Below are 97,519 nucleotides of genomic sequence, written 5' to 3'. Positions count from 1 at the left end.
CGGGTGCTGTGCCGGCGACCGGGCAGGACGTGCTGTGCGCGCAGCGCGGCACGCTCCTCTGCCCGGTGGTGCACCGTTCCCGTCCTCTTCCTGGCCGTGTCGCTCCGGTCGACCGGAGCGACATCCTGGACCATCCCGACCCGGTCCTCGTCACCGGGGACGCCTGTGCGCGTCGTCACGTCGACGGACGCACGGCCTCCCCGGCCGGCTGCTCCCCCAACCCGGCCAGTCCGAGTATGCGCGCCGGTGGCGTGCCCCGCTCCGTCCGCAGGCGGAGCTGCAGGCCCGCGTCACCCGCACGGGCGAGGGCCTGCAGCAGCATCCCGACGCCCGCGCTGGCCAGGTAGGTGGTCCGCCGGAGGTCGAGGGTGGCCCGCGAGCCCGCCGGCAGCTGCGCCAGGCGGTCGAGCAGCTCCTCGCCCACGGGACCGGTGGCGGCGAGGTCCAGCTCCCCCACCACTTCCAGCCGCAGGCCCCCCGGTCCGTCGGACACCAGCAGCCGCGCCGGTGCGTCGCCGTCCTCCGTTCCCTGCGCCGGCCGCCGCGTGGTGTGGGGGGCGGCGGTCGGCGGCGGCAGCCGGAAGCGCACCGTCGTGCCGGAGCCCTCCCCGTGGCCGATCTCGACGTCGGTCGCCAGCGCGCTGATCAGGTCGAGCCCGCGCCCGCGGAAGCCCCTGTCCTCCGGCGGTGGGCGCCACACCCCGCTGTCGCGGACCTCCACGCGCACCCCGCCGTCGGCGTCCCGCGCCACCCGGTAGGAGCACTCGCCCTGCCCGGCGCCGGCGTAGGCGTGCTCCACCGCGTTGGCCAGGGCCTCGCCGAGCGCCAGCTGGAGGTCGTCGGCGGCGTCCTCCGGCAGCCCGGCCGCCGCCGTCCAGGCGGTCACCGCGCGGCGGACGGCCGAGAGCCGGCTCGGGTCGGCCGGCAGCCGCTGGGCCAGCGGGCCGGGCAGCAGGCGGGCGGCGATCACCGCGACGTCGTCGGGCTGGTCGGTGTCGGCGAGGACGTCGGCGAGCAGCCGGGCGGTCAGCCGGGCCGGATCGGCGGCGGCGTGCCGCGCGGCCGTGGTGCGGACCCGGTCCAACCCCTCGTCGAGCACCTCGCCGCGGCGCTCGACGAGCCCGTCGGTGTAGAGCAGCAGGGTGGCTCCGGTCGGGACCTCGGCGGCAGCCTCGGTGTACGGAGCCCGGCCCGGTGCCCCGAGGACGGCGCCGGCGCCGGCGCCGTCGAGCAGCCGCGCCCCGTCGGGGGTGACCAGCAGCGCGGGCGGGTGCCCCGCCCGCGCCCAGCACACCGTCCCGGCCGCGGCGTCGACCACGAGGCAGGCCGCCGTCGAGGCCAGCGCCCCGGGCAGCCGGGCGGCGAACCGGTCCAGCAGCTCCAGGGACTCCGCGGGACCGCAGCCCTGCAGCAGGGCCGTCGACAGCGCGCTGCGCAGCTGTCCCATGACGGCGGCGGCGGCCGGACCCTGCCCGACGACGTCGCCGACGGCGATGGCCACGCGGTCGCCCTCGAGCTCCACCACGTCGTACCAGTCGCCGCCGGCCTGGGTGCCCTCGGCACCGGGGAGGTAGTGCGCGGCGAGTGCGAGCCGCTCCAGCCGGGGCAGTTGGGCCGGCAGCAGGCTCAGCTGCAGGGTCTCGGCGATCCTGCGCTCGGACCGGTACAGGCGGGCACGGTCGAGGGCCTGGGCGCACTGCTCGGCGACGGCCAGCAGCATGGCCCGGTCGCTGGCGGAGAAGCGCTGCACCGTCGGCCAGGCGATGACGAGGACCCCCACCACCCGGCCGGCCACGACGAGGGGGAGGCCGACGTTGGCCGCCAGCCCGTACGCCCGGACGGCCTCGGCCAGCTCGGTGGGCAGCTGCCGGTCCGCGGGCGGCATCGTGGTGACGTCCTCGATCCACAGCGGCCGGCGCCGGGTGACCGCCGCCGTGGCGACCAGCGGCGCCGACAGGGGCAGGGTGCGCCACAGCCGCTGCCCCTCCTCGGAGCCCCCGCTGATCGTGAGCGCGCTCAGCGAGCGGTGCGACGGGTCGAGCTCGTACACGGCGACCCGGCTGTCGGGGCCGGTCAGCGCGCGGATGTGGCCTGCGGCCGCGGCGGCCACCTCGACCGGGGTGGTGGCGGCCGACAGCTCCGCGGTGGCCCGGTGCAGCAGGGCCAGCCGGTGAGCGGCGGCGCGTTCATCGGCGAGCAGCACCGCGTTGTCGACGGCCAGGGCGGCCCGGGCGGCGATCTCCTCGGCCAGCCCCCGATCGTCCTCGGTGTAGGCCGGCGCGTCGGCCCGGCGGTCGAGCACGAGGACGGCGAGGACCCGCCCGCGCACCGTCAGCGGGATCGCGAGCACCGAGGCGACCGCCAGCGGCGGCGCCAGGGCCGGGTGGCTCGTGCCGAGGTCGGTGGCGCCCGCCAGCGTCGCGTGCACGACCGACCGGGCGGTACGCACCACCTCGGGCCCCACCCCGACGTCGGGGTCCAGGTCGGCGAGCGCGGCCTCGGTCCGGCCGTCCAGACCGGCGATGCCCGCCCAGCGCAGCCCGCCGTCCTCACCGACCAGCCGCACCGTGCACAGGTCCGCCAGCCGCCGGTCGACGACGAGCCGCGCCAGCGCACCCAGCTGCCCGTCGAGGGTGGTCTCGCGGTCCAGCGCGGCGCCGACGTCGGCCAGCAGCGTCTGCCGCTCGGTCTCGCGGATGCGGGCGTTGACGTCGGTGCAGCTGCCGACGTGCCCGGCGAAGGTCTCGCCGGCACCGATCGGGACGGCGTGCTCCAGCAGCCAGTGGTGGGCCCCGTCGCTGCGGCGGAGGCGGAACTCGACCTCCCAGCCCTCGCGCCGGGCGACGGCCGCCTCGACGGTCGCCGCGTAACGGTCGCGGTCCTCCGGGTGCAGCCCGTCGACCCACCCGCTGCCGAGCTCGTCGCGGACCGCGCGGCCGGTGTACTGCGTCCAGCCACGGTTGACGAACACCCGGCGGCCCTCCGGGTCGGCCACCCAGATCAGCGCCGGGGCTAGGTCGGCCATGGCCGTGAACCGCTCCTCGGCGGCCCGGCGGACCCGGCCCAGCTGGAGGTGCGCGTCGACGCGGGCCACGAGCTCCTGCGCGGAGAACGGCTTGACCAGGTAGTCGTCGGCCCCGGCGGCCAGCCCCTCGACGGCGGCCTCCTCGCCCGCGCGGGCGGAGAGCAGCACCACGGGGACGCGAGCGGTGCGGCTGTCGGCGCGCAGCGCGGCCAGCAGCTGCATGCCGTCCAGCTCCGGCATCATCACGTCGCTGACGACCAGGTCCGGCGGCTCGGCCAGGGCCGCCTCGAGCGCCTGGCGGCCGTCTGCGACCGTCCGCACGTCATAGCGCGGCGCCAGCAGCCGCTGCACGTACCCGCGCATGTCGGCGTTGTCGTCGGCCACGAGGACCCGGCCGGCCGTCCCCCGCGACGGCAGCGAGGCGGCCGCGGCCGCACCGGCGCCGTCGCCGTCCTCGACGGGCAGCCAGCGCAGCGCCTCGGCGAGGAACGGCGCCACCGCCGGGGAGACCGCCGGGGGGACCGCCGCACCGTCCGACGAGGCCTCGGCCAGCTGCTCGGGCGGCAGGTGGCCGGTCCCCCACGGCAGCGCGACTGTGAACGTCGTCCCGTCGCCAGGGGCGCTCGTGACCTCGACCGTGCCGCCGTGCAGGCCGACCAGCTCGCGCACCATCGCCAGCCCGATGCCGCTGCCCTCCCCGGAGCGGCCGCGCGCGCCCCGCACCCGGGAGAACCGCTCGAAGAGCCGGGGCAGCTCGTCGGCGGGGATGCCCGCGCCGGTGTCGCTCACGGTGAGCTGCACGCCGTCGTCCGTGGGCCGCAGCCGCACCGTGATGCCGCCGGTGAAGGTGAACTTCAGCGCGTTGGAGAGCAGGTTGAGGACGACCTTCTCCCACATGTCCCGGTCGACGTGCACCGGTTCCCCGAGCGGCGGGCAGTCGACGGTGAACTCCAGGCCGGCGCGGGTGACCGCCGAGCGGAAGACGCTGGCCAGCTCGACGGTCGCGGCGGCCAGGTCGACCGGCTCAAAGCGGGCCTCGATGCGCCCGGCCTGGATGCGGGAGAAGTCCAGCAGCGTGTTGACCAGCTTCTGCAGCCGCAACGTGTTGCGCTCGATCGCCTCCAGCTCCAGGCCGACCCGCGGGTCGGCGGCCACCGGGGAGGAGCGCAGCTCGGCGACCGGCCCGGCGATGAGCGTCAGCGGGGTGCGGAACTCGTGGCTGACGTTGCTGAAGAACTCGGTCTTGGCGCGGTCGAGCTCGGCCAGCGCCTCCGCGCGGCTGCGCTCGGCCTCGTAGCTGCTCGCGGCCTGCAGACCCGAGGCGATCTGGTTGGCGACCAGCTCCAGGAACCCCCGGTAGCGGTCGTCGTAACGGCGGTGCGGGTTGAGGCCGGCGACGAGGAAGCCCGCGACCGCCCCCGAGGCGGGGGCGATCGGCACCAGCACCGCCTGTGTCGGACGCCGCCGCCAGGGGCCGGTGGGCAGGTCGGGGAAGCGCTCGCCGAGGTCCTCGAGGACCACGTGCTCCCCGGCGGAGACCCGCTCCAGCGGCCAGACGCCGTCGCCGGGCAGGAGGACGGCGGGGGCGGCGGCCGACCCGGGTTCGATCCCGGCCGCGCAGCCCAGCCGTGCGACGCCGCTCGGGTCCAGCAGGTAGGTGAGGCTGAACGGCAGGTCGGCGAGGTCGCGCCCCAGCTGCTCGCACACGGCGGCGAGGACGTCGGCCTGCGTGCGCGTGGCAGCGACCGCCGCGGCCAGGTCCCGCAGGGTGGCCATCCGGCGCTCGCCGACCACCCGCTCGGTGTTCTCCGTGACCACGCAGAGCATCCCCTGCGTGCGGCCGTCGGCATCGTCCAGCGGGCTGTAGGAGAAGGTGTGGTAGCTCTCCTCGGGATAGCCGCTGCGCTCGAGGAAGAGCAGCAGGTCCTCGTCCCAGGTGGCGACGCCGGTGGCGAGCACCGACTCGATGCGCGGCCCGATGTCGTCCCAGATCTCCGCCCACACCTCCGACGCCGGCCGCCCCAGCGCCCAGGGGTGCTTGGCCTGCAGGGTGTCGTGCTCGTAGGCGTCGTTGTAGAAGAAGGTCAGCTCCGGGCCGTACGCGGCCCACATGGAGAACCGGGACGTCAGCAGGATCCGGACGACGTTGCGCAGCTCGGCCGGCCAGTCCTCGGGCGGGCCGAGGGGCGTCGCGGCCCAGTCCCGCTCGGCCATCGCCCGGCCGACCTCGCCGCCGTTCGCGAACAGCGACCGCTCAGGGCCCTCGTCGCTCACCGCGGCATCACGCAGGGATGGTAGGTCGCGCGGGGCCGGATCGCTCACACCGCTCCGGAACCGCCTCGACGGCCGGCCAGCCCGTCGAGGACCGCGCGGTCGACGCCGGTCGCGGCGGCCACCTCGGCGTCGTCGAGGGCGCCGCAGTCCAGGCCGCGCAGCAGCACGGTGGCCAGCGCCCGCGCGGTGGCCGGCTCGTCGAGGACGCCGCCGTCGACCCGCTCCCGGTAGGCCGCCAGCCGTGCCGCGGCCGCGGGGAGGGCCGCCCGGTAGAACGCGTACGTGGCGACGTAGCGGGTCAGCAGCTGGGCGGGGTGCAGGTCCCAGCCCTGGGCGAAGCCGCGCTCCAGCGCCCGCCGCACCAGCCCGGCGTGCAGCCGCCACGCCGCGTGCACCTGCTCGCGCGGGCCCACCGGCAGGACGTTGGTGGAGCCGTCCACGGCGCGGGCCCCGGTGCCCGCCACGGCGACCTGCAGCACCTGCTTGGCGTGGTCGGCGGCGGGGTGGTCCGAGGCCTGGTGCGCCGCGGGGATGCCCAGGGCGGCGCTGTAGTCGTAGGTGCCGTAGTGCAGACCGGTCAGCCGGGGGCCGGCGGCGTGCACCATCCGCGCGGCGGTCGCCGTCCCGTCGGCGCCGAGCACCGCCTGCGGCGTCTCCACCTGCAGCTCCAGGTCGAGGGCGATCCCGTGCGCGTCCTCCAGCGCGTCGAGGACCGGGAGGAAGGCCCGGACCTGCTCGACGTCGGTCACCTTGGGCAGCGTGACGGTGCAGCCGACCGCCGTCCCCCGGAGGCCGCCGAGGAACAGGTCGAGGCTGCGGACGCCGCGGCGCCGGGTGGGTCCCTCCAGCGACTTCGCGCGGATTCCGACCGACGGCGGAGCGGCTCCCGCGGCCAGGTCGGCGGCCACGGCCGCGGCCGCGCGGCACACGTCGCCGTCCTCGGCCTCGGGCGCGCCGCGGTAGCCGTCCTCGGCGTCCACCCGCAGGTCCTCGACCGGCTCGTGCGCCAGCTTGGCCCGCACCCGCGGCAGCACCTGCTCGACCAGGCCGCCGTCCAGGCCGAGGTCGGGCAGCCCGTGCTCGTCGAGCGCGGCCAGCGCGGCCGCGCCCCAGGCGGCCGCCAGCCCGGGGACGACGGCGTCCGCGGGCACGTAGCAGGTGTGCACCGGTTGCCGGCCGGCCCGCTCGCCCGGGTAGGCGGCCGCCCGCGCCGCGTCGACCGGCGCCAGCCGCCGGTCGAGCTCGGCGTGGACGGCCTCCGGCAACGTCACGGTGCACCTCCGATGGCCTCGGCCCCGGTGCAGGGTCCCTCGCCGAGCTCGCGAGGTGAGGGGGGCACCGGGGCCCTCTCTCAGTCGATCAGGTCGTAGGCGGGCAGGGTGAGGAAGTCCGGGAACTCGTCGGCCAGGGCCACCTGCTCGAACAGCCGCCGGGCGTCGTCGAGCCGGTCCAGCTCCCCGATGTTCTCCACCTCCTCGGCCACCACCCGGCGCACCAGCTCCGCGGTGACGACCTCACCGGTGTCCAGCTCGATGGCGTTGTGCACCCACTGCCACACCTGGGACCGACTGATCTCGGCGGTGGCGGCGTCCTCCATCAGCCCGTGGATGCCGACCGCGCCGTTGCCGCCCAGCCAGGCGGCCAGGTAGCGGATCGCGATCTCGACGTTGGCCCGCAGTCCGGCCATCGTGCGCTCCCCCGGCACCCCGGAGACGTCGAGCAGCTGTGCGGCGGTGACGGCGACCTCCGGGCGCTGCCGGTCGAGCTGGTTGGGCCGGTCGCCGAGGACGGCGTCGAACGCCTCGCGACAGATCGGCACGAGGTCGGGGTGGGCCACCCAGGACCCGTCGAACCCGTCGCCGGCCTCGCGGGTCTTGTCCTCGCGCACCTTGGCCAGCGCGCGCTCGTTGGCCTCCTGGTCGCGCCGGCTGGGGATGGCCGCCGCCATGCCGCCGATGGCCATCGCCCCGCGCCGGTGGCAGACGGCGACCAGCTGCTCGGTGTAGGCCCGCATCATGGGCGCGGTCATGGTCACCGCGGAGCGGTCGGGCAGCACGAAGTCCGCCCCCGCCTCGCGGAAGACCTTGATGACGCTGAACAGGTAGTCCCAGCGGCCGGCGTTGAGGCCCGCGGCGTGGTCGCCCAGCGCGTGGAGCATCTCCTCCATCTCGAACGCCGCCGGGATGGTCTCGATGAGCATCGTGCCCCGGATGGAGCCGGCCGGGAGGTCGAGCGCCTGCTCGGCGTGGTCGAACACCAGCTTCCACAGGCCGGCCTCGAGGTGGCCCTCCATCTTCGGCAGGTAGAAGTACGGGCCGCTGCCGCGCTCCAGCTGCTCGCGGGCGTTGTGGAACAGGTACAGCCCGGCGTCGACGAGCGCCCCGACGGTCGGCGCGCCGTCGACGAGCAGGTGCCGCTCGGGCAGGTGCCAGCCACGGGGGCGCGGCACGATCGTGGGGAGGGCGCCGTCCTCCCGGAGCCGGTACTCCCTGCCCTCGGGGCTGGTGAACGACAGGGACCGGCGGACGGCGTCGCGCAGCACCAGCTGGCCGCCGACGACGTTGCGCCAGTGCGGGGTGTTGGCGTCCTCGAGGTCGGCCAGCCACACGTTCGCCCCGCAGTTGAGCGCGTTGATCGCCATCTTGGGCTCGGTCGGGCCGGTGATCTCCACCCGCCGGTCGACCAGGCCGGCTGGTGGCGGGGGCACCTGCCACTCGCCGTCCCGGATCCCGGCGGTGTCCGGACGGAAGTCCAGCCACCGCGCGGCGGCGACCTCCGCCCGCCGGGTCGCTCGGGCGGCGAGCAGCGCGTCGCGCTGCTCGCCGAACCGGGTCTGCAGGTCGGCGACGAACTCCAGTGCCTCGGGGGTGAGGACCTCCTCGCCCCGCTCGACGTCCGGGCCGGTCACGCGCACGTCCACCATGGCGGGCACCCTGCCACGTCGCGGCCCGTCCGCGGGAGTCTCCGGGGCCTTCGCGACGGCGAGGCTGGCATCCTCGGCGCATGGGAGCCCTCGACGACTTCAACGCCGAGCCCGCCGACCGCGCCGTGCAGCGCCTGCGGGCCTGCAACGACGCGCCGCACTTCGCGGCGGAGATCGCCGCCGGCCGGCCCTATCCGGACGTCGAGACGCTGGTGTCCCGCGCCGAGGAGGTGGCCCGCGGGCTGCCGTGGGCGGAGGTGGCCCTCGCCCTGGCCGCGCACCCGCGGATCGGCGACCGGCCGGAGGGCTCCTCCCCCGGGGCCGAGGCCTCCCGCCGGGAGCAGGGCGCGATGGCCGGGGCGGACGACGCCACGCGGACCGCCCTGGCCGAGGGCAACCGGGAGTACGAGGAGCGCTTCGGTCACGTGTTCCTGGTCCGCGCCGCCGGCCGCAGCCCCGGGGAGATGCTGGCCGAGCTGCGCCGCCGGCTGGGCAACGACGAGGAGGCCGAGCGGGCCGAGGTGACCGAGCAGCTGGCGCAGATCACGGCGCTGCGGGTGCGGGAACTCGTCTCGGACGCGAGGGCGACGGGGCAGTGAGCATCGCAGCGAGCGCCGGCGAGCGAGGAGCGGAGCGACCGCGGAGGCCACACGTGGCATGGGGCGAGGAGCGGAACGACCCCGGAGCGGAGCCGAGGGGATGAGCGTGTCGACGCACGTGCTCGACGCGGCGCTGGGCCGACCGGCGATGGGCATCGCCGTCCGGCTGTTCGCCGGCGGGGAGCTGCTCGCCGAGGGGGTCACCGACGACGACGGCCGCTGCCGGCTGGTGGAGGGGGCGACCGGCCTCGGCACGCACCGGCTGGAGTTCGCCACCGGGCCGTGGTTCGCCGAGCAGGGGCGAGACACCTTCTACCCGGAGGTGGTGCTCACCTTCGCCGTCGCCGAGCCCGGGGAGCACCACCACGTGCCGCTGCTGCTGGCACCGTTCGCGTACTCGACCTACCGCGGGAGCTGAACCGGCCGGGAGGTGCCATGGCGGAGGTCGAGCTGATCGGGGTCCCGTTCGACGGGTACGGGCGACCGGGCAACCAGGCGCTCGCCGCGGCGGCGCTGCGCCGGGCCGGGCCGGCCGGCGCCTTCCCCGGCGCACGCGACAGGCTGCTCCACCTGCCGGCCCCCGATCCCCGCCGTGGCGCGGACACCGGCCTGCTCAACGAGCCGGCGCTGCGGCGTGCTCGACCCGGCCGCGCCTGCGGTGCTCGGGCCGCGGGACGCCGAGTGGCGGCGGCGGTTCGACGTCGGGTCGCTCCGGGACCTCGGCGTGGGGTTCCGGGACGCCGACGAGGTGGCCGCCGATCCAGCGGGCAGCGGACGGGCCGCCGCGGCGCACGTGGCGGCCGCGGCGGGTTCCTCGTGGCTGCACGTCGACCTCGACGTCCTCGACCCGGTCGAGTTCCCGGCCCAGGGCCTGCCCGACGTGCCCGACGACCCCGGTGGCCTGACCTGGCCCCAGCTCACCGACCTGCTGCTGGCCGCGCTCGGTGTCCCCGGCTGTGCCGGCTGGAGCCTGGCCATCTACGACCCGGAGCAGGACCCGGACGGCTCGGGTGCCCGGCGCATCGTGGAGCTGGCCGGGCGGGTCGCCGCGGCGCTGGGGTGACCGCGCGTCATCCGCACGCAACGTTCCACGTGCAACAGTGCCGCCCATGGCGATCCGGCTCGGCCCCAACCAGTACGGCAAGGCGGAGGTGCGGGTGGTCGCGGTCGACCGCAGCAGCCCGCGGCACACCCTGGTCGACCTGAACGTGAGCACCAGCCTGCGCGGGGACTTCACCGCCGCGCACACCGCCGGCGACAACGCCCACGTGCTCGCCACCGACACCCAGAAGAACACCGTCTTCGCCTTCGCCCGCGACGGCGTCGGCGCGATCGAGTCGTTCGGGCTGCGGCTGGCCCGGCACTTCGCCGGCGCCCACCCGTGGATCACCGGGGCGCGCGTGGCGATCGACTCCGCGGGCTGGGACCGGATCGGCGTCGGCGGCCGGCCGCACGACCACTCGTTCCGGCGGGACGGCGGCGAGGTCCGGACGGCGGTGGTGACCGTGGACGGGGACGACGTGCACGTGCTCGCCGGCCTGCGCGACCTCGTCGTCCTCAAGACCACCGGCTCGGAGTTCTGGGGCTTCCCGCGCGACCGGTACACGACGCTGGCCGAGACCCGGGAGCGGATCCTCGCCACGGCGGTGACCGCGCGCTGGCGCTACACGAGCGCCGACCTGGACTTCGACGAGGTCTTCGCCGGGGTCCGGACGACGCTGCTGGAGACCTTCGCCGCGACCCACTCCCTGGCGCTGCAGCAGACGCTGTACGCGATGGGCGAGGCGGTCCTCGAGCGGTACCCGGACGTGGCCGAGGTGCGGATGTCGATGCCGAACCGGCACCACTTCCTGCAGGACCTCTCGGTCTTCGGGCTGGACAACCCCGGCGTCGTCTACCACGCCGACGACCGTCCCTACGGGCTCATCGAGGGCACCGTCCTGCGCGACGACCTCCCGCCGGCCGAGGCGGCCTGGCGGGGGACGCCGGGCTTCTGCTGACGCCGTGGCCGGGCGGTTCGACTGGTTCGCCGACTGGGTGGCCGGCCACGTCCCGCTCACGCTGACGGCGGTGCGCGGGCCCGGGGTCGAGGACCTCCTGGCCGCCCTGGACGCCGGCGGGCTCGACCGGCGTGGGTGCACGCTGCGCGAGGCCCTGGACGCAGGCGTGCCCGCCGTCCGGGTCGGGACCGCGCAGGACTGGCTGTACGCCGTGGAGGCCTCGACGGTGCGGGGCGGCGACCCCGCCGTGCTGGAGCGGCTGACGGCCGGCGGCGGGGAGGCCCTGGCCCTCTGCGTCACCGCGGCGGTCAGCTCCTGCCTGCACGCGCGGGACGGCGCCTACGTGACCGGCTTCGACGTCACCGTCCCGGAGTTCCGGTGGGGCCGGGAGCCGCACGCCCTGGACGACGTGCTGACCGCGGTCGGGCTGCTGCGCGAGGGCGGGCCGCTCGGCGAGGGCGGGCCGCGGCCGGCGGCGGCCTGCGCGGACCTCGCCGAGCGCCGCTTCGGCCTGAGGATCACCCGGGAGGGACTCGAGGGCCGGCTGCCCTGCGCGACGCTCTACGGCTGAGCCGTCGCCGCCGCCTCGACCCCGATGCCGCCCAACAGCACGTCGGCGTGGATGCGCAGGTCGGCGCCGCGCTCGTCGTCGGTGCGGGTGAGTCCGGCTCCCTGCTCCATGCCGATCCCGCCCACGCCGCGGAAGGACCACCACACCCGCCAGTCGGAGGGGACGCGCACGCCGAGCCCGCCCATCAGCGCCCGCACGGTGAGGTCGATACCCCCGGGGACGCGGGGCACCCCGGTGAGGTCGAGCTCGCCGCCGCCCATCACCAGGTCGATCCGCACCCGCGAGAGCTCGGGGTTGGCCGGCCGCAGCTCCAGCCCCCCGACGGCGACCACCCGGCGGATGCCCGCGGTGCTCTCGTCGCCCTCGTCCTTGCGGCGGGCGACCAGCCGCCCGGTGACGGCCACCACCGCCTGGAGCGCCCACCAGGCGAGCAACCAGGGCAGGACCCGGCGGACGGCAGGGGGCAGGCGGCGCGACGTCGTCATGACCCCACCCTGCCCGGCTCCCCGGGGCGCTGCCCAGAGGCGCTGCTGCGACGATCGCGCGGTGAGCGAGCGCGAGACGCTGACCTACGAGCTGTTCGGGACCGCCGCCCGCGAGCTGGCCGAGCAGTAGAAGGACCCCCCTGCCCCCCACCACTCGCACGCTCGTGGCGGGACCCTGCAGGGAGGCCTCCTCGGCGGCGCGCTGGGCTACGCCCTCGACGTCAAGAACCTGTCCGTGACGAACGTCGAGTTCCACACCGGGGTCGACGAGCGCCTGGAGCTGCCGGTGGTGCTGCCGCCGACGCTGGACGTCGTCGACATGACCGGCGCCCACGTCCTGGTCGCCGACGACGTGGCCGACACGGGCAAGACGCTCGAGCTGGTCCGCGACTTCTGCGCCGGCCACGTCACCGAGGTCCGGACGGCGGTGGTCTACGAGAAGCCGCAGTCGGTGGTGCGCTGCGACTACGTGTGGCGCCGCACCGACAGGTGGATCGACTTCCCCTGGTCCACGCTCCCGCCGGTCCGGACGCGCAGCAGCCGCCCGGCCCGCTGAACGGCCCCCTGCAGGGGCCCGCCGCGAGCCTGCGAGTGGTGGGGGGCAGGGGCGGCCCCGTCCCGAGGCCCGCCGCGAGCGTGCGAGCGGTGAGGAGGACGCGGCCCGCTGCAGGGGCCCGCCGCGAGCCTGCGAGTGGTGGGGGGCAGGGGCAGCCCCGCCCCGAGGCCCGCCGCGAGCGTGCGAGCGGTGAGGAGGACGCGGCCCCCTGCAGGGGCCCGCCGCGAGCCTGCGAGTGGTGGGGGGCAGGGGGTCCTTCTAGTAGCGGAAGCGGCCCACCGAGGCGCTGAGCGCGGCGGCCATCCGTGCCACCTCGTCCATCGCCGTCCGCGCGTCGGTCATCGCGCTCGTGGTGGCCCCGGCGGCGCCGGCGACCGAGGCGATGTTCTCGGCGATCTGGCCGGCCGAGGTCGCCGCCTCGGCGACGTTGCGGTTCATCTCCGTGGTGGTCGCCGTCTGCTCCTCGACGGCGGCGGCGATGGTGCCCTGCGAGTCGTTGATCAGGCCGATGATCCGGGAGATCTCCCCGATCGCGCGGACGGCGCCGGAGGTGTCGCCCTGGATGGCCTCGACCCGGGCGGTGATGTCCTGGGTCGCCTTGGCCGTCTCCTGGGCCAGCTCCTTGACCTCGTTGGCCACCACCGCGAAGCCCTTGCCGGCCTCCCCGGCGCGGGCGGCCTCGATGGTCGCGTTCAGGGCCAGCAGGTTGGTCTGCTCGGCGATCGCGGTGATCACCTGCACGACCCCGGCGATCTCCGCCGAGGACTCCCCCAGCTTGCTCACGGTCGCGTTCGTCGCATCGGCGACCTGCACCGCCTGCCCGGCGACCCGCGCCACCTCGCTGGCGTTGCGGGCGATCTCCCGGATGGAGGCCCCCATCTGCTCCGAGCCCGCGGCGACGGTCTGCACGTTGACCGACACCTGGCCGGCCGCCTCGGCCACGACCCCGCTCTGCGCCGAGGACTCATCGGCCAGCCGGGTCATGTCCTGCGCGGTCGCGGACAGCTCCTCGGTCGCCGAGGCCAGCGTCGTCGAGGTGTCCCCGATGGTGGCCAGGACGGCCCGCACGTTCGCCATCGAGGCCTCCAGGGCGGCCGCCATCCGCCCCACCTCGTCGCGGCTGGTCACCCCGGCCGAGCCGCGCAGGTCGCCGTCCGCCATGCGCGTGACGACGGCCTCGACACGGCGCAGCGGCCCGACGACCGACCGGGTCACGCCCCAGCCGAGGGCACCGAGCACGAGCACCCCGGCGACGGCGACCACGACGGAGAGGGTGATGGCCGTCCTCCGCTGGTCGGCGCTCTGCGCGGCGGCCTCCGCCGCCTCGCGGCCGACGGCCTCGCCCACGGCGGGCAGGTCGTCCTCCAGGACGGCGAACGCCTCGGCGAACTGCGGGTACGCGGCCCGGGCCGCGACCGGGTCGGCGCCGGCCAGCGAGACGATCCGGTCGGCGGCGGCGAGGTAGGCCTCGACCTCGGGCGTCACCTCCTCGACGGCCGCGGCGACGGCCGGCTCCAGCCCCGCGCCCGCGACCGCCGCCAGCACCGCGCGGAAGGTGCCGGCGTGGTCGGCCAGGTCGGCGACGGCCGCGCGGTGCTCGGGCCCGCCGGCGGCCAGCAGCGCGGACAGGACGTCGCCGCGGACGGCGTCGTGCATCATGTCCGCCTCCAGCGCCGCGCCGGTGGCCGACGTGGTGGCGAGCAGCTCGTCGGTGCGCTCGCCGGTGGCGGACAACGCCTGCACCGCGATGACCGCGAAGACGGCGAGGACGACGGCGCCGGCGGCGACGAGGGCCGCGAGCTTGACGCCGAGGGGACGGTCGGACCAGAGGCTGCGCGCCATCGGGCACTCCTGTGCACCAGGGATCGGCGCGGAGGTGCGCGCCGTTGCCCCTGCTTCGGCCGGACGGTGGAGTGACTACAGCGCAACTGCTCCAGGGTTCATGGACGTGGCCGAACCGTGATCTGCCTCACATCTGCAGCCGGTAGAAGCGGAAGAAGTCGTTCTCGACCGGCAGGACCTCCACGCCGGCGAACCCGGCCTCCCGCGCGTACCGCTCCAGGGTGGCCGGGCGCATCACCGTCCCGGTGCCCGCCGAGGGCCGGGTGGACCGCCCGTCGGGCAGGCAGCACACGAGGCTGTAGCCGTACATCAGCCGCTCGACGTCGTCGCCGGGGGCGGTGAACTGCTCGGCCACCCGCTCGTCGACGACCAGCACGGTGCCGTCGGGCCGGGCCAGCCGCCGCATCGCGCCGAGGACGGCGACCGGGTCGGGCATGTCGTGGACGCACTCGAACGCCGTCACCAGGTCGTACGCGCCCGGCTCGCCGGCCGCCGACCCGGCGTCGACGGAGCTGAACCGCACCCGGTCGGCCACGCCGGCCTCCTCGGCGTTGCGCCGCGCCTGCTCCACGGAGGGCTCGTCGATGTCGAAGCCCTCGACCCGGGCCCGCGGGTACGCCCGTGCGATCCCGATGGCCGACCAACCCATGCCGCAGCCGACGTCGGCGACCCGGCCGCCGGCCCGCAGCGCGGTGTCGATCTCCGGGAGCGAGCGGAGGTCCTCGGTGGCCATCGGGCCCAGGAAGTACGGGCGGTTCGCGTCGCCCTGCGCCTCGCGGGCGTCGCGGCCCATCTCCGCCCAGCTCAGCCCGGCGCCGGTGCGGTAGGCCTCGCGCAGCCGGGGCACGTTGCGCACGAACGCCATCGCCACGCGGGCGAACGGCGGCATGTAGGAGAGGTCCAGCTCGTCGACCAGCACGCCGCGGTACTCCGCCGGCAGGGCGTACCGCCGCGCGTCGGGCTCGGCCCGGACGTCGTCGACGGTGAGGATCCCCGCCACCGCCTGCTGCTCGAGCCACTCGCGGGCGTAGCGGGCGTCGGAGCCGGTCCGGTCGGCGAGCTCCGGCGCGGTGGCAGGGGCCTCGGCCAGGGCGCGGTACCAGCCCAACGCCACGCCGAGGTCCACGGCGGCGAGCTCGAGGGTGGCGGTCACCCCGGCGAGGATGCGTCCGGCGAGGTCGTCGGCGGTGCCCGCGGGAGGGGTCTCGGTCGTCGTCATGCCCCCGCACCGTGGCCCGCGGGGCGGCGATCCGGCCAGGGCCCTCCGACCCCGTCGGTCACCGCGAGCGGCGGGTGGAGACGGTGACGGTGAACCGGCGGTCGGAGGCCACCACCTGGGTCGGTCCCACCAGGCGGCGCAGCGCCGCCCGGTGCGGCAGCCGGTTGTTGTAGACGGTCCACAGCTCGCCCCGGGGTCGCAGCACCCGGCCGGCCGCGGCGAACAGCCGGTCGGCGGCGCCGGTCACCACGGCGGCGCCGAGGTGGAACGGCGGGTTGCAGACCACCAGGTCGACGCTCCCGTCGAGCACGGTGGACGCCGCGTCGTCCCGGGTCACCCGCAGCCGGTCGGCCACCCCGTTGGCCTCGGCCGTCGCCGTGGCCGAGGCGACCGCGGCCGCGGACTGGTCGCTGGCGTCGACGACGAGCCCCGGCCGGGCCAGCGCCAGCGCGGTGGCGAGGACGCCGGTGCCGCAGCCGAGGTCCAGCGCGGTGCGCGCGTCGGGGGCGGCGTCGGCCAGGGCGGCGAGCAGGGCGCGGGTACCGACGTCGACCCGCGTCCCGGCGAAGGCCGCGCCGTGCGCGCAGACGGTGAGGCCCAGGTCGGCGTGCACCTGCCGGCGGGGGAAGGACGGCGCGACGTCCGGCCGCGGCCCGCGGGCGACGAGCACCCGCGACTTCTGCCGGGCCAGCGTCGCGCGCACCTCGGTGAAGCCGACCCCCAGGACGTCGTTCATCGCGAGGGTCATGTGCTTGACCCGCCCGCCGACGAGGACGGTGACCTCCGAGTCGGCCGACGCCGCCACCAGCTCGGTGAGCTCACGCAGCGCGTCGAGCGACTTCGGCGCCTTGGCCAGCACCACGCGGGCGCCGTCCACCAGCTCGGGAGCGAGCGGCAGGGAGCGGTACGTGCCGGTCAGCCCGGTGCGCTCGGCGTTGCGGGCCAGGGCCAGCTCCCCCACCAGCAGGTCCTGGTGCACGCGGACGTCGCGGGCGCCGGCGCCCACCGCCCCGAGGGTCAGCGCGCCGTGCGAGTCGTCGACCACGACCACCCGGCCGGGCCCGGCCGCCGCGATCGCCGCGCCGGCCTCGGCGAGCAGCAGCCGGTCGGTGGCGTCGACGGCGACCAGGTCCGGCGCCTCGACGTCCGGCTCGCGCCGCAGCTGCGCGAACAGCTCCTCGCGACCGGCCCCGCTGCAGGGGCCTGCCGCGAGCCTGCGAGCGGTGGGGGGCAGGGGGTCCTCTCTCAGACGCCGGAGAGGCCGACCGGGCAGGAGACGCCCGTCGAGTGGATCGGGGAGTACCCGTTGGGCACCTCGTGGAGGTACTGCTGGTGGTGGTCCTCGGCGTGGTGGAAGTGGCCCAGCGGCGCGATCTCGGTGGTGATCTCGCCGTAGCCGGCCTCGGTGAGCCGGGCCTGGAACGCCTCCCGGCTGGCCAGCGCGGCCGCCTCCTGCTCGGGGCCGTTGACGTAGATCGCCGACCGGTACTGCGTCCCGACGTCGTTGCCCTGGCGCATGCCCTGGGTCGGGTCGTGGTCCTCCCAGAAGACCGTGAGCAGCTGCTCGTAGGAGATCACCGCCGGGTCGAAGACGACCAGGGAGAACAGCATGCTACGAGCGTAGGCGCGCAGGGCAAGCGCCCGACCCGGACGGCGGGGACGGCGCCCCGGCGGCAGGATCGACCCGGAGGAGCACCGAGCCGGGAGGAGCACCGATGGCCGGGACGACGCGCGAGTGGCACCTGGCCGCCCGCCCGCACGGCGAGCCCACGCCGGAGGACTTCCGGCTGGTCGAGGTGCCGGTGCCCGACCCGGCCGAGGGGCAGGTCGTCGTCCGCGTGGTGGCCATGTCGGTCGACCCGTACATGCGCGGCCGGATGCGCTCGGCCCCGTCCTACGCGCCGTCCTGGGAGGTGGGCGAGGTGATGCGGGGCGGTGCGGTCGGCCGGGTGGTCGCCTCCCGCGCGCCGGACCTGCCCGAGGGCGCCCTGGTGCTCACCGACGCGGCGTGGCGGGAGGTCGCCGTCCTGGACGCCGCGGCGGTCACCCGGCTGCCGTCGCTGACCGACGTCCCGCCCTCGTGGTTCCTCGGGGTGCTCGGCATGCCCGGCCTCACCGCGTACACCGGGCTGTTCCGGATCGCCGGGTTCACCGCCGGGGAGGACGTCTACGTCTCCGCCGCCGCGGGCGCCGTGGGCAGCCTGGTCGGGCAGTTCGCCCGGCTGCGCGGCGCCGGACGGGTCGTGGGCAGCGCCGGGAGCCCGGCCAAGGTCGCCTGGCTCACCGGTGAGCTCGGCTTCACCGCCGCCTTCGACCACCACGACGGCCCGGTGGCGCTCTCGCTGGCCGAGGCGGCACCCGACGGCATCGACGTCTTCTTCGACAACGTCGGCGGCGCGCACCTGGAGGCCGCGATCGGGGTGCTGCGGGTGCACGGGCGGGCGGCGCTGTGCGGGTCGATCTCCGGCTACAACGCCGTCGAGCCGCCGCCCGGGCCGCGGAACCTCTCGCTGATGGTGGGCAAGCGGCTGACCCTGCGCGGGTTCCTCGTCGGCGACCACGGCGACCTGCGGGAGGAGTTCACCGGGACGGTCTCGGGCTGGCTCCGGTCGGGCGAGCTCGTCGTCCGGGAGACCGTCCACGAAGGGATCGAGAGCGCCGTCCCGGCGTTCCTGGACCTGCTGCGCGGGGCCAACACCGGGAAGATGGTCGTCCGGCTGGCACCCGACCCCGACTGAGCTCGCGGGGTTCGGGGCAGTCTGGTGCCCATGTGGCTCTTCCTGACCCGCCGCTTCCGCATGTGGCTGGTGCTCTCCGTCGTCGTCCCGCTGACCTCCGGCCTGCTGCGCCGGGCCGGCCGCGCCCTGGAGCGGCGCACCGGGTCCACCGCGCTCACCCGGGGGCTCTACCGCGCCGGCGACCTCGGTGACCGGGCCCGCGCCACGCTCCGTGGCGAGCGCCGCCGACGGCGCCGGTGACGGCCGGCCCCGCCCTCGACTCCGTCCTGCCGCCCGGGCCGCTGCGGGCGCTCGCGGTGTTCTGCCACGGCGGCACGGTGGCCAGCGTCGAGCCGCCGCGGGAGCGGGCGCTGTCCCTGCTGCGGATGCGGGCGATCGAGCAGTTCGTCCGCGCGTCGACCGCGGGGCAGGGGGTCGGCACGTACCTGGTCCGCTACCGGGTGGCCGGCTGGAACGCGGAGGCGGCCGACGCCTACGCCGACGTCCGCTGGACCCTCGACGAGCTGCGGGCCCGCCACGGCGACGACGTCCCGGTGGTGCTGGTGGGCCACTCGATGGGCGGCCGGGCGGTGCTGCGCGCCGGCGGGGACGCATCGGTGCGGGCGGTGTGCGCGCTGGCCCCGTGGACCCCGCCCGGCGAGCCGGTGGAGCACCTGCGGGACCGGACCGTGGCGGTGCTGCACGGGCGGGGCGACCGCTGGGTGCCGGCGGCGCTGTCGGCGGAGTTCGCCGTCCGGGCCCGGGACGCCGGCGCCCGGATCGCCCGGTTCACCATCGCCGGCGGGCACAGCATGGTGCGGCGCGCGCCGGTCTGGCACACGTTCGTGCGCGACGTCGTCCTGGCCGGGTCGGAGCTGGCGCCGTGGCGGACGGACCTGCGCGCGGCGCTGGAGCAGTCGGAGCTGGCCGTTCCGCTGTGAGCGGTCGTGTCCGCTCGCGGCCGGCGCCGGCCTCCCGCCCGCGACTGCCGGGTCGGCCTCGCGCCGCCTGAGCGGAGTGCGAGGGACGAGGATCCCTCGCTCCTCGCACTCCGCGCTGCACACTCAGGAGAACAGCGCGCTGTAGCCGTTGAGCGCCGGCTGGCCGCCGAGGTGGGCGTAGAGCACCGTGGACGACGGGTCGATCTCGCGCCGGCCGACCAGGTCGATCGTCGCGGCCATCGACTTCCCCTCGTACACCGGGTCGGTGACCATGCCCTCCGTGCGGGCGGCGAGCTCCATCGCGCGGATCGTCGTCTCGTCGGGGATGCCGTAGACCCCGGCGTGGAAACGCTCGTCGAGCTCGACGTCGTCGCGGGTGAGCTCCCGGCGCAGGTCGATCCGGGAGCCGGTGCGCTGGGCGATGCGCAGCACCTGTTCCCGGGTCTCGGCCGGCTTGGCCGACGCGTCGATGCCGAGCACCCGCCGCGGCCGGCCGCCGTCCTCCTCCAGCTTGGCGAAGCCCGCCACCATCCCGGCCTGCGTGGAGCCGGTCACCGAGCACACGACGACGGTGTCGAAGAAGACGCCGAGCTCGGCCTCCTGCGCGGCCACCTCCTCCGCCCAGCCGGCGAAGCCCAGGCCGCCCAGCGGGTGGTCGCTCGCCCCGGCCGGGATCGCGTAGGGCCTGCCACCGCGGGCCTCGATCTCGGCGAGCGCGGCCTCCCAGCTCTCCTTGAACCCGATGCCGAAGCCGGCCTTGACCAGCCGGACGTCGGCCCCGGCCAGCCGGCTGATCAGGATGTTGCCGACCTTGTCGTAGACGGCGTCGGGCCAGTCGACCCAGCTCTCCTGCACGAGCACGCACTGCAGCCCGACCCGCGCGGCGACCGCGGCCACCTGGCGGGTGTGGTTGCTCTGCACGCCGCCGATCGAGACCAGCGTGTCGCAGCCCTGCGCCAGCGCGTCGGCCACGAGGTACTCGAGCTTGCGGGTCTTGTTGCCGCCGAAGGCGATGCCGGAGTTCACGTCCTCCCGCTTGGCCCACACCGCGGCGCCGCCGAGGTGCTCGGTGAGCCGGTCGAGCCGGTGCACCGGCGACGGGCCGAACAGCAGCGGGTGGCGGGGGTAGTCAGACAGGGCCATCGGGGGTCTCCTCCAGTTCGGACAGCAGCGCCGTCCAGATCTCGGTGGTCGTGGCGACGGCGGCGTCGACGTCGGAGGCCGCACAGGCGGCGATCAGGCGGTCGTGCAGGACGACGGACTCCCGGCCGTGCGCCGCGGCGAAGCGGGCCCGCTCCAGCCGTCGGACGGCGGGGGTGTAGCGGTCGATGGTCGCGGCGACGGCGGCGTTGCCGCAGCGGGCGACCGGGACGGCGTGCAGCTCGTCGTCGGCGGCCAGCGCCGCATCGACGTCCCCGGCCGCGACCGCGGCGGCGAACCGCTCGTTGGCCGCCCGCATGGCGGCGACGTCGTCCGGGGTCGTGACCGGCACCGCCTCGCGGACGGCGAGCTCGTGCATCGCCCGGACGACGGCGGCGGCGTCGCGGACGTCGCGCACCCGCAGCGGCGTCACCCGCGTGTGGCTCTGCGGCTTGGCCTCGACCAGGCCCTCGTCGGCCAGCCGGGCCAGCGCCGCGCGCACCGGGGCGACCGACAGCCCGAGGCGGGCGGCCAGCTCGGCGTCCTTGACCACCGCCCCGGGCGCGAGGTCGCCGGAGACGATCGCCTCCCGGATGCGCACGAGGGCGACGTCGCGCAGCAGCACGCGGCCGACCGGAGCGAGGGACACAACTGACATCTCAGATGTCAGATCCCGATGCGTCAAGGGGCCGGACCGGTGCGGTCCTCGGCAGGAACGGACCTCGTGGCCGGCGACGGGCACCGCGACGATCAACACGGTGATCGACGACTGGAGCACGGCGCCCGCCGAGGCCGCCGCCCAACAGCTGCGGCTGCTCGTCAGCCGTGCGCCGGTGGCGGGTCGTCGGAGAGGCGCGCCCAGAGCAGCTCGTCGTGCTCGACCCCGTCGCCGTAGCGGTACGAGCGGCGCAGCCGCCCCTCGAGGCTGAAGCCGGCCTTCTCCGCGACCCGTGCCGAGGCGGCGTTCTCCACGGCGTGGCACAGCTCCACCCGGTCGATGCCGAGGGCGGGGAAGGACCAGCGACAGACGGCGTCGACCGCGACGGGGGCCACGCCACGCCCCCGGGCCGCGGGCACGGTCCAGTAGCCGACCTCCGCGTCACCCCGCCCGCGGTCGATGGAGTGCAGGGACACCGACGCGAGCAGCGCGCCCGCGGGATCGACGACGGCCCACGCGGCGCGGTCCTCGAGGGCCGGGTCCATCCGCACCCGCACCATCAGGGCGGCGTCCTCCCGCGACACGGTGCCCGCCCCGCTCCACAGCCGGCAGGCCGGGTCCTGCAGGGCGGCGAACACCGCAGGGACGTCGTCCGCCCGCCAGGGCCGCAGGCGCAGCGCACCGGCGACCAGCTCGTCAGGGATCACGGGAGGGCATCGTGCCCCACCCTCCTGCGGCGGCGATCACGACGCTGTGGCGGCGACATGCCGACCGCCGACGGCGTGTCGCCACCCCAGCACCATGATCGTCGCGGTGGGGGGCAGGGGGTCGTCTTCAGGCGGGGACGGAGACGCCCACGCCACCGCGGGTGTGCGCACCGTACCGGGCGATCTCCCGGTCCAGGTCCAGCGGCGAGGTCATGGCGGCCCCCTCCAGGAGCTCGGGGGTGATGAACTCGGCCGGCAGCAGCCAGGAGACCTCGAACTCCAGACCGTCCGGGTCGTGGGCGTACAGGGCCTTGGTGGTCACGTGGTCGGACATCCCGACCAGCGCCCCGGCCTGCAGCAGCGCGTCGCGGATCCGGGCGAGCTCGGCGAGCGTGTCGACCTCCCAGGCCAGGTGGTACAGGCCGACGGTGCGCCGGCCGGCCTCGGAGGCGCCGGCGCCCGCGCCGATCTGGAACAGGCCCAGGTCGTGGTCGTTGCTCGACCCCTCGGCCTGCAGGAACACCGCGGCGCCGGGGATCTCCATCTTCACCCGGAAGCCGAGCACGTCGCGGTAGAAGGCATGGCTGCGGGCGACGTCACGGACGTAGAGGACGGCGTGGTTGAGGCGCTGGATGGGCATGGTCGGGCTCCTGTCTCCGGTCGACGGGGCCCAGTCTGCGCGAGGTTGCTTGAGACTTCAAGTATCTGCCCCGCCTCGTCGGGTAGGGCTCGCCCTGGACCACTCGCGCGTACCCGTCCTCGAGGCCCTGCAGGAGTTCCGCCGCCGGGGGGACGTCGTCCACGGCCCGCCCGGCCACAAGCAGGGCCGCGGCGCCGACCCGCGGGTGGTCGAGGTGGTCGGCGAGGGCGTGTTCGCCTCCGACGTCCTGTCGCTCAACGGGCTCGACGACCGGCGCGAGTCGCAGGCGATCACCACCGAGGCCGAGGACCTCATGGCCGACGCCGTCGACGCCGAGCGGCACCTGGCCCACCCGCCGGAGCCCGAGGACGTCCGCCGGGCGCTGGCCCGGCACCCCGACGCCAAGGGGATGCTGCTGATCACCCCGACCGACTGGGGCACCTGCGCCGACATCGCCGGTGTCGCGGAGGCCTGCCACGAGCGCGACCTGCCGCTCATCGTCGACGAGGCCTGGGGCACCCACCTGCCGTTCCACGCGGACCTGCCGGCCTGGGGGATGGACGCCGGGGCGGACGTCGTCGTGACCAGCGCGCACAAGATGGGCGGGGCGATCGAGCAGAGCTCGGTGTTCCACCTCAAGGGCGAGCGGGTCAGTGCGGACGTGCTCGAGCAGCGGGAGGACCTGCTCGGCACGACCAGCTCCTCGGCGCTGGTCTACCTCACCCTCGACGGCTGGCGGCGGCAGATGGTCGAGCAGGGCCGCGACCTGCTGGGGACGGCGATCGCCCGGGCGCTGCGGGTGCGGGAGGCCGTCGCCGGGATGCCGGGCCTGGAGGTCATGGGCCGCGAGGTCATCGGCACCGGCGGCGCCTTCGACCTCGACCCGCTGGCGATCACCATCGACGTCCGGGGCTGGGCATCACCGGCTTCCAGGCCGGCGACTGGCTGCGCGCCGACTGCCACGTCGACCTGGGCTCGGCCGACACCGCCCGGGTCAACGCCCGGCTCACCCACGCCGATGACGACGAGACCGAGAAGGTCCTGGTCGACGCCCTGCGCGCGCTCGTGGACGCCGCCCCGTCGATGGAGCGCCCGCCGCGGGTGGACCTACCCTCGCCGCCGGCCCTGGAGCTCGAGCAGGCCATGACCCCGCGGGAGGCCTTCTTCGCCCGCGCGGAGCAGGTCCCGGCGGCCGAGGCGGTCGGCCGGGTCGCCGCGGAGATGGTCAGCCCCTATCCGCCGGGGGTGCCGGTGCTGGCGCCCGGTCAGCGGATCGGCCAGGAGGTCGTCGACTACCTGACCAGCGGCGTCCGGGCCGGGATGCTCGTCCCGGACGCGGCGGACCCGTCGATGGAGACCCTCCGCGTCGTCGCCTGATGACAGCCACGGGAGCATCGCAGCGAGCGAGGCGAGCCGACAGCACAGCGAGCGAGGAGCGGACCGTGGCACGGGATCAGGCCATGGGCATCGCCTGATGACAGCCACGGGAGCATCGCAGCGAGCGCCAGCGAGCGAGGAGCGGACCGTGGCGCGGGATCAGGCCATGGGCATCGCCTGATGACAGCCACGGGAGCTCATGAACCCCGCGGCAGGCGCACGGTGACCGAGGCGGTCGACGTCGTCGTCCCGGTGTCGCTGCGCTTCCTCCTGCCGGGACGGGACCGGCACCGGGGTGTCCGGCGGATGCGGTTCGACCCGGACGCCACGCTCGGCCACGTCGTCCAGGCCGCCGGGGTGCCGCTGACCGAGGTCGGTGGCCTCCGGGTCGACGGGACCCCCACCGCCGCATCCGAGCGGACGCGGCCGGGGAGCACCGTGGAGGTGACGGAGGCGGCCCGGCCGCAGCCGCTGGCGTCGGGTGGCTTCCTGCTGGACGTCGGGCTGGGCGCGCTGGCCCGCCGGCTGCGGTTGCTCGGCCTGGACGCCGCGTGGTCCAACGACGCCGACGACCCCGACCTCGTGGCCCGCGCGGCGGCGGAGGAGCGCGTCCTGCTCACCCAGGACCGCGGCCTGCTGATGCGGCGGGCGCTGCCCTCCGGAGCCCTGGTGCGCGGCGCCCGCCCCGACGACCAGCTCGCCGACGTCCTCGACCGGTTCGCTCCCCCGCTGGCGCCACTCACCCGGTGCACCGCCTGCGGCGCCGCGTTGCAGCCGGTCGCCAAGGCGGAGATCGCCGACCGGCTGCCGCCGGGTACGCGGCGGACCTACCACGAGTTCTCCCGCTGCCCGGCGTGCGGCCGGGTCTACTGGCGCGGCGCGCACGCCCGCCGGATCGGGGCGGTCGTCGCGGCGGCGCAGCGGCGGGGCACCGGCACCGGCACCGGCACCGCGTAGGACAGCCTCACCTCGGCCCCCGGGGGCCACACGTTGGCCCCGGCGTGTCACCCGCGACGGGCACAGGAAGGAGCGCCCACCCACCCGCTCCACCGCTGCGAGGCCGCCGTGTACCTCTCGAAGACCGAGGCCGCCGTCCTGCCCACCACCCTCGTCGGCGCCCCCCGACCGGGCCGCGACACGAGCGGACGGCGGCGCATCTGGCCGCTGCTGGGCCCGGCCTTCGTCGCCGCGGTGGCCTACGTCGACCCGGGCAACTTCGCGACCAACTTCTCCGGCGGCGCCACGTTCGGCTACACGCTGCTGTGGGTGATCGTGGCGGCCAACCTCATGGCGATGCTCATCCAGTCGCTCACCGCCAAGCTCGGGCTGGCGACCGGGCGGGACCTCGCCACGCTCTGCCGCGAGCAGCTGCCCCGCCCGGTGACGCGGGGCCTGTGGCTGCAGGCCGAGGCGGTCGCCATCGCCACCGACCTGGCCGAGATCGTCGGCGGCGCGGTCGCGCTCAACCTGCTCTTCGGGGTGCCGCTGCCGATCGGCGGGGTCATCACCGCGGTCGTGGCGTTCGTGCTGCTGGCCGCGCAGTCCCGCGGGCACCGGCCTTTCGAGCGGGTGATCGCCGGGCTGCTGCTGGTGATCGGCCTGGGCTTCGGCTACACGCTGGTGGGCTCCGGCGTCGACGTGGGCGGGGTCGCGGGCGGCCTGGTGCCCTCGTTCTCCGGGTCGGAGAGCCTGCTGCTGGCCACCGGGATCCTGGGCGCGACGGTGATGCCGCACGTCATCTACGTGCACTCCGCGCTCACCCCGGGCCGCTACGGCGACGTGGTCACCGCCGGGCGCACCGCGTCCGGCCGCCGCCGGCTGCTTAAGGCCCAGCGGATCGACGTCCTGGTGGCGATGGGGCTGGCCGGGCTGGTCAACGCCGCGATGCTGGTGATCGCCGCCCAGCTGTTCACCGCCGACGACGGCATCGCCTCGCTGGAGAGCGTGCACGCCGGGCTGGGCGACCAGCTGGGCACCGGGGCCGCGCTCGCCTTCGCCCTCGCCCTGCTCGCCTCGGGTTTCGCCTCCTCGTCGGTCGGCACCCACGCCGGCCAGGTGGTCATGGCCGGCTTCCTGCGCCGGCACATCCCGGTGCTCGCCCGCCGGCTGATCACCCTGGCGCCGGCCCTGGCGGTGCTGGTCCTGGGCGGTGACCCGACGACGGCGCTGGTCTGGTCGCAGGTGGTGCTCTCCTTCGGCATCCCGTTCGCCCTGGTGCCGCTGCTGTGGCTGACCGCCCGCCGCTCCGTCATGGGGAACTGGGTCAACCGGCCGGTCACCACGATCGCCGGTGCGGTCGTCGCCGCGCTGATCATCGGCCTGAACGCCCACCTGCTGCTGGGCTTCGTCCTCGGGTGAAGGACCCCCTCGCCCCACCGCTCGCAGGCTCGCGGTGGGGTGAGGGCGTCGGGCGCCATGATCACGGGGGCACCGGCGGACTGGGGACACCGGCGGACGGCGGCAGCGGCGCAGCGGGCTAGGCTGGCAGCACAACCGAACACACAGCAGGGGAGCGCTTCGGCGCTGAGAGTGCGGGATCCCGCAGACCCTCGAACCTGATCCGGGTCATGCCGGCGCAGGGAGTCTGGAGGAAGTCATGGCCGAGCAGGCCGTCCGTCCGTCGTCGGCTGCGCCCAGCGGGGCGCGTGCGCGCTGGCGCACCGTCGACATCGTCGTCACCGCCGTCCTGGGCGTCGCCTTCGGCGTCGTCTTCTGGGCCTGGGGCCTGCTGTGGGCGGGCACCGGCACGGCCTTCGCCGCCTTCCCGCCCGCGCAGGCGTTCATGTACGGCGTCTGGCTCATCCCCGCCGTGCTCGCCCCGCTGGTGGTGCGCAAGCCCGGCGCCGGCCTGTTCGCCGAGCTGGTCGCCGCGATCGTCTCCGCCCTGCTCGGCTCGGCGTGGGGGACGACGACGATCGTCTACGGCCTGCTCCAGGGCCTGGCCGGCGAGGCGGGGTTCGCCGTCGCCCGGTACCGCCGGTTCGGCTGGCCGCAGGCGCTGCTGTCCGCGGCGCTGGCCGGCGCGATGGCCGCCGTCCTCGACCTCGTCTACTACTACCCGGACTGGACCGCGGGCTGGAAGACGACCTACGTGGCGCTGGTCGTGGCCAGCACCGCCGTCATCGCCGGGCTCGGCAGCACGGCGCTGACCCGGGCGCTGGCCGCCAGCGGTGCGCTCTCGGCGTTCGCCTCCGGCCGCACCCGGGTCTGACGCTGACCGACGGTTCCCCGGCCGCCGTCCGGCTGGCCGGGTGGGGCTTCCGGCACGCCACCCGGCGGGCCTGGGCGGTCCGGGACGTCGACCTGGTGGTCGCCCCCGGTGAGCGGGTGCTGCTCACCGGCGCCTCCGGGGCGGGCAAGTCCACGCTGCTGCGGGCGCTGGGCGGACTGCTGGAGCCCGAGAGCGGGGACGCCGTCGGCGAGCTGACCGTCGACGGGCAGCGGCCCGACCGGCGGCGGCAGCGCGTCGGCATGGTCTTCCAGGACCCCGACTCGCAGCTGGTCATGACCCGCGCCGGGGACGACGTCGCCTTCGGGCTGGAGAACGTCGGCACCCCGCCGGCCGCGATCGGGCCGGCCGTGGACGCCGCCCTGGCCGCGGTCGGGTTCGACCTCGGCCGGGACCGGGCGACCGGCGCGCTCTCGGGCGGGCAGAAGCAGCGGCTGGTGCTGGCCGGCGCGCTCGCCCCCCGCCCCGGCCTGCTGCTCCTCGACGAGCCGACCGCCCAGCTGGACCCGGACGGCGCCGAGCTGGTGCGCGGCGCGGTCTCCCGGGCCGTCGCCGACCGCAGCGCCACGCTGGTGGTCGTCGACCACGACGCCGCGTCCTGGCTGCCGCTGGTCGACCGCGTCGTCGAGCTGCGGGTGGACGGCGGCGTGGTGGAGCACGGTCCCGGGTGGGCACCGGCTCCGTTGCGGTTCCCCGACCGGCGGACGCATCCCGCCGGGGCGGTGCTGCTGGCGGCGGAGGCGGCCGGCTACACCCACCGCGGCGCGGCCACCCCGGCGCTGCCGCCGGTCGACGCCGTCCTGCGGGCGGGCCGGACCCTGACCGTCACCGGACCAAACGGCACCGGCAAGTCCACGTTGGCGCTGCTGTTGGCCGGCCTGCGGAGGCCGACCACCGGCCGGGTCACCGCCGGGCCGGCGCTCACGGCGGGGCTGCGGCGCCCGGACCGGCCGCCGTCCCGCTGGCGGGCCGGCGAGCTGGTCGCGCGGGTCGGCACCGTCTTCCAGCACCCCGAGCACCAGTTCCTCACCGGCCGGGTGCGCGACGAGCTCTCGCTCGGCCCGCTGCGCGCCGGCGCCGGCGAGGGCGCGGCCCACCGGCGCGCCGACGAGCTGCTCGAGCGGCTCGGCCTCGCGCCGCTGGCCGACGCCAACCCCTTCACCCTCTCCGGCGGGCAGCAGCGGCGGCTGTCGGTCGCCACCGCGCTGGCCACCCGCCCGCCGGTCCTGGTGCTCGACGAGCCGACCTTCGGCCAGGACAGGGACACCTGGTCGGAGCTCGTGGCGCTGCTGGCCGAGCAGCAGGACGACGACCGCGCCCTGTGCCTGGTGACCCATGACGCCGACGTGGTCGCCGCACTGGCCGACGACGTCCTGAGCCTCGGGGCCCCGGTGGCGGTCCCGTGACCGCGCCGCTCGCCCTCGGCCCGGTGCGCCCGGTCCCGCTGTCGGCGGTGAACCCGGTCGCCCAGCTGGGCGCCATCGCCGTCCTCACCGTCGTGCTCCTGGTCAGCGGCGACCCGGTCACCCCGGCGGTGGTGCTCGCCGCCGAGCTGGCGCTGCTGCCGGCCGCCGGCCTCACCACCCCGCGGGAGGTCCTGCGCCGGACCTGGCCGCTGCTGCTCAGCGCGGCCGGGGTCGCCTGGGTCAACGTCGCCTTCGGCGCGGCCGACGGCGCGGCCGCCTGGCTCAGCGGCGGGACCTGGGGCCTGCGGGTGATCGCGCTGGCGCTGCCAGGCATCCTGCTCGTGGCCTCCACCGACCCGGTCCGGCTGGCCGACGCGCTCACCCTGCACTGGCGCGTGCCGACGCGGTTCGCCTACGGCGCCCTGGCCGCGCTGCGCCTGGTCCCGCTGCTGGCCGCGGAGTGGGAGACCATCCGGCTGGCCCGGCGGGCCCGGGGTGTCGACGCGGGGGCGAACCCGGCGGCCCGGGCCCGGCTGCTCGCCGGCACGGCGTTCGCCCTGCTGGTGGCGGCGATCCGGCGCGGGACCCGGCTGGCGACGGCGATGGACGCCCGCGGGTTCGACTCCGGCGTCCCCCGCTCCAACGCCCGGGGCTCGGTGCTGCGCGCCCGCGACGGCTGGTTCGTCGCCGGCGCGGTCGCCGTCTGCGCCGCCGCCGTGGCGCTGAGCGTGACCACCGGGGCCTGGGACCCGCTGCTCGGCTGAGGCCCCGCGCCGTCAGGCCGCGGGCACCGGGCGGCGGGACCGGCCGGGCAGCACGAGGTTGAGGACGACGGCGACCACGGCTGCGACGACGATCCCCGAGTCGAACAGCGCCCCCCACTCGCCGGTCACCCGGTCCACGGCGTCCGGCGCGGCGGCGATCCCCCGGCCCAGGCCCACCGAGAGCGCCACGATCAGCAGCCCGCGGGTGTCCAGGCCGTCCTTGCTCAGCAACTGCACGCCGATCGCGCACACCATGCCGAACAGGACCAGCACGCCCCCGCCGAGCACCGCCGGCGGGATCGCGGCCAGCACCGCCGCGACCTGCGGGAGCAGGGACAGCCCGACGAGGACGAGCGCGCCGATGGTCACCACGTGGCGGCTCATCTGCTTGGTGAGGGCGACCAGGCCGATGTTCTGGCTGAACATCGTCGTCGGCAGGGCGCCGAACACCCCGCCGAGGACGGCGCTGCCACCCTCGGCCAGGATGCCGCCGCGCAGCTCGCGGGAGGTGGCCGGGCGCCCCGCCCCGCCCTCGGTGACCGCGTGGACGGTGCCCACCGAGTCGACCATGTTGACCACGCCGACGACGGCCATCGAGAGCACCGCGACGAGCGGGAAGGACACCCCGAACTCGAACGGGGTGGGCACGGCCACCAGCGGCCGGTCGCCGACGCCGGAGAGGTCCAGCAGGCCCAGCGGGATCGCGACGAGGTAGCCGACGACGACGGCGACGAGCACCGAGGCGGTGCACAGCAGCCCGCGGCAGAACTGGTTGAGCACCACGGTGAGCACGAGCACGAGCGCGGCGACGCCCAGGTTCACCGGCGAGCCGAAGTCGGGTGACCCCACGCCTCCGGCGGCCAGGTTGACGCCGCTGGGCAGCAGTCCCAGCCCGATCACCAGGATGATCGTCCCGGTCACCACGGGCGGGAAGAGGAACGCGATGCGGTGGATGCCGAGCGCGATCGCCACCTGGACGGCGGCGGTCACCAGCACCCCGCCGAGGACGGCGGACAGCCCGTACTCCCCCGCGAGCGGCACGGCGACGGCGATGAACGCGAAGCCCGAGCCCATCATCAGCGGCAACCGGCTGCCGACCGGGCCGATGCCGACGGTCTGCAGCAGGGTGGCCAGCCCCGCGCACAGCAGCGCGGCCTGGACCAGCAGGACCGCCTCGCCGGTCGTCGCGCCGATGACGCCGGCCAGGAGGATCGCCGGCGTGAGGTTCGACGTGAACATCGCCAGGACGTGCTGCAGCCCGAGCGGCACCGCGACGGTCCACGGCGGGCGGGCATCGGGGTCGGCGCGGTCGTAGGCGGGGGCGGTCGTCGGCTCGGTGGTCGTCATCGGGACTCCTGGGGCTGGGCGTCGGTCCGCCAGCAGGGTCGCTGAGCCGTGTTCCGGGCCGGTGTCGTCGCCATTGCGGTGCGGGGACCCCCGGGTCGGGGCGCTACGGTGCCGCCCGTGCCGACGCGCTACGTGGTGCTGCTCCGGGGCGTCAACCTGGGGCGCGCGCGGCAGATGGGGATGCCCGAGCTGCGGGAGGCCCTGACCGCGCGCGGCCACGGCGGCGTCCGCACCCACCTGCGCAGCGGCAACGTGGTCCTGGACAGCCCGCTGTCCGCCGACGAGCTGACCGCCGACGTCGAGGCGGCGCTGCGGGAACGGTTCGGCTTCGAGGTCCCCGTCGTGGTCCGTACCGGGACGGAGGTCGCCGACCTGGTGGCCGCCGACCCGCTCGGTGCCGTCGCCACGGACCCGGCTCGGCTGCTCGTCACCTTCCTGCGCCGGCCGCCCGACCCCGAGCGGGTGGCCGCGCTGCCCCCGGCCGACCGCGGCGAGTACCGGGTCGTCGGGCGAGAACTGCTGCTCTGGCTGCCCGACGGGATCGCCGGCACGCCGCTGGCGTCCTGGCGCTGGGACACGCTGCTCGGCGTGCCCGGGACCTCGCGGAACTGGAACACCGTCCGGAAGCTGGCCGAGCTGGGCACGGTGTGACGCCCGTTACAGACAGGTTTAGCGGGCGTCCGGTGGTGCCATACGCAGGTGTTCGGCTCACCCGCGGGCCGCAGCGAGGTGCGCCTCCGGGCGACGAGCACGTGAGGGGACCAGCGGCGTGACACGGGAGACGGCCCGGCCGGTCTGGCCGTCGGCCACTCCTCCGGCGGCCCACGAGGGCCTCCGGTGGGAGCTCGCCGACGTCGCCGAGCTGCCGCGGGTCCGGGCGGAGCTGCGTCGGCACCTCAGCGCCGCCGACCCCACCGCGGCCGACCTCCGCGACCGGCTGGTGCTCGCCCTCGACGAGATGGCCTCCAACGCGCTGCGGCACGGTGGTGGTCGGGTGGCGGCGGCGGTCCGCGGAACCGGGGCGGGCTGGCTGATCGAGGTCTCCGACAGCGCGGCCGCCACGCCGCCGACGCCCGCGGTGGGCCGCGACCCCAGCGAGGGCGGCCTGGGGCTGTACCTCATCGCCGAGCTGGCCACCGACCACGGCTGGTACGTGTCCGCCGGTGCCAAGCACGTCTGGGCCCTGCTGGCGCCCTGACACCACGGCCAGGAGCCGTCCCGACCTGAGCTGAGCCCACCCGCGACCCTCGTCGGGAACCCTCCGGGCCCCGCTCCTGGCACCGCACCACGACCGAGTGGCCGGCCCGCCGACCTCAGCCTTGCGGGTGCAGCCGGATGGCGACCAGGGCGATGTCGTCCTGCAGGCCCTCCGGTCGCAGCCGCTCGATCACCGCGTCACAGAACTGCTCGAGGGGCAGGCTGCCCAGCTCGGCCAGCGCGCCGCGCAGCCGGGCGATGCCCTCGTCCAGCGGCAGGTCACGCCCCTCCACCAGGCCGTCGGTGTAGAGCAGCACGGTGGCGCCGCGCCGGAAGGTCACCACGTGTTCACTGCGCCGGGCGGCCGGGTCGACGCCCAGCATGAGCTCCGGGCGCTCCCCGGCGAGCTCCTCCACCCGCCCGTCGGCGTGCAGCAGCAGCGGCGGCGGGTGCCCGGCGTTGGACCAGCGCAGGCTGGTCAGCCCGGCGGCGCGCTGCTCCGGCGTCTGCTCGACCCGCGCGACGGCCGCGGTCGCCATCGTGCGCATGCCCAGGCCCTCGATCGCGGCGTCGAGGTCGGCGAGGACCCGGGCCGGGCCGACGTCGGGCCGGTGCGCGATGCCGCGCAGCATCCCGCGCAGCTGGCCCATGGCGGCCGCGGCGGCGGTGTCGTGACCGACGACGTCGCCGATGACCAGCACGGTCGACCCGCCCGGCTGCAGGAAGGCGTCGTACCAGTCGCCGCCCACCTCGGCGACCTGGACCGCCGGCAGGTAGCGCACCACGATCTCCGCGGAGTCGGCGGACGGCGGCTCGGTGAGCAGGCTGCGCTGCAGGCCCTCGGCCAGGCTGCGCTGCTGCTCGTAGAGGCGGGCGTTGTCCAGCGCCAGCGCCATCCGGGAGGCGACCTCCTGCGCGGCCGCGACGTCGTCGGCGCCCACCCGCGGCCGGTCCGGCGACCGGTAGACGCTGAGCGCACCCAGAGTGCGCCCGCGGGCCGACAGCGGCAGGGTCACCGCCGTCCGCGGCGCCAGCTGCCAGAACAGCTCCGCCGCCTCACCGGTCAGGGTGTCGCCCACCGTGGCGGCGACGTCATCGACGGTCAGCGTCCGGCCCGAGGCCAGCGCCCGCATGACCGGCGCGTCGGGGCGGATGGCGGCGAGGCGGAGGCTCGCGTAACGCTCCACCGTGGGCCGGACGGCGGGGTCGCCGTGCCAGGAGCCGACGTCCCGCATCCGGCCGTCCTCCCCCGCCAGGCTGACGATCGCCCAGTCGCCCAGCACCGGGACGACCGCCTCGGCGAGCCGCTGCAGCGCGGCCTCCTCACCCTTGCCCGCGGTCAGCGTCTCGGCGGTCACCGCGCTGACCTCGGCGATCATCGCCAGCCGGGCGGCGCCGGCGCGCGCCCGCTCCTCGGCCGCCCGGCGCTCGGTGACGTCGAGGAAGTACACCGACAGCCCGTCGGGGCCCGGCCACGCCCGCACCTCGTACCAGGCGTCCAGCGGCGGCGGGTAGTAGGCCTCGAAGACCCGCTCCTCGCCGGTGGCCGCCGCCCCGCGGTAGTGGACCTCGAAGTCGCTGTCCACGGCATGCGGGTAGAGCTCCCAGATGTCGCCACCGAGCAGCTCCGCGCGGGAGCGGCCCAGCACCCGCTCGGCCTCGGCGTTGACGTAGGAGAACCGCCACTGCCGGTCGAGGGCGAAGAACGCCGCGTTCATCGACTCCAGCACCCGGGCGACACGGGCGTCGGCGTGCCGGTGGTCGGTGGTGTCGTAGCCGGCACCCAGCAGGCGGACGGCGACCCCGTGGGCGTCGGCGAGCGCGCGGCCGCGGCCCTGCACCCAGCGGGTCTCCCCGGTGGGCAGGACGATGCGGAACTCCGCGTCGTACTCCCCGCACGTGTCGATCGCGCCCTGCAGGGCGGCCAGCGTCCGATCCCGGTCGTCCGGGTGCACCCGCGCGGCGAAGGCGTCGATGGTCTGGTCGAACGTCGCGCGGTCGTGGCCGAAGATCGCCAGCAGCCGGTCGTCCCAGGTCAGCCGGCCGGTGACCAGGTCCCAGTCGAAGCTGCCGATGCCGGCGGCGTCGATCGCGAGGTCGAAGCGGAGCCGGGCGAGCTCGGGGTCGGGGTACCCGGCCACCGGGCGCGGCCGGTCCACGCTCACGTCTCGAGTCACTCGCATTCCAGGGGCCGGGCTGCGGGGGCTGACGCGGCTCGGCCGCGGCCTGGCCGGTGCCCGCGGCGAGACGGCCGGCTGGTCCTTTGTCTCACGGCGTGGCCCTCCGTACAACCGGTGTGGCGCGATCGACACCGCGGACGGGTCCCGCCCCCGGGGGCAGGGAGGGCGGGACCCGAGCGGTCGCGGACGACCGCGTCGTCGTGGAGCGTTCCTCCACCCTGGGGAACGAGCCCGCTGCCGAGGGGTCACGCCTCGTCGAGGAACGACCGACGGCGGGCGCCCCCGGTCCGGGAGGGCGCCCGCCGTCGGGCGGGGAGGGCGGACGGTCGTCGTCCGCCGGCACGAGGGTCACGTCCTGCGTGCGGGCGTCCAGCGTCACGGCGCCCGACGAGCACGGCGGCTCCGTGGCCCGGCCGGTCTGCTGCATCGACTCCCGGCCGCGCCGGGGAGGCGACCCGGCGGCGCGGACCCGCGACGGCGCCCGGCGAGGTCGTGCCGGTCGGACCCGGGGGCGCGGGTGCCGGCGGATGACCTGGTCCCTTCCGCGGACGGGGGCCCGGTGCCACGAGCCGGCCGCCCAGCGGTCTGCGCCTCCCTGGTGGGCCCGCGCGCTGCGTCGGGGCGCAGTCGGCGGGAGGTCGAGGCGAGTACCGGTGGAGCAGGACGACTGGGGCGGCGGGTGCCACCGTCGGGAGGGGACGGGCGGGGCGGTGCGAGGTCGGCCAGGAGGAGCGAGACGGTGCCGAGGCGACGGTCGCGGTCACCGGAGGGGGAAGGCGGTGACCGGCAGCCGGCGGGCTGGCGGGGGTGCGGTGGACGGCGTCCGCGGCGAGGGCCGTGGTCGCGCTGGGATCAGCCGGACGGCGATCCCCGGGCCGGGGGTGGCCGCGGGTCACCCCGCGCCCGGGCCGGGGCGGAGGCCCGGGGCGTCCCTCGGCGGTGCCCGGCCGGCGCGGTTCCCGGGGAGGGGGTGGCCCGCGGTGCCGGCACCTGCCGGGCGAGCGGGGGGACCACCGGGACGCGGGGCGGAGCGACCGGCCGGGGAGCCCGGGCCGGACGGAGCGCCGCGGCGGGGGAAGGCGCCGCGGGCTGGATCGTGGGGGTGTTCGGCAGCTCGGTGAGCACCACCGGGCCGTCGGGGCGGCGAGCCGGGCGGACCGGGCGGCCCCACGCGAGGTGGGCGCCGTCGGGCCCGGCACCCCAGAGGGCCAGGCGGCGGACGAGCGCGCGCAGCCGGGCGCGCAGGGTCGGCCGCGGCGGCTGGTCCGCTGCCGGCCGGGGGGCAGCGACAGCGGCCGGCGGCGCCGGAGGCACGGGCGCCGGTGCGGCGGAGGACGCCGGGCGGGGCCGGGGCACCGGCACCGGCCGGGCGACCGGGAGGGAACGGGCCGGCCGCCGGGTCGCACCCGGCCGCAGCACCGTCGCCCGGCCCGGCCGCGGCCGGCGCAGGGGCAGCTCGTCGGCGCGCTCGAGCACGTCGAGCAGGCCGCTGAGGGTCAGGTCGTCCGCCACGCGGGACGCGCGGGTCACGGGTGCCCGGTCCAACGCCATGACGTCCTCCTGCAGGTAGTTGCCGCGACCGGGGAAGGTGCCGCGGACAAGGGAGAAGGTAGGGACGGCGGCCCGCGCGGACGGCCGTTCGGGACAGCTCCCGGAGAGCGCGTGACCGAACCGTTGCAGCGGGTCTCCGGACCGGCCGGTGACCCCGCGCTCGTCCCAGGGCCTTGTCGACAAGCCGTGCCCTCCCGAGCGTGGGAGCCGCTGGTCAGGGGCTCGGTCATCCCAGGACACGCTGCGGCGCGCCCGCGTGTCGGGGCCCGGTCCGCCGGGTCGGCCCCGGTTTGCCCGGTCGGTCCCGCGTGCCGAGACTCGACCGGTGACCGGACCGGCCGAACCCGAGACCAGGCTGCACCGCGCCGTCAGCGGCCGGCTCCTCTACCTCTTTGTCCTCGGGGACGTCCTCGGCGCGGGCGTCTACGCCCTCGTCGGCGAGGTGGCCGCGGAGGTGGGCGGCGCCATCTGGGTGCCGCTGGTGCTCGCGCTCCTGCTGGCCCTGCTGACGGCCGCCTCGTACGCCGAGCTGGTCACCAAGTACCCGAGGGCGGGCGGGTCGGCGGTGTTCGCCGAGCGGGCGTTCCGGCGTCCGGTGGTCGCCTTCCTCGTCGGCTTCTGCATGCTCGCCGCCGGGGTGACCAGCGCGGCCGGCCTGGCCCTGGCCTTCGCCGGCGACTACCTCGGGGTGTTCCTCGACGTGCCGGCCGCGCCGGCAGCACTGGTGTTCCTGCTCCTCGTGGCGCTGCTCAACGCCCGGGGGATCAAGGAGTCGCTGCGGGCCAACACGGTGATGACGCTGGTGGAGGCCTCGGGCCTGGTGCTCGTCGTCGTCCTCGGGGCCGTGGTCCTCGGCCGGGGGGACGGCGACCTGAGCCGCACCGTGGAGTTCCCGCCCGGGGTCTCGGCGGGCTCGGCGGTCCTCGGCGCGGCCCTGCTGGCCTACTACTCCTTCGTCGGCTTCGAGACCTCGGCCAACGTCGCCGAGGAGGTGCGCGACGTCCGCCGGGTGTACCCGCGGGCGCTGTTCGGCGCGCTGCTCACCGCGGGCGTGGTCTACGTGCTCGTCGGCCTGGCCGCCGCGGTGGTGCTGCCACCGGAGGAGCTGGCCGGCTCCAGCGGCCCGCTGCTGGACGTCGTCCGGGCCGCGGACGCCGGCATCCCCGACCAGCTGTTCAGCGTCGTCGCCCTCATCGCGGTCGCCAACGGCGCGCTGCTGACGATGATCATGGCCAGCCGGATGGCGTTCGGCATGGCCGAGCAGGGGCTGCTGCCGCGGGCACTGGCCCGGGTGCTGCCGGGACGCCGCACCCCGTGGGTGGCGATCGCCGTGACGACGGCGGTGGCGATGGTGCTGACCGCGACCGGCTCGCTGGCCGCGCTGGCCAACACCGTCGTCCTCCTGCTCCTGCTGGTGTTCCTCAGCACGAACACCGCGGTGCTCGTGCTGCGCCGTGATCGGGTGGCGGCCGACCACTTCCGGGCGCCGACGGTGCTGCCGGTCCTGGGCATCGCCTCCTGCCTGCTCCTGCTGGCGCGGCAGGAGGCGGGGACGTGGGTGCGCGCCGGGGTGCTGCTGGCGGTGGGCGTGCTGCTGCACGCCGGGACGCAGGCCGCTCACCGGCGGCGGGACCGGGCCGAGCCCCGGGAGCCCTCCCTCCCCGGCTGACAGGATGGCCCGGTGGCCGACCGCACCCCGCTGGTGATCGACACCGACCCGGGCATCGACGACGCGCTGGCGATCCTGCTCGCCCTGGCCAGCCCCGAGGTGGACCTGCGGCTGGTGACCACGGTGCACGGCAACGTCGAGCTCGCCCAGACGACCGACAACGCGCTGCGGGTGCTGCACCTGGCGGGGCGCTCGGACGTCCCGGTCGCCGCCGGAGCCCGCGACTCGCTGGTCTACCGGCAGCCGGAGCGGGCCGGGCACGTGCACGGCGGCACCGGACTGGGCGGGGTGCAGCTGCCGGCCTCGCCGGCCGCCGTCGACCCACGCCCGGCCGTGGTGGCCCTCGCCGAGCTGCTGCTGGCCGCGGAGACGCCGGTGACCGTGGCCGCGATCGGGCCGTGGACGAACATCGCGCTGCTGCTGGCCACCTACCCCGAGGCCGCCGACCGGATCGGCCGGCTGGTGCTGATGGGTGGCTCGGCCGGTCGGGGCGGGAACGTCACCGCCGCCGCGGAGTTCAACGTCTGGGCCGACCCGGAGGCCGCCCAGCGGGTGCTCGGCTCGGCGGTGCCGACCGTGCTGGTCGGGCTCGACGTCACGGTCCCGACGGTGCTCGACGCCGACGGGATCGCCCGGTTCGCCGCCGCGGGGCCGATCGGGGCGACGGCGGCGGCGGTGCTCCAGCAGTACGTGGACCACGCCCGCAGCCAGTACGGGACGACGGGCGTCGTCGTCCACGACGCGCTGGCCCTGACCGAGGCGATCGTGCCGGGCACGCTGGGCACCGCGCGGCGCGACGTCGTCGTCGACACCACCCTGGGCGCCGGCCGCGGCCAGACGCTGGTCGACCGGCGCACCGTCTCCGCCTCGCCCACCGCCGTCGAGGTGGCCGAGACGGTCGACAGCCCGGCCGCCGTGGAGTTCCTGGTCAGCCGACTGGAGGCGCTGAGCCGGGGCGCTCGGTGACCCGGCCGCCGTCGTGCGTCGACTCCACGATGCCGGCGGCGATCTCCCGCAGCTTGCGGTTGTAGCGCTGGGAGGCCTCGCGGAGGATCTCGAAGGCCTGGTCGGCGTCCACCCGGCGCTGGGCCATCAGCACGCCCTTCGCCTGCTCGATGATGGCCCGCGACTCCATCGCCAGCCGCATGTTGCGGGCGTGGTCGGCGAGCCGGTCGTGGGCGTCGGCGTTGGCCACCGCGACCGCGATCGCCTCGGCGACCGCCGTCGCGACCGACTCGGACTCAGCGGAGGCGAAGGCCGCGGGCCGGGACGAGTAGATGTTGAGGGCACCGATGGCGCTGCCCTGGTACGGCAGGGGCATCGAGAGCGAGCTGCGGACGCCGACCTCGGTGACGCGGGCCGTGTAGTCGCGCCAGCGCTGCTCGGTGCGCATGTCGTCGATCCGCAGCACCACCCCCGCACGGCCGGCGTCCATGCAGGGCCCGTAGCCGCGCTCGTACTGGAGCTCGTCGGCGGCCAGTGCCATCTCGCCGCTGTGCGCGGCGGTGAACGCCTTGTCCCCGCGGACCAGGGTGATGGACGTCGACTCGGCACCCGGGATGGCCCGGCTGGCCAGATCGGTGATCTCACCGAGGACGTCGGAGAGGGCGCGATCGGCCAGGACCACCCGGGAGAGGTCGCGCAACATCTCGTCCACGCGGCCAGTCTGCCCTGCCCGCCCCCTCCATGAGGACCCCCGGATCCCTGTGCGACCCCACCCGGCTCTGCAGGACGCGGCCGTTTCGGTCAGGATGGACCCCGGGCTGGGCGCGGACGGGCCGGGAGTCCGCCCAGCACCGGCGAGGAGGTCGCGATGGGCCAGGAGACGTGGCCGCACGCTCCCGTCCCCTCCATGCCCGGCGACGTCTGGCACTGGCAGCTGGACTCGATGCACGTCGTCTCCCGGGTGCGCGCCGACCTGCGTGCCCGCATCGCGCACCCGTCGGTCTGCTCGGCCTCCACCGACGACGCACGCGACGGGCTGCTGCTCGTGTTCGAGGAGCTGGCGTCCAACGCCCTGCGGCACGGGGGCGGCGCCGTCCGCGCCCTTGTGGTGGCCGGCACCGACGGCTGGCTGCTCGACCTCAGCGACGAGGCGCCGGACAAGCCCCCGGTCCCCGCCGTCGACCGCGACCCCGCGCTGGGTGGCATGGGGCTGCACCTGGTCGCCCAGCTGTCCTCCGAGTACGGCTGGGAGAACCGGCCCGGCCGCAAGCACGTGTGGGCGCGGCTGCCCAACGGCCGCCAGCCGCTGGAGAGCGCCCAGGAGTGGGTGCCGGAGCCCCGGGCGCCGGAGATCCCCCGCCACCAGGACTGAGTGGTGACATCGTCGGCCTGCCGGCCGACACCGCGACCAGGTGCCGTCCCGACCGGCGGAGAGCCGCTGCCCGTCCCCCGGGCTATCTGCCTGCGCGGGTGACGCCGGCGCAGAACCGGTCGTGGTCCTCGCGCACCTCCGCCATCGGCGCCAGCACCTCCTCCTGGGCCACGACGTCCACCGCGGCGCGCAACCGGGCCTCGGCTCGCCGCGCCCGCCGCCGGGCACGCAGGCCCACGAACGGCCGGGCGACCAGCGCCAGCAGCGCCCCCGCGAGCAACCCCCCGACCAGCAGCAGCGTGGGCAGGGGCAACCCCTCCACCCGGGGCAGCGGGACGACGTCGTCGAGCTGGAACAGGCCCAGGGCCACCAGGGCCAGCAGCCACAGCGCGCCGGCCAGCGCGACGAGGGTCAGCAGCCACTGCAGGCCGCCCACCCCGCGCTGCCACAGCGGCGTGCGCGGGGGGCCCAGGTCGGTGCCGGCCACCGCGCGGTCGAGCCGGTCGGCCAGCTGCTGCTCGGAGACCTCGACGGTGCGGCGCAGGTCGTCCCGCCACGCCTGCGGCAGGCCCTCCCCGGCGGCCTCGCGCGCCTCGCGTACCGCCCGGGTCACGCCGGCCTGCTGCACCGCGCCGGCCGCCGGCAGCGACGTCCGGGAACCCGCCGAACCACCGCGCGCCGGGTCCTGTGCCGCGCCCAGGTGCAGCCGCTCCAGCGGGTCCGCGCGCAGCCTGCGGGTCCAGCGGACGACGGGCCAGCCGGTGGCCGCCGTCCCGCTGCGCCGGACCGAGCGCGCCACGGCCGCAGCGACGGTCGGCACCCCGGCCGCCTCGGCCAGCGCGGCGGTCAGCTGCTCACGCTCCCGGCGTCCCACCCCGGGGCCGGCCTCGCCACACTGGGCCGACAGCGCCCGGGCCACGTCGCGGACGTCCGCGGTCAGCCGGTCGGTGGCCGCGCGCCGGGCCGACACCCGCCGGGCGAGGTCGGCCCGGAGCTCGCCGAGGCCGGTGCCGGTGCGCGCCGAGATCGCGAGCAGTGGGGTGTCCGCCAGCCCCTCGCGGTCCAGCAGCGCGCGCAGGTCGGCCAGGCACTCCTTGGCGGCCACGGCGTCGAGCCGGTCGACCTGGTTGAGGACGACGAGCAGCACGCCGGCGTGGCCGGCCAGCGGCACGAGGTAGCGGTCGTGGACGGCGGCGTCGGCGTACTTCTCCGGGTCCAGCACCCACACCAGCACGTCGACCAGCTGCACCAGCCGGTCGACCTCCAGCCGGTGCTCGAGCTTGATGCTGTCGTGGTCGGGCAGGTCGAGCAGGACCAGCCCGTCGAGGGCCGGCTCCGGGCCGTGCCGGTGCCGGCGGGGGACCTCCAGCCAGTCCAGCAGCCGGTCGGTCGTGTCCTCCGGACCGCCGTCGGCCCCCCACACGGTGGCGTGCGCGACGCCGGTCGTCGGCCGGCGGACGCCGGGCGTGCTCACCTCCGCACCGGACAGCGCGTTGAACAGGGTGGACTTGCCGCTGCCGGTCGCCCCGGCCAGCGCCACGACGGTCGCGTCGCCGAGCGCCTCCCGGGCACCGGCCTTGGCCAGCAGCGCGCGGGCCCGGCCGACCTCCGGCACCTCGAGTCGGTCCTCGGCCACCTCGACCGCCTCGCGGAGGGCCGCCAGCCGGTCGGCCAGCGGCGCGGTGCCCCGCCTCACCGGTCGGCCCGGGCGGCGCCGAGGGCGGTGGCGGCGGCGCGCAGCCAGGCGGCGTCGTCCGGTGCGGCACCGACGGCGTCGACCAGTCGATCGAACCGCCCCTGTTCGTAGCGCAGCAGGGCATCGGCGCGGGCCTGCAGGTCCTCCCGCGCCCGGGCGGCCAGCGAGCGGACGGCGGCGTCGCCGAAGACCGCCTCCAGCAGCCGCTGGCCCAGCGCGGTCGTCCCGCCCGCGACAGCGACCTCGCCGCCGGTCAGCCCGCCGGTCTGCGCGAAGACGGCGACCATGACGACCGCGCCGGCGCCGTTGACACCCCAGGAGAGGACGCGGGCACGGGTCCGCTTGCCGGCGCCCTCCTCGCGGACCAGGTCGAGCACGTGTCCCTGCCAGTCCCGGACCTGCGCGGCGGCGGCCTCGGGGAAGTCCTCGGAGACCCGCTCGAGGTCCTCGTCGCTCGCCGCCAGGAGCCCCGGCCCTCCGGGCATCGCCCGCCACGCGGTGACGGTCCGCTCGGCGGCACGGTCGGCCTCCGCCCGCAGCAGCGTCTCCACACTGGACTCCAGGGCGCCGGTGAGGTCCTCGGCCGGGGTGGACCGCCCGGTCAGCGCGGCGGTGACCCGGTCGCGCAGCCGGCCGATCGAGCTCTGCAGCGAGCGCATCCACTCGCCGGTGCCGACGAACTCCTGCCAGCGCGCGAGCACCTCGCCGCGCAGCAGGCTGCCGCTGCGCACCCCCTCCTCGATGCCGTCGTAGGCCGAGGTGTACGCGGCGGCCGCCGCGCCGCGCAGCGCGGTGGCGGCCGCGGCCTGCTCGTCGACGGCCTCGGCGATGCCGGCCACCCTGTCCTCCAGGCTGGCCAGTGCGCCGGTGAGGGTCTGCCGGACGACGGCGGCCCGCTGCTCCTGGTCGGCGGCGAGCGCGTGCAGCCACTGCCGCATCGGGGCCACCTGGTCCTCGGGGAGCCGGCCGTCGACCAGCGGCCGCTCCTCGACCACGAACAGCCGTGTCCCCGACAGGCCGGCGCGCTCCAGCATCCCGGCGAGATCGGGCGCGATCTCGCCGGCCGCGCCGACCGGCACCCGGTCCAGCACCACGGCCAGCGCGGTGCCCCGCTCCTGCGCCGTCCGCAGCACGTCCCACGGGACGGCGTCGGCGTACCGGGCGGCGGTGGTCACGAAGACCCACAGGTCGGCGGCGGCCAGCAGTTGGGCGGCCAGCTCGCGGTTGGACTCGACCACCGAGTCGACGTCCGGCGCGTCGAGCAGGGCCAGCCCCGGGGGGACGTCGTCCCGCGCCACCACCTGCAGCGTCCCGGGGCCCCCGGACGAGCCGGTGACCCGGGCCAGGCCGGGGAGCACGCGGTCCCCCTCGAACGCCGGCACGTCGGTGCGGGCACAGACCAGCACGGGCGCCCGCGTCGTGGGCCGCAGCACGCCGGAGGCGGTCACCGGCGCACCGACGAGGCTGTTGACGAGGGTCGACTTGCCGGCGCCCGTGGAGCCGCCCACCACGGTGAGCAGCGGGGCGTCGAGGTCGCGCAGGCGCGGCAGCAGGTAGTCGTCGACCTGCTCCACCACGCCGCGGGCGGCCCGGCGGGCGGACTCGCTCCCCGGGGTGGCCAGCCCGAGCGGGGCGGCCGCGACGGCGTCCCGGAGGGCGACCAGGGCCTCGGGCAGGCGGGCGGGGAGGGTCACAGCAGGGGATCTGCCCCGCTGTCGCCGTCCTCAGTCCTCGGGGCGGGTGGCGCGTTCCTCACGCAGTGCCCGGAAGACCCGGCGGCGCAGCCGGTCCTGCTCGCGCTCCGGGAGGTCGACGAAGCGCAGGGAGAGCTGCCAGCGGGAGCCCCGCGTGAGCTGGCGGGCGACCTCGGCGCGGGTCGTGATCGCACCGTCCTCGAGCTCCACCGTCACCCCGAGCCCGGCGCCGGGCAGCGGCGGGTTGCCGTAGGCCTCGACGACGCAGCGGGTGCCGGCCTCGCTCAGGTCGAGGCTCTGCCCCTCGAGGTCGACGCCGTTGACCGCGAGGACGACGGGCCGGGCGACCCGGGCGCGCACGGCCTCCCGGCGCTGGGTCTGCTCCGCGGGGCCGGTGACGGCGAGGTGCCAGCGCGGCACGGCGCCCCGGGCGACGGTGGCCACCTCCCCGGGCACGATCCAGCCGCCCGCGCCGTCACGCCAGAAGACCCGCACCCGGTCGCCGACGCGGACCACCTGCTGGTCGACGAACTCGCTGCTGGACGGGCGGAGGACGAGCGTGGTGTCGCCGGAGGCCTCGACCCGGGCGCTCACGCAGACCTGGCGGCCCGCGAGCGTCACCTCGGCCTCGGCGTCCACCGCGGGGTGGACGACCCCGACCACGACGTCCATGCTCCCCCTCCGTTCCGTTCCGCGACACGGCAACTCTGCAGACGTCGCTCAGGAGGGAACCGTAACCGCCGTTGCGACCTGCAACCGTGCCGCAACGCGGACCCCACCCCGGCGGGGGAGATGGTCCTCGGGCTGCGCCCCCGCGGCTGTCGTCAGGCGGAGCCCACGGGCCTGACTCCACGCCGCGGTCCGCTCCTCGCTCGCTGGCGCTCGCTGCGATGCTCCTGCGGCTGTCGTCAGGCGGAGTCGCTGACGGGCGCGTCCCCGTGGACCTGCCGGGCGCAGTGCGCGCAGCAGTAGAAGGAGCCCTCCACGACGACGCCGTGGCCGATGACCTTGCAGCCGCAGTGCTCGCACACCGGCGCCATCTTGTGGATCGCGCACTCGAAGCTGTCGAAGGTGTGCCGTGCGCCCGCGGCCACCACCTCGAAGGCCAGTTCGTAGTCGTTGCCGCAGACCTCGCAGACCGCCATGACCCCTCCTCACCCGTCCGGAGGTCCTCTCCTTCCCCGGACCGGAGCCGGGGACACCGCCGAGCCGCCCGGCAGGCACTGTGCGGTCCCGGCGCACGGGAGGCGCCCGGCGCGCCGGAACGCACACCACCCGGCGGCTGTGGGCGCGCCGGTGAGGTCAGTGGGCGGCCCGGGACCCCAGCCGGGGGCGGAAGCTGCGCCGGATGCGCCGCCACCGGTTCGGCGTCCGCTCGGCGTCGAGCAGCTCGGTGTCGGCGAGCACCCGGTCGACCGGGCCGAGGTCGGGCGCCCGGAAGGGCACCAGCGAGCGGCCGACCGGCCGGCGCAGGCTCTCCACCGCGCGCACCAGCGAGCCGCCGGAGCCGGCCACCGCCTCGGCCACGGCCTCCGGAGGAACGCCGAGGTGCTCGCCGAGGAGCCGGTCGCGCAGACCGATGATCGTCCCGGCCAGCTCGTCGCGCCGCGGATCGCCGGCGCGGGCCTCGATCGACAGGTCGCACTCGGTGTCCAGGCCCATCGACCGGTTGTTGAGGTTCGAGGAGCCGACCCGCAGCAGCCGGTCGTCGACCACCATCACCTTGGCGTGCACGTAGACCGGCCGCCGTCCCACGGTGACCGGCACGTACAGCCGGAACCGGTCGTGGACGTCGGCGTCCCCGACCAGCGCGAGCAGCTTGGCGCGGGCGGTGCCCATCGCCTTCTCCTCCAGCCAGCCGTCGGCGCTCTCCGGGTTGACGACCACGAACTCCGGCCCGTCGTCCTCGCGCAGCCGCTCGGCGATCGCCTCGGCGATCCGGCGGTTGGCGAAGTACTGGCTCTCGATGTAGACGGCGCGCCGGGCGCCGGCGATCGCGGCCAGCCACAGCAGCTCCACCTCGTGCACCAGCTCGTCGTCGCCGTACTCGGGGCGGGTGCGGGAGATCGCGACGTCGACGTCGGTGAGCAGCGGCTCGACGTCGGGCGGCCAGCAGGCCTCGACGTCGGCAACCGGCTCCAGGGAGCGGCCGGTGCCGCTCTCCCACCGCTCGCGGGCCAGGTCGCCGAGCGCCCGGGCGGCGGGGCCGGACACCAGGCTGGTCACGTCGTGCCACGGCCCGGTGGGGCGGTGCGTCGACGGACGGCGGCGCAGCGGCTGGCGGTCGAGGTGCTCGGGGGTGTCCCAGCGGTCGGCGGTGACGTCGATGCCGCCGGCGAAGGCCAGGCAGTCGTCGATCACCACGATCTTCTGGTGGTGCGCGCCGCCCACGGGGTGGTGGGTGTCGACGGTCATGGTCAGCCGGGACGGCGTGCGGCGGTTGAGCAGCACGATCGGGGCGAGCCCGCGGCCGAGGGCCAGGACCATCCCGTAGTCCCACTGCAGGACGCCGATCTCCAGCCGCGGGTTGGCCTTGACCGCGTCCTCGAGGACCCGACCGAGCTTGTCCGCGCGCCGGGACCCCGAGCGCCGTCGTCCCGAGCGGCGCGGGTCCAGCCGGATCCGCGGGTCGAAGTCCCAGCCGATGAACAGCACCCGCCGCTGCGCCCGGAGCACCGCGCCCTTCAGTGCCGCGAAGTAGTCGGCGGCGTCGATGAAGACCGCATGCCGGTCCGCACGTTCCACCCGCCAGCACGTCTCCCCCGGGATCAGGAGCTCCTCGGTGGCGACCGGCCCGGACCCCTCGTCGAACACCCCCGTCAGCCGTTGCGGCGCAGGAAGCCGGAGACGAAGTCGCGCAGGCTCCGGGTCGGCCGCAGCCAGGCGCCGTCCGGCGGCAGTGCGTCCAGCCGCACGCGGTCCAGCGGCTCGACGAAAGCGCCGGGCACGTCCTCGATGTCGATGAACTCCAGCAGGTCCGACCCGATGGCGTAGCCGGCGACCTCGCTGAACGCGACGACGACGACCTGCGTGCCCGACCGCGCCAACTGCTCGAGCGGCTCGGCGAAGTTGCGCCCGTCCCCGGAGAAGACGACCAGCCGGCGCAGCCGGTGGCTGTGCTGCCGGACGGCGATGTGGTCGAGCATGTCCTGGTCGATGTCGTCGTCGGGCTGGGTCTTGGGCCGGGCGAACACGGCGAACCCGAAGCTGCGCAGCGCCTCGACCCACCGCTGCAGGGAACCGACGACCGGCGGGATGTTGGCGAACACGCACGCCTCGACCTCGGGCGCGTCCGGCGCCAGCGGGTCGCCGGCGCCCTCCACGAACCAGGCGGCGATGGCGTCGAACCGCGGGCGGGAGGCGGCGGTCGGGCGGGCGCCGATCACCGTCGACAGGGTCATGTCGATGTTGGGCGCGTCCCAGATCAGCAGGTCCAGCGCCGGGCGGGCCCGGCCCTCCCGCGCGCCGTCCGCGGTGTCGGCGTCCGGCTCACCGGCCAGGTCCAGGTCGAGGTCGCTCACGGGGGCAGTCTGCCGGGTGGGCGGCGGGGCGGGGGACGGCGGACCGGCCGGGCGCGGCGGACCGGCCGGTGCGGTGGCCCGACGGGACACCCTCCGGCGGAGGCGGGACGTGCTCACCGGCCGGCCGTCACCGGCGGCTCTGCAGGGCCAGCGCGCACGAGTCGCCGCCGGCGTCGCGCACCCGCAGCGCCCAGCGGGTGATGTCGGCGGCGGGCATCGGCCGGGCCACGAGGTAGCCCTGGGCCAGGTCGCACCCGGCCTCCCGGACCATCTGCAGGTGCTCGGCGGTCTCCACGCCCTCGGCCACCGACCGGATGCCCAGGGTGCGGGCCAGGGAGACGATCGCCGCCAGCACCGCGCCGGTGCCGCCGGCGGCCAGCCGGGCCGCCGCGGTCAGCAGCGAGCGGTCGATCTTCAGCGTGCCGATGGGGAGTGCGAGCAGTTGGGCGAGGGAGGACCAGCCGGTCCCGAAGTCGTCGATCGCCACCCGGACGCCGAAGCCGCGCAGCACCGACAGCTGGTCCTCGGCGCGGGTGGGGTCCTCCGCGACGCTGGTCTCGGTCAGCTCGAGCACCAGCTTCTCCGGGGGCAGCCCGGAGTCGTGCAGGGCCACGCGGACGTCGCGGACCAGCGTCTCGGCGGAGAAGTGCCGCGCGCTGATGTTGACCGACATGCGCAGCGGCAGCCCCTGGGCGGCCCACTCCGCGGCCTGGCGGGTGGTCTCCCCCAGCAGCCAGCGGGTGATCGGGATGAGCTGGCCGGTCTCCTCGGCCACGGAGAGGAAGGCGTCGGGCGAGAGCAGTCCGCGCTCGGGGTGGTTCCAGCGCAGCAGCGCCTCGACGCCGTCGACCTCCCCCGTGTCGACGCGGACCACCGGCTGGTAGTGGACGACGAACTCGTCGACCGCGCCGTCCCGCAGCCGGTTGGCCACCTCCAGCCGCCAGCGCGCGGCCTCGCGCAGGCCCGGGGAGAACAGGTGGATGCGGTCGCGGCCGGACCCCTTGGCCGCGTAGGCGGCGGCGTCGGCGTCGCTGAGCAGCTGGTGGGCCTGCTGGGCGCCCGGCTGGGCGGCGGCGACCCCGATGCTGGCCGACAGCGGGACGGAGATGCCGTTGGCGACGAAGGGCCGGGTGAAGGACGACTGGAGCCGGAAGGCCAGCGCCGCGGCCTCGGACGTGTCGCACCCCCGGGCCAGGACGAGGAACTGGTCGCCGCCCAGGCGGCCGACGGCGTCGGTGGGCCGCACCTGGTCGGCCAGCCGACCGCCCACCTGGCGCAGCAGCTCGTCGCCGACCTCGTGGCCGAGCGAGTCGTTGACCGTCTTGAACCCGTCGAGGTCCAGGAACAGCAGCGCCGCCCGGGCGTTCGGCTCGGCGAGGGCCTCCCCGACCAGCTGTAGCAGACGGGAGCGGTTGGGCAGGCCGGTCAGGTCGTCGTGGCTGGCCTGCCAGGCCAGCTGCTCCTGGACGCGGACCCGCTCGGTGATGTCGGTGTGGGTGACGACCACCTGCCCGGAGTGCTCGACCCGCGCGGCCTGCAGCCGGAACCAGGCGGGGTCGGGGCTGAAGGCGTGCGCGTAGTCGTGGACGAACGCGCGGTCGGCCGTCCCCGGGCCGCCGGTGAGGAGCTCGCCGATGCCGGCGGAGATGGTGCGCAGGTCGGCGAGGGACAGGTTCTGCGCCAGGGCCTCCAGGTAGTCGTCCCCGACCGCGCCGGGCCGCAGTCCGGCCGCGCGGATGAGCTCGCTCGCGGCGTGCCACCGGCGGTTCACCGAGGCGATCCGGCCGTCCGGGTCGATCAGCGCGGTGGCCTGGGGTAGCGCCTCCAGCACGGCGGAGAGCTGGTGCAGCTCGGCCGCGGTCTTCCGTTCGCTGCGGCGCTCCTCGTCGATGTCGCGCAGGAAGGCGGTGAGCCCGTCGGCGTCGGCGAAGGCGCGGATCTCGAACCAGCGGCCGAAGGGGACGTAGAAGTACTCGAACGTCCGCGCGCGCCCGTCGTCGAGGACCCCCCGGTACTGGTCCTCGATGACGGTGCCGAGGACCTCGGGGAAGAGCTCGAAGGCGTACTGGCCGACCATCTCCTCGGCGTCGCGGCCGAAGAGCTCCTCCGCCGCGGTGTTGACGTAGGTGAACCGCCATCGTCGGTCGATGCGGTAGACCGCGTCGGACACCCGCGAGAGGGGGTCGGCAGAGGCAGCGCGCTCACTCCGGACGTGTCCGTGCACTCTGCCCGCTCTCTCTCCCCCTGCGGCATACGCCGGTCCCTGCTGGTGAGGACGACGCCGCCGCCCGATCCCCCGGCTACGGCGTCCGACGCACCACCGAGGGTAACGGCACGCGTGTAATTCAGGCAGCCTCCACCGTCGCCCGATCCACGATCCGGCGCGCGGGCGTTCCCGCCGGGAGGGTCCCGAGCACCGCGCCCCAGTCCCCCGCCAGGCGGGTGGCGCAGAAGGCGTCGGCGACCTCACCAGGGGCGTAGCGCAGCAGGAGCGACGCCTGCAGGCACAGGACGAGCAGGCCCGCGACACGGCGGGCGCGCATCGGCAGCTGGGCGGGGTCGGCCAGCTCGGTGGCCAGCCGGCCGACGGCGGCGTCCAGCCTCGGGTCGGCTCCGCGGGCGAGGTCGATCTCGGCGTGGACGGCGGCCAGGGAGTCCGAGGAGCGCCCCATCGCCCGGAGCACGTCGAGGGCGATGACGTTGCCCGAGCCCTCCCAGATGGAGTTCAGCGGGGCCTGCCGGTAGAGCCGCGGGAGGCCGGACTCCTCGACGTAGCCGTTGCCGCCGAGCACCTCCAGCGCCTCGGCCACCGCGGTCGGGGTCCGTTTGCAGACCCAGAACTTGGCGGCCGCCCCCGCCAGGCGGAGGAAGTCGGCCTCGCCCGCGTCCACGGCGGCGGCCAGCCGGACGGCGAGCGCGGTGGCCGCCTCGCTCTCCACGGCGAGGTCGGCGAGGACGTTCTGCATCAGGGGCTGATCGACCAGGAGCGCGCCGAACGCCCGCCGGTGCCGGGCGTGGTGGACGGCCAGCGTGAGCGCGGCGCGCACGGTGGCCGCCGAGCCCAGGACGCAGTCGAGCCGGGTCGTGTTGACCATCTCGATGATGGTCGGGACCCCGCGGCCGGGCTCCCCCACCAGCCAGCCCGTCGTCCCCTCGAACTCCACCTCGCTGGAGGCGTTGGAGCGGTCGCCGAGCTTGTCCTTGAGCCGCTGCAGCCGGAACACGTTGCGGCTGCCGTCGGGCAGCACCCGTGGCACGAGGAAGCAGGAGACGCCCTCGGGGAGCTGGGCGAGGACGAGGAAGAGGTCGCTCATGGGCGCGCTGGTGAACCACTTGTGCCCGGTCAGGGCGTGGGTGCCGTCCGGCTGCGGGACCGCGCGGGTGGTGTTGACCCGGACGTCGGAGCCGCCCTGCTTCTCGGTCATCCCCATGCCGGCGACCAGGCCGCGCTTGCCCGTCGGCTCGGCGAGGCCGAACTCGTACGCGGTCGCGGTGAGCCCCGGTTCGTAGCGGGCGGCCAGGTCGGGGGCGGCGCGCAGCGCGGGGACGGCGGCGTAGGTCATGGTCACCGGGCAGGCGTGGCCCATCTCCACCTGGGTCCAGCCGACGTAGCCGACGGCCCGGCGCACGTGCGCGTAGCGGTCCGCCGGGGTGGTGGGGTGGGCGGGCGACACAGGCGCCCACGGGGCGCCGGCCAGGCCGTGCTCGAACGCCGTGCGCATGAGGTCGTGCCAGGCGGGGTGGAACTCGACCTCGTCGATGCGGTGCCCGTAGCGGTCGTGGGTCGTCAGGCGGGGCGGGTTCTCGTTCGCCAGCCGCCCCCACTCCTGCGCCTGCTCGCTCCCGGCGAGCGCGCCGAGCGCCTTGAGCGACTCCAGGGTGGCGGCGTCGGCGTGCCGGAGGCAGGCCTCGGTCAGGGCGGCGTCGTCGGCGATCGGGTCGTGCCCGACCAGCGGCGGGACCTGGTTGGTGACCTCGTGCGTGGCACCCATGGCGGCACGGTACGACGGGGCGGTTCCACGTGGAACGCGCTCACGGCGGCGCCGCGCGCGCGTCGGCGGTACCGCCCGTGCCACGCGCCCGCCGACCTCCGCTCGTCGTCGCCGTCCCCGCGGTGTACCGCGTGGATGACGACGCTGCAGCCAGGTCGGTGGCGAGCGAGCGGGTCGGTGTCGACCATGCAGGATGGGCGGGTGCGTGGTCCCCGGGCGGCGTCCCAGCGGACGATGGCAGCGGTGGCCGCCGAGCTGCGCGGCGGTGCCGCCGGGGAGTGGTTCGTGGCGCTGGGCACCTCGATGCGCCCCGCGGTCCGCGCCGTCCAGCGGGTGCGGCTGCGCCCGCCCGCGGAAGGCGAGCCGTTGCTGCGCCGCGTGGTCCTGGCGCGCGTGGGCGGCCGGTGGTGGCTGCACCGGGTGGTCGCGGAGGACGGCGACCGGGTGCTCGTGGCCGGCACAACGGCCTGGTCAACGGCCCGTCGACCTCCGCCGCGCCGGCGCCCTCGCACGCGTGCACGGTGCGAGCACCTCGGCGGCGATCCGGTTCTGCGCGTTCAGCAGGCCGCACAGCCGGACCAGCAGCGCCGGCCCGGACAGCGGCGCCGGGTCCTCGGCGGCCAGGGCGTCCAGGTCCTCGGCCAGCGCCCGCAACGCGTCGGGCAGCGACTCGGTCAGCGACTCCACGGACACCTCCACGAACGGTTCCATCCTGTGTTCGAAGTCCACCGCCGCACGAAGCCCCTCGCCCCCTGAGTCCCCAGCTCCGGGCGCCTGTCCACAGACCACGACCGGGGCTTGACACGCTTCCTCGGGGACGACGTCAGCGCTGCCACGAGCTGATGCCGGTCGTGCGGTAGGCCATGGGCAGGTCCGCAGCACTCCCGCAGGATGCGGGACATGGCCGACGCGTCCCCGCATCGACACCACACCATCGACTACCTCGAGTTCCCGGTCACCGACCTCGAACAGGCCAAGCGGTTCTACGCCGAGGCCTTCGGCTGGGAGTCCACCGACCACGGGCCGGCGTACGCCGGGATCCGGGACCCGCGGGGCGGATCCGACGCCGAGGTGGGCGGCCTGCGCCTCGACCAGGACGTGCGCCCGGGCGGTCCGCTCGTGCTCCTCTACTCGACCGACCTCGAGGCGTCCGTGGCGGCGGTCACGCGCGCCGGTGGGCTGGTCGTCAACGGACCGTACGAGTTCCCCGGTGGGCGGCGGTTCCACTTCACCGACCCCAGCGGGAACGAACTCGGCGTGTGGGCCGAGCAGTAGGGTCCGCGCGCTCGGCCACAGCCCGAGCGCGCGGACCACAGCGGCAGAGGCGCAGGACGGCGGCCGCGGCCGGGGTTCACCGCACCAGGCGGCCGATCGCCAGCCGGGCCAGGGGCGCATACCCCACCACCACCGGAGCCGGGCCGTCCATCCGCAGCCCCGTGGTGCTGCCGCCGTCGGGCCCCTCGGCCACCCAGTGGAGCAGGTGCAGCCGCACGGGCCCCAGCGACACCGTCCACGACCACTGCCGCGCCGCCTCGTCCACGGCGTCCACCCCGAACGGCAGCGCGATCCCGCCCGGCCCGCGCACCCGGCCCGCCACGCCGGCCACCAGCCGGGGGCCGGGCACGTCGACGCCGGTGATCTGCGGTGCCCACTCCGGCCACCGCGCCGGCACGGCGTAGCGCTCCCAGACCTCCGCCGGCGCCTCGGGCCCGGTCGCGTGCAGCGTCAGGACCGTCATGCCGGAGGCCCGCCGAGCAGGAGCTGCCGCAGCATGTGCATCGCCAGCGACACCGCGCGCTGCCGGACGGCCGACCGGGAACCGGGCAGCACCACCGACCGCGGCTGGTGCCCGTCCGGGCCGACGGCGCACAGGTGCACCGTGCCGACCGGCTTCTCCGGCGACCCGCCGCCGGGACCGGCGATCCCCGTGATGCCGACGCCGACGTCGGCACCGAAGCGGGCCCGCGCCCCCTCCGCGAGCGCCGCCGCGACCTGCGTGCTCACCGCGCCGTATTGGGCGAGCACCTCCGCCGGGACGCCGACCAGCTGCTCCTTTGCCGAGTTCGCGTACGACGCCACCCCGCCGAGGACCCACGCCGACGAGCCCGCCCGCTCGGTCAGCCGCGCCACGAGCAGCCCGCTGGTACAGGACTCCGCCGTCGCCACGGTGAGCCCGCGGGAGCCGAGCGCCTCGGCGACCAGGTCGTCGACTGTCGGACCGGTGGAGAACAGGTGCTCGCCGTGCGCCTCCCGCAGGACGTCGACCAGCTGGTCGTACTCCCGCTGCGCCTCCGGCCCGAACCGGCTGACGATCTCCAGCTCGCCGTCCCGGAGGCACGTGGTGATCTCCAGGCCGGGGAACTCGTGCTGCCGCAGCGTGGCCGCCAGCTGGGACTCCAGCGTGCCCCACAGCCGGACGGTCTCCTGCCGCATCTCGGCGCGGCCGGCCAGCGCCCGCTGCACCTGCGCGTCCGCCAGCGCGGCCGGCCACATGCCCTGCAGTTCCGAGGGCGGACCGGGCAGCACGACCACCGGCGGGCCCGTGCGCCCCTCGGCGGGTGGGACGACGAGGCCGGGCGCGGTACCGACCGGCGGCAGCACGGTGGCGCCCGCGGGCACGAGCGCCTGCTTGCGGACGCCGGCCGCGGTGGCCTCGGGGTCGGCCCGCCAGCCCCGCCCCTCCATCAGGCCCTCGACGATCGCGCCGATCTCCCGCTCGAGCGACGGTTCCACCGCCGAGGGCCGGCCCTGCACCTCCCCCACGATCTCCGCGGTCAGGTCGTCGGCGGTCGGGCCCAGGCCCCCGCTGGTGATGACCAGGTCCTCCCCGGCGAGGTACCGCAGCGCCCCCCGCAGGTCCTCCGGCCGGTCCCCCACCACGAGGACGGCACCGACGTCCACGCCGAGGAGCCGCAACTGCTCGGCGAGCCACGGCCCGTTCCGGTCGGTCACCCGGCCGGTGAGCACCTCGGTCCCGGTGACGACGATCCCTGCGCGCGCACCCACCCGGCCGACCCTAACGACGTCCGGGACCCGCCGCGCCGCTTGCGGGGAACACGGCCCCTCCCCCGCTACCGTGCCGGGGACGGACCGGTCCGCCGCCGGATGCCGCGCGCGAGCGAGGAGGAACCGTGCACCAGCCGACCACCAGCCCCCAGCCCGCGACGCTGGGCCCCGGCGCGCACGAGATCCCGGTGCCCGGCACCGCCACGGGCACCCAGCACCTGCCCCGGGCCGACTTCGACGGGCCACCGGTGCAGGCGACCGGTCCGGTCGACTTCGTCCCCGGGCTCCCCGGCACGCCGCCGCCGACCGCGGCGCCGAAGCCCCGGCAGAGCGACCAGGCGCGCACGAGGCGCGAGCCCCGCACGGGTCGTGGGCCGCGCGGCGGCCGCGCGGTGTCGATGACGCCCCGCCAGCGGGCCTCCCTCATGGGTGCCGGCGTGGCCGGGCTGAGCCTGGTGCTGCTCGAGGTCGGCCTGCTGCTGCCCGTCGACACCGGGGCCCTCTGGTCGGCGGTGCCGCTGTGGTCGGCGTTCGCCACGCTGGCCGGCGTGCTGGGCCTGTTGCCGTTCGCCGGCCGGGTCCTCCCCAGCGTCCGGCGACGCCCCGAGGGCGCCTGGCGGGTGGCCGCCGCGGGCCTGACCGGCCTGGCGGTCTTCTGGGTGCTGGTGGTCCTCCCCGCTGTGGACAGCAACCGTGGTTTCGTCCTCACCGCCGCGCTCGCCACCCTGGGTGCGGCGCTCTGGATCGCCCCGGTCCGCCGGCGCTGAGCACGGGCGGTCGATCAGGAGCTGGACGGTGTGGACGGCGTGGAGCTGCTCGCGATCGCGATGGGGACCGCCGCTGCGCTCCCGGCGGTGAGGCATGAGCACCCGTTCGGGCCCGAGTGGGAGGTGTTCAAGGTCGTCGGCAAGGTGTTCCTGCTCGCGACCGAGGTGCCCGGCGAGCCGGTCGTGACCCTGAAGTGCGAGCCGGAGCACAGCCAGGCGCTGCAGCAGCGGTACGCGGAGGTCGTCCCCGGCTACCACATGGACAAGCGGCACTGGCTGACCATCCGTGCTGGGAACGCGGTGCCGCGGGAGCTCGTCGAAGAGCTGGTGCGCAACTCGTACGAGCTGGTGGTGCAGGGACTGCCCAGGACGAAGCGCCCGACCGACGCGAGGCAGTCCCAGGGCGAGCCGCGGGACGCCTGAGCCAGGACGAGAGGGACCCATCCACCACCCTCGCCTGCCGTACCCACCCGGCGCCGACCCCGGCGGGACGGGTCAGCCGCGGCCGTTCCCGTTCCCGCGGCCCTTCCCGTTGCCGTTGCCGTTGTTGCCGTTGCCGTTGTTGCCGTTCCCGCTGTTGCCGTTCCCGTTGCCACCGTTGCCGTTCCCCGAGTCGGACGACGAGTCGGTCCCCTCGTCGACGTCCTCCGGCTCGTCGTCGGCGTCCTCGCCCTCCGGGTCCGCGTCACCCCCGGAGTCGTCCACGACCTCCGTCACCGGAGGCGCGGGGGCCGGCGCAGGAGCGGGTGCGGGAGCCGGCTGCGGCGACGAGGGCGGGACGACGGTCTCGACCACCCGTTCCCGCACGACCGGCGCGGGCGGCGGAGCCACCGACACGGTGAGCGTCACGAGGTCGCCCGGTGCCAGCGCCCCGACCGGGCCGAGGGCGGTCACCTGCCCGGCGGGGACGTCGCCGCGCTCCTGCACCACCCGGTCGACCCGCAGGCCCAGGGCGGCCAGCGCGGCCTCGACCTCGTCGACGGGCCGGCCCAGGTGGTCGGCGGCGGCCACCAGCACGCCCGGGACCTGCTGACCGTCGTCCTCCTCCACCGGGTCGGACGGGGTGGCGGGCGAGGCCACGGCCACCGGCGTCCGGTCGTCGTCCGCGAGCTGCAGCGCGCCGATCCCGATGCCGGCGCCGGCCAGCAGCGCGACGACCGGGACCAGCAACCGGCGACGGCGCGGGACCGGGGTGAGCCCGGTGAGCGGCAGCGCCGCCGTCGGGGGCGGCGGGAGGGCGCGTCCCGCCCGGACGTCGGCCACGGCGTCCCGGACGGCCGCGCCGTCGGGGAAGCGGGCGGCCGGGTCCTTGACCAGCGCGGTGGCGACGAGGGTGCGCAGGGGCCCGGGGACGTCGTCGGGCAGCGGGTCGGGCTCGTCGCGGATCTGCATGAGCGCGACCTGCACCGGGCTCTCGCCCTCGAACGGGCGCCGCCCGGCGAGGCACTCGTAGGCGATGACGCCCAGGGCGTAGACGTCGCTGGCCGGGCCCGCCTTGCCGCCGGCCGCCTGCTCCGGGGCCAGGTAGTGGGCGGTGCCGACCACCTGGCCGGTCCGGGTGAGCGGCACGCTCGACGCCGACCAGGCGATGCCGAAGTCGGTGATCTTCACGCTGCCGTCCACGCCGAGCAGCACGTTCCCGGGCTTGACGTCGCGGTGGACCACCCCCGCGGCGTGCGCCACGGCCAGCGCCGCCGCCGTCTGCCCCACGACGTCCAGGGTCCGCTCGGGACCGAGCCGGCCCTCCCGGGCGAGCAGCGCAGACAGCGGCTCGCCCTCCACCAGCTCCATCACCAGGTAGGCCAGGGTCTCCCCCTCCCCGGACACCACCTCGCCGTAGTCGTGCAGCGCGGCGATGCCCGGGTGCAGCAGCCGGGCGGTGTGGTGCGCCTCCGCGCGGAACCGGGCGAGGAAGGTCGGGTCGCCGGTGTACTCGCTGCGCAGGACCTTGACCGCCACGGCCCGGTCGAGCAGCCGGTCACGGGCCCGCCACACCTGGCCCATGCCACCGGTCGCGAGCAGGGTCAGCAGCTCGTAACGGTCGCCGAGCGTGCGCCGCCCGAGCTCCGTCACACCTGCCTCCTGACCTCGGCCGTCCCTGAGCGGCTCCCCAGCGTGCCACCGACCGCGGCGGACCACATCCGGACGCCGGTCAGCCGCGGTCCTCCTCGTCGTCGTCCTCGTCGTCCTGGTCGGGCCAGCGCGACTCCTCCGAGGTGGACGACGACGTGGTGGTCGTGGTCGTGGTCGTGGTCGTGGTCGGTGCCGTGGTGGTCGTGGTGGGCGCGGGGGGGGGGGGGGGGGGGGGGGGGGGGGGGGGGGGGGGGGGGGGGGGGGGGGGGGGGGGGGGGGGGGGGGGGGGGGGGGGGGGGGGGCGGGGCCCCCCCCCCCCCCCCCCCCCCCCCCCCCCCCCCCCCACGGCGGGGTGCTGCCCGACAGCTGCGTCGGGTCCGGCGCCGGGACGGTGGTGGTCGGCGCGGCCGGCGCGGCCTCCTGCTCCTCCTGCGGTGCCGGCTGGACGGTCGAGGTCTCCCCGCCGGCGGCGCCGGTCACCGGCGAGGAACCGCGGTCCGGCGTCCGGGACACCGGCGGCGCGACGCCGTAGACGACGACCACCTCGTCACCGGGCCGCAGCGTCCCGCCCGGCGGCTCCAGGGCGGTGACCAGGCCGGGCACGGAGTCCGGGGTCACCTGCTCCTGCCGGGAGACCAGCAGGCCGAGCGCGGAGAGCGCCAGCGCCACCTCGTCGACCGGCCGGCCCACGTAGTCCGCGGCGTCGAGGAGGATCTCCGCGCTCTGCGTCTGTGCGGCCACCTGCGGCGGCGCGCTCGGCTCGTCGTTGAGGGCGACGAAGACCCCCGCGGCGGCCCCGGCGCCGAGCAGCAGCGTGAGCAGCGGCACGAGCACCGCGGCCGGGCCGTGCCGGCGGCGCACCGGCGGGCTGATCGTGTGCGGCGCGGGCGTGCTGTCCGTCCGCGGGGTCGGCAGCGACGGCGGGCCGGCGGGGGGCTCCCCGTTCCCGGCGGGCGGGGGCGGCGGGACGGCGACGGCCTGCGTGGCCGGCGGCTCGGGCTGCGGGCGGCCGGCCCGGACGTCCTCGATCGCGGCCACGAACGCCGCGCCGTCGGCCATGCGGACGGCGGGGTCCTTGCTCAGGGCGCGGCGGATCAGCGTGCGGACGTCGCCGGGCAGGTCGTCGGGCAGCGGGTCCGGGTCCTCGCGCACCTGCTTGAGCGCGATCGTGACCGCGTTGTCGCCGTCGAAGGCCGGGTGACCGGTCAGGCACTCGTAGCCCACGAGGCCGAGGGCGTAGACGTCGCTGGCCGGGGTGGCGTGGTGGCCCTCGGCGACCTCGGGCGAGAGGTACTGCGGCGTGCCGATGACCTGGCCGGTGCGGGTGAGCGGCACGCTGTCGGCCGACCAGGCGATGCCGAAGTCGGTGATCTTCACGCTGCCGTCGGCGCGGACGAGGATGTTGCCCGGCTTGACGTCCCGGTGGACCAGGCCGACGCGGTGCGCCTCGGCCAGCGCGGAGGCGGTCTGCTCCAGGAGGGAGAGGGTGGTCTCGGCGTCGAGCCGGTCCCCTCGGTGCAGCACCGCCGACAGCGGCTCGCCCTCCACCAGCTCCATGACCAGGTAGGACAGCGACTCGCCGCTGCCGTCCTCCGCCTCGGTCTCGCCGAAGTCGAAGACGGCGGCGATGTTGGGGTGGCTCAGCGCCGCGGCGTGCTGGGCCTCGGCGCGGAAGCGGGCCCGGAAGGTGGGGTCGGCGGTGTACTCGCTGCGGAGCACCTTCACCGCGACGGGCCGGCCGAGCAGGGTGTCACAGCCCCGCCACACCTGGCCCATGCCGCCGGCGGCGATCAGCTCGGCGAGCTCGTAGCGGCCCCCCAGGCTGCGCCGTCCCGGCTCCACCACCGTGGCTCACCCCTCGCCTGCGACCCGGCCGCCCGATCTCGGCCCGGAGGGCGCCGGTCCCCCCTGGGTCTGGATGTCCCGTGGGGAGCGCCGGTACACATGCGGCGGACCGCCGACCGCGTCTCGGGCGTGTCGCTGTCCGAGGGCGCGGCTGCGGGGGCTCTCCCCGGGAGATCCCCTCCATCGTCCCAGGTCAGGGGGACCCTGTGACGGGAGCGTTCGTCACGACTCGGTCACGGCTCGAAGAGCGATCGGCCCCACCAGTCGGCCTCGTCGCGGACGCCCGGCGGGCAGGCGAACACGGCCGAGGAGGTGTGCCGGATGTACTCGTTCATGGCGTCGTCGCGCAGGTTGCGCTGCACCTGGACGAATCCGGTCTCCGGGTTCCGCTGGAACGCGATGAAGAACAGCCCGGCGTCGAGCCGGCCCAGGCCGTCGGAGCCGTCGGCGAAGCTGTAGCCGCGCCGCAGGATCGCCGTCCCCGCGTTCGTCGGGTGGGCGAGGAACACGTGTGACGTCTCGGGGATGGCGAACTCGCCGTCCACCCGCGCGGTGAAGTCGACCGGGTCGAACTCCCGCTGCTGGCCGAGCGGCGCGCCGGCGCCCTTGGTCCGGCCGATGGTCCTCTCCTGCTCGTCCAGCGTGGAGCTGTCCCAGGGCTCGACGAGCATCCGGATGCGGCGGGTCACCAGGTAGGTCCCGCCGGTCATCCAGCCGGCGCCGTCCCCGTCGGCGTCGTCGTCCCCGACCCAGACGAACCGGTCCAGGGTCTCGGTGTTCTCGGCCTTGAGGTTGTCGGTCCCGTCCTTGAAGCCGAACAGGTTGCGCGGGGTGGACTGCCCGGTCGTGGTGGACGACGTCCGGCCGAAACCGAGCTGCGACCAGCGGACGGAGACCACCCCGGCGCCGATGCGCACCAGGTTGCGGACGGCGTGCACGGCCACCTGCGGGTCGTTGGCGCAGGCCTGGATGCACAGGTCCCCACCGCTGATGGCGGGGTCGATCTGGTCGCCGGGGAAGGCGGGCAGCTCCACCAGCGGCCCCGGCCGGCGGGCGGCCAGGCCGAAGCGGTCGGTGCCGTCGGCGGTGGTGAACAGGGTCGGGCCGAAGCCGATGGTCAGGGTCAGCCCGGACGCCGGCAGGCCGATCGCCTCCCCGGTGTCGTCCGGCGGGGCGTACTGGTCGCCGTCCACGGCACCGACCGGGCCGGCGTCCTGCCCGGCGGTCATCCGGCGGGCAGCCGCCGTCCAGGCCTCGAGCACCTCGACGAGCTCGTCGCGGCTGTCGGTGGTGACGTCGAAGGCGACGAAGTGCAGCCGGTCCTGGGCCGGCGTGACGATGCCGGCCTGGTGCACGCCCGTGAACTCGACCGCGTCGGTCGGCGACGGCCCGGCCGCCGCCGTGCCACTCCCCTCCGCGGTGGCCCGCCCCACCGCGCCGCCGGCGGCCCCGGCCGCGAGGACCCCCGCGCTGCCGGCTCCCACCAGGCCGAACAGGCGGCGCCGGGACAGGCCCCGGACAGACGAGGTCGGTTCGCTCATGACTGCCTCACTGCGCTGGTCCGCGGCGGGCGACCGCGGGTTCGATCCGCGGTCGGCCGACCGCGCTGCTGTCAGCGGTCGGCGACGACCGCGGCGACCTGGCTGACGGACTCGGTGAGCGCGGTGATGCTGTCGCTCAGGCCGCGCAGCTGCTCCTGCGTGAGCTGGTCGTACAGGACCCAACCGTCGCCGGATCGGTACTGTTCCAGCTCCGCCTCGGTGGCCGCGAAGCGCTCGTCGATCTCGGCCACCAGGTCGGGGTCGGCCTCCTCGAGGTAGGGGCGCAGCGCCTGGACGGCGGCCTCGGAGCCCTCGAGGTTGGCGGCGAAGTCCCACAGGTCGGTGTGCGAGTAGCGGTCCTCCTCGCCGGTGATCTTGCCGGTGGCGATCTCGTCGAGCAGCGCCTTGGCACCGTTGGCCAGCTGCAGCGGGTCGAGGGTCACGTCGTTGGCGAGGTCGACGATCTGCTGCACGTCGTGGTCCAGCTGGTCGGCGTAGGGGGTCATGCCCTCGGTGGTGCCGCCGACCCACAGCGCCTGCTCGATGCGGTGGTAGCCGGTGAAGTCCTGGCCGGGCTCCTGGTCGCCCTCGCGGCCGTCGATGAGCGGGTCGAGGTCGCCGAAGCTCTCGGCCACCGGCTCGATCCGCTCCCAGTAGGTGCGCGCCACCGGGAACAGCGCCTTGGCCCCCTCGACGTCCCCGGCCCGGACGGCGTCGGTGAAGGCGGTCGTCTGCTCCAGCAGGGCACCGGTCTGGCTCTGCACGTAGCGCTGGTAGTCCGTCGAGGCCTGGGCGAGGCTCTCGTCCTCGGACAGCTGCGGCGCCTCCCCGGTCACGGTGAGCCCGTTCCGGATCCCGTCACCGACCATCCCCGGCTTGCAGGCGGTCTGGTAGTCCCCGGCCGGCAGCTCGACGAGCAGCTCGCGGGTCAGCCCGGGGGCGATGTTCTCCACCTCGCCCATCACCCGGTCGCCCTCGGCGTAGACGTAGAACTCGGTGACCCGGCTGCCCTGGTTGCTGACCTGGAACGAGTGGGTGCCGGCCGGCAGCTCGGACTCGGCCACGTCGCAGGCGTCGTCGGTGGCCGCGACCGCGATCGTGTCCGCGGCCGACGAGCCGGAGGCGCCCTCGCCGGCGCCGGTCCCGCCACCGCTGCTGCAGGCCGCGGTGGTCAGTCCCGCGAGCAGGGTGGCGGCGAGGACGGGGAGGCGACGGCTACGCGCGGACATTCTCGTGGGTCTCCGGGTTCGACGGGCTCCCCGGCACGGCGCCGCGGGAGGACGGGGGAGTGGCGGGCCGCGGCCGGGCCGGCCAGAGGAAGGCGAGCAGCACCGGGACGACGTAGGCCACCCAGGCGATCGACTCCAGGACGGTCGGCGCCGGGGTGATGTTGAACATCCCGGCGATGGCCGCCCCGTACCAGCTGTCGGGGTGCAGGACACCGGAGATGTCGAAGGCGAGCACGTCGAGACCGGGCAGCACGCCGGCCTCCTGGAAGTCGTGGACGCCGTACTTGAGGATCCCGGCGGCCACGAAGACCAGCAGGACCCCGCTGACCGTGAAGAACCGCGACAGGTCCACCCGGATCGCGCCGGCGTAGAGGCCGACCCCGATCACGACGGCGCTGAGCACGCCCGCGCTGATGGCCACCAGCGGCGTCGCGGTCGTCGTCGCGCCCTGCGCGGCGGCGTAGAAGAGCAGCGTCGTCTCCAGGCCCTCGCGGACGACCGAGAGGAAGGCGACGCCGGCGACGGCCAGCGCGCCCATCCCCAGGGCGTGCTCGAGCTGCCCGGTGAGCTCGCCCTTGAGCCTGCGGGCGGTCCGCCGCATCCAGAAGACCATCCAGGTGACCAGGACGACGGCCAGCACCGAGGTGACCGCCTCGAACAGCTCCCGCGACCGGTAGTCGGCCAGCAGCGTCGTCTCGGTGTAGGTGAGCAGCGCGCCGAACAGCACCGAGAGCGCCACGGCGAGGGCGACGCCGGCCCACAGCGGCAGCAGCTGCCGGCGGCGGCCGGACTTCACCAGGTAGGCGACCAGGATGCTGACCACCAGGGTGGCCTCGAGCCCCTCGCGGAGCCCGATCAGGTAGCTGGCGAGGAACGCCTGGTCCATGCGGGGACCCCATCCGTGACACGGGCGAGCCCCGCGACGGCGTCGTAGGGCAGCCTCACCTTACTCACCGATCCGCGGGGTCCCAGGCGGGTTGCACGCCGCGGGAGGGCCGGCCGCGGGCCGCGGGCCGCCGGGAGCGGCGTTGCGGCGACGTTGCACCGGTCCCGATCCGGACGCGGCCAACGCTTGCCAGTCGCAACGGTCGACTGTGACGGTGGACACCCCCGGCGGCCGCCGCCGGTTCCCTCCCAACGCCGAGAGGACGGTCCCCCGATGACCAACGCTGCCGAGCAGGCCGAGGAGCAGGCGCCCACCCCGCCCCCCGCCGCCCCCGACATGACCGAGGTCCTGGCCGACGCGCCCACCAACTGGGGCAAGTGGGGCCCGGACGACGAGGTCGGGTCGCTCAACTACCTGACCGCCGAGGAGGTGCTCCGCGGGATCCAGCACGTCAAGCAGGGCACGGTCTTCACGCTGCAGCGGCTGATCGGCGACCCGAAGGGCGACCCGGTCTGGCCGGGGCGTTCGCCGGCCGAGCGGACGATGATCCTCGACGAGTCCACCTGGGACTCCCCCGACGCCCCGCAGTTCCCCGGCGGCCTGCACTACGCCGACGACAAGATCAACGCCTTCCTGCAGGGCTCCACGCAGTACGACGCCCTGGGCCACGTCTGGTACGGCGGGCAGATCTGGAACGGCTACGACGCCCGGACGACGGTCGGCGGGATGGACAAGGCCAGCGTCGAGCCGATCGCCCAGCGCGGCGTCGTGGGCCGCGGCATCCTGCTCGACATGGCCCGCTTCCGCGGGAAGCCCACCCTCGACAAGGGCGAGACCTTTACCCACGAGGACCTCATGGCCTGCGCCGAGGCCCAGGGCACCCGGATCGAGCAGCACGACGTCCTGGTCATCCGGACCAACTTCCTCCAGCTGTTCTACGACCAGGGCGAGGCCTTCTACGAGGGCTTCAACGAGCCCGGCCTGGTCTACAGCCCCGAGCTGGTGCGCTGGTTCCAGGAGATGGAGATCCCCAACCTGGTCACCGACACCATCGCCAACGAGGTCACCTACGACCCGAACAACGGCACCGCGCTGCCCCTGCACTGCGCGCTCATGCGCAACCTCGGGGTCACGCTGACCGAGATCTGCGACCTGGAGGCGCTGGCCGAGGACTGCGCGGCGGACCGGCAGTACACGTTCCTCTACGCCGCCGCGCCGCTGAAGGTGCACCGGGCCACCGGCTCGCCGGTCAACCCCCTCGCCATCAAGTGACGGCGATGTCGACCTACGAGCAGCGGCCGTGGCTGGCCCTCTACGCGGAGGGCCAGCCCGCCGACATCACCCCCGACCACGCCACGATGCTCGAGGTCTTCGAGGCCTCCCTCGCGGCCGCGCCGGACGCCGTCGCGATCCGCTACTTCGACGGCGTCCTCACCTTCGCCGACCTCGACGCCGCCTCCGACGCCCTGGCCGTGGGGCTGACCGAGGCCGGGTTCGCCCCGGGCGACCGGATGGGCCTGTACGTGCAGAACGACCCGGCGTTCGTCATCGGGCTGCTCGGCGCGTGGAAGGCCGGTGGCGCGGCGGTGGCGATCAACCCGATGAACAAGGCGCGCGAGCTGACCTACCTGCTCGGCGACTCCGGCGCCACGGCGCTGCTGTGCCTCGAGGACCTCTACACCGGGGTGGCCCGCGACGTCCTGCCGGAGACGCAGGTGCGCACCGTGGTCACCTGCTCCGCGCTGGACCGGCAGACCCGGGACGACCCGCGGGTGCTGGGCGACGTCGTCCGCACCCGGCCGGAGGGCACCCTCGACCTCGAGGAGCTGCTCTCCACGCACGCCGGGAAGCAGCCCGACGCCCCCGCGCCCTCCGGGGACGACGTGGCGATCCTGACCTACACGTCGGGGACGACGGGCGTGCCCAAGGGCGCGATGAACACCCACCGCACGATGACCTTCAACGCCTACACCTACCGGGAGTGGGTCCGGCTGACGCCGGAGGACAGCGTCCTGGGCATCGCGCCGCTGTTCCACATCACCGGGCTGGTCGCGCACGTCGCCGTCGCGCTGCTGGTGGGCTGCCCGCTGGTGCTGGCGCACCGCTTCCACCCCGAGGCGGTGCTGGACACCATCCGGGAGCACCGGCCCACGTTCACCATCGGGTCGATCACGGCGTTCATCTCCCTGATGGGGGTGCCGGGGGTGTCCCGGGAGGACTTCGCCTCGTTCCGGGCCATCTACTCCGGAGGCGCGCCGATCGCCCCGGCGGTCACCGAGCAGTTCGAGGCGCTGACCGGGCACTACATCCACAACGCCTACGGGCTCACCGAGACCAACTCGCCGTCGCACCTGGTGCCGCTGGGGCGGACCGCGCCGGTGGACCCGGACTCGGGCGCGCTCTCGGTCGGGGTGCCGGTCTACAACACCGTCGTCCGCATCCTCGACGAGGACGGCAAGGAGCTCCCGCCGCGGGAGATCGGGGAGATCGCGACCGCCGGGCCGCAGGTCGTGCCGGGCTACTGGAACAAGCCCGAGGCGACCGCCGAGTCCCTGCCCGGCGGGGAGCTGCGCACCGGCGACGTCGGGTTCATGGACGAGCAGGGCTGGTTCTACATCGTCGACCGCAAGAAGGACATGATCAACGCGGCCGGGTACAAGGTCTGGCCCCGCGAGGTCGAGGACGTCCTGTACGGGCACCCGGCTGTGCGGGAGGCGGCGGTCGTCGGCGTCCCCGACGCCTACCGCGGCGAGTCGGTGAAGGCGTTCGTGTCGCTCAAGCCGGGCACGACGGCGACCCCGGAGGAGGTCATCGCCTTCGCCAAGGAGCGGATGGCCGCCTACAAGTACCCGCGGTCGGTGGAGCTGGTCGACGAGCTGCCGAAGACGACGACGGGGAAGATCCTCCGCAGGGAGCTGCGGGACAACCCGCCCACCGGGTGACCTCCTCGGGCCCGGCCGTGATCAGGTGACCTGGTCGTGCTGGGTCCTCCCTCACCGTGGGCAGTGGGGGTGGACCCCGCACGGGCGGGGAGGACGCCCGCGCCGAGCCCGCACGGGCCCGACCGCAGGACCGACGAGAGACGAGGTGGGGCGACGATGCCCGAGGCGACTGGGCCGGAGACCGTGACCCGTGAGGACGCCGGCGGCGTCGCGACCATCACCCTGCTGCAGCCGGGCCTCACCCACCGCTCACGCCGCGAGCTGCTCGACGTCGTCCGGGAGGTCGGCGCCGACGGGTCGGTGCGGGCCATCGTCCTCACCGGGCGGGGCCGCGCGTTCTGCGTGGGGCAGGACCTCGCCCAGCACGTCGAGGCGCTCCGGGGCGACGCCGCGAGCTCGCTGTCGGTGGTCGAGGACGAGTACAACCCGCTGGTCCTGGCCCTGGCCGCGCTGCGCGTGCCCGTGGTGGTGGCGGTCAACGGGGCCTGCGCCGGGGCGGGCCTGGGCATCGCGCTGGCCGGGGACCTGCGGATCGCCGCCGCCGGCGCGAAGTTCACCACCGCCTTCACCGGGATCGGGCTGTCGAGCGACTCCGCGCTGGCCTCCCGGCTGGTCCACTGCGTCGGCGGCTCCCGCGCCGCGGAGATCCTGCTGCTGCCCGACCCCTTCCCCGCCGAGACGGCGGCGACCTGGGGCCTGGTGCACCGGGTGGTCGAGCCCGAGCAGGTGCTGCCCGAGGCGCAGGCACTGGCCGCCCGCCTCGCCGCCGGCCCCACGGCCGCCTACCGGGCGCTCAAGACGGTGCTGGCCACCGCCGCCACCGACTCCCTCGAGGACACCCTGGCCCTGGAGGCACGGCTGCAGAAGGAACTCGGGCAGACCGCCGACCACCGCGAGGCCGTGGAGGCCTTCCTGGAGAAGCGCACGCCGCGCTTCACCGGTCACTGAGGGTGTCGACACGACCGGGTCCTGCCGACGCGCCCCGTACCGAGACGGTCACCCCCGGTTCGCGATGACAGGCTCCCGCGAGGTCGTCGGAAGGGGGAGACGTGACGGAGTCCGCGAGGTCGCGGGGGACGCGGAGCGGAGCAGCGGGTCCGGCGGGCCGGACGCCGCCACCACGCACCGCGCCGGCACCGCGGACGGCCGACGGGCGCCCGCAGCCGCGGCGGGTCGTCCTCACCGGCAACGTCGTCGAGCAGCTCCCCCCGCCGCCGCCCCCGCGCCCGGCGACCACGAGTGACCTCGCCGCGCCCGTCGGCCGTCCCCGGCCGGAGGTGCCGGGCACGGTCCGGGCAACCGCCGCGCTGTGGTGGGCCGGCTGCGTGGCGGCGCTGACCGGCCTGGGCGCCGCGCTGCTGGACTCCGAGGCGCTGCGGGCCCGGCTGACCGAGACCGCCACCGCCACCGACCCGGCGGCCTCCGCCGACCTGGTCGCCGACGGCGTGCGCGCCACGATGGTCCTGGTGCTGGCGAGCGTCGCCGCACTGGTCGTCCTCTCCCTGCTGTGGGTGGGCCTGCTGCTGCGCGCCCGCACGTGGGCCCGCTGGGCGCTGGTGGTCACCGCGGCGCCGATCCTGCTGGCCCTGGACGTGGCGCAGAGCGTCGTCGCCGGCGACGCCGACACCGACCGGCTAGCGCTGGTCCTCGCCGCCGGCCTGTTCGTCGTCGCGCTCGTCCCACTCCTCAGCCGCTCCGCCCGCGCGTTCTGCCGGGGCGCCCGCCGCTGACGTCCCCCAGCCGTCCAGCTCGGCGAGCAGCGCCTCGCACGAGCGGACGACGACGCCGGCGGCGTCGGCGCTCGCCCGACGGGCCAACGGGTCTGCGGCGGCCGCGCGCCAGCGGCCCAGCGCCTCGAACGCCGCGGTCCGCAGGTCGGCGTGCGGGGCGTCCGCGGGCAGCCCCAGGCGGGCGGCGGGCCCGGTCCCCTCGGCACCGAGCAGGCGCTCGGCGTCGGGCCGCAGCTGCTCGGGCAGCGGGCTGTCGGCCGACCGCGCCCGGGCCAGCAGCTCCAGCTCGGCCAGGGCCGGGGTGGCCAGCCGGACCCGTTCCAGGCCGGCGCGCAGCGCGTCGCCGCCGTCCACCGGGTGCTCCTCCAGCACGGCCTGCAGCAGCCGCAGCGCCGTCCCCGCCTTCAGCGCGTCCCCCCGGTCGGTGAGGTGGACGCGCATCAGCCGCTGCAGCTCGACCAGCCCGCTGCGCTGCAGCAGCTCCACGGCGAGGGCCGAGGCGTCGGGCACGCCGGCCCGGATCAGGGCGAGGGACAGCCGGATGCCGAACAGGCCCAGCCGGTCCAGGAGCGCGGCCCGGACGTCCTGCGCGAGCGGCACCGGCGCCTCGGCGCGGCAGAACCGGTCGGGGGTGAGCAGTATCGCGGCGACCTGCGCCTGGTCGGCGGTGGCCAGGCTGCGCAGCGCGACGTAGTCCCCGTGCCGCAGGGTGCGGCCGGCCAGCGCCAGCAGCCCGGCGACGGGCACCACGGCCGCGCTCACCGCCCGCAGCTCGGGGTCCTCGGACATCCGCCGGGCCACCGCGCCGGCAGCGTGCAGGGCGTCCAGCCGGCCGGCACCGACCTCGTCGGCGCGGGAGAGCACGGTGATCGTGGTGGCGTGCGCCCCGGCGGCCGCGCCGGCCTGGAACCCGGCGAGGACGGCGACGTCCTCGGGCTGGGGCTGGCGGGTGAGGAACACGACCGCGTCGGCACCCGCGGTGCCGTCGTCGCCGTCCAGGAAGGTGCGGGTCCGGGCGCTGGTGTCGCCCGACAGCGAGGAGATGCCCGGGGTGTCGACCACGGTGGCCGGCTGCAGGTCGGGGGCCGGCCACTCCACCAGCAGCGAGGCGACCTCCTCGGGCGGGGTCCCGCCGAGCTCCAGCTGCAGGCCGCCGTCGGCCCGGCGGACCGGCAGCGTGCGGGTCTGCCCGTCCGTGCCGTGCAGGACCGCCCTCGGGGTGGCCCCGTGCCGGTAGAGGGTCACCACCCGGGTGCACTCGCCGGCGTCGGTGGGCGCGATCCGCGCCCCCACCAGGGCGTTGAGCAGGGTCGACTTCCCGGACTTGACCCGCCCGACCAGCGCCAGCCGTAGCGGCTCGTCCAGCCGCCGCCGCTGCGCCCGCAGCCGCTCGGCGACGTCGGGCCGGTCGGCGTAGCGCTCCAGCGCCTCGTCCAGCAGCGCCCGGACGTCGTCCAGGACCGCCGCCGGTGCCCCCGCCGTGAGCGTCACGGGACCGCCACCGCCGTCCGGTTGAGCTGGCGCACCTCGGCGGCGAGCCGGTCCAGCTGGTCCAGCCGCAACCGCAGCGAGCGGATGCGGGCGTCACGCTCGGCGGTGGCCTCCTTGGTCGAGCGCTGCGCGGCCGCCACGGCGTCGGCCAGGGAGCGGGACATCTCCTCCGCGGTGTCGGTGATCAGGTCGCGCAGGGTGCGCTGGACGGTCCGCAGCCGGTCCTTGAGCTGCTTGCCGACCTGGAACACCACCTCGTCCAGGTGCCGGCGGACGACGGCCTTCGCCTCGGACTGCCGCCGCTGCACCCGCTGCTTCTTGTCGTCGTTGTAGGCCTTGCGCCCGAGCAGGACGCCGGCAGCCAGCGAGATCGGGTTGATGATCGCCATCCCGGCCAGGCTGGTCACCAGCCCGGTCATCAGGACGCCGGTGTAGGACCCGCGCAGCCCGATCAGCGCCCGCTCGCGCAGGGTCATGGCGCCCTCGTCGATCTCCGGCAGGTCGACCAGGCTGTCCAGGGCGTCTCCGGCGGCCCCCACGGACAGGGCCGGGACCGCGGCGCCGCCGTCCCGGGAGAACTGCTCGATCACCCGCTCGGCGAGCCACTCCGAGCGCTGGCCGGCCCAGACGTAGCTGTCGGCGACGGCCGCGGCGATCCGCCGGTCGAGCCACGTGGCCAGCTCGGCCCAGGCCGGACCGGGGTCCTGGGCGTCGATCGCCTCCTCGGCCTCCCGGGTCACCACCCGGGACCGGTCGCGCAGGTCGAAGTCGATGTCGCTCATGAGGTCGGTCACGCCGTCGGCGAGCACCTGCTGCCAGCGCGAGGAGCGGCGGCGCAGGTCGTCGGCGGCGGCCTTGGCCTCCTCCAGACCACGCAGCAGCTCCTCCCGGCCGGCCGGGTCCTGCAGCCCGGCCAGCTCCGTGCGGACCGCGAGGGAGAGGTGCTCGGTGACCGCGGCGAGGTCGTGCACCAGCGCCCGCCGGGCGAGGACCTCGGCGCGGTCGACGACCTCGCGGCGCAGGTGGGTGACCAGCGCCCCGATGCCGGACTCCTCGTGCAGCTCCCGGTCCCGGTGCTGCACCGCCAGCTGCGCCAGCGCCGAGGAGACGGCGAACAGCGGCGCCTCGATGCCGCGGCCGGCCAGGTGGGCGCGGTCGAGCTCGAGGACGGTGCGCCACTGCGGGCAGGCGTCGGTCTTGGTGAGGACGCAGACGACCGTCGGGCACAGCCCGCGCGCCTGCTCCAGGAAGGCCATCTCCGGGGCGGTGAACTCCTGGCTCGCGTCGGACACGAGCAGGACGGCGTCCGCGGTCGGCAGCAGGTCGACCGTCCGCAGCGCCCGCACCGTGCCCACCCCGCCCACACCGGCGGTGTCGACGAGCTCCAGGCCGCCGTCGAGCAGCCGCCGCGGGAGCTCCACCTCCGCCTGCACCAGCCGCTCGTCGGTACCCGTCACCCGCGCCGCGACCTGGTCGATGGGCACCGGCACCCGCTCGGTGGGGACCTCGGCCCCGGCCTCGGCGGCCGGTCCGGTGGCCAGCACGAGGGTGGCGCGGGGGGTCTCCCCGTTGCGCACGACCGTCGGGACGACGGTGGCGACGTCGTCGGCCACCGGGCAGACCGGCGCGCCCACCAGGGCGTTGACCAGCGAGCTCTTGCCCTGCTTGGGCTCGCCCACGACCAGCACCCGCACCCCGGGGGTCCGGGAGCGCTCCCGCGCCTGGAGCAGCCGCCGGTGCAGGTCCGGCCGCTCGCAGACCTCCGCGAGCGCCACCGCCCGGTCGATCACCTGTGCTGTCGTCGCCATGGTCGCCTCCAGTCACCCCGGTATTACCATCCGCGTGCGAGCCGGCCCGGAACGTGCCCGGGTCCCGGGCGCCTCCGTGGCGCGCCCGGGACCCGGTGGGGAGTGGTCAGCCGGCGGTGACGTCCTCGACCTCGTTGCCCGAGAAGTTGTCCGAGAAGTTGTCGTTGAGGCTGTCCTCGACGTCCACCTCGACCTCGGTGTACTCGCTGTTGTCGGTGTACTGGCTGTTGTCCTGCGTCAGCTCGTTGCCGTTGAGCGAGTCGTCGACGCCGTCGTCGTCGGAGTTGTCCTGGAAGGAGTCCTCGACGTCCACGTCGACGTCGGTCGAGTTGTCGTTGAACGAGTCCTCGACCTCCACCTCGGTCGTGGTGGTGGTCGAGTTGTCGTTGCCCGAGTCGTTCACCGAGTTGTCGGAGTTGTCGTTGCCCGAGTCGTTCACCGAGTTGTCGGAGTTGTCCTCGTTGAACGAGTCCTCGACGTCCACCTCCACGTCGGTGGAGTTGTCCGTGTCGTTGCCGTTCCCGGCGACGTTGCCGTCGCCGTTCTGGGTGTTGCCGGAGTTCTCCACGTCGATGTCGGTGTCGATCTCGGTGTCGACGTCGTTGTCGCGGCCCACGGCGTTGCCGTCGCCGGAGACGTCGTAGCTGTCGTTGTACGAGTCGTTCACCGAGTTGTCGCTGTTGTCGATCGTGACGTCCTCGACGTCGTCGCCGGCGACGATGCCGCCCTCGTTGTCGATCTGGGTCACGTCGCCGTCGACGTCGCCGCCGGCGGCCACGCCGTCCCCGCCGACGAACACGTTGTCGTCCCCGAAGATGGCCTGCGCGTCGCCGCTCACCCAGATGCTGTGGGAGGCGTCAATCGAGACGTGGGTCTCGTGGTTCTCGTACTGGATCTCCTGCAGGTGGGTGATGACGACGGTCTCGTGACCCCCGGCCGGGGCGTGCCCGTGGCCCGAGCCGCCCTGGGTGTCGTCGTCGTCCTCGTCGTCGTCCTGGTCGCGGGCCGGCAGGTGGGCGGAGCCGCCGGAGTGCTCGCGGACGTCCTCGTCGTCGCTGCGGGACTGGACGCCGGCGGGGCGCGCACCGCCGTCGCCGTCGCAGGAGTCGCCGTTGCCGCCGTTCCAGCCGCCGACCGTGGAGTAGTCGGCGACCATCGGCATGAGGTCGGCGACGTCGTCCGGCGAGACGTCGGTCAGGCCGGCGGCGTCGAGAGCCGCCTCCGGGTCCTCCTCGTACGCGGCGGCCTTCGCCGGGTCGCGGAACAGGTCGAGGATGAAGTCGAGCAACGAGCTGGCGAGAGTCGACATGGCTGGCACTCCTGGGTCTGGGAGCCGGTCCGCCATCGGCCGGCTGGCAGCGGCAGTCCAGCCGCCGGGGGGCTCCCCCGGCATCGGGGTCGATCCCCCCATCCTCGTCACCCCGATGGGGGGTGTGCGCTGACTGAGCGTTAGGGGCTGCGGGGTGTCGCCCCCTACTTACGGTCCGCATCCGTCCGTGGCGGGTGGCGGGCGGGACAGATGGTGCGGGCGGGTCATACGTTCGGAGGACCCGGCCGGTCCGACACAGGGCGCCGGGGTTGCGGAATGCGGATCAGGGGGCACCTGTGCGCAACGGCGAGTACGGGTTGGGCATCGACATCGGCGACGGAGCCATCTCCGCCGCGGTGTGCGACGGCGACGAGGGAGGTGCGGCGGGCGCAGAGGCGCTGGTCATCGGGGAGTCCGGGGCGACGGCACCGGCCGCGCTGACCGTGGGCGAGGACGGCCGCGTGTCGTTCGGGGCGGCCGAGGGAGCGGCCTTGGTGGCGCACGTCCTGGCCCGCGTCGGCGACCCCGCTCCGCTCTACGCGGGCGACCGTCCGGTCGCGGCCGCCGAGCTGGCGGCCGGCGCGGTCCAGCGCATCCGCGAGGCGGCCGCCCGGCACGCGGGGCGGCCGGAGTCCTGGACCGTGGTCACGGTCCCGCCGTCCTGGGGCGGACACCGCCGGGCGGTGCTCGCCCGCGCGCTCGGTGACGCCGGGGTCCCCCGGTTCTCCCTCGTCTCGAGCGCGGTGGCCGCGGCCCACCACCACGTGACCTGCGGGGACATCCCGCCCGACGCCACCGTCGCGGTCTACGACCTGGGCGCCAGCACGCTGGACACCGCGGTGGTCGGCCCCACCCCCGACGAGCCGCTGGGTCACCTGGGGGTCCCCCCGGTCCCCCGGCCGTGGGGTGGGCGCGACCTCGACGACGCCGTCGTCGCGCACGTCGTCCGCTGCGCCGGGACGCCGGCCGACGCCGCCGCGTCCCGGGCGCTGCGCGCGGCGTGCACCGCGGCCAAGGAGGCCCTGTCGGCCGAGACGACCGTCCTGGTGGCCGCCGAGGGCCCGGACAGACCGGTCCGGCTCACCCGCGAGGAGTTCGACGAGGTCGTCGACGGGCCCGTGCGCGCGTCGGTGTCGGCGGTGACCGAGGCCCTCGCCGCCGCCGGGGTGGAGCTCGCCGACCTGGACGCGGTCGTGCTGGCCGGCGGCGCGGTCCGCGTCCCGCTGGTGGCCGAGGTGCTCTCCGGCGAGCTGGGCAGGCCCCTCGTCGTCTCCCCCGACCCGGCCCTCACAGCCGCTCTCGGTGCGGCCGCGCTCGCCGCGGACGCCCTGGTGGCCGTGCGGCTGCTCGCCGCCGAGACCGACGACCCCGCCCCCGTCGACGCCACGGTCGCCGTCCCGGCCGACTCCCCTCCCGAGCTCGCCGTCCCCCCAGGGGAGGCCCCCGGGCCGGCCGGGGTCACCCCCCGGCGGCCGAGGGCGCTCGTCGCCGGGACCCGGCGCCCGGGCGGCGCGCTGCGCCCGGCAGGCAGCGCGCGCGGCTCCCGCGTCCGGCGCGGTGCGGTCGTTGCCGGGGGCTTCCTCGGCCTGGTCCTGCTGCCCCCGGCCATCGCCGGCGTGATCGGCGTGGACCTGACCAGCGTCCCGACCGACGGGGTGGTGGCCGAGGTGCAGGACGGCGAGGTCGTGGCCTCGGGCAGCGCCGCGGTCGGGGGCACCACGCCCGCCGCCGAGTCCGCGGAGTCCGCCGGGTCCGCCCCGGGCCGCGGTCAGGGAGCGGGCGCGGGCCGCGCACCGGCGGTCGACCCGGGCAGCGTGCTGCCGGGCGGCGGGCTGGGTGCGGCGGTCGCCACCGCCACCCGGGGCGCCGCGGCCGCCGCGGACACCCCCGCGGCCGGCGCCCCGCAGGCGCCCGGCACGGCCTCCACCCCCCGGGGCGGGACGACGACGAACCCGCCGGCTCCCGGCTCGACCCCGCCCCCCACGACGGGCCAGGACCCGACGACGCCGCCGCCGACGACCACCCCGCCCACCACCGACCCCCCGACCACCACGCCGCCCAGCGACACCCCGACGACCACGCCGCCCAGCGACACCCCCACCACGACCCCGCCGACCGACCCGGCGCCGATCACGGAGCCGGACCCCGTGCCCGACCCCGAGCCGGACCCGGTGCCCGACCCCGAGCCCCAGCCCCAGCCGGAGCCCGAGCCCCAGCCCGAGCCGGAGCCCGCCCCCGACCCGGCCCCGGCGCCGGACCCGGCCGGCGACACCGTCTCCGCCACGGCGGCGCTGTGATCGCCGACATCGGTGCCGGTGGCACACTGCTGGCCGACTGCGGACCCGACGCGGTCCGCGAGCTGGCCGGTCCGCCCGGCCGTCCCGCTGTCCCGGTGACCGTGCAGGGCCCCGGGGGGACGGGGAAGACGCTGCTGCTGACCGAGCTGGCCGCGGCCCACCGCAGGGCGGGGCTGCCGGTGCTCGAGGCCGCGCCGATCGACCCGGCCGACCTCCCCGACGAGTTCGCCGTCGTGGTCGACGACGCGCACCGGCTGACCGAGGCGGCGGCGGCCGGGCTGATCGACCTGCTGCGGCACCCCGGCGCCCGGGTGTCGATCGCCTACCGGCCCTGGCCCCGGCCGCGGCCGCTGACCGCGCTGCTCGCCGAGGTCGGTGCCGACCGGCGCGCCGTCGTCCTCGGGCACGCCGACCGCGCGCAGGTCCGCAGCTGGGCGCGGGAGCACCTGGGACAGGCCGTGGCCCCGGGGCTCGTCGACGCCGTCCTCGCCCAGACCGGTGGGCTCCCCGCGCTGGTCCACCCGCTGCTGCGGTCGCTGGCCCGGCGCGGGCCCGGGTCCGCCGTCCCGGGGCAGCCGGTCCGGCTGGTCGTGCCCGAGGAGGTCGGCGACCGGGCCCGCGCCGGCCTGGCGTCGGTCGACGAGGGCACCCGGGCCCTCCTGCACGCCGTCGCCGCCGGGGCTCCGCTGGACGACGAGGTGCTCGGCGACCTCCTCGGCGTGCCACCCCTCGACGCGGCGGAGCTGATCAGCGCCGCGCGGGCGAGCGGCCTGCTGCTGGCCGGCGGTGCGGTGGTGCCGATCGTGGCGCAGGTGCTGCTCGCGACCACCCCGCCCGACATCACCCGCCGGACGCGCCGGCAGCTGCTGTCGCTGCTGCTCGAGCGCGGGGAGGAGCCGGTGGAGCTGGCCCGGCGGCTGGCGGCCGAGCGGGTGCGCGACCCGCGGGCGGCGCGGCTGCTGGAACGGCACGGGGAGGCGGCGCTCGCTGCCGACCCGGCGCTGGCCGGGCAGCTGCTGGGCGAGGCGGCCCGGACCGGGGCACCGGTCTCCGGGCTGGCCGCGCGGCGGGCCCAGGCCGCGGTGCTGGCCGGGGACCTCGACGGCGCCCTGCAGTGGGCCGACACTGCCCTGGCCGACCCGGCCGCTCCGGACCGGGCGCGGGCGGCGGGCGTGACCGCGGCCGTGCTGGCCCAGCGCGGGCTGCTCGGCCGGGCGGCCGACCTCTGCCGGCTGGCCGGCCCGGAGCGCGCCGGGGCCGCGGCGCTGGCGCTGCTGGCGACGGGGGCACCGGAGGAGGCCCGGGCCGTCCTCGGGGAGGCCGGCGCGGTGCGCGGGGTGCCCACGATGCTGTCGGTCAGCGAGGAGCTGACCGCCCAGGGCGTCGCCCAGTCGCTGCGCACGGGCGAGAACGCCGCCGACGACATCTCCGCGGCGCTGTCCACGCTCACCCGGGCGGCGGCGCTGCTCGAGCCGGTCGGGCGGACGGCGGTGCTGGTGGACACCCCGGCGGCGCTGGCCGCGCTGGTCGCGCTGCACAGCGGCGAGCTGGGGGTGGCCGAGTCGGTGCTGCAGCGGGCGGTGGACGCCGACCTCGGCGGACCGCCGTGCCGGCCGCGCCACCGGTTGCTCCTGGCCTGGATCGCGATGCTGGCCGGACGGCTGACCCGCGCCCGCGAGCTCATGGCGGCGGCGCAGGACTCGGCGCAGATGACCGCGGCCCAGGAGGGGACGCCGGCCCTGGAGCCGCGCGACGACGTGTTCCTGCAGGCCCTGGAGGTGGGGCTGGCCCGCCGCAGCAGCGACGTCCCCGCGCTGGTGCGGGCGTGGGTGCGCGCGCGGGAGGCGGTGGTCCGCCACCCGGTGGACCTGTTCACGCTGCTGCCGCTGGGCGAGCTCATCGTGGCCGCGACCCGGCTGCAGGACGACGACCGGCTCCGCCCGCACCTGGCCGAGGCGCAGGCACTGCTGGGGCGGCTGGGCGATCCGCAGCTGTGGGCGACGTCGCTGCACTGGAGCGGCGCGCAGGCGGCGATCCTGGCCGACGACCCCGACCGGCTGCGGCCGCACGCGGCGGCCCTGGTCGCCGCAGCTCGGACCAGCCCCTACGCGGCGACCCTGGCCCGGGCGGGACGGTCCTGGATGCGGGTGCTCGCCGGCGACGTCGACGCGGCGAGCGTGGTGGCCGCGGCGGAGGAGCTCACCGCCGTGGGGCTGGGGTGGGACGGCTCGCGGCTGGCCGGTCAGGCCGCGGCCCGTGCGACCGACCAGAAGGCCCGGTCGCTGCTGCTGGGCTGCGCCAGGACGCTGGCCGACAGCGCCGGCTGCGAGGGCGCACCCACGGCACCCGCGCCCCGGCCGGCCGCGGAGGGTGCGCCTGCGCCGGCCCCGAGCGGTGCGCTGTCCGAGCGCGAGCGGGAGGTGGCCCGGCTCGTCGTGGCCGGGCAGACCTATCGCGAGATCGGCGGGCGGCTCTACATCTCCGCCAAGACCGTGGAGCACCACGTGTCCCGGATGCGGCAGCGCCTGGGGGCGAGCAACCGGTCGGACCTGCTGGCCCGGCTCCGGGCCGAACTGGGGGAGTAGGAGGACCCGCTCGGGCGGAGTGCCAGGGGAGGACGGGGTCCTCTCCCGGCGGGAGCGGGGGTCCTCCCTCAGCGGGTGAGGACGACGCAGGCCGGGCAGACGTCGCGGGCCGGCGTCGGCCACGCCTCGTCGACGGTGATGCGCGCCAGCGAGCCGCACAGGGTCAGCTCGCAGGCGCCGTCGAGCTCGGCGGTGGGCCGGTGCAGCTCGACCGCGTGCCACAGGGCCGCGGTGGGGCCGTGGGCGCGGCTGCGGGCCGGGACGTAGGTGGGTGCGGGAGCGAGGGTGGAGGTGCTCATGCGGAGACGGTCGGCACGGGGGGCCGGGAGGGACACGGCCCGTCCCGGTGCCCTCCCCCGGAGGGGTGAGACGGCCACCCGATCGCCGACCCGACGGCGGCGGGGCAGGATGCGGTCATGGAGCTGACCAAGCACGGCCACGCCTGCGTCGTCCTCAGCGAGGGTGACCGGCGGCTGGTCATCGACCCCGGCGCCTTCACCGACCCGGCGGTCCTCGACGGCGCCGGCGCCGTCCTGGTGACCCACGAGCACTTCGACCACTTCGCGGCCGACGTGCTGCGCGCGGCGATGGACGCCGACCCGGCGCTGGAGGTGTGGAGCAACCGCTCGGTGGCCGGTCAGCTCGACGGGCTGGGCGGGCGGGTGCACGTCGTCGGCCACGGCGACGCGGTCACCGCGGCCGGGTTCGACGTGACGGTGCACGGGGAGATGCACGCGGTGATCCACCGCGACGTCCCGCAGATCCTCAACGTGGGGTTCCTGGTGGACGGCCAGGTCTTCCACCCCGGCGACGCCCTCACGGTGCCGGAGGTGCCCGTCCCCACCCTGCTGCTGCCGGTGCACGCCCCCTGGTCGAAGGTCTCCGACGTCATCGACTACGTCCGCGCGGTGGACGCCGACCAGGCGTACGCGATCCACGACGCGTTGCTCAGTGAGCAGGGGCTGGGGGTCTACGGCGGCTGGCTGGGCGAGCGCGGCCCCGGCACGCCCACCCCCTACAGCCGGCTGTCCCCGGGGGACTCGGTCGACCTCTGAGGTCGGCCGGGTCCCCCGGGCGCAGCGTCAGCGGACGGCGCGGTTGCGACCGCCCGAGAGGCCCTCGGCGACGCCGATGAGCACCACCGCGGCGATCACGGCCACGATGAACCCGAGCACGTTGAGCTCCCAGATGTCGCCGGTGCCCAGCAGGCTGGCGACGACGCCGCCGATGAGTGCACCCACGACGCCCAGGACCAGCGTCATCAGGATGCTCAGCCGCTGCTTGCCCGGCTTGATGAGGCGGGCCAGCGCCCCGATGATCAGGCCGACGACGATGAGACCGAGGATCTGCACGTCTTCCTCCTTGCGTCCTCGGGCGCGCCCCAGTCGGCACACCCGTTCGGCGAGGTGGCTACCCCAAGATCACCGCGGCACACCTGCCGGTCACCCGATCGTGATCCTTCCTCAGCTCCGGGACAACACCTCCACGTGCGCGGGGAGCCGGTCCAGCTCGCCGTCCACGGTCCGCTGCACCATCTGCCGGACCGCCCCGCGCTGCAGCCGCCGGGCCAGCCGGCCGCCGGTGCGGGGCTCGTGGCTCACGGTGATGGTGACGCGGGTCGCGCCGGAGTCGGCGTCGGCCAGCTCGATCCGCGTCGTCCACGTCTCCGGGGTCAGCTCCAGCCGGGTGGTGACCGCCCGCCGGGGCTCCCACTCGACGATCTCGCCTCGCGGCGCCCCGGCGGGCGGCTGGGCGCCGTCGTCGAGCCGGCCGGGCACGCAGACGAACGTCGTCCCCACGCCCGGGGACCCGGCGCCGTCGACGACGTAGGAGACGTCGCACACCGTGCAGTAGGGGGCCAGGACGGCGAGGGCGCGCCACACCCGGACGCGGTCGAAGGGCACCTCGCGGGTGCCGCTGACGGTGGTCATCCCCGCCGACGGTAGTCGGCGCCGGCCCACCCCCTCACCGGCCGCCGACGGAGACCTCGAACTCCACCTGGCTGACGTCCGGGCGCAGCCGCGAGAAGCTGTGCACCTGCGGCTGACCGCTGCTGTCGCGCACCGTCGTCCGGACGACGAGCAGCGGCGACCCGGCCACGACCCCGAGCACGTCGGCCTCGTCCGGCGCCGCCGTCCCCACGTCGACGACGATCCGCGCGTGCGCCAGGTCGGCGGAGTACTCCCGGCGCAGGAAGTCGTAGAGCGACCCCTCGCTGAAGTCCTCCTCCGCCGCGCGGGGGTAGGTGGCGGCGGCCATGAAGCTGTGCGCGACGTGGTTGGGGACGCCGTCGAGGCTGCGCAGCCGGACCAGCTCGACGACGTCGGTCGCCGGCTCCAGGCCCAGCTCGGCCGCGACCGGCGGCTGCACCGGCACGATCCGCTGGGTGAGCACCGTGGTGCCCACCTGGGCGCCCTGCTCGGTCATGACCGAGCTGAACCCGGCGATGCGGTGCACGAAGCTCTCGCGGTACTCGTGCCGGATGGCGGGGCGGGTGACGTAGGTGCCCCGGCCCTGCTCACGCACGAGGTGCCCGTCGGCGACCAGGCCGTCGACGGCGCGGCGCAGGGTGATCCGGCTGACCCCGTACTCGGCGCAGAGGACCGGTTCGGGAGGCAGCAGCGTGTGTTCGGGGAGCGCGGACACCCGGCGGCGCAGGTGCTCGCGGACCGACAGGTACTTCGGTCCCGACACGGCACTGGTCACGACAGCAAAGGTACTGGACAGGTAGACGTCTGGTCGTCTGAGACGTCTGTCTCAGCCGGTCGTGTCATCCCCCGGGAGAGCGGCCGGCCGGGAGCGGTCGCCGCCCTCGACCTCCACGACCTCCGTCCGGCTGGTCGGGCCGCTCACCAGGGACACCTGCCGCCGCCGCACGCACAGGGCCGCCGCCACCGCGGTCAGCGCCGCCTCCGTGGCCCGGCCCTCCACCGGGCGCGCCGCCACCCGGACGACGAGCGCGCCGTCGTGGTTGCCACCCACCACCGTCCGGGCCGCGCCGGGGCACACCCGGATCGTTCCGCGCACCACGGCAGTGTCCCGATCCGACGGGATGAGAGGCTGCACGCCAGCACCACGCGGTATCGCATCCTCCGTACGGGATGCCCGGAGGATGGCAGGTTGGACAGCGTGTCGCAGGACCCCCGCGCCCGGCGCCGCCAGGAGACGCACCGGCGCATCTACGCCTGCGCCATGCGGCTGTTCCAGGAACGTGGCTACGACGAGGTGACCGTCGCCCACATCACCGCGGCGGCGGGGGTCTCAGTACCCACCTTCTACGACCACTTCCCGAGCAAGGAGCACATCGTCCTGCCGATGCCCCGGGCCGAGGAGGTCGAGCAGGTCCTCCCCGCGATGAGCGAGGGGCTCACCGTGGCCGAGCGGGTGCGGCGGGGCATCCTGGGCTGGCTGGCCGGCTACCAGGGGGAGGACCGCGAGGAGCTCCTGGCCCGGTGGCGGGTCGTCGTCGCGACGCCGGGCCTGCGCACCCGGGCGGCGACCTTCGAGCGGGCCACCGCCGAGATGGTGCTCGGTCTGGTGCAGTCCGAGGACTCGGCCAGCGGCCTGCCGGACGTGGTCGTCGCGGCCAGCCTGTCCGCCTACACCCAGATCCTCCTCCGCTGGGCCGAGGCCGACGGCCGGGTGCCGCTGGAGGAGGTCGCCGAGCAGGTGCTGGCCGCCCTCCGCGAGCTCTGACCCCGGTCGGGTCGGCTCAGGGCGCCCGCAGCTCCACGACGGCGACCTCCGGCCGGGCGCCGACCCGCATCGGCGGCCCCCAGTACCCGGCGCCGGTGGTCACGTAGAGCTGGGTGTCGCCGACCCGGGACAGCCCCTCGACCGACGGCTGGTCGAGCCGGATGGCGTAGTCGAACGGCCACAGCTGCCCACCGTGGGTGTGGCCGGACAGCTGCAGCCCGACGCCCGCGGCGCTGGCCTGCTCGACCATCCACGGCTGGTGGGCCATCAGCACCAGCGGGACGGCGTCGTCGCGGCCGTCCAGCGCGGCGTCGAGGTCGGCGCCGTGACCGGGGACGCCGGAGCGCGCGGCCGTCCGGTCGTCGATGCCGGCCAGGTCGAGCGACGCACTGCCGCGGCGGACCGCGACCCGCTCGTTGCGCAGGACCTGCACCCCGAGGGTGGGCAGGTGGTCCAGCCAGGCGGTGGTGTCGACGAAGTACTCGTGGTTGCCGGTGACGAAGTAGACCCCCTGCCCGCTGACCAGGTCGCCCAGCGGCGCGACGTCCTCGCGCAGGTCGGCCACGTCGCCGTCGACCAGGTCGCCGACGATCGCCACGACGTCGGGGCGCTGGGCGTTGACCGTCTCCACCAGTCGCTCGAACCGCCGCCCGCCGTAGGTGGCCGACAGGTGCCCGTCGGAGAAGGTGACGATCCGCAGGCCGTCCAGGGCGGGGTCCAGCCCGGGCAGGGTCACCGGCACCCGCCGGACGACGGGCGCGGAGTTGGCCAGGTACGCGCCGGTGCCCGCCGTCCCGAGCGCGACCGCCCCCGCCGTCACGGCGAGCCCGCGGGCCAGCAGCAGGCGGCGGGACGGGTCGGCGACGGTGTCGGCCTCCGCCGGGGCCTCCGGCATGGTGTCCGCCGGCGCCGTCCCGGCGGGGACGGGCACGGACGCGCGCTGCCCGGCGCCCGCCCACCGCCGCGCGAGCAGCCGCACCGGTTCCAGCGCGAGGAGCGCCAGGAACAGGTAGAACGCGACGCCGAGCCAGCTGAAGCCGACCCACTGCAGGGCGGTGGTGGCCGCGGAGTCCTCGCGGCGCAGCAGCACCGCGCCGGCGGGCAGGAGCGCCAGGACGACCGTCAGCAGGGTCAGCCGGCTGCGCGCCGGCCCGGGGAGCGTGGTGCTGCGGACCAGCCGCCACCAGAGGTAGGAGTGCAGGAGGACCAGGGCCAGCAGCACGACCGTGCCGAAGCCGAGCAGGCCGATGAGGGACAGCGGGGGCCTCGTTTCTCGGGGCGGGCTTCTCGGGACCGGCGGGGTTCTGGAGGGACCGGCGAGCTCAGGCGCGGACGGCGGCGCGGATCGCCTTGCGCAGGGACGGCTCCATCGTCCAGAACTCCGCCTGGGCGGCGGCGGCGCGACCCTCCTCGAGGCCGTGCAGCCGGCCGTAGGTCCAGGGGTTCTCGCCGGCGGCGAAGGCGGCCCGCCCCAGACGGGTGCAGTACTGGCGGGTGACGACGGTGTCCTGCGAGGCGCCCAGCACGTCCTGGACCTGCTTCATGAGGTCGACCAGCTCCGCCGCCGGGGCGCCGAGCACGTCGGAGGCCACCTCGGCGGTGTAGCGGACCCGCTTGGCGGCCTTGCGGGCCTCGTGCAGCTCGTGCTCCCGCTCGGCGCCCTCGGACGACCGCGCCGCCTCGACCGCCCGGCGCAGGCGCTTGCCGGTGCGCCGGACGGCGTCGGCGAGCACCGCGGGCGCGGGGTCGGCAGCCGCCTCGGTGACCGGCGGGTCCGCCAGCAGGGCGTCGAGGGCGTCGAGCAGGCGCAGGTAGCGGCGGTCGGCGAGGGCCCGGGCGACCTTCCGCGAGCCGGCCTCGTGGTCCTTGACGGTGGTCTGCTGGATGCGGGCGACGACGGGCCCGAGCACCAGCTCCACCGGCTGGGCCTCGACCAGTTCGCGCAGGTGCTGGAGAGCGACCTCACCGTCCCGCGCGCCGGACAGCTGCTCGCCCACCCAGCGCAGCTCGTCGCGCAGCGGGTCGGTCTGCTCACGGTCCAGCACGGGCCGGAAGGCGGCGAGGATGCTGCGCAGCCGGCGGCAGGCGACGCGGACGTCGTGCACGCCCTCGGGCTGCTCGGTGCGGACGGCGAGGTCGGCCCCGCGCAGCGCGGCGAGCTGGCCGGCCAGGGCGGTCAGGACGACGTCCCCCGCCGATGGACCCTCCTGCTTCTTCTTGCCCTTCTTCCCCGGAGGCGCCGTCGCCGGCTCGCGCTCCGGCCCGGCGGCCGGCACCCGGCCGTCGAGCACCCGGCCGACCTTCGACGGCACCGCCGAGACCCGGGCGCCGGCCGCGACCAGGCGCTCGGTGACCGCCTCGAGCAGCACCTCGTCGCCGCCGACCAGCTCGACCTCGAGCTCGCGCCAGGTGGTGACCGTCGCGGGCTCCCCGGGGTCGGCGGCCAGGGCGGTGCCGACGACGCTGTCGTCGGCGACCTCGGCCAGCACCCGGCCCTCGTCGTCGAGCAGGCGGTGCACGACGCGGCGGGTGCGCAGGGTGGCGACCGGGCCGGGCGTCGCCGTCCCGAGCAGGCCCAGCACGGGGGCGACGACCGCCTTGGGCACCGTCCGGCCGGCCCGCCCGAGCGGCTGGTGCAGCTCACGGCGGGCGCCGGCCGCGGCGGGCAGCTTCACGTGCCAGCCGGCGTCCGAGCCCCCGGTGCGTCGCCGCAGGGTGACCCGGGAGCGCAGCAGCCGCAGGTCGGGGGTGTCGAAGTAGGTGGCCTCGAGCTCCTGCTCGTCCGGCGCGCCGACCGCGGCCACCCCGTCCACGTCGAGGCTCGGCAGGCTGAAGGCGTCGTCGGCCTCGAACTTGCGCTCGATCTCCAGGTGCTCGGTGGTCACGATCCGCCACGGTAGGCCAGGTCCGGGCTGGTCAGCACACCGCCGACGCCACCGCCGATGTTCGCGGGAGGCCCGCTCTGGGCACGCCCCCGCGCAGGAGAGTGCCCCGTCGGGGCCTCCTGCAGGAGGGGAGCCGCCTGAGATGTTGAGCGAGCGGGAGCTGGCCGCGGCGATCGGCGCGACGGCGTACGGCCCGGACGGGCAGAAGATCGGCACGGTCGAGCACTTCTTCACCGACGACCGCACGGGGGCACCCACCTGGGTCGCGGTGTCGACCGGCCTGTTCGGGACCCGCCACTCCGTCGTCCCGGCCTCGGAGGCGACGTTCGGCGACGGGGCGCTGCAGCTGCCGGTGACGCGGGACGCCGTCCGCAATGCGCCGCACGTCTCCGACGAGCACCTCGACCCCGACGCCGAGGAGCTGCTGCGCCGGCACTACTCCGTGGACAGCGCGGCCGGGGACGCCAGCACCGTGGACAGCGGGGAGGGGCGCGCCGCGGCGGGTGCCGGGTCCGCGGCCGTCGCGGACACGGCGGGTGCGGAGCCGGACGAGCAGACCGCGCCGGTGGCGACCACCGCCTCCGACGGGGACACCGTCCGCGTCGAGCAGACCGGCCGGGCGGGGGACACCGTGCAGGTGGGCGGAACCACACCCGCGGGCGCCGCCGGGGCGGCCGTCGCAGGGGCACCCGTCGCCGGGGCGGCCGGTGCGGCAGCCGGCGCCGCGGGCAGGACCGCCGCCCCCGACGACGCGATGACCCGCAGCGAGGAGCAGCTGCGGGTGGGGACCGAGCGGGTCGCCGCGACGCGCGCCCGGCTGGTCAAGTACGTGGTGACCGAGGAGGTGACCCTCACCGTCCCGATCCGCCGCGAGGAGATCCGGGTGGAGCAGGTGCCGGTCGACGCCCCGGACCCGGACCCCGGTGAGTCACTGGCACCCGACCCCACCCCGGGCGGGACCGGCGCGGGCGGCCCCTCCGCGGCCACGTCGGGCCTGCCCGGGGAGATCGTCCTGCACGCCGAGCGGCCGGTGGTCTCGGTCGAGGTCGTGCCGGTGGAGCGGGTGCGGTTGAGCACCGACGTGGTGACCGGCCAGGAGCGGGTGACCGAGCAGCTGCAGCGGGAACAGATCGTCGTCGACGAGGACCGCACGCCCCGAGCGGAGTGAGCGGGCGCCTCCTCCGCGCCCCTGCGCTCCGCTCAGCTGCGGCGGTCGGCCAGGAAGGGCAGCCGCGCCCGGACGGTGGCGACCTCAGCGGGGTCGACGTCGGCCACCACCAGCGTCTCCACCCCGGCGGCGGTGGCCAGCAGCTCCCCCATCGGGCTGACGATGCGGCTGTCACCGGCGTGCTCGGTGCCGTCGCCGGCCGCACCCACCCGGTTGCAGCCCACGACGTAGGCCTGGTTCTCGATCGCCCGCGCCTGCAGCAGCGTTCGCCAGTGCAGCCGCCGGGCCGCGGGCCAGTTCGCCGTCACCAGGTAGACGTCGGTGTCCTGGGCCGCGGCCCAGAAGACGTCGGCGAAGCGCAGGTCGTAGCAGATGAACGGGGTGATCCGCAGCCCGCCGATGTCCACGGTGAGCGGCTTCTCCCCGGCGCGGAACCGCTCGTGCTCGCCGCCGTGGGTGAACGGGTGCAGCTTGCGGTAGCGGTGCACGGTGCCGTCGGGGCCGGCGATCACCAGCGAGTTGTGCGGCAGGGCACCGACCTCCCCGCCCACCCCACCGATGACTCCCCCGCCCACACTGTCCGCCCCCACCTCGGGACAGCTCCCGGCCACCCACACGCCGTGCTCGGCCGCCTGCGCCTGGAGGAACTGCGAGGACGGGCCACCCTCGGGCTCACCGATGCCCGGCGTCATGGTGAACCCGGTGGAGAACGTCTCGCTCAGCAGCACGAACTCCGCCCCCGCACCGACCGCCCGGGCCACCTGCGGAGCCAGCCGGGCGAAGTTGGCCGCCCGGTCCTCCCAGACGATGTCGTGCTGGACCGCCGCGATCCTCATCGGCTCATCCTCTCCAGTCGCTCCACGGCCTCCCCCAGCACGGCGTCGCCCTTGCAGAAGGCGAACCGGACGAGGTGCCGGCCCAGCGCCGCGTGCGCGGGGTCGTAGAACACCACGGTGGGGATGGCGACGACACCCGCCCGCTGCGGCAGCGAGCGGCAGAACGCCACGCCGTCCCCGTCGGGCTGCACCGGCCGGACGTCGACGGTGGCGAAGTAGGTCGCCTCCGGGCAGACGACCGGCAGCCCGGCAGCGGTCAGCCCCTCGACGAGCACGTCGCGGCGGTACTCCAGGTCGCGGGCGATGCCGGTGAAGTACTCGTCGGGCAGCCGCAGCCCCGCGGCGACGGCCGGCTGGAACGGCCCGCCGTTGACGTAGGTGAGGAACTGCTTGGCGGTGCGGACGGCGGCCACCAGCTCAGCCGGGCCGCAGATCCAGCCGACCTTCCAACCGGTCACGTTGAACGTCTTGCCGGCGCTGCTGACCACGAGCGTGCGCTCCCGCATGCCCGGGAACGTGGCGATCGACGTGTGCCGGCTGCTGCTGAAGACCAGGTGCTCGTACACCTCGTCGGTGAGCACCAGCAGCTCGTGCTCCATGGCCAGGGCGGCCAGCGTGCCCAGCTCGCTGCGGGTGAAGACCTTGCCGGTCGGGTTGTGCGGGCTGTTCACCAGCAGCAGCCGGGTCCGCGGGGTCACCGCCGCCCGCAGCTCGGCGGGGTCGAAGGTCCACGGGCCGGTGCCGGACTCCGGCGGCCGCAGCGGCACCGGCCGGGCCACACCGCCGGCCATGGCGATCCCGGCGGCGTAGCAGTCGTACATCGGCTCGAAGAGGACGACCTCGTCGCCGGGCTCCAGCAGCGCCAGCAGCGCGGCCGTGAGCGCCTCGGTGGCGCCCGCGGTGACCAGCACCTCGTCGGCCGGGTCGTAGGCGTGACCGCCGAACCGCCGCCCGTGCTCGGCGATCGCCGCGCGCAGCTCCGGGATGCCGGGCCCGGGCGGGTACTGGTCGTGCGGGGTGCCGATCGCGGCCCGGGCGACGTCGAGCACCTCGGGCGGGCCCGGGTAGTCGGGGAACCCCTGGCCGAGGTTGATCGACCCGGTGGCGACGGCGAGCGCGCTCATCTCGGCGAACACCGTCGTCCCGAAGCCCTGTAGGCGGGCCGACAGGTACGGCGCTCGGGTCATGCCCCCCAGCCTGGCAGACGAGGTTCCACGTGGAACGGCGGTCAGCCGACGAGCACGTCCTCCATGCCCTCGATTTGCACCACGTCACCCCGGCGGACCTGCCGGCCGCGCCGCTCCTCGGGCTCGCCGTTGACCCGCACTGCGCCGGTGAGCAGCACGTCCTTCACCTGGGCGCCGGTCGGCACGGCGTCGACCAGCTTGAGCAGCTGCCCGAGGCGGATGGAGTCCTCGCCGGGACGCAGGTCGACGGTGCGCACGCTGCTCATGGTCCCTGACACCGGTCGGCTGCCCCCGCTCCGGTCCGCCGCTGGGCCACCGCTGGGCTGCCGGGGCTCGCTGCGGTGTCACTGCTGCGCCACCCCTGGGCCGCCGGGGCTCGCTGCGGTGCCTCCCCCCCCCCCCCGCGGCAGGCGGAGCCGCCCCGGAACCGGTCCGGTCAGCACCCTGTCCTTGCAGGTGCTCGTGCTCTGCATGCGCCCGGTACGCAGAGCACGAGCACCGCGACACCGACCCCGCGCCCCCGCCCTTCGCGCTCTGCATGCGCCCGGTACGCAGAGCACGAGCACCGCGACACCGACCCCGCGCCCAGGCCCTCAGCTGACGGCGTCCACCTCGTCGCCCACGGTCACGCGCCCCGGCCGCACCACCAGCGCACCGATCGCCAGCGTGCCGCCGCGCTCGCGGTGCACCGTCCGCAGCACCCCCGTGTCCCGGCCGATCCCCCCGGGCTGCGGCCGGGTGACCATCACACAGCGGTCGATGGGCTTGACGACGTCCAGCTCGGCGTCACCCAGCCGCACCCGGGTCCCGACCAGCGCGTCCTCCCCCTCCCCGTCGAGGAGCACGTTCGCGCGGAAGCGGCGCCGGTCCCAGGTGCCCAGCGTGCCGGTGGAGACCAGCGAGACGCGGACGCGGGAGCTGTCGTGGAAGGCCCCGCGGGCGCCGGTGAAGGCGTCCCAGTCGTACTCGTCCTCCTCCCCGACCTCGGCGGGGTTCTCGTATCGCCGGTCCCCCGGCGCGTCCGCCGCGGCGCGCAGCTCGACCGGACGGCCCAGCCAGGCGGAGAGGACGGCGTCGTCGGCGGTGACCGTGCCGTCCGGCAGCACCACCTCCACCGCGCCGTCGGGGCGCAGGCGGGCGGAGGCGAACAACAGGTCGGGGAACCGCCGCGCGGTGAGGCCGAAGCCGCTGGCCACGTCGAACAGCGCCCACTGACGGTCGCCGGTCAGCCCCTCCGGGCCGACGTCAGCGCCATCCACCCGCTCCCCCTGCAGGGACTTGACCGGGTAGCGCCACAGCTCTGCGACCCGCACGTCAGGCCTCCCAGGAGAGGGTCCAGGTGCCCGCCCACTCCGCCCTCGGGTCGAGGACGAGGAGGTCGACGCCGTCGGCCAGGGCGTTGGGCGGGCAGGTCATCGGCTCCACCGCCACGCTGCGCCGCCGCTGCCCCTCGGGGAGCGTGTCGCCGGTGTAGACCTGTAGCCACGGCCAGGCGCCGTCCACGGCGAGCTCGAGCTCCCCCGCCGGGCCGCGCAGCCGCACCCGCGCCCAGCCCTCGCCGTCCCGCACCAGGTCGGTGACCGGGGTGTCGATCGCGCGGTCCCCGATCCGGCCGACCGCGCCGTCGAAGGGCTCGCGCCCCCCGGTGGGCAGGCCCCCGTCGGTGATGAGCGCCGTCCGGGCCGGCACGGTCAGCTCCGCGTCCGCGATCCCGCCCTCCTCGGTCGCGCCGACCGCGAGGTAGGGGTGCATCCCGACACCGAAGGGCGCCGGCTCCTCGCCGGCGTTGCGCACCCGCACGGTCACCGTGAGGCGGCCGGGCCGCAGCGCGTAGTCGATGGCCGCAGCCAGGCGAAACGGGTAGCCCGGCCGCGGCTCGACGACGGTGCCGACGGTGACCGCGTCGCCGGCCCGCTCGAGGACCGCCCACGGCTGCCAGGACACCAGCCCGTGCGCGGCCGGCTTCCCCGGAGCGGCGACGTCGAGCTGGAGCTCCCGGCCGGCCCAGGTCCAGCGGCCCTCGCGCAGCCGGTTGGGCCAGGGCAGCAGCACCCCACCGCGGCGACCGGCCGGCACCGTCCCGGCCGCGTAGCCGTCGACGACGTCCCGGCCACCCACCGTCAGCGCCCGCAGGCCGCCACCGCGCAGGTCGACGGCCAGCCGGGCACGGCCGGCCGTCAGCTCGACCCCTGCCGGCTCGGTCGCCGGCCACGTACCGCTCATGCGCCCACCCCACCACAGGGTCAGGGGGTGCGGTCACCTGCTCGGCGATCCGCACCATCTGTTCCCGGGCCCGCGCCCCGGCGCTCCCACGACGACGGCCGCGCCGGCGGATCGGGCCCACCCCCCCCCCCCCCGTCAGGCCGGCCCGAGCACCCGCTCGTAGTACAGGGAGCAGCCGGCGTCGGGCTCGTCGACGTAGGCACCGAACGCCTCGATCGGCCGGTAGCCGGCGCTCTCGTACAGCCCGATCGCCTCCGGCTGCCGCGGGCCGGTCTCCAGGCGCAGGGTGGTCCAGCCGCGGGCCCCCGCCTCGGCCTCCAGTGCGTCGAGCAGCTGCCGGGACACCCCGCGCCCGCGCGCCGAGGGCACCACGTACATCCGCTTGAGCTCGGCGACCCCGGGCTCCAGGGCACGCAGCGCACCGCACCCGATCGCCGTCCCGTCGGCGTCCCGGGCCACGAGGACCACGCCGACGTCGGCCGCCGACGGCGGGGTGCCCGGCTCCCCCGCGCCGTCGTAGCGGCCCCGCAGCTCGGCCTGCTGCGCCGTGGTCAGGGCGCGCATCTCCGGGTCGTCCCAGGCGGCGGCGGTCACCGAGCAGGTCGAGGTGGTCACCGCCGCATCCTCACAGGCTGATCCCGTGCAGCAGCAGGGCGGCCAGCTCGCGGTAGGCGGCGGCGTCGTCCAGCCCGGTGGCGCGGGCGGTGTCGCCGCGGCCGATCCGGAACACCAGCGTGCTCACCGTGTCGGCGACCAGGGCCGGGTGCACCTCGCGGAAGCGACCGCGCGCCACGCCGTCGGCGATCAGCTCCCGCACCCGCTCCGCGGCGCGGGCGGTGTTCTGCTCGTAGACCGCCCGGCCGGGGGCGAAGGAGTCCAGGTCCCGGTAGAAGGCCGGGCCGGCCGGCGCCAGGGCCCGCGCGACGGCGGTCAGGTAGGCGGTCACCCGCAGCGCGGGGTCCTCCTCGGTCGCCGTCCGGGCCTCGACCTCGGCGGTGGCCTTGCGGAAGAAGTGCCGGATGACGCGGGCGGCGAGCTGCTCCTTGCTCCCGGCCAGCGCGTACAGGGTGCTCTTGGAGCAGTGCAGCCGGACGGCGAGGTCCTCGAGGGTGAACCGGCTGAAGCCCTCGGCCAGGAACAGCGCCTCCAGCTGGTCGAGCAGCTCGGCCTGGCGCCGGGTCAACCGGACACCCCCGGCGTCCGACGGCGGGACGGTCGTCGTCATGGCACCTCCGGCGGACAGCATCCCCCTGGACCGGGAACTGTACTGCGGTATCGTCGCCAGTACTGTCTCGACGAGGAGATGCCGTGCCGGTCGACCGTGAACTGCCCACCGAGGAGGCCGCCGACCTCCTCGCCCTCACCCGCGAGATCGCCGACGCGGAGCTGGCGCCGAAGGCGGCGTCGTACGAGCGCGAGGAGCGGTTCCCCCGGGAGGTGTTCCGCCTGCTCGGGGAGGTCGGCCTGCTCGGCCTGCCGTTCGGGGAGGACGTCGGGGGCGGCGGCCAGCCCTACGCGGTCTACCTGCAGGTGGTCGAGGAACTGGCCGCCCGCTGGGCCAGCGTCGCGCTCGGCGTGAGCGTGCACACCCTCGCCTGCTTCCCGATCGACCGGTTCGGCACCGAGGCGCAGCGCCGCGACCTGCTCCCGGCGATGGTCGGCGGGCAACTGCTCGGTGCGTACTGCCTCTCGGAGGCGCACGCCGGCTCCGATCCCCGCGCGATGCGGGCGGCCGCCAAGGCCACCGACTCCGGCTGGCTGGCCAACGGTGAGAAGGCCTGGGTCACCCACGGCGGGCACGCCGACTTCTACTCGACGTTCCTGCGCACCCCCGACGACGGCCCGCGGGGCATCTCGTGCTTCCACCTGACCCCCGACCTCGCCGGGCTGTCCGCCGCGAAGCCGGAGGAGAAGATGGGGCTGACCGCCTCGACGACGTCCGCGATCCGGCTCGACGACGTCCCGATCCCCGCTGACCGGCTGGTCGGGGAGCCCGGGCACGGCCTGGGCATCGCGCTGGCCGCCCTCGACTCCGGGCGGCTCGGCGTGAGCGCGGTCGCCGTCGGGCTGGCCCAGTCGGCGCTGGACCTGGCGATCGCCTACGCCCGGGAGCGGGAGACCTTCGGCCGGCCCATCGTCGAGCACCAGGGCGTGGCGTTCCTGCTCGCCGACATGGCCGCCGCCGTCGAGTCGGCCCGGGCCACCTACCTGGTGGCCGCACGCCGCAAGGACGCCGGGAAGCCGTACTCCCGGCAGGCCAGCATCGCCAAGCTCGTGGCCACCGACGCCGCGATGAGGGTGACCACCGACGCCGTCCAGGTCCTCGGGGGTGCCGGGTACACCCGCGACCACCCCGCCGAGCGCTTCATGCGGGAGGCGAAGGTCATGCAGATCTTCGAGGGCACCAACCAGATCCAGCGCATGGTCATCGGCCGGCACCTCGCGGCCGAGGGCACCCCCGCCGCGAGCTGACGCCGTCCCCCGGTCGTCGGGGGGGCCGATCCGTGGCTGGGCGGGTGCACCATCTGCGTCCATGGCCTCGTTCGCCGACGTGGAAGCAGCCGAGCCGGAGTTCGCCGCCCGGGTGCGGGCGGCCTTCGACGCCCATCGGCACAAGGTCCTCGCCACGCTGCGCGCCGACGGCTCGCCCCGGGTCAGCGGCATCGAGATGCGGTTCGTGGCGGGCGAGCCGTGGCTGGCCGGCATGCCAGGGTCGGTGAAGTTCGCCGACCTCCGCCGCGACCCGCGGTTCGCGCTGCACAGCGGCAGTGACGAGCCCGACACCTTCGCCGCCGACGCCAAGCTCTCCGGTCGGGCGACCGAGCTGACCGACCCGGGGGAGCGCCGGGAGTACGCGGCCGCGGCGGGCCTCCCGGAGGAGTCGATCGACTACGAGCTCTTCCGCGTCGACCTCGACCAGGTGGTGCTGACCGCCCTCAACGACGACAGGACCGCGCTGGTCATCAGCTCGTGGCGGCCGGGAACGGGGCTGACGCGGACCGAGCGGACCTGACGGGTCCCGTCCCCAACCCGTGACGAACGTCAGTGGACCCGGCGTCCCGTCGCGGACCAGACTGGACTCCCCGCTCAGAGAGGTCACCGATGCCCGAGTCGCACCTGCGCGCCGCCGACGCCGACCGTGCAGCTGTCGCCAGCCAGCTGGGCGAGCACATGTCCGCCGGCCGGTTGAGCGTCGCCGAGTACGACGAGCGCCTGGCCCGCACCTACGCCGCCCGCACCTACGGCGAGCTCGCGGAGATCACCGCGGACCTCCCCAAGACGGTCGAGCCCAAGCCCGCGCCCGCGCCCCCCGTCCCGGCCGGGCACGGGATCAGCCACGCCGGCTCCTGGGGTGGCTGGGCCGGCGGCCCCTCGCGGCAGGTCGCGTGGCGGAACTGGCTCGTGACCGCCGTCATCGTGCTGGGTGTGTGGATCACCACGTGCATCGGCAGCGGCGAGCTGCTCTACCCGTGGCCGATCTGGGTGATCGGCCCGTGGGGTGCCGTCCTGCTGGCGCAGTCGATCGGCGACCGGCGCCGGGACGACGACGGACGCCGTCCCCTGCCCTGACCCCGCAACGCAGCGAGCCGGCCCCCGAGGGACCGGCTCGCTGTCGTGTGAGTGGGCAAGGGGGGAGTTGAACCCCCACGTCCTTCCGGACACACGGACCTGAACCGTGCGCGTCTGCCATTCCGCCACTTGCCCTGGCAGGGAGAGACACTAGCAGCCCGGGGTCGGGCCGCTGGCAGGGGGGCGGCCGCAGCGCCGGACCACCCCGCACGGCTGGGGCGGGTGGGGCGCCTGGGGCGTTGCGCCACGGTCAGCCGCGCCGCACCCGGCTACGATCAACGATGGCAGATCGAGACGTCCGGGCGAGCGCAAGGGAGCGACTGTGGGTGTGCTGCAGCGCTTCGAGCGACGGCTGGAGGGGATGGTCGGGCTGGCCTTCGCCCGCATCTTCAAGGGCAAAGTCCACCCCGCGGAGATCGCCAAGGCGCTGACCCGCGAGGCCGACGAGCAGCGCTCGGTGCTCGGCGAGGGCCGGGTCCTGGCGCCCAACGTCTACGACGTCCGGCTCGGCTCCACCGACTACGAGCACCTGGCCGAGTGGTCCGAGCAACTGGCCGCCCAGCTCGCCGACATGGTCGCCGAGCACATCGAGGGCGAGGGCTACCAGGTCTTCGACGCCGTCCAGGTCCGGCTCGAGCGGGACGACGACCTGCCCACCGGCGTGTTCGAGGTCAGTTCGCACGTCGCCGACCCGGCCCGCCCCGGGACCCGCGTCGACGAGCCCGTCGCGCCGGTGACCGGCAGCGACGGCGTGCCCCCGCTGCCGCCGCTGCGGAGCCGGATGGCCACCGACACCGGCCGGCAGGTCCCGTCGTCGGTCGTGGGCCGCGCGGGGTCCAAGCCCGGCGTCACCCACGTGCTGCTCGTCGACGGCCCGGGCACTCGCCACGAGCTGACCACCGGGCGGAACGTCATCGGCCGCGGCACCGACGCCGACATCCGGCTGCCCGACACCGGGGTCAGCCGCAAGCACGTCGACGTCGTCCTCGACGGGGGCACCGCGATCGCCGAGGACCTCGGCTCCACCAACGGCACCCTGGTCAACGGCCGCCGGATCACCCGCCAGCCGCTGAGCGACGGCGACGTGATCCGCATCGGCCACTCGGTGCTGGTCTACCGGCAGGACGGCGCGTGAGCCCCCGCGGAGTGGGATCGGTGAGCAGGTGGGCGAGCGCCGGCGAGGCGGCTCCGGTGACCGAGCCGGCGAGGGCACGCAGGAGCGCAGCACGGCCCGGCACGGCGCTGGTGAGCGCCAGCGAGGCGGCTCCGGTGACCGAGCCGGCGAGGGCACGCGGGAGCGCAGCACGGCCCGGCACGGCGCTGGTGAGCGCCAGCGAGGCGGCTCCGTGACGGCCGAGATCGTCCTGCAGATCTTCCGCTTCGGCTTCCTGCTGCTGTTGTGGCTGTTCATCTTCGCGGCCTTCCGCGTGGTCCGCGCCGACCTGTTCGGCGGCCGCGCCGGCCGGGTGGCGTCGGTGCCGCCCCGCGCGGCCGCGCCGGGCAAGCGGAAGAGCCGCGGCCCGAAGACGCTGGTGGTCACCGCCGGCCCGCTGACCGGGACCAAGATCACCCTCGGGGACCAGCCGATCCTCATCGGCCGCGCCGACGACTCCACGCTGGTGCTGACCGACGACTTCGCCAGCTCGCGGCACGCGCGGCTGACCAACCGCGGCGGCCAGTGGTACGTCGAGGACCTCGGCTCCACCAACGGCACCTACCTGGACCAGCAGCGCGTCCAGGGGCCACTGCTCGTGTCCCCGGGCCAGCCGATCCGCATCGGCCAGACGGCCCTGGAGCTGCGTACATGACAGTCACCTGCGAGTGCACCCCGAGGAGCGGTCGCATCCCCGGGAGCCCGATCCGATGAGCCTGGCACTCCGCTACGCGGCCCGGTCCGACCGTGGACTGGTCCGCGGCAACAACCAGGACTCGGTGTACGCCGGGCCCCGGCTGCTCGCCGTCGCCGACGGCATGGGCGGCCACGCCGCCGGCGACGTCGCCAGCAAGGTGGTCATCGCGGCGCTGGAGCACCTGGACGACGACGCGCCCTCCGGCGACATGCTGCAGGCGCTGCGCGCGGCCGTGTTCGACGGCAGCGAGCACCTGCGCGAGGTCATCCGCGAGTCCCCGCAGCTGGAGGGCATGGGGACGACGCTGACCGCCGTCCTGTTCGCCGGCGGACGGCTGGCGCTGTGCCACATCGGGGACTCCCGCGCCTACCTGCTGCGCGACGGCGTCCTCACCCAGATCACCCACGACGACACGTTCGTGCAGACGCTCATCGACGACGGCCGGATCACCCCGGAGGAGGCCAACCACCACCCCCAGCGCTCGCTGCTGCTGCGCGCGCTGAACGGGCAGGAGGTCGACCCGGACCTGTCGATGCGGGAGGCCCGCGCAGGCGACCGCTACCTGCTGTGCTCCGACGGGCTCTCCGGTGTGGTGAGCGAGGAGACCCTCGCCGAGGCGCTCAAGGACCCCGATCCCCAGTCGACCGCCGACCGGCTCATCGAGCTGGCCCTGCGCAGCGGCGGCCCGGACAACATCACCGTGATCGTCGCCGACGTCGTGGAGGACGGCGGGCACGACGCCCCGCTGGAACCGGTCGTCGACGGTGCGGCCGGCGACAACGTCGGCCAGCGCGAGGTCGACCCGCGGTCGGCCGCCGGGCGCGCCGCCCTGGCCGACCCGCCGCCGCCTCCCCCGGCGTCCCCGGGGCCGGCGGCCTCCGCCGCACCGCCGCGCCGGCGCCGCCGTCGGCTGCTCTGGGCCCTGGGTGCGGTGGTGCTGCTGGCCGCGGCCGCCGTCGGCGCGTACATGTGGGTGCTGTCCAACTGGTTCGTGGGTGTGCAGGAGACCTCCGACGGCGAGCAGGTCGCGGTCTTCCGCGGCATCGACACCGCGCTGCTGGGGGTCGATCTCAACCAGGTCTCGGACGTGACCGACCTCGCCGTCGGCGACCTCACCCAGGCCGACGCGAGCAAGGTCCGGCGCGGCATCGAGGCGACCGACGGAGCGCACGCCGAGCGGATCGTGGCCATGCTGCGCGACTCCCGGCTGCCGGTCTGCCCCTCGGCCGACGAGGAGGGTGGGACGGCGCTGTCGGCCTCCCCCACCCCCGACCAGCCGGCCCCGGACGGCGACGCGACGCCGTCGGAGTCCGCGGAGCCGACCGGAGCGGCGCCGACGACGACGGAGCGGACGGCGACGCCCGAGCCCGGCGTGGACTGCCGGGAGGCGCGGTGACCGGGGTCCGGGAGGGCGGCCGACGAGGGAACGGGGTGGTGGCGTGACCGCGGCCCCGTCCACCGACCCCCGCGCCGTCGCGCCGGGCGCGACGACGCCCACGCGGCGCAACACGGAGCTGGCGATGCTCGGCTTCGCCGTGCTCATCACGCTGGCCGCGCAGTGCATCGTCGACCTGACCATCACCGGGTCGCTGCGCCCCGAGCTGGTCACCTTCGGCGGCTGGTTCACCGCGCTGTGGGCGGTGGTGCACGTCGTCGTCCGGAGGTTCGCCCCCTACGCCGACCCGCTGCTGCTGCCGGCCGTGGCGCTGCTCACCGGGCTCGGGCTGACCATGATCCACCGGCTCGACCTCGCCGGCGAGCAGGTCGACGCCACCGCCACCCGGGAGGACGCACCGGTCCAGCTGATCTGGGCGACGCTGGGTGTGGCGCTGTTCGTGGCCGTGGTCGTGGTGCTGCGGGACCACCGGCTGCTCTCCCGGTTCGCCTACACCCTGGCCCTCGTCGGCCTGGTGCTGCTGGCCCTCCCGGCGGTGCTCCCCGCGTCGATCTCCGAGGTGTACGGCGCCAAGATCTGGATCCGCGTCGCGGGCTTCAGCATCCAGCCCGGCGAGTTCGCCAAGATCTGCCTGGTCGTCTTCTTCGCGGCCTACCTGGTCGACAAGCGCGACGTCCTCGCGCTGGCCAGCCGCCGGGTGATGGGCCTGGAGGTCCCCCGCGCCCGCGACCTCGGCCCGGTGCTGGTCGCCTGGGCGATGTCGATCCTCGTGCTGGTCTTCGAGCGCGACCTGGGCAGCTCGCTGCTGCTGTTCGGCATCTTCGTGGTGATGCTCTACGTCGCCACCGAGCGGGCCAGCTGGCTGCTCATCGGCGTCGGCCTGTTCGCCGCGGGCGCGTTCCTGGCCTACCAGCTGTTCGGGCACGTGCGGGTCCGCGTCGACACCTGGCTGGACCCCTTCGCCTACCGCGACGAGGGCGGCTACCAGCTGGTCCAGTCGCTGTTCGGGCTGGGCACCGGCGGGCTGTTCGGCGCCGGCCTCGGCGGCGGCCGCCCCGACCAGGTGCCGGTCGCCAAGAGCGACTTCATCGCGGCCGCCCTCGGCGAGGAGCTGGGGCTCTTCGGCCTGGTCGCGCTGATCATCGTCTACCTGATCCTGGTCGAGCGCGGCCTGCGGACGTCGCTGATCGTCCGCGACGCGTTCGGCAAGCTGCTCGCCGCGGGCCTGTCCTTCGCCATCGCCTGGCAGGTGTTCGTCGTCCTGGGCGGGGTCACCGGGCTGCTGCCGCTGACCGGTCTGACCACCCCGTTCGTCGCCTACGGCGGGTCCTCGCTGGTGGCCAACTTCGTGCTGGTCGCCGTCCTGGTGCGGATCAGTGACGCCGCCCGCCGCCCGGCCGCCCCGGCCGGTCCCCCCAAGCCGGCGCTGGGCGACGCCCCGACCGAGGTCGTGACGCCGTGAACGCCCCCCTGCGCCGCGTGGCGATCAGCGTGCTCGTCCTGTTCACGCTGCTCATCGTCAACGTCAACTACATCCAGGTGGTGCGCTCCGACGAGCTGCGCAACGACACCGGCAACACGCGCGTCCTCACCGAGGAGTACGACCGGGAGCGGGGCTCGATCGTCGTGGCGGGGACCGAGATCGCGAACTCCGTCGCCACCGACGACCGGCTGACCTACCTGCGGCAGTACCCGCAGGGCCCGCTGTACGCGCCGGTGACCGGCTACTACTCGCTGGTGTACGGCAACGCGCAGGTGGAGCGGGCCGAGAACGAGATCCTCGCCGGCTCCGACGGCCGCCTGTTCGCCCGGCGCATCGCCGACCTGTTCACCGGCCGCGACCCCAGCGGGGGTGACGTCGTCCTCACGCTGGACCCGGCCGTCCAGGAGGCCGCCATGGCCGGGCTGGAGGGCGTGACGGGCGCGGTGGTCGCGCTCGACCCGTCGACCGGCGCGGTGCTGGGCATGGCCAGCACGCCCACCTACGACCCGAACCTGCTCTCGAGCCACGACCCGCAGGCCATCCGGGACTACTGGGCGCAGCTCAACGAGGCCGACCGCGACCCGCGGCTCAACCGGGCCATCAGCGACAACTACCCGCCGGGATCGGTGTTCAAGGTGATCGTCTCGGCGGCCGCGCTGTCGACCGGGGAGTACACCCCCGACACGGTGATCCCGGCGCCGGACACGCTGACCCTGCCCGGCACCTCCACGGAGCTGGAGAACTTCGGCGGCTCCCGCTGCAGCAGCACCGGCGAGCAGCCGCTGATCGACGCGCTCACCATCTCCTGCAACACCGCCTTCGCCCAGCTCGGCATAGACCTCGGCGAGGACCGCGTCCGGGAGATGGCCGAGGCGTTCGGGATGGACGGCGAGCGGCGCGAGATCCCCCTCACGGTGGAGCCCAGCACCATGGGTGACCCGGAGAACGACGCGCAGCTCGGCGTGAGCTCCATCGGCCAGCAGAGCGTGGTGGTGACCCCGCTGCAGGCGGCGATGATCGCCGCCGCGGTCGCCAACGACGGCACGCTCATGACGCCCTACCTGGTCGACCAGCTGCGCGCCCCCGACCTGTCCGTCCTCGACGAGACCGACCCGGAGGAGCTGAGCGAGCCGGTCACCCCCGAGGTGGCCGACCAGCTGACCGAGATGATGGAGAGCGTCGTCACCAACGGCTCGGGCCGGTCCGCCCGCATCTCCGGCGTCCAGGTGGCCGGCAAGACCGGGACGGCGGAGAACGCCGGGCCCGACCACAACTGGTTCATCGGGTTCGCACCCGCCGACGACCCGCAGATCGCGGTCGCGGTCTTCGTCGCCAACGGCGGGGGTACGGGTGGGGACGTGTCCGCACCCATCGCCCGCCAGGTCATGCAGGCACACCTCGAGGGACAGGGCGGCTGATGGCTCTCTCCACCGGCACGGTGCTCGCCGGCCGCTACGAGATCACCGCCCCGATCGCCAC

The 97,519-nt window shown here is 75.9% G+C and carries 91 protein-coding genes, 1 tRNA gene and 1 riboswitch (1 of these 93 only partly in view); of the genes, 43 read left to right on the top strand and 49 right to left on the bottom strand.

Annotated elements, in window-relative coordinates:
• Positions 1-175 precede the first annotated feature (175 nt).
• From ACI79C_RS07245 to aceB, 3 genes are all read right to left on the bottom strand, one after another.
• Complete coding sequence (locus ACI79C_RS07245; RefSeq protein ID WP_456944951.1) at positions 176-5,299, bottom strand: SpoIIE family protein phosphatase; 5,124 nt, start codon at positions 5,297-5,299, stop codon at positions 176-178.
• Positions 5,300-5,343: 44 nt separating this feature from the next.
• Positions 5,344-6,570: a DUF6986 family protein gene (locus ACI79C_RS07240; protein ID WP_456944950.1), complete on the bottom strand. Its 1,227-nt coding sequence runs from the start codon at positions 6,568-6,570 to the stop codon at positions 5,344-5,346.
• 80 nt (positions 6,571-6,650) lie between these two features.
• Positions 6,651-8,222 carry a malate synthase A gene (aceB, locus tag ACI79C_RS07235; RefSeq protein WP_456944949.1) on the bottom strand — a complete coding sequence of 524 codons (1,572 nt, stop codon included), beginning with the start codon at positions 8,220-8,222 and terminating at the stop codon, positions 6,651-6,653.
• 80 nt (positions 8,223-8,302) lie between these two features.
• On the opposite strand from aceB, the gene uraD reads away from it, so the two are divergent.
• From uraD to ACI79C_RS07210, 5 genes are all read left to right on the top strand, one after another.
• Positions 8,303-8,821 carry a 2-oxo-4-hydroxy-4-carboxy-5-ureidoimidazoline decarboxylase gene (uraD, locus tag ACI79C_RS07230; protein ID WP_456944948.1) on the top strand — a complete coding sequence of 173 codons (519 nt, stop codon included), beginning with the start codon at positions 8,303-8,305 and terminating at the stop codon, positions 8,819-8,821.
• A 100-nt stretch (positions 8,822-8,921) separates the two neighbouring features.
• Positions 8,922-9,239, top strand: a complete 318-nt coding sequence (gene uraH / locus ACI79C_RS07225) for a hydroxyisourate hydrolase (RefSeq protein ID WP_456944947.1) — start codon at positions 8,922-8,924, stop codon at positions 9,237-9,239.
• 174 nt (positions 9,240-9,413) lie between these two features.
• Complete coding sequence (locus ACI79C_RS07220; RefSeq protein WP_456944946.1) at positions 9,414-9,884, top strand: arginase family protein; 471 nt, start codon at positions 9,414-9,416, stop codon at positions 9,882-9,884.
• A gap of 46 nt (positions 9,885-9,930) precedes the next feature.
• Entirely contained in the window at positions 9,931-10,821 is an 891-nt protein-coding gene (gene pucL, locus ACI79C_RS07215) for a factor-independent urate hydroxylase (RefSeq protein WP_456944945.1), read from the top strand.
• Between the two features lie 4 nt (positions 10,822-10,825).
• A complete protein-coding gene (locus ACI79C_RS07210; RefSeq protein ID WP_456944944.1) occupies positions 10,826-11,392 on the top strand; it encodes a DUF6461 domain-containing protein in 567 nt (188 codons plus the stop codon).
• Here ACI79C_RS07210 and ACI79C_RS07205 read toward each other — a convergent pair.
• Positions 11,383-11,877 (bottom strand): hypothetical protein, encoded by a 495-nt coding sequence (locus tag ACI79C_RS07205; protein ID WP_456944943.1) that lies wholly within the window; start codon positions 11,875-11,877, stop codon positions 11,383-11,385. The two genes, ACI79C_RS07210 and ACI79C_RS07205, sit on opposite strands and share 10 nt — an antisense overlap.
• Here ACI79C_RS07205 and ACI79C_RS07200 point away from each other — a divergent pair.
• Together ACI79C_RS07200 and ACI79C_RS07195 are read left to right on the top strand one after the other, a co-directional pair.
• Positions 11,876-12,007, top strand: a complete 132-nt coding sequence (locus ACI79C_RS07200; RefSeq protein ID WP_456944942.1) for a hypothetical protein — start codon at positions 11,876-11,878, stop codon at positions 12,005-12,007. The two genes, ACI79C_RS07205 and ACI79C_RS07200, sit on opposite strands and share 2 nt — an antisense overlap.
• A gap of 45 nt (positions 12,008-12,052) precedes the next feature.
• The gene (locus ACI79C_RS07195; protein WP_456944956.1) at positions 12,053-12,433 is read left to right on the top strand and encodes a phosphoribosyltransferase; all 381 of its coding nucleotides are present in this window, start codon (positions 12,053-12,055) and stop codon (positions 12,431-12,433) included.
• A gap of 258 nt (positions 12,434-12,691) precedes the next feature.
• Here ACI79C_RS07195 and ACI79C_RS07190 read toward each other — a convergent pair whose 3' ends face one another.
• From ACI79C_RS07190 to msrA, 4 genes are all read right to left on the bottom strand, one after another.
• Positions 12,692-14,275, bottom strand: a complete 1,584-nt coding sequence (locus ACI79C_RS07190; RefSeq protein ID WP_456944941.1) for a methyl-accepting chemotaxis protein — start codon at positions 14,273-14,275, stop codon at positions 12,692-12,694.
• A 127-nt stretch (positions 14,276-14,402) separates the two neighbouring features.
• A complete protein-coding gene (locus ACI79C_RS07185; RefSeq protein WP_456944940.1) occupies positions 14,403-15,494 on the bottom strand; it encodes a class I SAM-dependent methyltransferase in 1,092 nt (363 codons plus the stop codon).
• 58 nt (positions 15,495-15,552) lie between these two features.
• Positions 15,553-16,539, bottom strand: coding sequence for a class I SAM-dependent methyltransferase (locus ACI79C_RS07180; RefSeq protein ID WP_456944939.1), 987 nt, complete (start codon positions 16,537-16,539; stop codon positions 15,553-15,555).
• 200 nt (positions 16,540-16,739) lie between these two features.
• Entirely contained in the window at positions 16,740-17,105 is a 366-nt protein-coding gene (gene msrA / locus ACI79C_RS07175; RefSeq protein ID WP_456944938.1) for a peptide-methionine (S)-S-oxide reductase MsrA, read from the bottom strand.
• A gap of 104 nt (positions 17,106-17,209) precedes the next feature.
• Here msrA and ACI79C_RS07170 point away from each other — a divergent pair, with 104 nt between their 5' ends.
• From ACI79C_RS07170 to ACI79C_RS07160, 3 genes are read left to right on the top strand one after another with little or no spacing between them, the layout of a single operon-like run.
• On the top strand, positions 17,210-18,232 hold the full coding sequence (locus ACI79C_RS07170; protein ID WP_456944937.1) for an NADP-dependent oxidoreductase: 1,023 nt from the start codon (positions 17,210-17,212) through the stop codon (positions 18,230-18,232).
• Between the two features lie 30 nt (positions 18,233-18,262).
• Positions 18,263-18,472: a hypothetical protein gene (locus ACI79C_RS07165; protein ID WP_456944936.1), complete on the top strand. Its 210-nt coding sequence runs from the start codon at positions 18,263-18,265 to the stop codon at positions 18,470-18,472.
• Positions 18,469-19,152: an alpha/beta fold hydrolase gene (locus ACI79C_RS07160; RefSeq protein WP_456944935.1), complete on the top strand. Its 684-nt coding sequence runs from the start codon at positions 18,469-18,471 to the stop codon at positions 19,150-19,152. The genes ACI79C_RS07165 and ACI79C_RS07160 overlap by 4 nt, the downstream gene beginning before the upstream one ends.
• Before the next feature lie 123 nt (positions 19,153-19,275).
• Here ACI79C_RS07160 and ACI79C_RS07155 read toward each other — a convergent pair whose 3' ends face one another.
• The 4 genes from ACI79C_RS07155 to ACI79C_RS07140 form a co-directional block, all read right to left on the bottom strand.
• A complete protein-coding gene (locus ACI79C_RS07155) occupies positions 19,276-20,295 on the bottom strand; it encodes a 1-aminocyclopropane-1-carboxylate deaminase (protein WP_456944934.1) in 1,020 nt (339 codons plus the stop codon).
• Positions 20,282-20,941 (bottom strand): GntR family transcriptional regulator, encoded by a 660-nt coding sequence (locus ACI79C_RS07150; RefSeq protein ID WP_456944933.1) that lies wholly within the window; start codon positions 20,939-20,941, stop codon positions 20,282-20,284. The genes ACI79C_RS07155 and ACI79C_RS07150 overlap by 14 nt, the downstream gene beginning before the upstream one ends.
• Before the next feature lie 170 nt (positions 20,942-21,111).
• On the bottom strand, positions 21,112-21,657 hold the full coding sequence (locus ACI79C_RS07145) for a GNAT family N-acetyltransferase (protein WP_456944932.1): 546 nt from the start codon (positions 21,655-21,657) through the stop codon (positions 21,112-21,114).
• 127 nt (positions 21,658-21,784) lie between these two features.
• Entirely contained in the window at positions 21,785-22,297 is a 513-nt protein-coding gene (locus ACI79C_RS07140; protein WP_456944931.1) for a VOC family protein, read from the bottom strand.
• Positions 22,298-22,346: 49 nt separating this feature from the next.
• Between ACI79C_RS07140 and ACI79C_RS07135 the strand changes: the two genes are divergently transcribed.
• The 7 genes from ACI79C_RS07135 to ACI79C_RS07105 all read left to right on the top strand — a co-directional run bounded on the left by ACI79C_RS07135 (position 22,347) and on the right by ACI79C_RS07105 (position 29,073).
• On the top strand, positions 22,347-23,444 hold the full coding sequence (locus ACI79C_RS07135) for a hypothetical protein (protein WP_456944930.1): 1,098 nt from the start codon (positions 22,347-22,349) through the stop codon (positions 23,442-23,444).
• Positions 23,441-23,674: an Orn/Lys/Arg family decarboxylase gene (locus ACI79C_RS07130; protein ID WP_456944929.1), complete on the top strand. Its 234-nt coding sequence runs from the start codon at positions 23,441-23,443 to the stop codon at positions 23,672-23,674. Before ACI79C_RS07135 ends, ACI79C_RS07130 begins: the two co-directional genes overlap by 4 nt.
• A gap of 222 nt (positions 23,675-23,896) precedes the next feature.
• Positions 23,897-24,631, top strand: a complete 735-nt coding sequence (locus ACI79C_RS07125; RefSeq protein ID WP_456944928.1) for a Mut7-C RNAse domain-containing protein — start codon at positions 23,897-23,899, stop codon at positions 24,629-24,631.
• Positions 24,632-24,739: 108 nt separating this feature from the next.
• On the top strand, positions 24,740-26,032 hold the full coding sequence (locus ACI79C_RS07120; RefSeq protein ID WP_456944927.1) for an Nramp family divalent metal transporter: 1,293 nt from the start codon (positions 24,740-24,742) through the stop codon (positions 26,030-26,032).
• A 138-nt stretch (positions 26,033-26,170) separates the two neighbouring features.
• A riboswitch (TPP riboswitch) is annotated at positions 26,171-26,274 on the top strand.
• Positions 26,271-26,885, top strand: a complete 615-nt coding sequence (locus ACI79C_RS07115; RefSeq protein ID WP_456944926.1) for an ECF transporter S component — start codon at positions 26,271-26,273, stop codon at positions 26,883-26,885. Its footprint overlaps the riboswitch before it by 4 nt.
• Positions 26,886-26,917: 32 nt before the next feature.
• Positions 26,918-28,309, top strand: a complete 1,392-nt coding sequence (locus ACI79C_RS07110; protein WP_456944955.1) for an ABC transporter ATP-binding protein — start codon at positions 26,918-26,920, stop codon at positions 28,307-28,309.
• Complete coding sequence (locus ACI79C_RS07105) at positions 28,306-29,073, top strand: energy-coupling factor transporter transmembrane component T family protein (RefSeq protein WP_456944925.1); 768 nt, start codon at positions 28,306-28,308, stop codon at positions 29,071-29,073. The genes ACI79C_RS07110 and ACI79C_RS07105 overlap by 4 nt, the downstream gene beginning before the upstream one ends.
• A 12-nt stretch (positions 29,074-29,085) precedes the next feature.
• Here the strand turns inward: ACI79C_RS07105 and ACI79C_RS07100 are convergent, their stop codons facing one another.
• The gene (locus ACI79C_RS07100) at positions 29,086-30,420 is read right to left on the bottom strand and encodes a uracil-xanthine permease family protein (protein WP_456944924.1); all 1,335 of its coding nucleotides are present in this window, start codon (positions 30,418-30,420) and stop codon (positions 29,086-29,088) included.
• 117 nt (positions 30,421-30,537) lie between these two features.
• Here ACI79C_RS07100 and ACI79C_RS07095 point away from each other — a divergent pair, with 117 nt between their 5' ends.
• Both ACI79C_RS07095 and ACI79C_RS07090 read left to right on the top strand, forming a co-directional pair.
• The gene (locus ACI79C_RS07095) at positions 30,538-31,071 is read left to right on the top strand and encodes a DUF1697 domain-containing protein (protein ID WP_456944923.1); all 534 of its coding nucleotides are present in this window, start codon (positions 30,538-30,540) and stop codon (positions 31,069-31,071) included.
• Positions 31,072-31,189: 118 nt separating this feature from the next.
• Positions 31,190-31,618: an ATP-binding protein gene (locus ACI79C_RS07090; RefSeq protein ID WP_456944922.1), complete on the top strand. Its 429-nt coding sequence runs from the start codon at positions 31,190-31,192 to the stop codon at positions 31,616-31,618.
• 115 nt (positions 31,619-31,733) lie between these two features.
• On the opposite strand, the gene ACI79C_RS07085 is transcribed toward ACI79C_RS07090, so the two are convergent.
• Both ACI79C_RS07085 and ACI79C_RS07080 read right to left on the bottom strand, forming a co-directional pair.
• On the bottom strand, positions 31,734-33,782 hold the full coding sequence (locus ACI79C_RS07085; RefSeq protein WP_456944921.1) for a SpoIIE family protein phosphatase: 2,049 nt from the start codon (positions 33,780-33,782) through the stop codon (positions 31,734-31,736).
• 867 nt (positions 33,783-34,649) lie between these two features.
• On the bottom strand, positions 34,650-35,348 hold the full coding sequence (locus tag ACI79C_RS07080; RefSeq protein ID WP_456944920.1) for a hypothetical protein: 699 nt from the start codon (positions 35,346-35,348) through the stop codon (positions 34,650-34,652).
• Positions 35,349-35,673: 325 nt separating this feature from the next.
• Between ACI79C_RS07080 and ACI79C_RS07075 the strand changes: the two genes are divergently transcribed.
• Both ACI79C_RS07075 and ACI79C_RS07070 read left to right on the top strand, forming a co-directional pair.
• Complete coding sequence (locus ACI79C_RS07075; protein WP_456944919.1) at positions 35,674-37,017, top strand: APC family permease; 1,344 nt, start codon at positions 35,674-35,676, stop codon at positions 37,015-37,017.
• A gap of 12 nt (positions 37,018-37,029) precedes the next feature.
• Positions 37,030-37,983, top strand: a complete 954-nt coding sequence (locus tag ACI79C_RS07070) for a nucleoside hydrolase (protein ID WP_456944918.1) — start codon at positions 37,030-37,032, stop codon at positions 37,981-37,983.
• On the opposite strand, the gene ACI79C_RS07065 is transcribed toward ACI79C_RS07070, so the two are convergent.
• A complete protein-coding gene (locus ACI79C_RS07065) occupies positions 37,946-38,665 on the bottom strand; it encodes a GAF and ANTAR domain-containing protein (RefSeq protein WP_456944954.1) in 720 nt (239 codons plus the stop codon). The genes ACI79C_RS07070 and ACI79C_RS07065 overlap by 38 nt on opposite strands.
• 165 nt (positions 38,666-38,830) lie before the next feature.
• On the opposite strand from ACI79C_RS07065, the gene ACI79C_RS07060 reads away from it, so the two are divergent.
• The gene (locus ACI79C_RS07060; RefSeq protein WP_456944917.1) at positions 38,831-39,334 is read left to right on the top strand and encodes an ATP-binding protein; all 504 of its coding nucleotides are present in this window, start codon (positions 38,831-38,833) and stop codon (positions 39,332-39,334) included.
• Between the two features lie 82 nt (positions 39,335-39,416).
• Here the strand turns inward: ACI79C_RS07060 and ACI79C_RS07055 are convergent, their stop codons facing one another.
• From ACI79C_RS07055 to ACI79C_RS07015, 9 genes are all read right to left on the bottom strand, one after another.
• Positions 39,417-41,030: a GTPase gene (locus ACI79C_RS07055; protein ID WP_456944916.1), complete on the bottom strand. Its 1,614-nt coding sequence runs from the start codon at positions 41,028-41,030 to the stop codon at positions 39,417-39,419.
• Complete coding sequence (locus ACI79C_RS07050; protein ID WP_456944915.1) at positions 41,027-42,724, bottom strand: ABC transporter; 1,698 nt, start codon at positions 42,722-42,724, stop codon at positions 41,027-41,029. Before ACI79C_RS07050 ends, ACI79C_RS07055 begins: the two co-directional genes overlap by 4 nt.
• A gap of 30 nt (positions 42,725-42,754) precedes the next feature.
• Positions 42,755-43,396 carry a PilZ domain-containing protein gene (locus ACI79C_RS07045; RefSeq protein ID WP_456944914.1) on the bottom strand — a complete coding sequence of 214 codons (642 nt, stop codon included), beginning with the start codon at positions 43,394-43,396 and terminating at the stop codon, positions 42,755-42,757.
• 236 nt (positions 43,397-43,632) lie between these two features.
• Positions 43,633-43,869 carry a hypothetical protein gene (locus ACI79C_RS07040; protein WP_456944913.1) on the bottom strand — a complete coding sequence of 79 codons (237 nt, stop codon included), beginning with the start codon at positions 43,867-43,869 and terminating at the stop codon, positions 43,633-43,635.
• 157 nt (positions 43,870-44,026) lie between these two features.
• Positions 44,027-45,469 (bottom strand): phospholipase D-like domain-containing protein, encoded by a 1,443-nt coding sequence (locus ACI79C_RS07035; protein ID WP_456944912.1) that lies wholly within the window; start codon positions 45,467-45,469, stop codon positions 44,027-44,029.
• A gap of 74 nt (positions 45,470-45,543) precedes the next feature.
• Positions 45,544-46,245, bottom strand: a complete 702-nt coding sequence (locus tag ACI79C_RS07030) for an NYN domain-containing protein (RefSeq protein ID WP_456944911.1) — start codon at positions 46,243-46,245, stop codon at positions 45,544-45,546.
• Between the two features lie 127 nt (positions 46,246-46,372).
• Positions 46,373-48,415 (bottom strand): putative bifunctional diguanylate cyclase/phosphodiesterase, encoded by a 2,043-nt coding sequence (locus tag ACI79C_RS07025; protein ID WP_456944910.1) that lies wholly within the window; start codon positions 48,413-48,415, stop codon positions 46,373-46,375.
• Between the two features lie 175 nt (positions 48,416-48,590).
• Positions 48,591-50,237: an acyl-CoA dehydrogenase family protein gene (locus ACI79C_RS07020; RefSeq protein ID WP_456944909.1), complete on the bottom strand. Its 1,647-nt coding sequence runs from the start codon at positions 50,235-50,237 to the stop codon at positions 48,591-48,593.
• A gap of 471 nt (positions 50,238-50,708) precedes the next feature.
• Positions 50,709-50,924 (bottom strand): hypothetical protein, encoded by a 216-nt coding sequence (locus ACI79C_RS07015; RefSeq protein ID WP_456944908.1) that lies wholly within the window; start codon positions 50,922-50,924, stop codon positions 50,709-50,711.
• A 213-nt stretch (positions 50,925-51,137) separates the two neighbouring features.
• On the opposite strand from ACI79C_RS07015, the gene ACI79C_RS07010 reads away from it, so the two are divergent.
• Positions 51,138-51,512, top strand: coding sequence for a VOC family protein (locus ACI79C_RS07010; protein ID WP_456944907.1), 375 nt, complete (start codon positions 51,138-51,140; stop codon positions 51,510-51,512).
• A gap of 76 nt (positions 51,513-51,588) precedes the next feature.
• Here the strand turns inward: ACI79C_RS07010 and ACI79C_RS07005 are convergent, their stop codons facing one another.
• Both ACI79C_RS07005 and ACI79C_RS07000 read right to left on the bottom strand, forming a co-directional pair.
• Complete coding sequence (locus ACI79C_RS07005; RefSeq protein ID WP_456944906.1) at positions 51,589-51,975, bottom strand: SRPBCC family protein; 387 nt, start codon at positions 51,973-51,975, stop codon at positions 51,589-51,591.
• Entirely contained in the window at positions 51,972-53,243 is a 1,272-nt protein-coding gene (locus ACI79C_RS07000) for a competence/damage-inducible protein A (protein WP_456944905.1), read from the bottom strand. Before ACI79C_RS07000 ends, ACI79C_RS07005 begins: the two co-directional genes overlap by 4 nt.
• A 125-nt stretch (positions 53,244-53,368) precedes the next feature.
• Here ACI79C_RS07000 and ACI79C_RS06995 point away from each other — a divergent pair, with 125 nt between their 5' ends.
• Together ACI79C_RS06995 and ACI79C_RS06990 are read left to right on the top strand one after the other, a co-directional pair.
• Positions 53,369-54,010: a hypothetical protein gene (locus ACI79C_RS06995; RefSeq protein ID WP_456944904.1), complete on the top strand. Its 642-nt coding sequence runs from the start codon at positions 53,369-53,371 to the stop codon at positions 54,008-54,010.
• 30 nt (positions 54,011-54,040) lie between these two features.
• Positions 54,041-54,433 (top strand): MmcQ/YjbR family DNA-binding protein, encoded by a 393-nt coding sequence (locus tag ACI79C_RS06990; protein ID WP_456944903.1) that lies wholly within the window; start codon positions 54,041-54,043, stop codon positions 54,431-54,433.
• Positions 54,434-54,505: 72 nt separating this feature from the next.
• Here ACI79C_RS06990 and ACI79C_RS06985 read toward each other — a convergent pair whose 3' ends face one another.
• From ACI79C_RS06985 to efeU, 4 genes are all read right to left on the bottom strand, one after another.
• On the bottom strand, positions 54,506-57,928 hold the full coding sequence (locus ACI79C_RS06985) for a protein kinase domain-containing protein (RefSeq protein ID WP_456944902.1): 3,423 nt from the start codon (positions 57,926-57,928) through the stop codon (positions 54,506-54,508).
• A gap of 233 nt (positions 57,929-58,161) precedes the next feature.
• A complete protein-coding gene (efeB, locus tag ACI79C_RS06980) occupies positions 58,162-59,469 on the bottom strand; it encodes an iron uptake transporter deferrochelatase/peroxidase subunit (protein WP_456944901.1) in 1,308 nt (435 codons plus the stop codon).
• A gap of 71 nt (positions 59,470-59,540) precedes the next feature.
• Positions 59,541-60,698, bottom strand: a complete 1,158-nt coding sequence (gene efeO, locus ACI79C_RS06975) for an iron uptake system protein EfeO (protein WP_456944900.1) — start codon at positions 60,696-60,698, stop codon at positions 59,541-59,543.
• Positions 60,685-61,584, bottom strand: a complete 900-nt coding sequence (gene efeU, locus ACI79C_RS06970) for an iron uptake transporter permease EfeU (protein WP_456944899.1) — start codon at positions 61,582-61,584, stop codon at positions 60,685-60,687. Before efeU ends, efeO begins: the two co-directional genes overlap by 14 nt.
• A gap of 273 nt (positions 61,585-61,857) precedes the next feature.
• Between efeU and ACI79C_RS06965 the strand changes: the two genes are divergently transcribed.
• From ACI79C_RS06965 to ACI79C_RS06950, 4 genes are all read left to right on the top strand, one after another.
• A complete protein-coding gene (locus ACI79C_RS06965; protein WP_456944898.1) occupies positions 61,858-62,856 on the top strand; it encodes a cyclase family protein in 999 nt (332 codons plus the stop codon).
• A gap of 5 nt (positions 62,857-62,861) precedes the next feature.
• A complete protein-coding gene (locus ACI79C_RS06960; protein ID WP_456944897.1) occupies positions 62,862-64,526 on the top strand; it encodes an AMP-binding protein in 1,665 nt (554 codons plus the stop codon).
• Between the two features lie 156 nt (positions 64,527-64,682).
• Positions 64,683-65,474, top strand: coding sequence for an enoyl-CoA hydratase-related protein (locus ACI79C_RS06955; RefSeq protein ID WP_456944896.1), 792 nt, complete (start codon positions 64,683-64,685; stop codon positions 65,472-65,474).
• 101 nt (positions 65,475-65,575) lie between these two features.
• A complete protein-coding gene (locus ACI79C_RS06950; protein WP_456944895.1) occupies positions 65,576-66,256 on the top strand; it encodes a hypothetical protein in 681 nt (226 codons plus the stop codon).
• Here ACI79C_RS06950 and ACI79C_RS06945 read toward each other — a convergent pair.
• From ACI79C_RS06945 to ACI79C_RS06935, 3 genes are all read right to left on the bottom strand, one after another.
• Complete coding sequence (locus tag ACI79C_RS06945; protein WP_456944894.1) at positions 66,161-67,747, bottom strand: dynamin family protein; 1,587 nt, start codon at positions 67,745-67,747, stop codon at positions 66,161-66,163. The genes ACI79C_RS06950 and ACI79C_RS06945 overlap by 96 nt on opposite strands.
• Positions 67,744-69,555 (bottom strand): dynamin family protein, encoded by a 1,812-nt coding sequence (locus ACI79C_RS06940; protein WP_456944893.1) that lies wholly within the window; start codon positions 69,553-69,555, stop codon positions 67,744-67,746. Before ACI79C_RS06940 ends, ACI79C_RS06945 begins: the two co-directional genes overlap by 4 nt.
• Positions 69,556-69,661: 106 nt before the next feature.
• A complete protein-coding gene (locus ACI79C_RS06935; protein ID WP_456944892.1) occupies positions 69,662-70,864 on the bottom strand; it encodes an IniB N-terminal domain-containing protein in 1,203 nt (400 codons plus the stop codon).
• A gap of 296 nt (positions 70,865-71,160) precedes the next feature.
• On the opposite strand from ACI79C_RS06935, the gene ACI79C_RS06930 reads away from it, so the two are divergent.
• Positions 71,161-73,161 carry an Hsp70 family protein gene (locus ACI79C_RS06930; protein ID WP_456944891.1) on the top strand — a complete coding sequence of 667 codons (2,001 nt, stop codon included), beginning with the start codon at positions 71,161-71,163 and terminating at the stop codon, positions 73,159-73,161.
• On the top strand, positions 73,158-75,746 hold the full coding sequence (locus ACI79C_RS06925; protein ID WP_456944890.1) for a LuxR C-terminal-related transcriptional regulator: 2,589 nt from the start codon (positions 73,158-73,160) through the stop codon (positions 75,744-75,746). Before ACI79C_RS06930 ends, ACI79C_RS06925 begins: the two co-directional genes overlap by 4 nt.
• A gap of 68 nt (positions 75,747-75,814) precedes the next feature.
• Here ACI79C_RS06925 and ACI79C_RS06920 read toward each other — a convergent pair whose 3' ends face one another.
• The gene (locus tag ACI79C_RS06920) at positions 75,815-76,045 is read right to left on the bottom strand and encodes a hypothetical protein (protein ID WP_456944889.1); all 231 of its coding nucleotides are present in this window, start codon (positions 76,043-76,045) and stop codon (positions 75,815-75,817) included.
• 117 nt (positions 76,046-76,162) lie between these two features.
• Between ACI79C_RS06920 and ACI79C_RS06915 the strand changes: the two genes are divergently transcribed.
• Positions 76,163-76,801 carry an MBL fold metallo-hydrolase gene (locus ACI79C_RS06915; RefSeq protein WP_456944888.1) on the top strand — a complete coding sequence of 213 codons (639 nt, stop codon included), beginning with the start codon at positions 76,163-76,165 and terminating at the stop codon, positions 76,799-76,801.
• 27 nt (positions 76,802-76,828) lie between these two features.
• Here ACI79C_RS06915 and ACI79C_RS06910 read toward each other — a convergent pair whose 3' ends face one another.
• The 4 genes from ACI79C_RS06910 to ACI79C_RS06895 all read right to left on the bottom strand — a co-directional run bounded on the left by ACI79C_RS06910 (position 76,829) and on the right by ACI79C_RS06895 (position 78,773).
• Positions 76,829-77,098, bottom strand: a complete 270-nt coding sequence (locus tag ACI79C_RS06910; RefSeq protein ID WP_456944887.1) for a GlsB/YeaQ/YmgE family stress response membrane protein — start codon at positions 77,096-77,098, stop codon at positions 76,829-76,831.
• Positions 77,099-77,209: 111 nt separating this feature from the next.
• Complete coding sequence (locus ACI79C_RS06905) at positions 77,210-77,677, bottom strand: SRPBCC family protein (protein WP_456944886.1); 468 nt, start codon at positions 77,675-77,677, stop codon at positions 77,210-77,212.
• Between the two features lie 34 nt (positions 77,678-77,711).
• Positions 77,712-78,452: a GntR family transcriptional regulator gene (locus ACI79C_RS06900; RefSeq protein WP_456944885.1), complete on the bottom strand. Its 741-nt coding sequence runs from the start codon at positions 78,450-78,452 to the stop codon at positions 77,712-77,714.
• 51 nt (positions 78,453-78,503) lie between these two features.
• Positions 78,504-78,773 carry a DUF167 domain-containing protein gene (locus ACI79C_RS06895; protein ID WP_456944884.1) on the bottom strand — a complete coding sequence of 90 codons (270 nt, stop codon included), beginning with the start codon at positions 78,771-78,773 and terminating at the stop codon, positions 78,504-78,506.
• Positions 78,774-78,875: 102 nt separating this feature from the next.
• Between ACI79C_RS06895 and ACI79C_RS06890 the strand changes: the two genes are divergently transcribed.
• Positions 78,876-79,442 carry a TetR/AcrR family transcriptional regulator gene (locus ACI79C_RS06890; protein WP_456944953.1) on the top strand — a complete coding sequence of 189 codons (567 nt, stop codon included), beginning with the start codon at positions 78,876-78,878 and terminating at the stop codon, positions 79,440-79,442.
• Positions 79,443-79,458: 16 nt separating this feature from the next.
• Here ACI79C_RS06890 and ACI79C_RS06885 read toward each other — a convergent pair whose 3' ends face one another.
• Both ACI79C_RS06885 and ACI79C_RS06880 read right to left on the bottom strand, forming a co-directional pair.
• Entirely contained in the window at positions 79,459-80,664 is a 1,206-nt protein-coding gene (locus tag ACI79C_RS06885; protein ID WP_456944883.1) for a metallophosphoesterase, read from the bottom strand.
• A 100-nt stretch (positions 80,665-80,764) separates the two neighbouring features.
• Entirely contained in the window at positions 80,765-82,327 is a 1,563-nt protein-coding gene (locus ACI79C_RS06880) for a CYTH and CHAD domain-containing protein (RefSeq protein WP_456944882.1), read from the bottom strand.
• Positions 82,328-82,469: 142 nt separating this feature from the next.
• On the opposite strand from ACI79C_RS06880, the gene ACI79C_RS06875 reads away from it, so the two are divergent.
• The gene (locus ACI79C_RS06875; protein WP_456944881.1) at positions 82,470-83,495 is read left to right on the top strand and encodes a PRC and DUF2382 domain-containing protein; all 1,026 of its coding nucleotides are present in this window, start codon (positions 82,470-82,472) and stop codon (positions 83,493-83,495) included.
• A 32-nt stretch (positions 83,496-83,527) separates the two neighbouring features.
• Here the strand turns inward: ACI79C_RS06875 and ACI79C_RS06870 are convergent, their stop codons facing one another.
• The 7 genes from ACI79C_RS06870 to ACI79C_RS06840 all read right to left on the bottom strand — a co-directional run bounded on the left by ACI79C_RS06870 (position 83,528) and on the right by ACI79C_RS06840 (position 88,966).
• Positions 83,528-84,331 carry a nitrilase-related carbon-nitrogen hydrolase gene (locus ACI79C_RS06870; RefSeq protein WP_456944880.1) on the bottom strand — a complete coding sequence of 268 codons (804 nt, stop codon included), beginning with the start codon at positions 84,329-84,331 and terminating at the stop codon, positions 83,528-83,530.
• Entirely contained in the window at positions 84,328-85,518 is a 1,191-nt protein-coding gene (locus ACI79C_RS06865) for a pyridoxal phosphate-dependent aminotransferase (protein ID WP_456944879.1), read from the bottom strand. Before ACI79C_RS06865 ends, ACI79C_RS06870 begins: the two co-directional genes overlap by 4 nt.
• A gap of 41 nt (positions 85,519-85,559) precedes the next feature.
• Positions 85,560-85,784, bottom strand: a complete 225-nt coding sequence (locus ACI79C_RS06860; RefSeq protein WP_456944878.1) for an RNA-binding S4 domain-containing protein — start codon at positions 85,782-85,784, stop codon at positions 85,560-85,562.
• Positions 85,785-86,111: 327 nt separating this feature from the next.
• Positions 86,112-86,831 (bottom strand): MOSC domain-containing protein, encoded by a 720-nt coding sequence (locus tag ACI79C_RS06855; protein ID WP_456944877.1) that lies wholly within the window; start codon positions 86,829-86,831, stop codon positions 86,112-86,114.
• Between the two features lies 1 nt (position 86,832).
• Positions 86,833-87,741, bottom strand: coding sequence for an aldose 1-epimerase family protein (locus ACI79C_RS06850; protein ID WP_456944876.1), 909 nt, complete (start codon positions 87,739-87,741; stop codon positions 86,833-86,835).
• Positions 87,742-87,876: 135 nt separating this feature from the next.
• Positions 87,877-88,356, bottom strand: a complete 480-nt coding sequence (locus tag ACI79C_RS06845) for a GNAT family N-acetyltransferase (RefSeq protein ID WP_456944875.1) — start codon at positions 88,354-88,356, stop codon at positions 87,877-87,879.
• A gap of 10 nt (positions 88,357-88,366) precedes the next feature.
• Positions 88,367-88,966: a TetR/AcrR family transcriptional regulator gene (locus ACI79C_RS06840; protein WP_456944874.1), complete on the bottom strand. Its 600-nt coding sequence runs from the start codon at positions 88,964-88,966 to the stop codon at positions 88,367-88,369.
• An 83-nt stretch (positions 88,967-89,049) separates the two neighbouring features.
• Here ACI79C_RS06840 and ACI79C_RS06835 point away from each other — a divergent pair, with 83 nt between their 5' ends.
• From ACI79C_RS06835 to ACI79C_RS06825, 3 genes are all read left to right on the top strand, one after another.
• Positions 89,050-90,213: an acyl-CoA dehydrogenase family protein gene (locus tag ACI79C_RS06835; RefSeq protein ID WP_456944873.1), complete on the top strand. Its 1,164-nt coding sequence runs from the start codon at positions 89,050-89,052 to the stop codon at positions 90,211-90,213.
• Positions 90,214-90,274: 61 nt separating this feature from the next.
• Positions 90,275-90,754 carry a pyridoxamine 5'-phosphate oxidase family protein gene (locus ACI79C_RS06830; protein WP_456944872.1) on the top strand — a complete coding sequence of 160 codons (480 nt, stop codon included), beginning with the start codon at positions 90,275-90,277 and terminating at the stop codon, positions 90,752-90,754.
• Positions 90,755-90,843: 89 nt separating this feature from the next.
• Positions 90,844-91,311 carry a DUF1707 SHOCT-like domain-containing protein gene (locus ACI79C_RS06825; protein WP_456944871.1) on the top strand — a complete coding sequence of 156 codons (468 nt, stop codon included), beginning with the start codon at positions 90,844-90,846 and terminating at the stop codon, positions 91,309-91,311.
• Positions 91,312-91,363: 52 nt separating this feature from the next.
• Here the strand turns inward: ACI79C_RS06825 and ACI79C_RS06820 are convergent.
• Positions 91,364-91,446, bottom strand: a tRNA-Leu gene (locus tag ACI79C_RS06820).
• Positions 91,447-91,633: 187 nt separating this feature from the next.
• Here ACI79C_RS06820 and ACI79C_RS06815 point away from each other — a divergent pair.
• From ACI79C_RS06815 to ACI79C_RS06790, 6 genes are all read left to right on the top strand, one after another.
• The gene (locus ACI79C_RS06815) at positions 91,634-92,446 is read left to right on the top strand and encodes an FhaA domain-containing protein (RefSeq protein WP_456944870.1); all 813 of its coding nucleotides are present in this window, start codon (positions 91,634-91,636) and stop codon (positions 92,444-92,446) included.
• Positions 92,447-92,657: 211 nt separating this feature from the next.
• Positions 92,658-93,119, top strand: a complete 462-nt coding sequence (locus tag ACI79C_RS06810; RefSeq protein WP_456944869.1) for an FHA domain-containing protein FhaB/FipA — start codon at positions 92,658-92,660, stop codon at positions 93,117-93,119.
• Positions 93,120-93,174: 55 nt separating this feature from the next.
• On the top strand, positions 93,175-94,557 hold the full coding sequence (locus tag ACI79C_RS06805; protein WP_456944868.1) for a PP2C family protein-serine/threonine phosphatase: 1,383 nt from the start codon (positions 93,175-93,177) through the stop codon (positions 94,555-94,557).
• A 43-nt stretch (positions 94,558-94,600) separates the two neighbouring features.
• Complete coding sequence (locus ACI79C_RS06800) at positions 94,601-96,019, top strand: FtsW/RodA/SpoVE family cell cycle protein (protein ID WP_456944867.1); 1,419 nt, start codon at positions 94,601-94,603, stop codon at positions 96,017-96,019.
• Positions 96,016-97,458 carry a peptidoglycan D,D-transpeptidase FtsI family protein gene (locus ACI79C_RS06795; protein ID WP_456944866.1) on the top strand — a complete coding sequence of 481 codons (1,443 nt, stop codon included), beginning with the start codon at positions 96,016-96,018 and terminating at the stop codon, positions 97,456-97,458. Before ACI79C_RS06800 ends, ACI79C_RS06795 begins: the two co-directional genes overlap by 4 nt.
• Positions 97,458-97,519, top strand: partial view of a protein kinase domain-containing protein gene (locus ACI79C_RS06790; RefSeq protein ID WP_456944865.1) — the 5' portion only. The gene runs 1,837 nt beyond the window's last position; the window shows 62 of its 1,899 coding nt (coding positions 1-62); its start codon is at positions 97,458-97,460; its stop codon lies beyond the right edge, outside the window. The genes ACI79C_RS06795 and ACI79C_RS06790 overlap by 1 nt, the downstream gene beginning before the upstream one ends.

It is taken from the genome of Geodermatophilus sp. SYSU D00697 (assembly GCF_054050175.1).
Note: the sequence above shows the minus strand (reverse complement) of the source record. Positions and strands in the feature narration are given on the sequence as shown.

What these genes read in the sequence shown, in the direction of transcription:
- msrA (WP_456944938.1), bottom strand. Translation starts at nt 17,105, where the DNA reads ATGCTGTTCTCCCTGGTCGTCTTCGACCCGGCGGTGATCTCCTACGAG.
- ACI79C_RS07155 (WP_456944934.1), bottom strand. Translation starts at nt 20,295, where the DNA reads ATGGCCCTGTCTGACTACCCCCGCCACCCGCTGCTGTTCGGCCCGTCG.
- efeB (WP_456944901.1), bottom strand. Translation starts at nt 59,469, where the DNA reads ATGAGCGAACCGACCTCGTCTGTCCGGGGCCTGTCCCGGCGCCGCCTG.
- pucL (WP_456944945.1), top strand. Translation starts at nt 9,931, where the DNA reads ATGGCGATCCGGCTCGGCCCCAACCAGTACGGCAAGGCGGAGGTGCGG.
- ACI79C_RS06825 (WP_456944871.1), top strand. Translation starts at nt 90,844, where the DNA reads ATGCCCGAGTCGCACCTGCGCGCCGCCGACGCCGACCGTGCAGCTGTC.
- ACI79C_RS07040 (WP_456944913.1), bottom strand. Translation starts at nt 43,869, where the DNA reads ATGGCGGTCTGCGAGGTCTGCGGCAACGACTACGAACTGGCCTTCGAG.
- ACI79C_RS07115 (WP_456944926.1), top strand. Translation starts at nt 26,271, where the DNA reads ATGGCCGAGCAGGCCGTCCGTCCGTCGTCGGCTGCGCCCAGCGGGGCG.
- ACI79C_RS07200 (WP_456944942.1), top strand. Translation starts at nt 11,876, where the DNA reads ATGACCCCACCCTGCCCGGCTCCCCGGGGCGCTGCCCAGAGGCGCTGC.
- ACI79C_RS07020 (WP_456944909.1), bottom strand. Translation starts at nt 50,237, where the DNA reads ATGGGTGCCACGCACGAGGTCACCAACCAGGTCCCGCCGCTGGTCGGG.
- ACI79C_RS06850 (WP_456944876.1), bottom strand. Translation starts at nt 87,741, where the DNA reads ATGAGCGGTACGTGGCCGGCGACCGAGCCGGCAGGGGTCGAGCTGACG.
- ACI79C_RS07185 (WP_456944940.1), bottom strand. Translation starts at nt 15,494, where the DNA reads ATGACGACGACCGAGACCCCTCCCGCGGGCACCGCCGACGACCTCGCC.
- ACI79C_RS07005 (WP_456944906.1), bottom strand. Translation starts at nt 51,975, where the DNA reads ATGACGGTCCTGACGCTGCACGCGACCGGGCCCGAGGCGCCGGCGGAG.
- ACI79C_RS07170 (WP_456944937.1), top strand. Translation starts at nt 17,210, where the DNA reads ATGGCCGGGACGACGCGCGAGTGGCACCTGGCCGCCCGCCCGCACGGC.
- uraH (WP_456944947.1), top strand. Translation starts at nt 8,922, where the DNA reads ATGAGCGTGTCGACGCACGTGCTCGACGCGGCGCTGGGCCGACCGGCG.
- ACI79C_RS07190 (WP_456944941.1), bottom strand. Translation starts at nt 14,275, where the DNA reads ATGGCGCGCAGCCTCTGGTCCGACCGTCCCCTCGGCGTCAAGCTCGCG.
- efeO (WP_456944900.1), bottom strand. Translation starts at nt 60,698, where the DNA reads ATGTCCGCGCGTAGCCGTCGCCTCCCCGTCCTCGCCGCCACCCTGCTC.
- ACI79C_RS06915 (WP_456944888.1), top strand. Translation starts at nt 76,163, where the DNA reads ATGGAGCTGACCAAGCACGGCCACGCCTGCGTCGTCCTCAGCGAGGGT.
- ACI79C_RS06805 (WP_456944868.1), top strand. Translation starts at nt 93,175, where the DNA reads ATGAGCCTGGCACTCCGCTACGCGGCCCGGTCCGACCGTGGACTGGTC.
- efeU (WP_456944899.1), bottom strand. Translation starts at nt 61,584, where the DNA reads ATGGACCAGGCGTTCCTCGCCAGCTACCTGATCGGGCTCCGCGAGGGG.
- ACI79C_RS07065 (WP_456944954.1), bottom strand. Translation starts at nt 38,665, where the DNA reads ATGTTGCGCGACCTCTCCCGGGTGGTCCTGGCCGATCGCGCCCTCTCC.
- ACI79C_RS07100 (WP_456944924.1), bottom strand. Translation starts at nt 30,420, where the DNA reads ATGACGACCACCGAGCCGACGACCGCCCCCGCCTACGACCGCGCCGAC.
- ACI79C_RS07045 (WP_456944914.1), bottom strand. Translation starts at nt 43,396, where the DNA reads ATGGACGTCGTGGTCGGGGTCGTCCACCCCGCGGTGGACGCCGAGGCC.
- ACI79C_RS06840 (WP_456944874.1), bottom strand. Translation starts at nt 88,966, where the DNA reads ATGACGACGACCGTCCCGCCGTCGGACGCCGGGGGTGTCCGGTTGACC.
- ACI79C_RS06875 (WP_456944881.1), top strand. Translation starts at nt 82,470, where the DNA reads ATGTTGAGCGAGCGGGAGCTGGCCGCGGCGATCGGCGCGACGGCGTAC.
- ACI79C_RS07165 (WP_456944936.1), top strand. Translation starts at nt 18,263, where the DNA reads ATGTGGCTCTTCCTGACCCGCCGCTTCCGCATGTGGCTGGTGCTCTCC.
- ACI79C_RS06870 (WP_456944880.1), bottom strand. Translation starts at nt 84,331, where the DNA reads ATGAGGATCGCGGCGGTCCAGCACGACATCGTCTGGGAGGACCGGGCG.
- uraD (WP_456944948.1), top strand. Translation starts at nt 8,303, where the DNA reads ATGGGAGCCCTCGACGACTTCAACGCCGAGCCCGCCGACCGCGCCGTG.
- ACI79C_RS07010 (WP_456944907.1), top strand. Translation starts at nt 51,138, where the DNA reads ATGGCCGACGCGTCCCCGCATCGACACCACACCATCGACTACCTCGAG.
- ACI79C_RS06940 (WP_456944893.1), bottom strand. Translation starts at nt 69,555, where the DNA reads ATGGCGACGACAGCACAGGTGATCGACCGGGCGGTGGCGCTCGCGGAG.
- ACI79C_RS06905 (WP_456944886.1), bottom strand. Translation starts at nt 77,677, where the DNA reads ATGACCACCGTCAGCGGCACCCGCGAGGTGCCCTTCGACCGCGTCCGG.
- ACI79C_RS07140 (WP_456944931.1), bottom strand. Translation starts at nt 22,297, where the DNA reads ATGCCCATCCAGCGCCTCAACCACGCCGTCCTCTACGTCCGTGACGTC.
- aceB (WP_456944949.1), bottom strand. Translation starts at nt 8,222, where the DNA reads ATGGTGGACGTGCGCGTGACCGGCCCGGACGTCGAGCGGGGCGAGGAG.
- ACI79C_RS06920 (WP_456944889.1), bottom strand. Translation starts at nt 76,045, where the DNA reads ATGAGCACCTCCACCCTCGCTCCCGCACCCACCTACGTCCCGGCCCGC.
- ACI79C_RS06960 (WP_456944897.1), top strand. Translation starts at nt 62,862, where the DNA reads ATGTCGACCTACGAGCAGCGGCCGTGGCTGGCCCTCTACGCGGAGGGC.
- ACI79C_RS07130 (WP_456944929.1), top strand. Translation starts at nt 23,441, where the DNA reads ATGACCCCGCGGGAGGCCTTCTTCGCCCGCGCGGAGCAGGTCCCGGCG.
- ACI79C_RS06965 (WP_456944898.1), top strand. Translation starts at nt 61,858, where the DNA reads ATGACCAACGCTGCCGAGCAGGCCGAGGAGCAGGCGCCCACCCCGCCC.
- ACI79C_RS06860 (WP_456944878.1), bottom strand. Translation starts at nt 85,784, where the DNA reads ATGAGCAGCGTGCGCACCGTCGACCTGCGTCCCGGCGAGGACTCCATC.
- ACI79C_RS06935 (WP_456944892.1), bottom strand. Translation starts at nt 70,864, where the DNA reads ATGTCGACTCTCGCCAGCTCGTTGCTCGACTTCATCCTCGACCTGTTC.
- ACI79C_RS07205 (WP_456944943.1), bottom strand. Translation starts at nt 11,877, where the DNA reads ATGACGACGTCGCGCCGCCTGCCCCCTGCCGTCCGCCGGGTCCTGCCC.
- ACI79C_RS07060 (WP_456944917.1), top strand. Translation starts at nt 38,831, where the DNA reads ATGGGCCAGGAGACGTGGCCGCACGCTCCCGTCCCCTCCATGCCCGGC.
- ACI79C_RS06865 (WP_456944879.1), bottom strand. Translation starts at nt 85,518, where the DNA reads ATGACCCGAGCGCCGTACCTGTCGGCCCGCCTACAGGGCTTCGGGACG.
- ACI79C_RS06830 (WP_456944872.1), top strand. Translation starts at nt 90,275, where the DNA reads ATGGCCTCGTTCGCCGACGTGGAAGCAGCCGAGCCGGAGTTCGCCGCC.
- ACI79C_RS06955 (WP_456944896.1), top strand. Translation starts at nt 64,683, where the DNA reads ATGCCCGAGGCGACTGGGCCGGAGACCGTGACCCGTGAGGACGCCGGC.
- ACI79C_RS07080 (WP_456944920.1), bottom strand. Translation starts at nt 35,348, where the DNA reads ATGGCGTTGGACCGGGCACCCGTGACCCGCGCGTCCCGCGTGGCGGAC.